Origin of the sequence: Facklamia sp. P13069 (assembly GCF_050409405.1) — a bacterium.
In the GTDB taxonomy this organism is placed as follows: Bacteria; Bacillota; Bacilli; order Lactobacillales; family Aerococcaceae; genus Facklamia.
Genome location: NZ_JBNUPN010000001.1, coordinates 57,672 through 139,978, shown reverse-complemented (window position 1 = coordinate 139,978; position 82,307 = coordinate 57,672). Strand labels below are relative to the sequence as shown.

Genomic DNA, 82,307 nt, shown 5'->3' with positions numbered 1-82,307 from the left:
GTGTCAGGAAGAAAAGAAAAGGAGACCAAGCAACCGTTAATTGCTTAATCTCCTTAGATAGCATAACCCTATTTGACATAGAGCCAAAATCAAAAGACTAGTTACTAACTCGCCTCTTACCTCAATCAGGGGTTTGTTCTTTAACTAGTCTTTTATTTTCTTCTATTATTCTTTATTCCCAGTGGTTAGCCACTATTTATAGCATCAAAACAGTATCATGAACCACTCGTACCCTTAGAGTAGTTAGTAAAATCAAGGGTTACAAAATCTCGGGACCTATTCCCACTCAATCGTTCCTGTCGGTTTTGGTGTGAAGTCATAAAGTACACGACTCACACCTGGCACTTCGTGGGTAATGCGATCAACAATCTGTTGCATAAGATCGAATGGAATGTTTTCGACGGTTGCTGTCATTGCATCTTTGGTATTGACAGCACGCACAATGACTGGCCAATCGTAAGTACGCTTACCGTCTTTGATACCAGTTGATTTAAAATCAGGTACCACGGTAAAATACTGCCATACTTTTTCAGCCAGACCGTTCTTAGCAAATTCTTCGCGTAAAATTGCATCTGATTCTCTGACTGCTTCTAAACGGTCACGAGTAATTTCGCCCAAACAACGAACGCCTAAACCTGGTCCTGGGAAGGGTTGACGGTAGACCATCTCATGAGGGAGTCCCAAAGTTTCACCAACTATACGCACTTCATCCTTGAAGAGAATCCGCACAGGTTCTACTAATTCAAAGTTCATGTCTTCTGGTAAACCCCCCGCATTGTGGTGAGCTTTGATGCCGTCTTCACTTTCTAAAATATCGGGCCAGATAGTTCCTTGAGCTAAGAAGTCTACGCCTTCTAACTTGCGCGCTTCTTCAGCAAAAACTTCGATAAATTCATTACCGATAATCATCCGTTTTTCTTCAGGATCAGTTACGCCTTCTAATTTCGTTAAGAAGCGCTCCACACTATCTGAATAAATTAAGTTGGCATCCATTTGGTTTTTAAAGACTTCAACCACTTGTTCTGGCTCGCCTTTACGCAATAAGCCATGATTGACATGGACACAAATTAATTGTTTGCCAATGGCTTTAATTAATAATGCAGCTACTACAGAGGAATCCACGCCTCCCGATAATGCTAATAGAACTTTCTTGTCGCCTACTTGTTCTCTGATTAAGGAAATTTGTTCTTCAATAAATTTCTCAGCCATCTCTGGGCTTGAAATACGTTCCATAGCTTCAGGTCTTCTTACTTCTACCATTGTATTCCTCCTAAATTTTATCTCTTGCGTTTATTCTATCATGCTTCAGCGAATGAAAGTATGTTTTTACAAGTTTTTATTCGGAATTTATCCTTTTTGTTCGCCTTTTAAATCTATTCAGCCAAAAGATAAGTTTTAGTATTTTTTAACGTGAATATGGTCAATATAGTGATTAACCGACTTATGCAAGACCACATCCGCTCGTGAACGAGTTGGCTTAATATATTGGATTAAGTTAGGCAAGTTGATGGTAAACCAAACATTATCTGCATAAGCGATGGCTTCTTCTCGACTCATATTACTCATTTTATGATAATAATTAGAAGAATCTGTTTTCGCCATTTGTAAGTGAACCAAGAATCGCTCAACAAACCACTTATGGATTAGTTCTTGTTCAGCATCCATATAGATCGAAAAATCAAAGAAATCACTGACATAGATTTGTTGATTGGAAGGAAGTTGCAAAACATTAATCCCTTCCACAATTAAAATGTCCGGATTATTGATGATTTGATACTGACCTTTGACAATGTCATAACATAGATGGGAATAGGTCGGTACTGAGAAAGGAGAAGTCTGCGTCTTAATATGAGTCATAAATTCTAAGAGTAAGGACATATCATAGGACTCTGGAAAACCTTTACGGTGTAGCATCCCTCTTTGTTCTAGAACCTCATTTGGATAGAGAAAACCATCGGTAGTGATTAACTCCACTTTCCGTTTAGGGAAGGTCTCACTTAGCAATTGATGGAGCAAACGAGCCGTCGTTGATTTGCCAACAGCTACTGAACCTGAAATTCCAATGATGAAAGGCACCTTGCGGTATGCAAATGGGTCCACTTCCCCCATGGCAAAAAATTCCTGTTTAGCCATATTGTATTTCATGGTATGTTGAAAATCTGCTTCAATATAATGTAATAACGGACCATAAATTTCTCTAACATCTGTTTGCGTCAAACGGTCTTGGAGCGACACTAAACTAGCCAGCTCATCAATCGGTAAAATCTCTAAATTTTCCGATTGGAAAGCTTGCCATTCTTTACGATTATAGGTGGCATAATAATCATTCATTGCAAAATACATATCTTCCTCCTACTGAAGTCTCATAATGAATTAATACAAACTTCTTGTAATATGTGTTAAAATACTCCAATGAAACAGTATTTTTTAATGGTTAATTTGGCTCTTATTTTAGCATAAGCGCTACCATTAATATATATCTTTTACAGAAAGGAGCTAGTTCATGAACCATTCATTCGGTAAACCTCATTATTCTTTGAAATCAACTTCAAGCAAAAAAAATAAGCTGGGCCTTGGATTTGCTCATTCTAAAATTATTTTAATGGGTGAACATGCCGTGGTTTATGACTATCCGGCCATTGCCATTCCTTTCAAACCCTGTCAGGTAAAAGTCCAAGTGACACCTTCTGCTTACGCTTATTCAACCATTGACTGTCCTTATTATAAGGGAGCTTTTGAACAAGCACCGGATCATTTAAATAATTTAAAGATGGCTTTAAAACTAACCTTAGACTCCAAACAACTACCCAAAAGACCACTTCATATTGAAATTCTATCTGAAATACCACAAGAGCGTGGTATGGGATCTTCAGCAGCTGTTTCTGTGGCTTTAATTCGAGCAGTTTGTGACTATTATGGTAAGACCATCAAGGATTATCACTTACGCATGATTACAAATGAAGCAGAAGTGATTGCCCATCAATCAACATCGGGGATAGATACCCTAGTAACTTCTTCCAATCGATCTATTATATACTGTAAGAGTCAGCAAGCTCGTGATTTTGATTTGGACTTAGAAGCTTATTTAGTAGTGGCTGATTCCGGTCAAGTTGGCCAGACCAAATTAGCTGTCAATCACGTTGCCCAACTAAGACAAAGTAAGGCTAGCTTTGTTAATGGCGCTATGGAAACGATTGGGTTTTTTGTTCGTCAAGCCTTCCTAGCGATTCGTAAAAAAGATCCACTTGAACTAGGGCGTTTAATGACTTACAACCACTATTATCTCAACCAATTAGGTGTTTCCAACCCTTCCCTTGACCACATCGTCAATGCCGCTTGGTTAGCTGGCGCTTTAGGAGCTAAATTAACCGGTGGTGGCATGGGCGGTTGCGTGATTGCCTTGGCTAAAGATCAAACTCATGCCCAAATGATTGCTGAATCGATGGAACAAGCCGGTGCAGAAAAAACATGGCTACTTAACCTTTCAAAAGCAGAACAAGCAAAGGAGTCACATCATGACTAAAGATTTTATTGCTAATTTTCAAGCCCATACTAATATTGCTTTAATCAAGTATTGGGGCAAACGCAATCAAGACTTGATGTTGCCAGTTACCTCTAGCCTTTCTTTAACGCTAGAGGCTTTTTATACGCAAACACAAGTGCATTTTTCTAAGAGTTATGACGAGGATCAATTTATCCTAAATGATCAAACTCAATCTATCCAAGAGCGGCAAAAGATTTCGCGCTTTTTAGACCCGTTTCGTCAAATCAAGAACACGGATTTAAAAGCACGAGTAATTAGTTACAACCACGTCCCCACTGCAGCGGGTCTAGCTTCATCGGCCTCAGCCTTTGCTGCTTTAGCCTGTGCCTGTAATGAGGCCTTAAATCTCAATCTATCTCAAGAAGAACTTTCAATCATGGCCCGCTTTGGTTCAGGCTCTGCCTCTCGCTCTTTATTTGGCGGCTTTGTGGAATGGGAAAAAGGACAAGGTGAGGACTCTCAATCGAGTTTTGCTCGTGCTTTTGATGATGCCGATTGGGACATTGGCATGATTGCTTTAGTAGTCAATCATAAGGCTAAAAAGTTTTCCAGCCGTCAAGCCATGCAACACACCATTGAAACTTCCCCTTTCTACGCTTTATGGGCAGAGGAAGTAGCTAAAGATTTAGCATTAATTAAGGCAGCCATTAAGGCTAGAGATATTCAAAAAATCGGTCAAATCGCTGAACATAATGCCATGAAGATGCACGCAACCATGTTGGCAGCTAATCCAAGCTTTAGCTACTTTCAAGCGGAATCCTTAAAGGCCATGGAAGCCGTTCGCCAACTGAGAAAGACTGGCTTAACTGCCTACTTTACCATGGATGCGGGACCGAATGTTAAAATCATCTGTCCCTACAGTCAAATTCCTGCCATTCAAGAAAAGTTGAGGCAAGACTTTCACCCGCAAACAATTATTGTCTCTCGCCCCGGACCTCAACCCTTCTCAATTCCGCTTATTAATCATTAGGAGGATCGTCATGAATCCTAGGCATTGCCTTCAATCATCACAAACTCAAACCATAAAAATCCCTGGCAAACTCTATATTGCTGGTGAATACGCTGTTTTGGCGCCTAAGCAAGCAGCTATCTTGATTGCGGTCGACCAGTACCTTGAGCTGACAATCCGTCAAAGGACTAAGAAAGGCTGGCTGATTGAAAACCATCAAGGAGGCTATGCGCCCCTTTGCTTAGAAACAGATGATTCGCACTTGAGAGTTGCAGAAGACTATTCCCTAGAAGAAGATCAACTGGACCAGTGGCGTTACGTGATAGAAGCAGCTAAGGTGACCCACACCTTCTTACAAGAATCGAACTTTAATAGTCGAAACTTTCATTTACACATTCGATCACAACTATTAAGTGACTCGGGTAAAAAATACGGTCTAGGCTCTAGCGGTGCCGTAACAGTCGGTACCATCCAAGCTATACTTAACTTTCACAAAATCAAGCTTTCAGCTGAGAGGCTCTACCGCCTAGCCGTTATCAGTCAACTGCGTCTAGGAGCTTCTGGTAGCTTTGGCGATATCGCTGCTAACGCTTTTGGTGGTTGGACCTATTATATGGCACCTGATCGCAAGCTTTTAAAAGAAATGATCGCTAACGCTCCTTCGATTACGGCTTTATTAAAGCAAGAATGGCCAGATTTAATAATTGAAAACTTAGCCGTTTCTAAAGACTTGCAAGTCCTGATTGGCTGGACTCAGCATACGGCTTCTACCGACAATTTGGTCAAACAATTAAAAGACCAAATATCTGCTCAGCCACAAGCTTTCCAAGCCTTTATAGATCAAGCCCCTGCAGTCGTTCGTCAATTAAAAGATGGACTAATTAATAATCAAGCAGACCTAATCCAACAAGCCATCAGTAATTACCGTAACTTACTACTTGGCTTAGGTAAGGCTTATAACCTATCCATTGAAACGGCTGCTTTAAATCAGCTGATTGAAATTGGTAATCAACATGGCTATGCTAGCAAGAGTTCAGGGGCTGGTGGTGGAGATTGCGGTATTGCCTTAGGTTATGATATAAATACCAAGGAGATCATTCTCAAGCAATGGAAAGTTCAAGGAATTGTGCCCCTAAATCTTCAAGTGGCCCCACAATCAAGCTCAGAAAGGATTGAATAGATAATGACTTCTTCTTTATCGACCAATCGTAAAGATGACCACCTGCGTTATGCTTTAGACCAACAAAAGACTAGAAAAAATAATTCCTTTGATGACGTCCGTTTTGTCCACCATTCACTGGGTCGTCTTCATATCCATCAAATTGATTTATCCACTCAATGGGCAGGTAAAAAACATTCTTTACCTTTTTATATAAATGCTATGACAGGTGGCAGTCCTAAAACAAAAAGTTACAATCAGCATTTAGCCCAAGTTGCTGCAAGTACTGGTTTAACCATGGCGGTCGGCTCTATTTCAGCTGCCCTTAAAGACCCTCAAGTGGCTGATTCCTTTACCATTATTCGTCAAATGAATCCCCAAGGCTTTATCTTAGCCAACCTGGGAGCCCATCATGATCTGGAAAATGCCAAAAGAGCCGTCGACTTAGTTCAAGCCGATGCCTTACAGATTCATTTAAATACCGCTCAAGAGGTTGTAATGCCAGAGGGGGATCGTGATTTTTCAAACTGGAAAGAAAACATTCAAAAAATCGTTGATGACCTAGGGTTGCCTGTTATTGTTAAAGAAGTTGGCTTTGGTATGAGTCAAGAAACCCTTCAAGAACTAAAGGAATTAGGGGTCCAAACGGTGGACCTAGGTGGACGTGGTGGCACCAACTTTGTTCAGATTGAAAATCAGCGCAATGACCAGCTAGACTTTTCAAGCTTGACCAACTGGGGGCAAACCAGTGTAGAAGCTTTGCTAGAATCGCTGAATTTTCAAGATCAAATCAACATTTTAGCTTCGGGTGGTATCCGCGACTTTTTAGACATCGTCAAAGCTTTAGCTTTGGGCGCTAAAAGTTGTGGGATTGCAGGCAAGTTTCTGCATTCGGTGGACCAATTAGGTGTTGATGCGACCGTTGATTGGGTAGGTGATTGGGCCTCAGCCCTTAAACGAACCTTACTCCTCCTATCGTGTCAATCAATTGAAGATTTGCGCAAAACAGATTTAATCCTCAGTGGCGAAAGTTACCATTGGGCTACAGCCAGACAGCTTGATATCAACGCTCTTGCCCAACGCAGTCGAAAAAGCGAAACTTTCAAGACTTAATTTTTTTAATGTTTATTTTTGTTAGACGCTAAGACATAAGCATGCCCATTTTAGAAGCACCTTGTGTAACATATGTTTGACAACTCTAGAGTTTTCTTAATAGTTTTTATTCATCTAATTCCCAATATCCATTATTACCACTTCCAATATATCTTAGGTTTTCTATTTCTTTTATTCGTCTTTCAATGGTTTTTTCACTTACACCAGCTTGTTCAGCTATTTCTTTTCTTGTTATCTTATTGTTAGCTCTTATCTTATCTATAATAAAGTCTATTAAATCTTCCTTGGACTGAACGACATCGTGAACGACATCGTGAACGACACCGTGAACGACAGTCCCCCCACCCACTTTTTTCGTGGCAATTTCCTTTAGGGGAATGATGGTTTTAAAAATATCTCCTTCTTCAAAAACAGGTTCGGCTCCTGAATAAAGTTTTGCGTATTTATAGGTGTTTCTCATACCAGAGCCTAGTTCATCAGCAATTCCAATTTCTCGAAAGACTTTTGATATAGGTGGGTTTTTTGGAAAGGGTTTAAATCTTTTTATATCCAAAACACCTAAACCATGGGCTAGATTACTATTTTCAACTAAAATCTTTTCATCATCTATAATCATCTTGGCTGGAAAGCCACTAGAATAATCCCTATGGGCTAGGGTGTTGGATATTATCTCCCTTAAAATCATATCTCTTGCATTAACATTTAAAGTCCCGTCTAGAACAAATAAATCATTTAGATGTTTTTGCCCAAAGGCTAAAAGTCGATCATAGGAATCAATGAGGTTGGTTATCACCACATCTCGATCATCATAACGGTCTTTATTTACAACTCGAAAGATGGCATCTGTCTTATGTTGAGGTAAAACAGACATAATAGTAGAATCCTTGCCGAATAAAAGGATTCCTGCCAAAGTAATCCCCTCTTGGTTACTTTCAGGGTCAAGCAAGATTAAATTGGTGCTTCTTAAGAGTTCTTCATTATCCATGGTATCCCATAGGTGGTTTTGATTACGACTTAGGGCTTTTGTCCTAGCCTTGTTTATGACTTCTTCATCTAAATGCTCTAAACCTATCTTGGGATAGACCTTATTTACAAAATAAGACCCTTGCTTTCTAGCATAGAGTTTGTAAACCTGTTCTGACTGGTCTGTGATGTTGATATCTCCTTCATGTGACCTGTCCCAAATTCGCCCATTATGCCTACATACTTGAGAGCCTCTTGGTACTCTGATATAAATTAAGGTCTTACCATCGATATCCATTGTTTTGGGAACTAAATAAAGGGGTGGATTTATTTTTTGAGGATTATTGATGGCAGTCGTAAAATCCTTGATGATCTTATCAACTTTTCCTGGATTGACACCAATCATTTCTCGATTATCTTTTACCCCTAAGATGATGTAACCACCATCTCGGTTATTAAAGGCACAGACAGAGTTAAAGACATCCTTATTCAAGTCATTTTTAGCTTCCTTGAATTCAACATTTATGGTTTCTCCCTTATGAATTAGTTCTAGTATCTCATCAGGACTCATCTTCTTCCCCTCTGCTTTCTTCTTTTATCATATTTTCTTCATAGGCTAACAAATAATCCTTAGAGTTTATTATTTGAACCTTTCCTTGATTGACTAGAAAGCTAACTCGATCACCAGGAGCAATTCCCATAAGATCCCTTACTGCCTTTGGAATCGTCACCTGTCCCTTAGCCATTACCTTTGCATTTTCAATAAAATTATCCATTAGATCCCTCCTACTTTTCCTACTTTTAATTATACTGAATATATAACAAAAAAAACAAGAAGGTCTTATTGTTCATTAGCTTTATTTTTTCTTGTTTAACTATCTCATTTACTATGACTTCCAATACATCTACCACAATTGAATTACCAGCTTGTTTATATAAAATACTTGAAGTGCATTTTTTCTTCTTGGATGGGTCTTTTCAAGTATATCTATATCCTTATCATCAAATCCCATTAATCTTAAACATTCTCTTTCTGTTAAATACCTAAATTTTCCCTCCTATCCTTTTCATCATTTATTATAGTGGATAGTGGGACATTTTGATTTGTGTTCTCTTGAGACATTATCATTTACGTTTAACACATAATTTTTTAAATGTTTATTTTCCTATTGACAATTCCTTTGATTCATTTTATACTCTTAACAATTTGAAACGATCGCTTTAAACATGTTCAGAGAAGCATGAAAGAAGATCCACACCCTGAGTATGCCTTTGGGCATGCTTTTATGGATATATCTTTTATGCCTAACCGAATATGTGGTTAGGCGTTTTTTATTAGAAAGGTGGACTTTATGGAACTCAATCCTCAACTACCCATTATTGCGCTTGATTTTGCCAGTGATCAAGAAATCTTAGACTTTTTAAAGCTTTTACCCCAAGGTCCCCATAATATAAAAATAGGCATGGAAGTTTTCTATTTGGGAGGCCCTCAACTTTTAGAAACCATTTCCAGTCAGGGTCATGCTGTTTTTCTTGACCTTAAACTCCATGACATCCCTAACACCGTGATGAGATCCATGCGAATTCTCGCTCAATTGGGTGTAGCCATGGTTAATGTCCATGCGGCAGGTGGACTTAAAATGATGGAAGCAGCCAAAGAAGGTCTGATACAAGGGACACCTTCTGGTCAAAAAGAACCCCTTTTGATTGCAGTCACTCAACTGACTTCTACTTCTAACCAACAAGTGGAAGAAGAACAACTGATTACTGCCGGTTTAGAAACTTCAACCTTACACTATGCCAAATTAAGTCACCAAGCAGGCCTTGACGGTGTAGTTTGCTCACCCCATGAAGCTAAGGCGATCAAAGAGGTCACTCATACTAACTTCCTAACGGTTACACCAGGAATACGCCCACAAACGATAAATTGTACGGATGACCAGCACCGTATCGCTGATGTCCAAACTGCTGTTAAAAATCTCAGTGATTATCTCGTGATTGGTCGTCCAATTACCCAGGCAGATAATCCAAAAGCGGCTTACATGGACATAGTTGAAAAAATAGCTGAAGCACAAAAATTATTAAAATAGGAGGTCATCATGGAAAACGTTCATCAAACCAGCAGTAAAGAAAAGATTGCTAATATCCTCTTGGATATTGAAGCAGTTAAAATCAGCTTAGATCCCCCTTTTACCTGGTCAAGCGGTTTAAAATCACCCATTTATTGTGATAACCGCCTAATTATTAGCCATCCGCAAAGCCGGCAGCTTTTAATTGAAGCTATGGTAGCAGCCGTTAAAGAAAACTTTGCACAGGTCGAAGTGATCGCGGGTACAGCTACTGCTGGTATTCCTCACGCTGCTTTCTTGGCACAAGAATTAAACTTACCAATGATTTATGTGCGGTCTAGTCCTAAAGGACACGGCATGCACAATCAAATTGAAGGCCACTTAAATCCAGGACAAAAAGTCCTAATGATTGAAGACTTGATTTCAACCGGTGGGAGCGTCATTAAAGCGGCTCACGCCGTTCAAAATGCTGGTGGTCAAGTGATTGGGGCCCTAGCTATCTTTAATTACTTATTAGATGCCGGTCGTCAAAATTTTGCTAAAGAATCTTTCCCGCTAGTCACCTTGAGTGATTATGCCACTCTGATCGATACGGTTACCCAAAAACCTGATTTTGCAAGTCATAAGCAAAGCTTAGCCAATTGGTACAAAGATCCTCAAGCTTGGAGTCAAGCTTTTAACTAAAGTCAAAATATTAATTAAAAAAGTCCGTGAACTTTTATTAAGGAGAGTTGTTATGAAAACTATAAATTATGATCGTCGTGCCCTCATTACTTCAATGATTGCCTCTGGTTTAGATGATGTCAATGTGATGTTTTTGGCCTTTTCCCTATCCTCTATTATTGCTGATTTGAATATTTCCTCTACTCAAGCCGGTTGGATTGGAACCATTACTAACTTCGGAATGCTGTTTGGGGGACTTGTCTTTGGGGTCTTAGCAGACCGCTATAACAAATATAAAGTATTAAAATGGACCGTCGCAATTTTTTCTGCAGCCACAGCCCTTATCTTCTTTAGTCAAAGCATCAATAGCCTTTTAGCTTTACGCTTCTTAGCTGGTATTGGAGTTGGTGGTGAGTACGGTGTTGCCTTAGCAATCATGGCGGGTATTGTACCAAGCAACAAAATGGGTCGTATCTCCTCACTGAATGGTGTCATGGGACAAATCGGTTCGATTACATCCGCTGTTTTAGCCAGCTTAATTGCACCCGTCTTTGGTTGGAGAGGACTTTTCGCTCTAGGTGTTCTGCCGTTAATCTTAGTGGCTTACATGCACTTTATGATTAAAGAAGATCAAATCACTGATCGTGGTAGCCAGAAAGTCGACCGTCAACAAGCAGGTAAAATCTCTGACCTCTTCAAAACACCTGCTCTAGCCCATCAAACCATTGCTTTAATGGTGATGACTTCTGTTCAAATTGCTGGTTACTTTGGAATGATGAACTGGTTACCAACTATGATGCAAGGTAAATTAGGGATCAGCCTGGGTAACTCTAACCTTTGGATGATTACTACTATTGTAGGAATGTCGATCGGTATGTTAGTCTTCGGTTATTTTCTAGATATGTTTGGTCCACGTTTAGTTTATGGCATTTTCCTCATCCTATCAGCTATCTCGGTTTTCGCTTTTACTTATGTCCATTCTGCCTTAAGCCTTTTACTTGGCGGTGCTTTAATGGGCTTCTTTGTTAATGGAATGTTTGCCGGCTATGGCGCTATGGTTACGCGCTTATACCCCCTTCAAGTCAGAGCAGTAGCTAATAACATCATTTTAAATGTTGGTCGTGCAATCGGTGGTTTCTCTTCTCTCATCATTGGAATGATTTTAGAAAACTATGCGATGCGTGCAGTTATGTTTTTCCTAGCCAGTCTATATATTATATCCTTCTGCTTTATGATTTCGATTAAAAACCTCAAGCAAGAGAGATATCAAACCATCCATACAAACAGCCCTGCACTTGAACCAGCTAAAGTTTAAGACAATTTAGTAAAGCCCTCGACTTAAAGCGTCGAGGGCCATTAAATTTTACCAATTAAAAAGGTTCAGCCTTAAAGACTGAACCCCAAGTGGTAAATTTACTCACCAATTGTATGATAGCGTTGGAAAATTTTCTTTAAAGGGAAATATAAAACTGGCACTAAAATTGCTGTAACAAGTCCTGTAAAAAGACTGGCTGGCATGGCTGAAATCGCCATCGCAATTGCTGCAGAAGATGTGGCTCCTAAGATCATTTGATTGATAATATGCTTACCAAAGATTAATACAATCTTAGTTAATGCTCCTACGATTCCTAATGTCACAATATGACTCATACTATCCTTTTTATGGAAGAATTTATTATATATGAATGAGACCATAATCAAAACCAAGAGGTTTTCTAAAAGGGTAAAATGAACGACATAGAAATAACCATTCAAGCTATCAAAGAGGAAAAGCCCTATTAAAGCAGCAGCCGTACCACGTTTGAACCCCATTAGTAAAACTGCTAAAATCACCAAGGCATTCCCTGGATGAACAAAAGAATTAGAGATGGCGGATGGCATCGGGACACGGATAAAGGTAATCGCAGCGATGATTAAAGCAGCATAAATCCCGATTTGAACATACTTAAACGTTTTGTTATTTGACATAGTAACTTCCTTCTTCTTGCGTATTTTAATCAATTGTTTTATAAATTAGAGGTAATTCTTTAGCTGTATCAGCGATTTGAATAGCTTGGTCTAGTCGCTTCAAGCAGTCATCAATATCTTCCCGATTGGAATGGATGATTGCGAGTGGATCTCCTTCTTGAACAGGATCTCCTACCTTAGCTTTTAAGACAATGCCTACTACTGGATCAATTTCATCTTCTTTAACCGCACGACCCGCTCCTAAAACCATCGCTGCTTCACCCACTAAATCGGCTACCCAGTGACTAACTACACCTGATTTTTTAGCTAAATACGGAATTTGATACTTGGCTTTACCTAATTGTTCCGGATTATCAATGAATGAAGCATCTCCTCCTTGAATCTCAATAAATTCACGGAATTTTTCTAAGGCTGCTCCTGAGTCAATCTGCGCTTGCAACATTTCAATACCTTCTGGCAAACTTTTTACTTTCTCAGCAGACAAGAGCATTTGTGCTCCAAGATTCAGACAAAGCTCCGTTAGATCTTGCGGACCTTTACCTTTTAAGGTTTCCACAGCTTCATTGACCTCTAAGGTATTACCAATTGCAAAGCCTAATGGCTGATCCATATTAGATAAGATGGCTACTGTTTTACGACCTAAATGATTGCCTATTTCAACCATGGTGTTGGCCAACTCTTCGGCCATCTCGATTGTCTTCATAAAGGCGCCATCGCCTACTTTTACATCTAGGACAATTGCATCAGCACCCGAAGCAATTTTCTTAGACATAATGGAAGAAGCAATTAAAGGAATAGACTGGACAGTAGAAGTGACATCTCTTAAAGCATACAGCTTTTTATCAGCTGGGGTTAAATCGCCAGTTTGTCCGACCACGGCCACTTGGTGTTGGTTTACTTGAGCAATAAAGGCAGCTTCAGCGATTTCAAAATTAAAGCCCTTGATTGTTTCAAGTTTATCCAGCGTACCGCCCGTATGGCCTAAACCACGCCCTGACATCTTAGCCACCGGAACACCACAAGAAGCTACTAAGGGAGCTAGGACTAGAGTGGTTGTATCTCCAACACCTCCGGTCGAATGTTTATCTACTTTGATGCCTTTGATAGCAGAGAGATCGATCTGATCGCCTGATTCAACCATAGCCATGGTCAAATAACTAACTTCTTTAGCATTCATGCCATTAAAGTAAACTGCCATATTCAAGGCGGCCATTTGGTAATCAGGAATTTCTCCCTTAGTAAATCCGTTAATAATATATTGGATTTCAGCTTGGGTCAATGCTTGATTTTCTTGTTTTTTATGGATTAAATCTACCATTCTCATACTTCATCATCCTTAATATTGTCTAATTTACTTCACCACTACGTTCGATTTTAATAATTTCTCCATCAGCTTGGGCAACCAGAATGATATCGGCATAATTTAAGAAAAGGCCATGCTCAACTACTCCAACCTTAGACTTAATCTCGGCTGCCAACACTTGGGGATTAGGAATCTCTTCTAAATGGAGGTCAATGATATAATTGCCGGAATCGGTAATGAAAAGCCTGTCATCTTCAATTCTTCTAAAGCTTGGTTTCATCCCAGCGCTTTTAAAAGCATCATAAACTTTCCATGAGCCAAAGCGAACTACTTCTACTGGAAGAGGAAATTTCCCTAATTGGTTAACTAATTTACTCTCATCCATAATCCAAATAATCTTATCACTGTTTTCAGCAATAATTTTTTCATGCAAAAGCGCACCACCACCGCCTTTAATACCGGCGAATTGACGAGTTGTTTCGTCCGCTCCATCTACTAACAGATCGATGCGATTGACATCTTCAATTTCTTTTAAGGGTAAGCCTAATTTTAAAGCCTGTTCAGAAGAGCGATCAGAAGTAGAGACTGTTAAAATATTATTGAGTTCTCCTGCTTGGAAACGGCGTCCTAGCTCTTCAATAAACCAATATGCCGTTGAGCCAGTCCCTAATCCGACCACCATACCATCTTCAACATAAGAGGCTGCATATTTGCCCACTCGTTTTTTTGCTTCTTCCATCTTATTCGATTCCTCCATTATCCAATGTATTGTACAATTTCACGTATATACTCTACCATATTCGCTATTTGCTTTAAATCCTCTTTTTCAGCCGTTCCTCCATGATAATCCAACAAATGCCATTCCTCGGGGCCCAAAATCACATCATCCAGGCTAGTGCCTGGTTGACGCTTCATTCTTTTGGAAGCTAAGTACATTAAAGAAAAGCGCTTAGAGGCAATTCGACCACGATAATGAAAGGTTGCTAATTGTTGATAGACTCTAGCTGTAAAGGTTTCTTTTAATAGTTTCGTAAAGTTGGTAAGATTTGGGGTAGAAATGCCCACAGTGAATAAGACCCAACTCGGTTCGCGGTAGCGATTCATCAACTGATTAATCAAAGTCGACTTAAAAATCCTTCCGGAGAAAACAAAGGTGCCTACAATAATTAAATCATAGTGGTTCAAAGTAGTTCGATCAACCTCACTTAAAGCTACCATCGGAAAGTCAAAGACTCTTTGGAGGGCTCTAGCATAAATTAAGGTAGATCCATAAGGTGATTCATAAATAATTAAACTTTTCATATATTCCCCCCTCTATACCTATTACTTTAGCTATTATAGCACAGTTTAAGACAATGTGTTAATCGCTTACAAGATTATATTAATGATTCTTTCGCATCTTTCCTCATTTTTGATATACTAGAATTATTAATCCGATAAAGGAGGCAATTGAATGCCACAAACAATCCACTTAGAGTGTCCAGTATGCCAAGCTAAGCAGGAACATATCATCGAAACTGCTATCAATAGTCAAAAACACCCCGAATTAAAACAACAACTATTAGAAGGTCAGCTTCTAGCCTTTGAATGCGATCAATGTGGGGCCAAAAGACAAATAGAAACTCAAATTCTCTATCATGATCCAAAACTCAAGCTTTTGATATATTTAGCACCTAATTTTAAAGAAAATCGCGAAAAAATATTAAAAGGTCTTAGCTTAATGACAGCTGAGGAAGGGATTGATATTAGTGATTATCATTTAAGAGTTGTAACTTCAGCCCCTCAACTGATTGAAAAAATCCAGATTTTTGATCGAGGATTTAATGATCAGGTAATGGAAGTTGTAAAAGTATTAACAGATGGCCTATTTGCTCAACAAGAACCGAATCGAAAAGTACTTAACCGCTTCTTTATTCACAAAGATAATCAAGATAAATTCCTTTATCTTACAGAAGATGAGCAGCTTATGGTTGATTACCATCCATCGCTTACAGACTTCATTCTTGATAAGTTTGCTAAAGAATTAAAAAACGATTATCTCGGGCAATTTATTATGGTGGACTATGAATGGGCAAGCAATATTGCCAATCACCAACCCGGACCAGGTCAGCCAATGTTAGATGAAGAATAGGTCTTATCACCATTCCCCAACAATTTACACACTCAAATCAAGAACAGCCTACACAAGCATGTGCAGGCTGTTCTTTTATATTATCAGACTCATTTTTAAATAATTATCCTAGTCATCTTCTTCAAAAAGCTTCTCTTCTCTCACCAAATATATAGGTCGTCGTTTATCTTCGGTAAAAATTTTAGAAATGTACTTGCCAATAATACCTAAGCATAAAAATTGAAAGCCACCCATAAATAATATTAATAAGGCCAAGAGACTGATCGCAGAAGCGCTTACTTGATAAAGTAAAAAAGCCACTAGTAAGTAGATACCCCAAACCAAAGCTGTGCCAATACTGAAAAGACCTAAGAAACTAGCAATTGTTAATGGAAAGTCCGAAAAAGAAATTAAGCCATCGATAGCATAATCGAACAAACTTCTAAATGACCATGAGGATTGACCAGCAATGCGTTTAATATTAGGGTATTCTAAATATTTCACTTTAAAACCAACCCATGAGAAAATCCCTTTTGAAAAGCGATTATACTCACCCATAGATACAACGGCATCTACGACTTGTGCCTTCATCAAACGATAATCTCGCGTACCTTCTGCTAACTCAAGGCGCGAAATTAAATTATTCAATTTGTAAAAAAGGCGGGCAAAAAAAGAACGAACAACTGGTTCGCCTTCTCTAGAAGTCCTTCTGGTTGCTACCACATCGACATTTGGATCTAGAATCATTCGATACATATCTACTAACATCATCGGTGGATCTTGTAAATCCGCATCCATAATTGCAACATACTCACCTTTGGCGTGTTTCAAGCCGGCATAAAGACCTGCTTCTTTACCAAAATTGCGTGAAAAAGATAGGTATTCAATGCTGTCTGGATATTGCTGAACCACTTCTTTAATAGCATTTAGGGTTTGATCGGTTGACCCATCATCTATTAATAGTAATTCAATTTCAACTTCTTTTAGATCTTTTTGAACTTTTAAAATTGCCTCAATAAACGGCTGGATTGTCTTTTGTTCATTATAACAAGGAACAACAACAGTCATTACATTTTTTCTAACCAAAAAGATTCCTCATTTCTTAATACTTGCTAATTAAATTTGCAAGTCACTTGTCCTATTATTATATATCAAATTCACATCAAACTGTCTATTATTAAAATTTTTTCATAAAACAGTCGATCCCACGGTGCCCTTTTAAAAAAATAAACTTAAACACCCATAAATAAATTAGTGTTTAAGTTTATTGTTAAAGATTAAAACCATCTTAATTGCTAAGAACAGTTAGATGTTTTTAAGTGATGGCTGACTCAACTCTTTGGCTTCAATGGAATACTCGAACAACCACTCGCACTTGGGTATGGGATCAGCCAATTTAAATACTAAGATCCACTCACCTGATGGAAGAATGCCTGGACGTGTTCCACTGCTTGATTCTAACTCATCAAGACTTAGAATAATCCGTCGACCTTGACAAACATTTTGAATATCGATTCTTAAATTATAGTGTGAATCATAAGCCATTAATGAGTCAATCGCATAATCCCCCAGATAGGTATTGAATTCAAACACTAAATAACTAATAGTAGCTGGAAGCTCTAAGCGTTCAATGATAAAAGAAGCTGATGGGTCTTCATAATCTTTAATAGTTAACCGCTTATTAACAAGTTGCAAAACGATCTCTCCCTTCCAATCATAAATCCTTAATAAGTTTAACCGTTGATTATGAATTTTGTAGCCTATTTACTGTTAAGTTTATGTAAATTTATACTCTCAATAAAGAATTAACGCGGTTCTAATTTAATACGTAAATATTCATCATTATATTCGATCAATTTTTCTTGACCAAGGTTACGATAAATTTCTAAATGATCAATAATTTCTTGCGGAGGATAAAAGGCCGGATCGGCAATTACTTCTGGATCCATTAAATCAATGGCATCCTTATTAGGGGTAGCGTATCCAATATATTCAGCATTTCTAGCTGCTATATCTGGGCGCATCAAGAAATCCATTAAAGCGTGTGCACCTTCGAGATTTTTTGCACCTTTAGGAATGGCCAAGGTATCAAACCAAATGTTAGACCCTTCTTTCGGAACCATATAGGCTAAATTTTCATTGTCATACATAGCCATGGCAGCTTCGCCTGAATAAGTAACGGCTATTGGGGCTTCTCCGATTGTCGCATACATTTTAATTTCATCTGCAAGTAAAGCCAGGATATTAGGCATTAATTGTTTCATCTTTTGAGTGGCCTTAGCAATAAGTTCACTATCTGTTTCATTAAGTGAATGCCCTTCTGATTGCAGACCAATCCCAATCACTTCACGGGCGCCATCAATTATCATAATCTTATTACGATATTCTTCTCGCCAAAGGTCATTCCAACTGGTAATTTCGTCTTCCGCAATTTGACTGCTATCATAAAGAATGCCTAAAGTACCCCAAAAATATGGCACTGAATATTGATTGCCTCGATCAAAAGGCTGGTCCAGAAATTCTTCATCAATATGTTTGAGATTAGGTAAGCGTTTATGATCAATTTTTTCTAATAAATCCATTTCCATCATTGTTTCTACCATGTATTCACTCGGCCCAATTAAATCATAATTGGTACCAGCTTGTTGAATTTTTGTGAGCATGGCCTCATTAGAATCAAAGGTTTCATAAACTACCACATAACCCGTTTCTTCTTCAAACTCATCGATTAAATCAGGATCAATATAATCGCCCCAATTATAAAAATTGACAATATTACTCTCGCCCGTTAATCCTTGACTAGATTGTAGGTAGTAACGCCCAACAAACATCAAAGCCACTGCAAGTAGAATGGCAATCATTACTTTTACTAATGCTTTCATTACTAACCTCCTCTAGCTTGACGCATTTTAAGTGCTGCTTTTCGCTGTTCTCCGACCCTGAGCGTGTAATAGCCAAAGACTAAAAGTAAAGCTAACAAGAACATTAAAGTAGAGAGCGCATTAATTTCCAAGCTTACCCCTGTTCTAGCACGTGAATATACCTCAACTGATAACGTTGAGAAACCATTCCCAGTTATAAAGAAAGTAACAGCAAAATCATCTAAGGAATAGGTGAAAGCCATGAAGTAACCGGCTAAAACACCACTTTTAATGGAAGGTAAAATAATTCTTGATAGAATCTGATTCTGGTTGGCTCCCAAGTCTTGAGCCGCCGTAATCATGGCTGGATTCATTTCATAAAGTCTTGGCAAGACCATTAAAACCACTATCGGCACATTAAATGCAATATGTGATAACAAAACAGTGGTGAAGCCAAATTCAAACTTTAATAAGAATGAAAACATCAAGAGAAAGCTAGCTCCCATCATGACATCGGGTGTAACCATTAAGACTGAATTTAGATTAAGAATAGCTTGACGACTACGATTAGAACGATAGTAATAAATAGCTATCGCTCCTAGAGTGCCAATGATGGTTGCAATTAAAGCGGATAAAAGAGCGATAATAAAGGTGTTTAAGATGAAGGTCATCAGACGTTTATCTTCAAAAAGGGTTTGATAATGCTCTAGCGTAAAACCAGAAAAGTTAGTCATGTCTCCACCAGCATTAAAGGAATAAAACATTAAATAAATCAAAGGTGCGTACATTAATAAAAAGACAAACGCAATATAAAGGGTAGAACCCATTCTTTTTTTAGTTTTATGCATCTTGACCACCTCCTGCCTTAGAACGATCCCTAGTAGTAAATAGAATGATGAACATAATCAACATTAAAACTACACCGATGGTTGATCCCATCCCCCAATCCTGGGTAACTAAGAAATGCTGCTCAACAGCCGTACCTAAAGTGATTACACGGTTTCCTCCAATTAAGCGGGTAAGCATAAAAAGAGAAAGAGAAGGAATGAAGACCGCTTGGACACCCGAGCGCACTCCTCTCAGTGATAAAGGAAAAATCACACGCCGAATGATGGTCATCTTAGATGCTCCCAAGTCATAGGCCGCTTCTAATAGACTGGGTTGAATCTCATTGATTGAGTTGAAAATCGGCAAGAACATAAAAGGCAACTCAATATAAGCTGCTACTAGAAGGAAGGAAACATCAGTAAACAGCAACTGTTGTCTACCGAAACCAAGCGCTTCAAAGAAATTATTTAAAGGACCCGAATTACCTAAGATGCCTATGAAGGCATAGGTTTTAAGCAATAAATTAATCCATGTTGGTAAAATAATCAGCATCAACCACAAGTCTTTATTTTTGCTTTTAGAAAGAATATAAGCTAGTGGGTAGGCTAATAAAAAAGTGAATAAAGTTACAAGAAAGGCATACCAAAAGGAAGACAGAGTCATTCGGATATATTCCATTGAAGTGAAAAAATGCTGGTAGTTAGCTAGGGTAAATTGTCCATCAATGCCTATAAATGACCGTTGAAAAAGCACTAGTAAGGGAGTAATCACAAAGATGGCTAGCCATAAATAATAGGGGATAGCCAACAAATGAATATTAGTCTTCTTCATTTTCCCCCTCCTCATATTGCTCTAAACGAGCGTCAAATTCCTCCTCTGTTTCATTAAATCTCATAACATGAATTTCATCCGGACCAATTTGCAAGCCGATTTTTTGTCCAATATCAACCTTCTCTGTTGTGTGAATCATCCATTCGTTTTGCTCATCATCATAGGCAATAATTTCATTGAACATCCCTCTAAAGAGCATAGTATCAACTGTTGCGTTAATCTGACCCTGATTAGGAGCAGTGATTTTTACATCTTCTGGTCGAATCACAACCTCTACTGCTTCGCCTTTAGGAATCCCTGCATCCTCACAATCGAATTCATGACCGACAAATTTAACCCGGTAATCAGCCATCATGGTTGCATCAATAATATTTGATTCTCCAATAAAGTCAGCAACGTATCGATTAATCGGCTCATCATAAATATCTGAAGGCGTACCCGATTGCACAATTTCTCCTTTATCCATAACAAAAATCCAATCAGACATAGCTAAAGCTTCTTCTTGATCATGTGTGACAAAAACGAAAGTAATCCCTAGACGCTGTTGTAATTCACGTAATTCATACTGCATATCGGTTCTTAATTTTAAGTCTAAAGCTGATAAGGGCTCATCTAAAAGTAGAACGTCCGGCTCATTGACCAGTGCGCGTGCAATCGCTACCCTTTGTTTTTGACCACCTGACATTTCATTAATATTTCGTTCTTCATAACCATCTAACCGCACCTGCTTAAGCGCAGCTTGAACTTTGTTTTTAATGATTTGTTTGTCAACATTTTTGACAGATAAACCAAAGGCAATATTATCAAAAACATTCATATGTGGAAAAAGTGCATAATCTTGAAAAACGGTATTAACTTTACGTTTATTAGCAGGAATGTTGGTTACTTCATTTCCTTCAATCGATACTGTCCCTTCACTTGCTTGAGTAAAGCCTGCGATAATTCTTAAAATTGTTGTTTTACCGCATCCTGATGGTCCAAGCAAAGTATAAAACTGTCCTTGTTCCAACTCCATATTAATATTTTTTAATACCATTTGATCATCAAAGTGCTTTGAAACGTTCTTTAACTCGACACTTAGTAATGCTTCACTCATGCTTGACACCCTCTTTTGTATTTTTTGAAGGAAACCTTCCGCCCGATTATATCATGTTATACTCACGCTTTGTAAGTTAGATTTTAAAATAAAAATCGACAAACATTAATATTCAGTAATCTATCTGTAAACATTAAAAAAGCCACATGTACACATGTGACTCCTAATCTATAAATAAATTATTCGACATCCTCACCAATAATACGGACTTCTGTTTCTAGATGTACTTGGTTCTTTTCCCAAATAGTTGCTTGGATAAAAGCAATTAAGTCAGTATAGTTTGTTGCCGTTGCATTATCCACATTGACAATAAAGCCTGCATGCTTCTTAGACACTTCAGCTCCACCGATACGATAGCCCTGTAGACCAGCATCTTGGATTAACTTCCCTGTATAATAACCTTCAGGTCTCTTGAAAACAGATCCACATGAAGGATATTCTAAAGGCTGCTTGGATTGGCGTAAATGTGTTAGATGATCCATTTCTTCTTCTATATGTGCAAAGTCACCAGCTTGCAATTTAAAACGAACAGATAAAATCAAATCATTTTGCTCTTGAAAAACAGAATGGCGATAAGAAAAATGACAGTCTGGATTTTTAAAGGTTTTAATTAAGCCATCACGACTGATTACATCGACTTCATCAATGACATCTTTGACTTCTCCGCCATAGGCCCCCGCATTCATATAAACAGCCCCACCGATCGAGCCTGGTATACCACAAGCAAACTCCAGGCCTGTAAGTGAATGTTCGAGCGCTAAGTGAGTTAGTTTAATCAATGACGCCCCTGATTCCGCTTCAAGGATGTTAGAATCGATGCGTCGCATCGACTTCATCTCAGTCATCATGATGACAACGCCACGAATGCCACCATCTTTTACTATTAAGTTGGAAGCATTACCTAAAACCGTTAAATCTAACGGCTGATTTTTTACATAGTTCACAATGGTTTCCACTTGAAAGCGATCATGAGGAAAGACCAAATAATCTGCCTTACCACCTGTTTTTGTATAAGTATATTTTGATAGAGGCTCATCTTTTAATATTTTGATGTTAGGAAATTTTTCTAGTAAATTCATTTTATTTTCCCCTTCAGTATAATCGTCATTCCATTCTAGTTAAAAGGATGTCACTTGTAAAGTGGCATCCTTTTATGTAAGCGATTTACGCAAGATTTTTTTCCATAGTATAGACATCGTAATAAAAATGACCATGTCTTAAACGCTGACTTAAAGTTCCTTTGATATCAAATCCAAACGATTTATAAAGTCGGACAGCCCGTTGATTTTCAGTGACCACTTCTAAAGTTAAAATTTTTAAATCAACTTTTTTGGCAAAATCAATTAATTCTTGCACAATCATTTTGCCAATTCCATAGCCCCAATATTCTTTCACAATCGATACTCCTATTTCAGCGATATGGTCTTGCTTGTGACTTGAGAAATTAGCTAAATTACCGATTCCAATAACTTGATCGTCAACTTCAATAATTAATAATAATGATTTTTTAGCCAACAGGTAGTTTCGAATCAATTCTTTTTCTTGCTGAACATCCAGAGATAATCCTTCAGGTCCGGTTGTAAGATAATTGGTATCTTTACCGATATGTCTCATTAATCCTAAAATGGCGCGAGCATCTTTGACTTGGGCTTGACGAATTGACAGTTGAATCTCTTCTTCGACCATTTCGACTTGTTTTTCTTGGTCTGGATTTTCTCGATAAGACATTGTTTAATCGCCCCTTTCTATATGATCTCTAAACTTTTGAAAGATGATTTGATGCTTATTATCTGCTTGTGGCGATAAACTTATTTCTATTTGACGTTGGTTTTGATCCAATAATTTGAAAGCTATCTCTATATGACTTTTCGGTAAATAATCTGTAATAAATTGTGGCCATTCAACCAGACAAATAGACTGTTGATCGAAAAACAAATCAAAATCAACAGTATCCGCTCCACCTTCTTCTAAGCGATATGCATCAATATGGACCACTCGCTCAGCTACTTGCTGAAGTTCATATTCTTTAACTATGGTATAAGTCGGACTTTTAATGGCTCTATCAATTCCTAAAGAACGCCCAAAAGCCTGAGTAAAAGCTGTTTTCCCCGATCCCAATGGGCCTGAAAGCAAAATAAGACTTCCTGGTTGAATGACTTTAGCTAATATTTTAGCCAGGCTTTTTGTATCCTCTAAGTTATGACTTGTAAAGTTTATCATCTTTTTTCCCCATTCACTTGCTGATAGATTAAGTATAACGAAGATTCCGGCAAACATCGAATTATTTGACTTTAGAGGTGATTATTGCTAATTTTATAGTAATAGAAAATGAGGAGGTCAGTTGATGAAAAAAATACTACAAATATCCACAGCACTTATCTTAACCGTTTTTTTAGGCGCTTGCGATATGTTGCCTGGAAATGATAAAGCAAAGGTAGAAAATGCCCCTACCGAAGAGGTTACTACTAATGAAGAAGAAAAAACAGATACTACCATGGCTGCTGAAGAAACCACAATGGAAGAAACTACTGTTGAAACAGCTGCTAATGATGCTGAGGGACTAGAAGGTACTGCAACAATCATTATTAACCAAGAATCGGGAGCCCCTCTTGAATATGAAGTAAATAATATCGGTGGTGTGAGTGTTCTAGAGGCTATGTCTGCGATTGAAGAGTTAGAATTCAACTTCAATGAAGATGAAGGTGTTGTTGATATTATTGATGGTGTAGAGAATGACTACGCTCCAAACACTTGGGTGTATTTAATTAACAAGCAATTTGCCGAGCTGGGTGTTGTTTCTCAAAAATTAGAAGACGGTGATGAAATCGAATGGTATTATGGTACTATCGATGATATTCCTGTTACAATTATTCCAGCAGAATAATCAAAAAAGCTATTAAATGCTATAAATGTAAGAAAACCACTCTTCTGGAAGAGTGGTTTTAAATTGCCTTATTTTTTACGAACGAAGTAACCGGCGATGCCGAATAAAGTAAGGCTTATACTGTACATGACCAGCTGATCACTTTCCCCAGTGTTTGGAAGTGTATCCTTCGCTGAATCAGTGGCTTGAACTTGATGATCCTTTACGACTGGTTGTGAAGAAGGGCTATTGGATAAATGATTGTCTTCAGCCTGTTCTTCAATATTGCTTTGGTCATCCAAGTCCTCAATTTGAGTATCTGCCCCATTTCCTACTGTTTCATCCGCTCCCGGAAATGGATTTAAGATGTTGTCTGTATCTGGCTCCACATCTGGATTTGATTCCTTATCATCACTCGGACGATTATAGTAGGTAATAAAGCGATTGCTTTCTTCTAACAGTTTCCCAATTTGTAGTAAACTGCGGTCGTTTTTAGCAAATGTGTTGAACATTACACCCATCGGCAGTCCTTTATCTGTCAAATATGTTGGTAAGCTCAGTGCAGGTGTACCAGTTAGATTAGCCAATTGAGTGTAAGGAGTCAAAGTCCACGCTGGTAACCATTGATCATAAATTACTTGTAATTTTTCAACTTTACTCAAACCAGACATGTCTTCCATTACTTCAGCCAGCTCTGGACTAATATGATTATAATCAGCCTTTGGAGCTGGGTAAGCATTAGTAGCTGTTAATAAAAATGGATATTTTGAATAGAAAGCGTTCATATCTTCTGTCACTTGATGGATATAGTCCCAAGCTCCAGCTACATCTTCTTTAGTTAAATCCTTTGATGTTTGGTATAAAGCCCAAGTTAGCAATTCCACATCTTCTCTTTGAATTGGTCGACCAAGTGGTCTCTTTGCTATGTAGTCCAAAGAGCCAGCAGCCGAAGAAGCAAGAATGTAGTATTGCTCCATTAATTTTTTTCCATCTACTGGATAAGCTACTTCCTCGACTAAATAACCTTCACCTTTTAAGAAATTGGCTACCTCTCGAACTGCTTGAATAGCATCTTCTGATATCGGCGTTCCAGCAGGAGTCATAGTTGTATAGGCTATGGGAGTGGTCTTGTCAAAGCTTCCTTGCAGTACATGTTCACGCGTCTTTTCTTTTAATAAGGTCTCAAAAAGTGTAATTGTATCTTGCATTGATTTAGTCTCTGCAAAGTGGGTGGTTTGATTGTTTATTGAGCTGCTATCCCATGTTAAAATTCCTCTCGATGGATGTAAACCAATTAAACCTGACCAAGAAGCTGGAATTCTAGTAGAACCACCGGCATCACTGGAACTTGCGACTGGTACTTGCCCAATTGCGACAGCTGCTGAAGATCCCCCTGAAGATCCTCCCGGATTATGGGCTAAATTCCAAGGATTATGTGTGTCACCATACAATTCAGAATTAGTTACATTGATCCAACCCATTTGCGGATAAGAAGTTTGACCGATTACAATAAAGCCTGCTTCTTTAAAAACTTTTACTTGGCGACCATCTCTAGAAGATGTTTGATCTTCCAAAAACTTGAAGCCGAGTGTATTGCTACCCTCTTCCACAGAGTGACCTAGACCCTTCACTAACATCGGCACACCATAAAAAGGCTGACCAGTATCTTCCATCGCTTCAGCTTCAGCTAAAGCAGCTTCTTTGCGTGTTGAAATAACGTTATTTAAATCAGGATTTGTTTCTTCGATTACTTGAAAAGCAAATTCAATTAATTCTTTACTTGTTGTTCTTCCACTTCTGACCATTTCAGCAAGGGTTGTGGCGTCCAACTTTTTATATTCTTCAATAGTTAAGGGAGTTTGTGAAGATGTTTCGCCTTCACCTTGTGAATCAACTTCCATTCTAGCAGGTGTTTCTTGTGGTTCTTCTTCACTTTCACCAGGAATCACAACCTTGTCAGATTCTATCTCTGGATTTGATTTTACTTGAATAGATTGCAAGCTGGAATTTAAGCTTTCTACATCTGATTCCATAGCGTTTACATTCACTGCAAGTGGCGTGAAACTATTTAAGGCAAGGGTTGACAACAATAAGAGTCGCTTCATTAAACTTTTTTTCATTGATTTCCTCCAATAAGTAATTTTTCACAAAATCCATTGTAACATGTTCTTCACAAATGTGAAAATGATTCTCATTAGATTTGCATGAGAAAAGCTCCTCAATCAAAAATCTGCTTGAGGAGCTTGGTTTATAATTTATTTAGGTTAGTTATTTAGAGCCTGGTTGGCTGTGATAATTGCTACTTTAAACACATCTTCTTCTACACACCCTCTTGAAAGGTCTGAAACGGGTTTATTCAGTCCTTGTAAAATTGGTCCAACAGCTTGGAAATTACCTAAGCGTTGCGCAATCTTATAGCCAATATTTCCAGATTGAATTTCTGGGAAAACAAAGACAGTCGCTTGTCCATCAAGAATAGACCCAGGAACCTTTTGTGCAGCCACCTCAGGAACAATAGCCGCATCAAATTGCATTTCACCATCAATGGTCAATTCGGGTGCTAATTGCTTCGCAATTTTAGTCGCTTCTGCCACTTTATCTACTTCTGGTGATTTGGCTGATCCATAAGAAGAAAAACTTAACATCGCCACTTTAGGATCAATACCAAAGATTTCAGCTGTTTTAGCACTTTCTACCGCAATTTCAGCTAAAGATTGTGCATCAGGATTAATATTAATAGCGCAATCTGCAAACACTAATTTTTGACCATTGGTATGAGGTGGAACCATGATAAAGGCTCCTGAAATTAATTTTACGCCTGGTCGTGTTTTGATAATTTGTAAAGCAGGCCTTACTGTATCTCCTGTTGAGTAAACGGCTCCACATACCATTCCATCCGCTTGATTGGTATAAACCAACATGGTCCCAAAGTATGCAGGATCTTTTAGGAGTTCAATAGCTTCTTCTCTAGTATTCTTACCCTTACGTCTTTCAACAAAAGCTTCAATCAATTGATCCATTGCTTGATATTCTTCAGGGTCATGGAGAGTAATCCCTTCAATCACCCAATTTTTTTCATTGGCTAGTTGTTTAATTTCTACCTTATTACCCAAAACAATCGGTTCCACAATATCTTCGGCATGCAAGCGTACTGCTGCTCCTAAAACACGTGGGTCAGTCCCCTCAGGAAACACTATTTTGATGCCTTTTCCTTTTATCTTTTCTTGTAACTGTTGAAACATTGCTCGATCACTCCTTAATATTCACTGTCACTCTTAATGATACACTTTTATAAAATTGTTCTCAATATTTTTATTTAAAATTGTATCTAGTCTTTGGGATAAGGTATATAATCTGATTCATTTACTTTTCATCTGTTTCACTTGGATGGAAATTCTGTTTGATATTCTGTTCATGTTTAGCACGATTTAACATTCGATTTTCTTTCTCATTTTGAGGATAGTATTTACGGTAATTATCGGCAATCTTTTTAAAAAATAAGCGATACAATAAATAGATTGCCAAACAAATCATTAAGAAGGGTAAAGATGCTACCAATAATAAAACAAGATTTTCTAGCATCCACTTGGTAGAAATCAAAGCTTCTTTAAAAGTATTAGCTATACGACCTATAAAGGAATAATTTTGATTGCGTTCTTCTGCTAGAACATAGCGCTCACTCAAAGTAATATTGATAGTGGCTTGTTCTATTTGATTTTCCAAGTTAGCTTGTTCGGCTAAATATTGATCTCTTTGAATAATAGCATTTTCAATTTCAGTTTGAATTTGGACAATTTCTTCAATTTTTTCTGCTTGATCTAATAAGGCATTTAACCGGTCTAAACGATCCTCTACGGCTTGTAAACGGATGTCAATATCATTGACCGAGCGAGTGACATCTTGGGACCCTCTACTTGACGATTGCAAAGAAACATCCGGCAGGTCTTGGAGTTTCTCAACTGTTTGATTAAAGTTCGCCTGTGGAATACGCGCAGTCAAAATTAACTCACGCAACTCTTGCTCACTATCAGAAAATTGTCCGCCATCTATCAAATACTCATTTTGATAGTGAATGCTGCCTTTGCTTTTTTCAATCACTTCAAATAAAGCTTGTTTGGCCTCCTCATATTTTAAGGTCTCAAAATATAAGTCTGCCTTTTGAATCAAATAGGCTTGGTCAGCAGCTACTTCTTCTTGATAAGTTTCATTAGTCATTCTCATCTGTTGATTATCCAAATTGATGGAATCATTAAGAATTTGGTCTGGGGTTTTTTCTGACTTAAAAGAGCTTTGATTAAAATTTTCACAAGCTGCTAAACTCATTGTAACTGCTACTACTAAAATCAATAATTTGTAGTACTTTTTCATTTTATTTACTCCTTCAGATATTTTTCTTTATTATACTAGTAAATTTAATGAAAGACTAAGTTATGACTTGCAATTTGATGTCTACAGTTGTAAACTTTAAGTGAAGTTACATGTGTAATCAGAGAGGAGTTTTCTTATGCAAGAAAGTCTTTCAGTCCCATCGATCACTGATGCAGAATGGGAAATTATGCGGATAGTCTGGGCCCATCATTCACTTACTTCACGCCAAATTATCGATACTGCTAGTCAATTTTCTGATTGGAAAGAAGCTACTATAAAAACTTTAATTAACCGCTTATTGCAAAAAGAACATTTGACTCTTGAAGGAGAACATAAACCCTATCAATATCAAGCAAATATTTCTGAAAAAGAGGCTGTTCATGCAGAAATAAGTAAGCTACTGAACCGCATTTGCAATAAAGATAAGGCTCCTTTTATTCATCAAATAATTAATGATGTCATCTTATCACAAGCTGATTGTCAACAGCTGATAAAACAATTGCAGGATAAGGGCAAGCAGGCTCCAAGCCAAGTAAAATGTAATTGCCCAGTCGGTCAATGTCAATGTCACTCATGGTCTCATTAATTAATGGAGGAATTATCATGAAAAAACAAGATTTTAAAGTCCAAGGTATGTCTTGCAGCCACTGCGCTCAAACTATTCAAGATTTGCTTTTATCAATGGATGGAGTTGAAAAAGTAAATATCCAAGTGGATACTAAAGAGCTTACTATTGAGCATCAAGACTTTTTAGCTATGGAAGATTTTAATCAGGTGCTTAAAGATACTCACTATCATTTAAGCAAATAATCGATCCCTAAAGGAGGGCTAAAATGCAATCAAGTACTTATACTATTGATGGAATGTCCTGCGCTTCTTGTGCAATGACAGTCGAAAAAACGCTTAATCAAACAATGGGTGTTGAAACAGCCGAAGTAAATCTACTGAACCACTCTGTAAAAGTCAATTTTGATCCACAAAAGGTCACATTTGAGACACTGGCTGATCGAGTAGAAAAGGCAGGCTATCAGCTATTACCTTCGATTAATGAAGCGCTCATTCAAAACTTTCGGATTGAGGGAATGTCTTGTGCTTCTTGTGCGCAAACAGTTGAAAAAGCAGCCAATCAACTGTCGGACGTTCAGTCTGCTCAAGTCAATTTTGCTACTTCAACATTGAATGTTGAGTGGGATCATAAAGCCCAGCCAGATAAAGCGATTGAGGCGGTGCAAAGAGCGGGTTATAATGCCAGTTTAATTATTTCTCCTGAAGAACAATATCAAAAAGATTTAGAGCGAGAACAGCAATATTTAAAAAAGTCCAAGCAAAAAATTATGGGTATGGTCCTGTTCACTCTGCCACTCTTTCTTTTAGCAATGGGTCCAATGATTGGCCTTCCTATTCCGGATTCTCTTTCAATAAAGCAACATCCAAGCGTTCATGCCCTCATTCAGATGATTTTAAGTAGTGCTGTTTTATATTTAGGTAAAGATTTATTTATTCGTGGATTCAAGAGTCTTTTGAATGGCCACCCCAACATGGACAGCTTAGTCGCAATAGGTAGTGGAGCCGCTTTTGTTCAAGGTCTAGTCGTAACGCTCTTTCTATTCATCAATCCTCTTCAAAATAGTCAAGAGATTGAATTATACTTTGAATCAGCTGCAGTAATTGTCTCTTTAATGACAATCGGCAAGTATTTAGAAGACATTGCTAAAGGACGAACTTCTTCAGCGATTAAAACCCTAATGGATTTAGCACCTAAAGAGGCACGTAGAATTAAAGAGGATGGCTCCATTGAAATTGTTCCAACCGAACGAATTCAACCAGGAGATCATTTGCAAATTAGACCTGGAGATACCATTCCAATGGATGGAATCATTCTTGAAGGTCAATCCAGTGTCGATGAATCGATGTTAACTGGTGAAGCCATGCCGGTTAATAAAAGCAAAGGCGACTGCGTAACTGGAGCTAGTTTAAATAAAACCGGTGGCTTTACCCTGAAGGTAGAACGAGTAGGGCAAGACACTACGCTTTCTCAAATTATTCAATTAGTTAATGAAGCTCAATCTTCCAAAGCTCAAATTGCTAAATTTGCTGATGTGGTAGCTTCTTATTTCGTCCCAACTGTTATGGTGATTGCCTTAATCAGTGGTTTATTCTGGTTCTTTATAATGAATCAATCCTTAACTTTCAGTTTACAGATTTTTATTAGTGTTTTAATTATCGCTTGCCCTTGTGCGCTTGGTTTAGCCACTCCAACAGCTATCATGGTGGGAACAGGTAATGCTGCACAAAAAGGGATCTTAATTAAAAGTAGTGCCAGTCTAGAAACTACTCACCAAGCAGATACTATTTTGCTTGATAAGACAGGGACTATCACCCAAGGTCAACCGAGTGTGACTGATTTTTATCCTGTTGATGAAAAAGATAAAGCTATTCTATTAAGTAAGTTAGCAAGTGTTGAAGCCAACTCAGAACACCCTCTTGGCAAGGCAGTTGTCGATTATGCCGAAAGTTTCGGCATAGAATATCAGGCTTTGAAGCAAATCCAATCAATTACAGGTAAGGGAATTACTGCTGAGATTAATGGCGAAAACATAGATATTGGTAACCAGCGTTTAATGGAAGAAATATTAAGCCAACCCATCCCTCAAGATTTTCTCTCACTAGCAGATAAACTGAGTCATGAAGCCAAAACTGTTATTTTCTATGCAATTAACCGCCATTTCCAAGGCTTATTAGCCATTTCAGATCCGATAAAAGAATCGAGTATGGAAGTAATAAAAACTCTCAAAGCAATGGGTCTTAAGGTGATGATGGTGACAGGTGATAATCAAGCCACAGCAGAACATATCGGTCAATTAGTAGGAGTGGATAAAGTCTTTGCCGAAGTTTTGCCTGAAGATAAGTCACGTATTGTAAAGGAAGTACAAGCAACCGGCAATAAAGTGATTATGGTCGGTGATGGCATTAATGATGCCCCTGCTTTAGCACAAGCTGATATCGGCATGGCGATCGGGTCTGGGACCGACATTGCGATTGAATCTGCTGATATTGTGTTAATGAATAACCATTTAACCACCATTCCGACCGCTATTAATTTGAGTCATGCGACTATCCGCAATATCAAACAGAACCTTTTCTGGGCTTTCTTCTATAATGTGATAGGCATTCCTTTTGCGATGGGCGTTATCTATCTATTTGGTGGTCCCTTACTTAACCCAATGATAGCCGCCTTAGCTATGAGCTTTTCTTCTATCTCTGTTTTACTTAATGCTCTACGCTTAAAATTTTTTGCTGAATAATTAACAACTCATTCGAGGAGTGGCTCAAGTTGAGCCACTCCTTTTTTGTGAATCAATTAATTTTCATGGAATTCCTAGAATTGATACACCAAACTAAAAAAATTTACTATAATAGAAGTATCAGCAATTAAAAAACTTACTTAAAGAAAGGATTTAATAATGACTAAATTATATTTTGCAAGTCCCCTTTTTAATGAAATGGAACTAGCCTTCAACCAAAAAGTTGCTAATGAATTAAGACAAGCCATACCTTCTTTAGATATTTTCTTACCACAAGAACAAGCTGAAATTAACGATAAGCAAGCCTATGCCGATTCAAAGATGATTGCTCGTTTGGATACGGAAGCAGTGCTAGCAAGTGATATCGTTTTGGCCGTCTTAGATGGACAAACCATTGATCCAGGTGTAGCCAGTGAAATTGGTATTGCCTACCAAGCCGGCATTCCTATTATTGGTCTATTTTCAGACTCCCGTCAACAAGGCGCGGATAACCCTCAAAAAATTGAGGCACTCAAAGAAGTTGCAGAATCACAGTTCGCCTATGTTAACTTATACACTGTAGGATTGATCAAACTTAACGGAAAGGTTGTTTCTCACTCTTCCGAGATTGCTGCTGCCATTGAAGAAGTCTTAAATAAAAAATAAAGACCAAGATGTTACTAAGTCACAATAGATGGGTGGAAATATATGTATTCCAATAAAGTAGGTTTAATTGATATCGGTTCAAATACTATTCGTATGGTGATTTATGCAATCGATCAATATTATGATGTTCATGAAATTACTAACCTTAAAGCGCCTGCACGTTTATCTCAATACTTGAATAAAGATGAAAACGACCAGGTAATGATGTCTGATAAAGGGATTCAGAAACTAACTGAAACGCTAGCTAGTTTTAACTATGCCGCTCGAGCACATAAAATTGAGGAGTTAATTGTCTTTGCTACAGCAGCTATTCGTCAATCAGCTAACCAAGAGCAAATCATACAGCGGGTATTAGAAGAAACTGGCATTGAAATTCGCATCTTATCAGAAAAAGAAGAGGCTTCGCTGGGCCAGTACGCTATTTCGCACTCCTTACCTAATCGTAATATGGTGACTATCGATATGGGCGGAGGGTCTTGTGAAATAACCTTGTCAGAAAACAAAGAGATTAAACAATACCATTCCTTTCCATTTGGCGTAGTCAGCTTGAAGGAAAAGTTCTTTAAAGATAAAGACCATAATGATTCAACAGCCATTGAAAAGACAAGACGCTATTTACAAAAAACTTTTAAGTCACTGGATTGGCTAAAGAAGGTTAAGTACCCGATCGTTGCGGTCGGTGGTTCTGCGCGTAATATCGCTCAAGTTCATCAACGCCTACAGAATTATCCCATTGCTGGCTTACATGGTTATCGACTCTCTGAAAAAAATCTAAACACCACACTCGACCTATTCCAGTCAACAAATTACCAAGATATGCAAGATATTGACGGTTTAAGTTCTGATCGAACTGACATCATTATTCCAGCTAACTTAGCATTAATTGAGCTTTTTCAAATCGTCAATGCGCCTACCCTATTCATTTCTAGACAAGGGCTGAGAGATGGTGTTATTACTTACTACTTGAATGATCATTTTAACCAGCCTATTAATCCTGAGCATATTCACGTTCGAAGTGTCGCCAAAGTATGTCGTGATTTCAAAGTGCATCCAAAGGTTGCAGAAATTCGGAGTAAAATAGCGATCGATCTTTATAAACAACTGACTGATTTAGGACAAATGGATTATTCCTATGCTCAGCAAGTTGAATTAGAAATGGCAAGTTATCTCTACCGATGTGGCCAATTCATCTCTAAAGAAGCTGATTCCCAGACAACTTTCTATCTTTTATCCAATATGGATTTGGCCGGTTTTTCACATCGCGACCGTGTCCGCTTAGCTTTATTAAGCAGTTATCGTAATAAATCTTTACTCAATCAATATTGTCAGTCTTTCAGCAATTGGTTTAGTAGTGAAGATATAAAAGAACTACAAGCTTTAGGAGGTATTTTAAAATTTAGCCAATCATTAAACGATTCTAAAACTTCTCCGATTAAAAATATTAAATTAGAAAAAAAGAAAAAAGACTATATCCTAACCCTTTATCACAATGGCCCTGTGGTAGCCGAGCAATATCGAGCAGATCGTCACGCCAAACATATTGCTCGTAGCTTAGATGGAAGCTTAAAACTAAAGTATGTTGACTTAGAGGCTTAAAGAAAACTGAGAGGAGAAATGAAATGACTGAGACCAAAAAAAAGAAAAAGAAAACAGTGAATAAGGATAAGCGCATTTCTAACTCAAGAAAAAATCGCGGACAATTTGATAATCCTGACTTTTATTTTAACCGCGAATTATCTTGGCTAGACTTTAATTTACGTTGTATTGACAATGCTTATGATATGACCAATCCTTTACTGGAACAAATAAATTTCTTAGCCATTGCCTCTTCAAATCTCGATGAATTCTTTATGGTCAGAGTTTCGGGAGTTTATGATCAATACCTTGCTGGTGTGGAGGTTTCTGAAAATAAAACCTGCCAAACACCCGAAGAATTATTAGAAAACATTAGTCAGCGCAATCAACGCAATGTCGCTAAACAATACCAACGCTACCATGAATTAATGCCTCTCTTGCCAAATACTGGCTACCAAATGAAGTCCATCGGTGAATTATCCGTATCTGAACAAGCAGAAATAGACTATTACTTTAAGACCTTACTCTTACCGACTCTTTCTCCTTTAGGAATCGATGCCTACCGGCCTTTCCCTCACCTTGTCAATAAAGTTTTAAACATTATGGTTAAGCTGGAAAAGGATGGCGAAGAGCATCGAGCGATTCTTCCTATTCCTCAGCTGGTTGAACGTTATTTTATTATTGAAGGACAAGTCCATACCATCGTCTTAGTGGAAGACATTATCATCCACCACCTTGATCGTATTTTTGAAGGCTATGAAGTTGTGGCTGCTTATCCTTTTCGAATTACACGTAATGCAGATTTTTCAATTGCAGAAGACGGTGCTTCCGATTTGTTAGTTCTAATTGAAGACTATGTCAAACAAAGAAAAAATGGAATGGCTGTCCGGCTTGAAATTGACCGCTCACGCTTAATGAATTTTTCTGAACAAAACCTTACTTATCTACAAGAAGTTTTTGAGTTGGAAGAAAATGCTGTTTACTTAATTGACGGGCCGCTCGATTTAACTTTCCTTTTTGCCTTAAGAGAAGAAATTGGTGAAAATAACCCTCAATTCTTATTTGAGGAGCATATACCCTACCTGAATCCCAAACATTTAGGAGAAGACCTATTCACCCAGGCCAAAGACCATGACATCTTCCTCCACCACCCTTATGATTCGTTTGATCCGGTAGTTAACTTAATAGCGTACGCTGCTCAAGATCCTCAAACCATTGCCATTAAACAGACCCTTTACAGAGTTTCTAAAAACTCTCCCATTATCTCAGCCTTAAAAACCGCTGCCGAAAACGGAAAAGAAGTTACCGTGTTGGTGGAACTAAAAGCACGTTTCGATGAAGAAAATAATGTTTATTGGGCCAAAGAATTAGAAGAAGCAGGCTGTCACGTTTTATATGGTGTTAGTGAACTAAAGACCCATTCCAAAATTTCACTGGTCATTCGCAAGGAGGATAATAAAATCCAACCTTACCTTCATCTAGGAACAGGTAATTACAATGACAAAACAGCAAAAATTTATACCGATATGGGCTTATTTACGACGCACCCTGGTTTAACGGATGATGCTACTGATTTCTTCAACTATTTAAGTGGTTATAGCAGCTTGCCAGATTATAAACATTTACATGTTTCACCTTTTGCCATTCGGGATTCTCTAATGGATTATATTGATGAGGAAATTGCTTTTCAAAAACAATACGGTAATGGTCGTATCATTGCTAAAATGAATTCCTTAACCGATCTTCCCCTCATCCAAAAGCTCTATGAAGCCAGTCAAGCGGGTATTTCAATTGATCTAATTGTTAGAGGTATCTGCTGTTTGAAACCGGGCATTCCTGGAATATCTGATAATATTCGTGTACGTTCAATTGTTGGTCGCTTTTTGGAACATTCCCGTGTGTATTACTTTAACCATAATAGTGATAACCACCTATTCCTCTCTTCAGCTGATATGATGACGCGCAATATGATTAAGCGTGTCGAAATTGAATTCCCGATCTTAGATAAGGATATCGAGGCCGATATAGTGGACTATTTAGAGCTTCAATTAGCTGATAATATGAAAGCACGTGAACTGCAAGTAAACGGCGAATATATCCGCCCAGTTATCATTGAAGACCAAAAAATCAACTCGCAAGAAATTTTAATCGAGCGAGCCAGCCAACGTCAAAAAGATCTCGATGAGCGCTTAGCTAAAGAAAAACAGAGTCGCAAAATTCGACTCAGTAAACTAAATCCCGCTCGTGATAATCAGACTAAACTGTCAAGTCCGCAAGAACCTTCTATAATCAAACGCTTCTTAGCTTGGTTACGCAGTCTATAAAATTTTGACTCTGTCCCTAAATGGACAGAGTTTTTTATCTTCTAATAAGTTTATCAATAAACTATATTTCTTAATGCTTTTTAGTCCTTATCATGCTAGAATGAAGGCGTATGTCTATGAATCTAAGATGGAGGTTATGTTTGTGATCAATGTATCGAATGTTAGTTTACAATTCCCAGACCGGAAATTATTTGATGAGGTCAATATTAATTTTACACCTGGCAACTGTTATGGTGTGATCGGAGCCAATGGTGCTGGTAAGTCAACCTTTTTAAAAATTTTATCAGGTGACATTGCACCTACAACGGGAAATGTGTCCATGGATCCTAATGAAAGATTAGCTGTTCTTAACCAAAACCACTACGGATTCGAAGACTATGAAGTGATCGAAACCGTGATGATGGGTTATAAGGAACTTTATGAAGTAAAGAAAGAAAAAGATGCCATCTATATGAAAGCTGATTTTTCTGATGAAGATGGGGTGCGCGCTGGCGAATTAGAAGGTTTGTTTGCCGAAATGGGTGGTTGGGAAGCTGAATCAGAAGCTTCTAATATGTTACAAGGCTTAGGAATCCCTACTGAACAACATACAGCCAAGATGAGTGAGCTTATCGAAGCTGATAAAATCAAAGTTTTACTGGCTCAAGCACTTTTTGGTAAACCGGACAATCTGCTCCTAGACGAGCCAACTAACGGTCTAGATGCTCAAGCTATTGATTGGCTAAGTAACTTCATCATGGACTTCCCAAACACTGTCATCGTTGTTTCTCACGACCGTCACTTCCTAAACACAGTATGTACTCATATGGCGGATGTCGACTTCGGTAAAATAAAAATTTATGTGGGAAACTATGACTTTTGGTTACAATCCAGTCAATTAGCCGCTAAATTGCAAGCGGATCAAAATGCTAAAAAAGAAGAAAAAATTAAAGAATTACAAAACTTTATTGCGCGCTTTTCTGCTAATGCTTCTAAATCAAAACAAGCGACCTCTAGAAAGAAACTTTTAGAAAAAATTACCCTGGATGACATTCAACCTTCCAGCCGTCGCTATCCATTTGTCGGCTTTTCACCTGAACGTGAAATCGGTAATGATTTACTTAGCGTAGAAGGACTGTCAAAATCAATTGACGGTGAAGCCCTCTTTGATAATGTTACTTTCACTTTGAATCGTGATGATAAGGTGGCTTTTGTCTCCCGCAATGACAATGCCATTTCAGCCTTTTTTGAAATCTTGATGGGAAACTTGGAAGCAGATAAGGGAAGCTTTGAATGGGGTGTTACGACTTCACAAACCTATCTGCCACGTAATTCGGGCGATGAATTTGATGGAGTCGAGTTGTCAATTGTCGATTGGTTAAGACAATATGCTTCTAAAGAAGAAAGTGACAATACCTTCTTACGCTCCTTCTTAGGACGCATGCTCTTTACAGGAGATGATGTCTTAAAACCTGTCAACGTCCTTTCTGGTGGTGAGAAAGTCCGCTGTTTACTTTCAAAAATGATGCTATCGAAAGCCAACGTTTTAGTGATGGATCAACCAACCAACCACTTAGACCTTGAATCCATTACTGCTTTAAACGATGGTTTAATTAAATTTAAATCCGCTATTCTCATCGCCTCACATGACTACGAAGTCTTAAATACAACAGTCAATCGTGTAATTGAAATTACTCCAACTGGGGCCTTTGATCGCATGAATACCAGCTATGAGGAATTTGTCAATGATAAAGATTTACAAGCGCGAATAGATAAAATGTATCCAAAAGATTAATTTTAAGCGACTCAGCAGTCGCTTTTTTTCTTTTGCTATCAAAAGTTTGACAGAAATCTTGCAAGCTAAAAATTTTTGAAAAAAATTCTATAAATGAAGCTTGTTTTTCGCTATAATACAAACAGACTATAATGAAAGTGAAGTGAATTAAATGGGTCGTAAATGGATGAACATTCGCGAAAAAAAAGCGAAAACCGATCAACAAACCTCAAGAATTTATGCAAAATTTGGCATTGAAATTTATGCAGCAGCCAAATCAGGAGACCCAGATCCGGAGACCAACCAGAAACTAAAATTTGTTGTCGATCGTGCTAAAACCTATAATGTACCATCTCACGTCATCAACAAAGCCATTGACAAGGCCAAAGGCTCGGCCGATGAGACCTTCCAAGAATTGCGATACGAAGGTTTTGGCCCGAATGGTTCAATGATTATCGTGGATGCTTTAACAAATAACGTAAACCGCACTGCCGCCAATGTTCGCATGGCCTTTAATAAGAACGGTGGAAATATGGGGGTTGCTGGATCCGTTTCTTATATGTTTGATCATGTGGCTGTTTTTGTGATGGAAAACCAAGATGAAGAAACCATTACAATGGCTTTATTGGAAGCAGATCTCGATGTCAAAGATGTTTATACTGAAGAAGGATCTGTGGTTGTATATGGTCAACCTGGTGATTACGGCACTATTAAAGAATGTCTGGAAAGTATTGGTATTACTGACTTTTCAGTGGCTGAAACTGAAATGATTGCCCAGACTGAAGTGGACCTCAACGCAGAAGACTTGGAAACTTTTGAGAAGTTAATTGATGCATTAGAAGATGATGAAGACGTGCAAAAGGTTTATCATAATGTGAATATGTAATTAATTCACGTAAATTTAAAGGTCTATATTCCTATGTTAACAAATAGCCTCCTATCCGTTGAATAGGAGATTGTTTGTTAACATCCGTTTAAATATCAATCTTATTATTTATATTTTTGTACACGATACGATCATAATACAATAAATAATTCCACCAAATAAAAGGTATTAATAAAGGAATTGCTCTTCATAAATAAAAATAATCCGAATAGTTATAGAAAGAACATTCAATCCAACTATTGATGCTCTCTTATAGATTAAACGTTTAGAGAAGCATCAGTGGAGTGAGTAATAAATCCATTGATTTATTTGACAATCTTTCTACATACTATTCGGATTTTTTCATAAGACTAATTTATTAATCTTTCTACTAATTATAGATCTTTAACCTTCATCATACGAGTGATACTTGCTCGCTCATTTTCTTCTAACTTCATTGAAATATAGTTGATTGTCTCTTCGGTATCCGGAATCATTCGATATTCAAGAGCGTTAACACGTCTTCTTGTTTTTTCGATTTCATCGGCTAAAAGCTGACAAGTCTTTTCAATTTCGACTAAATCTAATAACTTGGGCAAAATGGACCTTAAACCCTCTAAAGCTTCATCTAATTCCGCATTGGAATTCAAATAACCATAGCGTAAAGGCTCATCATCAATATCATCATCTAAATTAAAATCCATTTTAGGAACATTGACACTCATAATATTTTTAAGGTCAATTGAAAGATCAATGTTTTCACCTGAAATGGCCGCTATCTCTTCAATAAAATGATCGCTCATTAAAGACTTCGCTAATACAAATGATTGTAAGGCATTTGAAAGTTCTGCTTCCACTTGATCTCTTAGTTCATTGTTTTTACGAATCAAATCAATAAAATGGCGCATCAATTCATCTTGCTTATCTTTAAGTAACTTATGCCCGCGACTAGCCAGTGCGTGCGTACTCTTTAAAGCTGACAGCTCCATCCGGGTGGGCTTTACCCCTAATACGTTTGCCATAGTGCATTACTCTCCTTTCGGTAAGTATTGCTCGATCATTGGATCCTTGATCCGTTTCAATTCGCTCTTCGGTAAAATCTTTAATAAGTCCCAGGCAATATCAAGCGACTCAAAGATGTCACGGTTCTTATCAAAGCCTTGGTTAACATAGCGTTTCTCGAATTCATCAGTAAATTTAACATACTGTTTATCGATATCTGAAAGGGCTGACTCACCCAATACAATCGCTAATTCTTTTGCTTCTTTACCTTTGGCATAAGCTGCAAATAGCTGGTTCATTGTCGGTGCATGATCTTCACGTGTTTTTCCTTCACCGGTTCCCTTATCCTTCAAACGCGATAAGGAAGGAAGAACATTAATAGGCGGCTTAATACCTTGGTTATCTAATGAACGGTCTAAGATGATCTGTCCTTCAGTAATATAACCGGTTAAGTCAGGGATTGGATGAGTAATATCATCTTCAGGCATGGTAAGAATTGGGATTTGAGTAACCGATCCCTTAGATCCTACTAAACGTCCTGCGCGTTCATAGAGTGTAGATAGGTTGGTATATAAGTAACCTGGATAGCCACGACGGCCTGGTACCTCACGACGGGCTGCTGACACTTCACGTAAGGCCTCACAATAGTTCGTCATGTCTGTCATGATAACTAAAACGTGCATATCTTTTTCAAAAGCCAAGTATTCGGCAGCAGTTAAGGCGATTTTTGGAGTCGCTAACCGCTCAATTGCTGGGTCATTAGCTAGGTTAACAAACATTACTGAACGATCGATTGCTCCGGTTTCACGGAAAGAATCCATAAAGTATTCAGCCTCATCATAAGTAATTCCCATGGCTGCAAAGACAACTGCAAAATTTTCATCAGAATTTAAAACAGTTGCTTGACGTGCAATTTGGGCTGCTAACTCTTTATGCGGCAAACCAGAACCAGAGAAAACGGGTAGTTTTTGTCCACGAACCAGTGTATTCAAATGGTCGATGGTTGAAATACCTGTTTGAATAAATTCATCCGGATAGTCACGCGCCATTGGGTTAATCGCTTGACCATTGATATCAGCAAACTTTTCAGGAATGATTTGCGGTCCGCCATCCATCACATTACCCATACCGTCAAAGATGCGTCCCACAATATCTTCGGATAAAGCAAATTCTAAGGGCTTGCCTTTAAAACGCGCTTTAATATTGGATAGCTTCATTGAAGAAGTACCACCATAGATTTGAACAACGGCTTTACCCTCTTTAGCTTCTAACACCTGACCCATACGAATTTCACCATCGTGGAGCTCAATTTCAACTAGTTCGTCATAGGCTATATCTTCGACGCCATCTACAATCATCAAAGGACCATATAGGTCAGAAATATTTGTATATTCCTTAAGCATTTGCTCCACCTCCTTGTTCTAATACTTGTTTCATGTAGGTAGCAATTTGCTGATCAATTTCATCCAAGCGGTGAATTTCTTCTTCTGGAATAAATTTAGCTCGAGCAATTTGCTCACGAACTTCTTGAGTACCTTCCATAATTTCATTATAGTAAGCACCCAGTTTCATTGCTTCTCTTGCCTCAATTTCAAAATCAATAATTAAATTCAATAATTTCAATTGTTTTTCTTCAGAGGTTGTCGTATCAACATCGTCAAAAGCATTTTGTTGTAAGAAGTCTTCACGAATCATCCCTGCGATGGCAAGCGTTAATTTATCTTTTTCAGAAAGTGAATCTAAACCAACCAAACGAACAATTTCTTGCAAGCTTGATTCTTCTTGAAGAAGGGATAAGCAATGACGTACTTTCTCACCCCAACTTGGGTCAATGTGTTCATCATTATGTGCTTGAACATCGGTTGAATATTGAGAATAAGAATCTAGCCAGTTAATAGCTGGGAAGTGACGTTGTTGTGAAAGTTTAGAATCTAAACTCCAGAATACTTTTACGATACGTAAAGTATTTTGGGTAACGGGTTCTGAAGTATCCCCACCTGGAGGTGAAACCGCTCCAATGGCAGAAACTGAACCAACGCGCTCATCTGATCCCAATACTTGGACCAAGCCGGCACGCTCATAGTATTCTGCAATACGTGAACCTAAATAAGCTGGATAACCTTCATCCCCTGGCATCTCTTCCATACGTCCTGACATTTCACGTAATGCTTCTGCCCAACGTGAAGTAGAATCCGCCATGATGGCCACTGAATAGCCCATATCACGGAAGTATTCCGCAATAGTGATACCTGTATAGATTGAAGCTTCACGAGCCGCCACCGGCATATTGGAAGTGTTAGCAATTAAAATAGTACGTTGCATGATAGACTCGCCCGTTTTAGGATCAATTAATTCTGGAAACTCGTTAATAACGTCCGTCATCTCATTTCCACGTTCACCACATCCTACGTAAACCACTACGTCAACATCAGCATACTTAGCGATTTGGTGCTGAACGACCGTTTTTCCAGCCCCGAAAGGTCCAGGAACAGCAGCTACCCCACCCTTAGTGATTGGGAAGAATGTATCAATTACACGTTGTCCTGTCTTTAGTGGTGCTTTGGGAGTTGATTTAGCTTTATAAGGGCGTCCCAAACGAACCGGCCATTTTTGAACCATATTTAATTCATGTTCGCCTGATTCTGTTTCAACCACACAAACGGTATCTTCAATTTTGAAAGAGCCAGATTCGATGGATTTAATTGTTCCTTCAATGCCAACAGGAACCATAATGCGGTGCTCAATAATTTTGGTTTCTTGAACGACCCCAATAATATCGCCAGCTACCACATGGTCACCCACTGCTTTACGGGCTTCAAATTCCCAAACCTTGTCTCGATCTAAAACATCAATGTTACTTCCTCTTACTAAAAAATTACTCTCTGTTTTTTGCATGAAATCTTCTAATGGTCTTTGAATCCCATCAAACATCTTGGTTAATAGACCTGGTCCTAATTCAACTGAAAGAGGATGTCCTGTAGGTCTTACGATTTCGCCCGGTTTCAACATCGAGGTCTCTTCGTATACTTGAATGGATGCAACGTCTTGGTGCATTTCAATAATTTCGCCAGTAAGTTGCATTTCTCCAACCAAAACAATTTCACGAATTGAGGAGTCTTTCATTCCTTTAGCCTTCACTAAAGGTCCTGAAATTTCTTGAATAATTCCAGTTGTCATTTTTTTCCTCCTTTTATAATATGTTCTGTCCGATTGCTTTTTCAACGTTGTCATTGACTTTGGCTTTACCTATTCCAAGAGATCCTTTATGAGTTGGAATTAGAATAACCGCAGGGGTTGGTAAAGTGTCAAAGTGACTAATCGTATCGGGTATTTCATGAGCTAGATTTTCTGTCAATAATACGACACCAATATTTTCTTCTTTTAAATCGTGTAGAATTTTTCTAGCTTCCTCGCCACTACTTGCTGGATAGACTTCAAATCCTAATAGTTTAAAGGCTAATACGACGTCACGGTTACCGATTACTGCTATTTTATATGCCATGAATAGGTCGCATCCTTTCTTTAATTAGTTGATTGTCTAAATTATTTTCTTTCCCAATTAAGATGAGACGTACGTTGTCACTCTCATTTTCCAAGAAATATAGATAAGTAAGTACTGGCATCGGCCCGAAGGCATCAAATGAGAATGATCTTAAAATCCGACTAAACTCGCCTTGAATTAAAGCATTTAGTTCAGTTGGGTTGACCTTTTCATCATTCAATTGATCCCAAACAGGGTCTAAATTAATCATGTATTCAGCTGTTTGATAAGTTTCAACTAAACCGTTCAAATCTTTTTCTCGCCAATTTTCAATGATATCATCACGACTCACTGCCCCTTGACTTGATAAAGAGGTGAAAATAAATGATGTACTTTGACCTTGTTTAAAAGCACGGACAAAAGTTAATAAATTTTGAAAATCAATTTTCATTTTTACAAATCGACTGAGTTCTTCATGCTTCATTGCATCGGCATGAGATCGGATATGTCTTAGATAGGCTGTATCCAAAATGACATCAATCGAATGGGTATCGCCTGTGTCTTCTACTGCTGTGATAGCGTCATAGACAGCTTCTTCTAATACAGGATGAAGGTCTTCATTTTGTCCTTTTGTAGACACAACTTGAGCAAGTTCCTCTTTTGAAAAACTGCCAATCGGAATGTACAAATGAGACAAATCTTCATCCAGATATTTTTCTTTAATTAAAAGCTTCAAATTATGATAAGTATATCTTAATGAGAAGATTTCGATTATACGCCTATCAGGTGATGCCTCAAGTAATTCTTCATATACATAAACCAAACGTTGTTGAATGATTGGCTCAAAACTACGATTTAAACGCACTTCCTCCGGAATAGAATAAGCCGTCTTACCTAAGTAGTCTAAAACAGCATCAGAATGGTCCATTTGTAATAACGTTTCATAGTCTGATTGACTGAGAAGTTGAGCTTCATAGAGGCGCAGGGTCGTATTTAAACCAGCATACTCTAATTCTTTCATTATAAGCCCCCCTTATGCTTTCAGTTGTTTTTCAAGTTCAATAAGCAGTTGAGGCTTCAGTTCATTAATAATATCTTCAAATAAATAATTCATATTCATCCCTTTTTGGGTAAGAATAAAACCAGATTTATCCGCAACGTTTTCGCCCCATTGCATCATATTATAATCTGCATGAAATTTATTCGCTTGATCATCAGAAATAAATTGACGTGATTTTTCACCGATTCTTAGTTCAAAAGCTTGATTTGAATCCAACTTTTGCATTGCCGCTTGAATCATTTGACCCAAATTATTAGCTATCGAATGGTTTATTTCTTCAGGAACGTCTTGGATAATTTCTTCTAATAATTTTTGCTTATGAGTAAGCTGTGAGTTGCGCAATTCATTAGCCAATGATTGCTTACGAATTTCAAATTGTTGCTCTTGCTTACGAATAAAGTTTTCTTTATCATGCTCAAATTGTTTATTAATCCGATTTTTGTAATCGTCCATTGCTTGGGACAACTCATTTTGAAGATCTTGAACTTGTGCTTCACCTGTGGCTTGAACTTTCCCTAAGATTTTATTTTGTAAAGTTTCAATGTTTCCCACAAGTTTGACCTCCTATCCTTGAACAAGTAAGAATGAGAATACGAATGCTAAAATTGCATAAGTTTCAACCATTACTGAATAAATAATTGCATTAATAACTTTTTCAGGACGTTTAGCCAAAATCTGCATACCTGCTGCAGCTACTTTACCTTGGTGAATACCTGATACCCAACCTACAAAACCAACAGGCATAGCAGCAATTAATAGATTAAGTCCTGTTTGTAGTTCCATGCCTTGTTGTAACTGTAAGAAAATTAAGAAGCCAATCGCAAATCCATAAAGGCCTTGTGTACCTGGTAGTAACTGTAAGATTAAAGATTGAACGAATTTTTCAGGTTGATCTTTAGTTAAAGCTGCAGCGGATGTACCTGCAGTACCAACCCCATTAGCTGAACCAAAACCTGAGAAAATAACTGCCACTGCTATCCCTAAAACGGCGAATAAATAACCACCATACTCTTGTAAAAATTCCATTATATTACCTCCTAGTAAATTTATTTAATATTAATGTATTTGCCTAAGTATTTTAATGGGGCAAAGGCTTGACCCCCAGCTTCATAGAATTTACCGAAGAACTCAACGAAGATTAAACGTGCAGAGTGAACATAAGCACTTAAGACCGTTAAGCCAAAGTTAAATAACTGTAAAGCAATGATTAATAGAATACCCACTGAAAATCTTGCTGCAGGAGGTAAATATGCCACCAAAATATTAAAGGCTAAGGCAATTGATCCTCCAGCTATACCAAGGGCCATTAGTCGACTATACGATACTAAATCTCCTAAATAAGAAGAGATGCCATACAAATCGTATAAACCGGCTCCGAAACCGGCAAATTTATTTTTACTTTTAATAATAGCTACTACCAAAATTGTTATGGCTGCAAACCCAGCTAAATATAGGCCTAATTGTTGTAGACTTTCAATGTTTAATAACATTGGTCCAAGGACTGCAATTAAAAAGCCAAATAGCATGATAATCCATGATAGTCCATCCTTAATTGCATCTAATCGATTACTTTCCCAATTTAGGAGTGTGTTTAGGATGAGTCCATGAATGATTTGGATAAATCCTAAACCAATCGACAAGGCCAATACCTGAATGACGTCTTCAGTAGGTGATAGCAACTTGAAAGGCAAAGATTCACCAAAAAACGACCCGTAAATTAAGCCCCATAGCAAAACAGCATATGATAAGAGATGGAAGAAACGTATGTTTTTTTTCATCCCTTTATCGATCGTAAAGAATTTTAATGGGATAAAGGTTCCTAACCAGAGTAAAATTCCATAACCTAAATCGGCAATCATCATTCCAAAGAATGTCCAATAATAAGGCGTTAAAGAGGATGTCGGGTCAAACCCCTTATATCCAGGTAGACCATACATTGAAGTAACTGTTTCAAAAGGTTCAACCAAAGGGTGATTTTTTAATTGAATGGGTACTTCTTCGCTTTCTTCTTCAGTTGGTGTCACATAGTCTAAATAAACTTCTCCATTTAGCGCTTTTATAACTTCTTCTAAGCTTGCTTGAGCTTGTTGCTCTTCAATCCAACCTTCTAGAGCGAACAACTCCCCTTTGTTTAATCCTAATTCTGTTGCTTTTTGTCTTTCTACTTTGGCATAAAAAACTTCTTCAGCGATTTTTAATTGGTTATATTCTTGTCTGAAACTTCCCAATTCTTTTCTTAGATCTCTGGCTTTGTTTCTTAAGTTTTCCGCTTCTATATGGGATTCTTCTAGCAGTTTAACCGGAAGGTCTTTGAAGCGATAATCTAAGATCTGGAAGCGGTTTTGATTAAGAAATTGATTCACTTCGAAGGCATCATCCTTATCAAAAGCAACTGCCAGGCCAATTTCTTCTTTAGACTGATAGACCTCTTCCAGTGCAATTCGGTCTTCTTCTTTCAAAGCATTGTAATATTCATTATCCGCTGTTTGAGGAATTGTCCCTAATAACAAGCGTGTATAGCGATAATCTTTAGCGTAATCTGGAAGTGCTTTTAGATTGCGCCACTTATGATAAAAATCGGCTTCATTCTCGCAAATTTGAATTTGGGAATCAATTTCTTCTAGCATCTTTTTCTTTTCCCATACTTTATCAGTAATCTTCTTGGCTTGCTCATCCATTTGACTTTCTTCAATTTCAGCCATACTCATTTCTGGTAATGGCGTTAGATACTTGTCTTTAAAGGATTCAGCTGTTAGATAACTTTCTAAATATTTTTTTGCTGATCGGACATTTTCTAACTGATCGAGATATTCTGTCAGTTGTTTTGATTCCATTTTTGGCTCTTGGTCCAACAATTCAGAGTTAATTGTCTTCACTTGAATGTTTTGCATTTTTTGAAATGCCTGCATCAAGTCGTCACGATTTTCTTTCTCAACAATTGCTAAAACCTTAGCCATTTTAGCTATTGCCATATTTCTTTCACCACCTTTTCAGCAATTTTTTGCGTCAAATCCTCACGGCGGTTAGCAATATCGGATTCAATTTGAACAACCGACAATTGATTTTCATTTCTTAAGTCATTTTCAACCTCAAGAAATTGATGATTATATTTTTCTTTAGTCGTTTGTTTAAATTGAGCGAATTCCGAATCAACCTGCCTTTTAAATGTGAGTTTTTGATCTTCAAAGTTTTCTTGCATTTCTTGCAATTTTTTTTGATAATCAGCAACTTTTTCAGCACTTAATGCCTCTAATTCGTTAACTGTCTCAATTAAATTTGCCATTCGTTCACCACCCTTCTTTTCCTATTTCAAATAGGAAATAAATAATTAGCGACACTGATATTATAACATGAATTTTGATTCCGTTTCCAATATTATTTAGTTTGTGAAAAAGTTACTATGTATTAAAATGCTGTTTATTATCTCTGTTTACTCGTATATAATTGATAGATGAATAAAATAACGATTAGAAAGAAGGGTTCTAATGATCAAGTTGATTGCAACAGCTGAATCGATAGGACAAGCCAAAAAACTAATCGATCTTGGGATCGATCAAGTTGTTATTGGTGAGGAAGTATTTGGTTTGCGCTTGCCGGCTTATTTCTCCTTTGACGAAATGAAAGAGGTTATCGATTACGCCCACCAATACAAAAAAGAAGTCATCATTGCCATGAATGCTATTTTGCATAATGAACAAATTAAGCAAGCACGATCTTTTCTAAAGAAGATCAAAGAAATCGGTGCAGACCAAATTATGGTTGGCGATACTGGCTTAATTCAAATTCTTAAAGATGAAGACCTCTACTTACCATATATTTATAATGCTTCTGTTTTAATGACCTCATCCGGTCAAGTAAATTTCTGGGCCAAATATGGCGCAAAGAGAGCCTTTGTCGCAAGTGAAGTGCCATTTGTTGAATTAAAGGATATGTTAGCTGAAAGTCAAATTCCTCTTGTTTATCAAGTCTATGGCTCTACTTGTATTCATCAAAGTCGAAGACGCTTATTGAATAATTACTTTAACTATATTCATAAGGATGTTGAGGAGTTAACCGATCGTGATCTTTTCTTGTCTGAGCCTAATAAAAAGGATAGCCATTATTCGATCTACACCGATCAACACGGTACACATATCTTTGCCAATAAAGATTTAAATTTAATTGAATATTTACCCGATTTAGCAAATGTTCAACAAACGCATTGGTATTTAGATGGATTATTTACACCCGAAGAAGCGTTCAAACAAGTCGCAAGACATTTTATACGTGTGAAGGAATTAATTGAACAAGACCAAGTGACTTTAGAAGGACTAAAACTACATCGTGTAGCGGTTGAACAATATCACACTAAAAATCGGGAATTGGGTACAGGTTTCTTCTTATATGAAGCAGACCAGGTACAATAGGAGGCGCTTATGGAAAACTTAACTTTTAAAAAACCAGAATTATTAGCACCCGCAGGAACGCTCGAAAAACTAAAAACTGCGATTCACTATGGAGCAGATGCAGTATATATTGGCGGTAATGATTACGGACTTCGTAAAAGAGCCGGTAATTTTTCTTTTGAGGATATGGCTGAGGGAGTCGCTTTTGCCCATGCAAGAGATGCGAAGGTATATGTCGCTGCTAATATGGTTACTCATGAAAATGATGAGATAGGTGCTGGTGATTTTTTCCGGCAAGTAAGGGATATTGGCATTGATGCGGTCATTGTGTCTGATCCGACTCTTATGCAAATATGTGCCAGTGAAGCTCCGGGACTAGACATTCACCTTTCCACCCAGCAATCAGCTGTCAATTATGAAACCTTGAACTTTTGGCAGGAAGCCGGACTGACACGTTGCGTTTTAGGACGTGAGGTCTCTATGGCAGAAATTAAAGAAATCCGTGCTAATACGGATGTAGAAATCGAAGCTTTTATTCATGGTGCTATGTGTATATCTTATTCCGGTCGTTGTACTCTCTCCAACCATATGGCTAATCGTGACGCTAATCGAGGCGGCTGTTGTCAATCTTGTCGTTGGCACTATGGCTTATTCGAACTGCCTGAGTTGGACCAAAAAGTAATGGTGGGGGCAGGTGAACCGGGTATTAAAGAACCTTTCTCGATGTCAGCTGTTGATATGGGGATGTTAGACCATATCCCTGAAATCATTGAGGCAGGGATTGATTCGCTGAAAATTGAAGGCCGTATGAAATCCATCCATTATATCTCAACCGTTGTTAACGTTTATCGTAAGGCTATTGATAGCTTCTTTGCTGATCCTAAAAATTATGAAGTAAAAAAAGAATGGTCTGATGAATTATGGAAAATTGCTCAACGCGAGCTTTCAACTGGCTTTTATTACGACGCACCAAGTGAAAAAGAGCAATTGTTTGGCAAGCGTCGACGTCGACCAGAGTATTCCTTTATAGGGGAAGTTTTAGATTATGACCCTGATACAACCATCGCTACTATTCAACAACGCAATAACTTTAAAGTTGGTGAAACCATTGAATTTTATGGTCCTGGCATGCGCCGTCATCAAGAAACATTAGATCAAATGTGGGATGACACAGGAGCTGAAATCGAAGTGGCTCCTCACGCTATGCAAATTGTTACTATGAAAGTCAGTCAACCTGTTGCTAAGCATGATATGCTTCGTAAACACTTAAAATAAAACGAAAGCAACTCATAGATGATACCTACCACTTTTGCTGGATAAACAGTCAAAGGGTAGGTATCTTTCAGAGTTGCTTTTATTTAGCTATTATTTTTTCTAAGTGCTCAATGAAGTATTTCAAGACTTGAATACGGGCATAGCGTTTATCATTGCTGGCTACGATATACCAAGGAGCATATTCGGTATCTGTGCGAACCAACATTTCATTCATAGCCTCTAAATATTGTGGCATTTTCTCACGATTGCGCCAATCTTCAGCTGTTATTTTATAGTTTTTGGCTGGATCTTCTACCCGATCTTCAAATCTTTCATATTGCTCTTGACTATCAATATATAAGAAAAACTTCATGACAGCCGTGCCGTGGTCGGCCAAGGTTCTTTCCATTTGATTAATTTCTTCATAAGCGCGTTCCCAATCTCTTTCAGGGGTGAAATTTTCTACCCTCTCAACTAAGACCCGCCCATACCAAGAACGATCAAAAATAACCATCTGACCATCTTCGGGCATTTCTTTTTGAAAACGCCATAAATAATGAAATTTTTCTTCTATAGGGTCTGGTGCGTTAATTCCAAATATTTTATAAGAACGAGGATCAATGTGCCGAGTCAACCGCTTAATTGCCCCACCTTTACCAGCTGCATCCATTCCTTCAAAGGCTAAAACAATGGGGATTTTCTGATCATAGCATTGGTAAACCAATTTAGCCGCTTGCTCTTGTAAGTCAGCTAACTCCTTGTGGTAATCATCTTTTGAAAGACTCTTACTTAAGTCAAATTGGTCAAGAACATCGTAAACCTGATCACGATCTCTTTTAATCGCTTCATCCCTAGTCCGGCACTGAACGATCCGTTCTATACCACGATGAATTTCATCAATTACCGTCCCTAAGACCATTTTAGAAGCATATTTTTTGTCCTCAGCTGCAACGATATGCCAAGGTGATCGTTTATTATTAGTTTGGGTAAGAATCTTTTCAAACCATTCTTGGTGGTCTTGGTAGTTTTTATTTTGTTCATAGTCTACCTCAGATAACAAATGCTTTCCTTCAACTGTCTCTTCAAGTTTCTTGATGCGTTTTTTTTGTGTTTTTTCCGTTATATTTATGAAAAACTTAATAACAATCATACCGTTATTTATCAAAGTACTATCTAGTTCTGTTAATTCACGAACACGCTGCTCTAGTTTTTCATCATTTTTTTGATCATGATTAAAGACTTGATAGTAAAAGGAACGATCATAGACAACTATTTCTTGATTAGAGGGAATTTTTTGCCAAAAACGCCAAACAGAAGGATGCGCTTTTTCCATTTGATTGGCCTTGTCAAAGACTTCTACTCTCACATAACGTGGATCGAGTTCACGCGTTAAATCGTTGATCACATAGCCTTTACCTGCCGATTCCCAGCCATCAATTAAAATTAAAACTGGAATTTCAAGTCCTTTAACTGTTCGTTGTAATTGATCGAGCCTTTCACCCAACTCTGATCTTTTATAGTTATCAAAGCGTTGGTCAATTTTTTCAAAATCAAAGTCTTTTAACATGGATTCTCCTTCTTTCTGTAATATTGGTAAGCATCTCTAGGATCGCCATTTTCTAAAAAAATAATGCCACAAAACTGAAATCCTAGCTTTGCTAAAATATGTTTCATTGGTTGATTTTCCTCATGTGTGTCAATTCTGATATTCGAATAATGTTCCAAGGTCCAGTCTAATAATGCTTGCCCACTACCTTTTGCTGATGGTAAAGATGCTAGTCGATGAATAGTCACATACTCTTCATCATTCAGCCACTGTCCCTGAATGTTTTTATAAGTAGGGTCTTCCCCTGCTAGCAAAGCCATCACTGCTAATATTTCATGATCGAGCCTATCTTCTACTATATAAGAATGTGCTGAACGATAATCATTTAGAATGACCTCTCTGCCAGGATAGCCATCAATCCATTGATTGAGATTACCAGTAGCCAATTGAAATCGACGTGCTTGATCATAAATGGCTTGCAACTTATCGATATCTTTTAATTCTACTCGACGAACCTGCCAGTCACTTGTTTTTTTTATCTTACTCAAAAGGATCCTCCTCATATTCTACATGCATTAAATATAAACCTTGTGGAGGCGCTGTAGGACCTGCCTGGTTGCGATCTTTTATATCTAGAAGTCGTTGCATCTCGATAGGTTCTTTAAGGCCGTCACCTATTTGAAGGGAAGTTCCCACAATAATACGGATCATATTGTATAAAAATCCGTTCCCTTTAAAATCAAAAACTAACTCTTGATTAGGAACGTCTAGATTAGCCTTTACTTCATATAAGTTTCTCACTTTATTCTCTTTATCTGTTTTAGTAGAGCAAAAACTTGTGAAATCGTGTTCTCCTTGTAGATAAGCTAAACCTTCTTGAATGCGCTCAATTTCAAAAGGATAACCATGGTGAGTGGTAAAATTTCGTTTAAAAGGATCTGGGAAAGCTTGAGTATCCACGCGATAGCGATAGGACTTTCCAATAGCATGGTAGCGGGCATGAAAATCTATCTTCGTCTGGTTACATTGAATAATACGAATGTCTTTTTCAAGAATAGAATTCAAAGCACGCAAAAGATTGATAGCCGGAAGCGAAGCAGGAAAATCAAAATGGATCACTTGCCCCATGGCATGAACCCCTGCATCTGTTCGACCGGAACCTATAATTTTAATAGGGTTTTCTGGGCTTTTTTTAGCAATAAGAAGCAAGGCATTTTCAATTTTCTCTTGAATAGATATACCATTTTTTTGAATTTGATAACCGTGATAGTGACTTCCATCATATTGAACTTTAGCTACATAACGTGGCAAACTCCCACTCCTTTCCATCTCATTTAATTATAGACATTCTTTTCTTCATTATAAAGGCTAATGGTTGCCTAACAAAAAAACTCTCTCATTCAATTTGAATGAGAGAGAAAAAAGTAATGTGTTATTAATCTTTTAATTTTTTCTTTGAATACGCAAGGCTGCCTAAACCTAAGAAGGAAAGTATTGTTGCTACGATAGGATAAGCATGCTGACTCGTTTCTCCAGTAGCTGGTAAGACGCTAGCGCCTTCAGCATCAGATCCTACACCTTGATTCTTATCAAAACTTTCACCTTGCTGTGGTCTTGAACCAGCCTTAGGCTTCAAGTCTTTAGAATATCCCATTACAAGATTTTGCAATTCTAATAATTGAGCTTTTGTTAAATCGTTTAAGTTACTTGCCTCAATTTCATTCACTAAAGCTTGAGCTTTCTTAAGATCAAAATCTTTAGGCTTACGATAATCTTCGATATTCTTTAGTTTATATTTAAACATTTCAAAGTAAGCATTGAAGTTTTTAATTTCTTCTGATAATTCGTCTTCTTTTGCTTGTTCTGGTTTTGTTGGATCAGTTGGACTGGATGGTTCTTCCGGACTTAAATGCTCATCATTTACCTTAGTACCCATTAGAATGATCTCTGTTTGAGCCGGACGAATAACTTCTCCGGTTAACGGATTCAACAACCCTTTAACTCCTTCTTGAATAGTTAATTCGATTCCTTCTAATAAATAAGAGTCTGATTTTTTATCCGTTTCAAAATCAATTTCTACTGGACCATATTCCACAACTTTATCAGTCGCGTCTATAAGAATAACTAATTCACCATCTTCATCGATATTAGCTTTTCCTTCTTGACCTTCTTGGACAACGTTCATTTCACCCACAGCTAAATCTGCATTAAAACGTTTCACAACTTTAAATGGAATAGCTTTTAAATCTCTTAATTGAACTGGGATAGATGTTGCTTCACTTTCATTACCAAAGTCATCATAAACAGTAAAGGTTAGCTCTTTTCCTAACTTAGATTTAGGAATAGTATATAAAACTTTTCCTTCGACTGGGATAGGATTTAATAGTGAATCGAATGTCTTATCTACGCGACCGATCATGTCATTATCCGCCCATAATTCAACATAGTTCATGTTATCACTGAAGTCGATCTCGAAGTATAATAAATCCTTATCTGGACCAAAGACTTGGTTAACTTTAAGTTTTGGCGCTTCAATATCTCGTCTTATTCTTTGAGCCACTTGCTGCTTAACTAATTTATCGTTAGGACTCTTAACATAAGCAATCATTTCAATACTGTAAACTTTATTTTCGGTTAACTTCTCAGTAGATATATCTTCCTTAAAGTAGATCATACCCTCTATTTCTTCAAAAGCGACTGGGTGATTTTCTATAATGATATTTCCGTCTTCGTCACTCACTCGATACTCTAAATAATGAAGCTCATTATAATTTGAGATTTCACCTGAAAGGTCAATGAATTCTTGATACTCACCATATGGCTGGAAGTACCAAGGGCTATTAGTAACAATTGATGGTAAGTCGGTTGTATCTAAGCCTTTTTCTGCAATATATTCTTCTGGATTGCTCGGAGCCTCACCATAAGCTTTGTTCTCTTCAGTTACCTCTGCTTCTGGTTCTTCTCCTGGTTTAATATCAGATCCTCTTTCGACTTCTTCTAAAGTACCATCGGCTAATAAGCGATATTGTTTAATATTTCGAGCGTTGTCATATACCCAAATATCTAAGTCTTTATCTTCAAAACCTTCTTCTAGATTAATTGTAAATGTTTCTTTTAGTAATTGTGGATTATCATTCTTATTAACTTCTTGCCAAGATACAAATTGATCGCCACTATAAACCTCTACTGCAAAAATGCCAGATAAGTTATCTTCTACTGATAAAGTTACTTTGTTTTGTTCACGTTTGGCTTCTAACATAGCATCACTATTATCTAGTACAAACTTATACTCATAACGCTGTCTTTCAGCATCTGGCGCATCAATTTGTGCTTCGATTACATAATAATATTCACCTTCATCTACTTTCTCACCAAATGTATCGGTGAAATCCCAGCCAGTTCCCCAAGGATCTTGTAAGAATCGATATTGATCTTGGTATAAACGAGCAACTTTAAACATACGATTGATGATGGAAAGATCACGTATTTTTTCTCCAGCAGCATTTTCCACGTGGAAAGTTACATCGACTGCGTCACGTAAGAAAGCTAATTTCGGCGTTACTTTGTTTTCAAAGCCATCTTTCTCATTACTATTCACAAAAATCACCTTATCATCTTCAACTCGCCATGCATTAAAGTAATCCCAACCCTGTTCTAAACGCTTACGAACAAAGGCTGTTTTGTCGACACCACCATCCTCGTATTCAATCGGTAAGAAGTTGACATCTTTAGCGTCGGCAAAATCAATCATTTCATCAATAATCGGTAATTTATCCCATTCCCCCTTGAAACCAAAGAAAGGCAATGACAATTCAGTGGCTTTAGAATCAACTGGCTTGAAGAAGAAGTATCCTTGGACGTATTGATTTTGATCGATACCCATAGTTGAAATGATTTGTTCCATTGTTGCTGTTTGACCAGCTTTAACAGTAATTTCACCTAAACTCTCTTCTTTAATCGTTTCGGTTGTTTCTGTATAGCGACCTTCTTCATTAATCTTATCTTTTAATAAAACATAAGAAACAGTATAGGTCTGATCGTCTTTACCATAGTTTTTCAGTTTTAGATTAGCTACAAATTGATCTTGAACTTCTTTTATTTCAAGCTTTCCGTCTTCTTTTGTATCTGTCTCATTAGTTGCCACAACAGTCACAAGATTATCTAAGGCTTTTTTGATATTCGCAAGACCTGCACCTTGTTGAATAGGAGTGTAATAAGAAGCACCCTCTTCAAGTGTATTTAACTTTGGAACGGCTGTATTCATTAAAATCAGCATTGCTAAGTCATCCTGTAATGGATCTTTTTCTTTCCCATTACGGACTAAAATACCTTCATCATAAAGTCTTTGCATTACAAGAGCAGCCATGCCCGATAAGTGAGGTGTTGCCATCGATGTTCCCGACATATTCTGATAACGATCATCACTCATTAAACTATAAATGAAACCACCTGGTCCGGCGATGTCCGGTTTTAATAGTAAGTCTGTAGAAGGCCCCCAAGAAGAAAACTCGCTGAGATTACCTGCCGTGAAAGCATCAAATGCTTGTAGTTCTTTAGAAATTTTGAAAAGGGCATCTTGATTAGAACTAGCAATTTCCTTAAGCTTCTGTCCAGACTCCTTAGTCACAAACATAATTGGAATATCTAAATTCTCTAAACCTGTCATTTCCATAGTATAAGGGCTTTCTAAATTATCATAAATAATTAGTCCTGCCGCATTGCGTTCTCTAGCTAACTGATATTTCTCATTAAATGAAGCATCCCCACGTTGGACCAGAACAATTTTCCCAGTAAAATCGACCTCTGCATTGTTGGTATCTTTATACAGTTCGTAATCTTCTACATTACCTTTGCCAAATTCTACAAGTGGTAATTCTTCACTGAATCCTTCAGGATAGGTAAAGGAGCCTGGGAAGTATTTAACTTCTTCTCCTGCTTTTACTTGAACATAGCGTTTCATTTCTTTTAAGTTATCGAATGAAGCAATCGACATGGAAGGATCCACACTGGCTGGATAGCCCATCGTGCTATTATCTGGATTTTTACCTAGTTGAGTATAATCTGTCCCCCAAGTAGCGTTACGGTCATTACCTGCTGCAATCATTGGAAGAATTCCTTTATCGCGAGCGTTTTGAACGGCTTTTGCCATTGGAGTATCACCCATAATGTTAAAGCCACTTGACATACCTAGAGACATATTAATGATATCAGCACCTAATTTAACCGAATCATCAAACGCTTTCATCCAAATGTCTTCATAAACTGTTGCGTTTACTTGATCTTCTGAGAAGGCTTTCATTAATAGTAATTGTACATGTGGCGCGATTCCACGAATACCACCCTCTTCTGGGTCACCATTTGCTCCAATCGTACCAGCTACGTGGTTTCCATGCTCATCTTTAGACTGTAAAGTGTCTACATTGTCAGCATAATTATAACCATATGCAATTTTATTAGAGTACCATTTACCTGGTAATCCTAATTTTTGAATCATTTCATTCATTTCTGCTTCATCATAACGTTTTTCGATATCATCAGCTAAAATGAAATCACGATGATAAGGATCAAAGCCTGTATCAATAACTGACACAACAATGTTTTCACCCTTATATTCTGTTTGGTAATCAGCTAATAAATCCATTCCAATTAAAGGACCAGAATTAATCATATTAGCTTCGGCTACTGGGCGTGTGTAACTTTGCGATACATTTACAGACAAGACTTGAGTCATCGACTTAAGTTGATCAATTGTAGCTTGGTTAGCTACAGCTGAGAAACCTGTAAATGAAGCTGAATATTCTTGTTCACCTTCTAAAGTAAGCCCTTGACCAGCGAGAAGATCAGTAATTTCTTTGATGGTTTTCTTTACTTCTTCTTCACTTTCTTTAATAGCTAACTGATAGAGTGTCTCGTCACGATAGTCTGCTCGATCAATAGCTGCTAGGTTATTGGTGCGCACAATTATCTTAACTTTATCTTCGGCTACTGCTTCATCATCTTTAGCTTCTGTTGTTTTAGTTGGCTCTGCTGTTTCTTCTAAGACTGTTGTTTCAACAGCTTCACTTGTTTCAACCGTTTCACTTGTTTCAACTATCTCAGTGTTTTCAATAGTCTCAGTTTTTTCAATTGAAGTTGATGTCTCCACTATTTCACTTGTCTCTATGATCTCTTTTTTAGGAATCGCTTTCAATTTTTCATTTGAAAATTCTTTCGCTTGCTGTTTTTCCTCCACTGAATTCGTGGTAACTTTTTGATCCGACTCCCTAGTAGTCTGTTGATGACTGTTTTCTTGAAGCTGAACTTGATCCACTTTTACTTCTTGTTCTTCAGCATTAACTTGATTAGCCTGTGCCATCATCATTAACGCAAGCCCACAAGAACTAAGCACCTTCAATCGATTATTCATAAAATTCCTCCTCAAACGTTTTCATATGGATACATTTTAACAGATTTTTTTTAAATTTGATAGTGAATATAAGAAATAAATGAGTGTTTTATTAAATTGTAAGGGCTTGATTTTAATATTGTTAAACTATTAAAAATCCCTAAACACTAGGTTTAGGGTGCAATAAGATTGTAGTTTTAAATTAAATATAAAACCGAATAGTTAGAATGATTACGGTGATTAAAATCATGACAATTAAAACAATCACGTCGTTGCGATCATAATCTAAGTAACGGTACTTTGTTCGCCCCTCAGCACCATGATACCCACGTGATTCCATGGCCGTAGCTAGTTCCTCTGCTCGATTAAAAGCGGAAACAAATAGTGGAACAAGTATAGGAACAATTGCTTTCATCCGTTCCATCATAGACCCTTCATCAAAATCCACTCCTCTTGAACGTTGAGCATTCATTATAGTTTGAGCCTCATCTAAAAGTGTCGGTACATAACGTAAGGCAATTGACAACATTAAGGCTACTTCATGCGATGGAAATCCAAAATGTGTTAAAGGACGCAACAGATGTTCAATACCATCAGTTAACTCAAGCGGAGCAGTTGTTAAAGTTAAAATGGTTGACATCATAATAATTAAGAACAAACGCATAAAGATATAAAAGCCGCCTAATAATCCTAGCGATGTAATCGAAATGGGTCCCCAATTAAAATAAACCTGTCCTCCTGTTGTAAACAATATCTGAAAAATGACCGTAAAAAGAATAATCCATAGCATAGGCTTTAATCCCTTAAAGAAAAAACTAAGCTTCAACCGACTCAATTTGATGCCTATTAACAATACTAGAAATAAAGTTCCATATCCTACTACATTATTTGCAAAAAAAACAAGTAAAATAAAATAGAAAGTAGCAATCAATTTAGTGCGAGGATCGAGCGCATGAATCCATGAATCAATTTGAATATAGCGACCGATTAATATCTTATCATTCATTAGCGCTAGCCTCCCAATCATTTTGTTGATGATTAATGTCAATTAGAATCTCTGCTAGTTGTTCTACTGTTAGAGGAGATTGCTTAATTTTTTTCATGAGATCTTCAGGAATTTTATCATCTAATAAATCAATAAACGCTAAAGTCTGTGGTAAACCTAATTGCTTTTCTCTCAACCATTCGGGATCAGAGAATACTTCTGAAGGAGTTCCTTGCTTAACAATCTGGCCATTTTCCAAAACCACCACATTATCGGCATACTTGGCCACATCATCCATCTGATGAGTAACTAATACGAGAGAAAGATGATAGTCCTTTTGCAATTGCATAAACATTTCCAGCATGGTGATTTGTCCCAGTGGATCCAGACCAGCCGTTGGCTCATCTAAAATTAAAACTTCTGGTTGCAATGCCAGTACACCGGCGATAGCAACTCTCCGCATTTGACCTCCACTTAAATCAAATGGTGACCGCTCAAAAAGTTCTTCATCGATTCCCACTAAACTTAGCATATCACGGGCAATTCGCTCGGCTTCTTCTTTAGAAACACCAAAATTTTGTGGACCGAACATAACATCTTTTAACACTGTTTCTTCAAAGAGTTGACTTTCGGGAAATTGAAAAACTACACCGATTTTTTTTCTTAGTGCTTTAAGGTTTTTATCTTTTGATTCGGATGTGATCACCCGACCGTCAATAATCAATTTGCCCCTAGTTGGTTTTAATAAGACGTTTAGGTGTTGGATAAGGGTAGATTTACCTGATCCTGTATGACCTATAATAGCTGTGACTTTTCCTTGTGGGATTTCTAAATCAATCCCTTTAAGTACAGGAACTTCAAAGGGGGTTCCTGGCGAATAAGTGAAATCTACTTGTTCAAATACGATTGAGATAGCCATTCTGCCATTTCCTCCTCTGTTAAGTAGTAGTCTGGGACATCCATTCCCTTTTCTTTTAGTTGCAAACGTAATTTCTCAGCAAAAGGAAGATCTAAACCCATTTCAATTAGGGATGTACCCATAGAAAAAATGTTAGCAGGAATATCTTTATAAATTACTTTTCCTTCTTTTAAAACGATGATTTGATCAGCTAGACTGGCTTCATCAATATCATGAGTAATGGAAATGACCGTCAATCCATACTTTTCTTTGATTTCTCGAACGACTTCGACCACTTCTTTACGTCCTAAAGGATCCAACATAGCCGTTGATTCATCCATGATGATAATGTCTGGACGTAAAGCAACAACTCCAGCAATAGCAATTCTTTGTTTTTGCCCACCTGAAAGTCTTGCTGGCTCTTTTTTTAAGAAATCAAGCATTCGGACTTGTTGAACAGCTTCTTTTACGCGAACTTTCATTTCTTCACGATTGACCCCGTTATTTTCAAGACCGAAGGCCACGTCATCTTCGACAGTCGCACCGACGAATTGGTTATCAGGGTTTTGAAAGACCATACCAACTGATCGACGAATATCCCAAACAGTCTCTTCTTGTAACTTCATGCCTTTAACGTATATTTCTCCTTCGTAAGGCACTAGAAGACCATTAATCGTCTTTGAAAGAGTAGACTTGCCCGATCCATTCGGACCAATGAGCGCTACCCATTCCCCTTTATTGATACTTAAAGAGATATCCTTAATAGCGTCTTTCTCGGCGCCAGGATACTGAAAAGAAACTGAATCGATTCGGATAATTTCTTCTTTCATTATTGTCTCCTTAAAAGATATTCTTATATTAATAGTTAAAGTCGTTTGCTTTCCTTAACTATTAATACAAGTTTTATGTATAAAAAAAACACTTGAAGATGATAGCAGGATTGAGATTAGAAATTCGGCTAATCCCAATCCACCAATTATATTGGTTGCTATAGAGCTAGACTCCTCGATTATCTCTTGAAATCATAACACTCTCCATCATCAAAGTGAATTAGTCAACTTAAGAAATAGCGTTATCTTAAACTAGCTCTAAGATAACCATCGGTGCACCGTCGCCACGACGAGGACCTTTCTTAAGGATACGTGTGTATCCACCATTACGTTCAGCGTAACGCTCAGCATAAGTATCAAACACACGATTTAATACAGTCTCAACCACTACCTCATCACCTTCGATACGAGCATCTGCAATTTCATTGCGTAAGAATGCTGCTGCACGACGACGAGAAGCTAAATCACCTTTTTTACCCAGAGTGATCATTTTATCAACTGTCTTACGAACTTCTTTAGCGCGGGCTTCAGTTGTTTCGATACGCTCGTTGATAATCACATCTGTCGTTAAATCACGTAGTAAAGCCTTACGTTGTGAACTCGTACGACCTAATTTACGATATGACATTCAGTTTCCTCCTTTACTCTCTACTAGTCTTCTTCACGTAAGCTTAATTCTAAACCAGCTAATTTATTTTTCACTTCATCTAATGACTTACGGCCGAGGTCACGAACCTTCATCATTTCAGCTTCGGATTTATTAGTTAGCTCTTGAATTGTATTTATTCCGGCACGCTTTAGACAATTATAAGATCGAACAGACAGATCAAGTTCTTCTATCGTCATGACAAGAACTTTTTCTTTTTCTGCTTCTTCTTTTTCTACCATAATTTCAGTATTACGTGCTTCATCATTCAAATCTACAAAGATATTTAAATGTTCAGTTAAAATTTTTGCAGCTAAACTTAGAGCTTTTTCTGGACTTATTGACCCATCGGTCCATATATCCAATGTAAGCTTATCATAAATATTTCGCTGTCCAATCCGAGTATTTTCAACTTGATAGTTTACTTTTTTGATTGGAGTGTAGATCGAATCAATCGGCAATACACCAATTGGTGTATCTTCTCGCTTATTATGTTCACTTCGAACAAATCCACGACCATTTGACACATTCATTTGCATATTCAATTGAGCACCTTCTGCTAAGGTACAAATATACAAGTCAGGGTTTAGGATTTCGATTTCATTATCATGAATAATATCTGCTGCTGTTACTGTTTTAGGACCTGCAACATTTAATTCGATCACCTTATCTTCTTCTGTATGTGTATTGAAAGCTACTTCTTTTAAATGCAAAATGATGGTTGGAACGTCTTCAACCACACCTTTTATTGTAGCAAATTCATGAACTACGCCTTCAATTTGAACACTTGTAATCGCTGATCCTGGTAATGAAGATAACAAAATTCTACGTAATGAATTTCCAAGGGTTGTTCCATAACCACGTTCAAGTGGCTCAACGACAATTTTACCATACTTAGCATCGTCACTGATTTCAATCGTTCTAATATCTGGTTTTTCAATTTCGATCATCGATTATTTGCCCCTTTCAAAACGTTTGTCGCGATGATAATTTCGTTTCTAAACGGATTCTACACAATTATCATTATACACGGCGACGTTTTGGTGGACGGCATCCGTTGTGTGGAATTGGTGTAACATCACGAATAGCTGTAACATCTAATCCAGTTGCTTGTAATGAACGGATTGCAGACTCACGACCTGAACCTGGACCTTTAACAGTTACTTCGACTGTCTTCATGCCATGATCCATTGCTCCTTTAGCTGCAACCTCAGATGCCATTTGCGCTGCAAATGGAGTTGCTTTCTTCGAACCACGGAATCCAAGTGATCCAGCTGATGACCATGAAACAGCATTTCCATTCACATCAGTGATCATAACAATCGTATTGTTAAAGGTTGAACGAATATGAGCAATTCCTTTTTCAATATTCTTTTTAACACGACGACGACCTCTACGTGCTTGTTGTTTTGCCATGAATTTTAACCTCCTTTGTTAAGTTCTATCTAATTGGTTTCTTAGGACCTTTACGAGTACGTGCATTATTTTTAGTGTTTTGTCCACGTACAGGTAAGTTACGACGATGACGGATACCTCTTAATGAACCAATATCTTGAAGACGTTTGATGTTCATGCTGACCTCACGACGTAAGTCTCCTTCAACACGAATCTTATCAATGATTTCACGGATACGATCCAATTCGTCGTTCGTTAAATCTTTTACACGTGTATCTTCAGAAACATTTGCCTCTTCTAAGATTTTCTTAGCAGTTGAGTTGCCGATACCGAAGATATACGTTAAAGAAATAACCACACGTTTTTCGCGGGGAATATCTACTCCTGCAATACGAGCCATGCAATTTCCTCCTTCTTAATTATTATCCTTGACGTTGTTTGTGTTTTGGATTTTGACAAATCACCATAACTTTTCCTTTACGGCGAATAACTTTGCATTTTTCACAAATTGGTTTTACTGATGCTCTAACTTTCATTATACTCCTCCTTATTTCGTAGACTACTTAAAGCGATAGGTAATGCGGCCACGAGAAAGGTCATAAGGGGATAATTCAACAGTGACTTTATCTCCAGGTAGAATACGGATATAATTCATACGGATTTTACCAGAGACGTGTGCTAATATTTCATGACCATTCTCAAGTTCTACCTTGAACATAGCGTTCGGTAGAGTTTCCATAATAATACCTTCTACTTCAATTACATCATCTTTTGCCATTCACTTACCTCCTATGGACGAAGTTTTATAATTTACTTAACACTTCTTGAATCTTGCTATAAACTTGATCGATAGAATTTTCTCCACTCACTCGGTGCAACAATCCAAGTTCTTCGTAATAAGCTAGAATTGGTTGAATCGATTCCATTTGGAGATTAATACGATGAGCAACTTTTTCAGGTTTATCATCTTCACGTTGATAGAAGTCATGAGCGCCACATGAATCACATGTGTTCTCTACTTTTGGTGGATTATAAATCTTATGGTAACTCGCTCCACAAGATCCACAGATAATTCTTCCACTTAAGCGTTCTTTTAGAACTTCAGGAGCCACATCAATGTAAATAACGGCATCGATTTTAGAATCGAGGCTTTCAAGGTTGTCACTTAAAGCGCGGGCTTGTTGTAAAGTTCTTGGATAGCCATCCAACATAAAGCCATTTTCTTTTACGTCGCTTTGATTTAAACGTTCTTTAACAAGTCCGTTAGTAATTTCATCTGGAACGAGATTACCATTGTCGGTATATGATTTCGCCTCTAGTCCTAGTGGCGTCTCATCTTTAATCGCTTGCCTGAATATATCGCCAGTAGCAATATGGACAACCGGATAGTCTCGAGTAATTTGTTCACTCTGAGTTCCTTTACCAGCCCCAGGTAAACCCATTAATAATATATTCATTAATTAATCATCCTTTATATTTGTCTATTACGCAATTATAAATTCAAGAAACCTTGATACCGACGTTTAATCATACGACCTTCAATTTGCTTAGCTGTTTCAATCGCTACTCCAACTACAATTAGCAAACTTGTACCTGACAAAGCAATATTAGCGGGAACTTTCCAAATGAAGCTCACGACAATTGGTAATAGTGCAATCACTGTTAAGTAAATTGAACCTACACCACTCAAGCGATTAATTAAACGAGTAATGTAATCTTCAGTATCTTTTCCTGGCCGTACACTCGGAATATATGCAGCTTGTTTCTGTAAGTTTTCAGCTACCTTTTCTGGATTCACTTGAATTAATGAATAGAAGAAGGTGAATGCGATTAAAAGAATTGTATAGAATACCGCACCATACGGATGCTGAATGTTTAATACCTTGCTAAGTAATTCCATCACGCCACCTTCAGGATTTGGATTAATTAAACCGATAATCGTTTGAGGCGTAGTTAAAAATGATGTCGCAAAGATGACTGGAATAACTCCAGCAGAGTTAATTTTTAGCGGCAAATGCGCCATATGTCTAGCGCCAGATACTTTTTTGGAGTGGTGGATCGGGATGCGACGCTGAGCCCTTTCCATTATGACGACAATGGTTGTCATAACAATAAGAGCTAGAACAACTCCTAAACCAATTAGAATATTGATTCCCAATTTGTCGCCAGCTCCAATGATCATCGTATTCACAAAAGCGACAACTTCCTGTGGAATTTGTGCTAGAATACCTGACATAATTAAAATAGAAATCCCATTACCGACACCCTTACGTGTAATTTGTTCACCTAACCAAACGAGTAACATGCTGCCAGCTGTTAAGACAAGAGCAATTGTTAAATAGGTGGAAGGTTGTGGATTCTTAATTAAACCTAAACCGGACATACGGTTTAAACCATATGAAAGACCAGCTGATTGGATATAGCCTATGACTATGGCTAAGTATATCGTCCACTGGTTTAATTTACGTCGTCCCACTTCACCTTGCTTGGCCCATTCAGTAAACTTTGGAATAATATCCATTTGTAAGAGTTGAACAATAATGGAAGCTGTAATATAAGGCGAGACTCCCATAGCAAACAGTGAATACCGGCCTAAGGCTCCTCCACCAAATGTGTTTAAGAGCCCCAAAAGACCATTACTTGCTATTGAATCTAAAACTTTCGCATTTACTCCTGGCATAGGGATATGCGATCCTAATCTAAAGATTGCTAAAATAAACAAGGTGAAAAGAATTCTTCTTCTAACATCTCGCGAACTAAAAGCATTCTTAATAAATATGAACATTAGATCACCTCGATTGAACCGCCAGCTGCAGTAATAGCTTCCTCTGCAGTTTTAGAGAACTTGCTAGCTTGAACAGTCAATTTTTTCTCTAAGTTACCCTCACCTAAGATTTTTACTCCTGATAATTCTTTTTTAATAACACCTGATTCAATCAATAAAGCCGGTGATACAACGGTTCCCTCGTCGAACATATTTAATGTCTCAAGATTAACAATTGCATAGTCTTTACGATTAACATTAGTGAAACCACGTTTTGGTAAACGTCTGAATAGAGGTTGTTGTCCTCCTTCAAATCCTAACCGTACACCGCCACCTGAACGCTGTTTATGTCCGCCTTGTCCACGACCAGCTAATTTACCGTTACCTGAACCTTGTCCACGACCTACACGGTTACGTTCCTTGCGCGCACCTTCAGCGGGTTTTAATGTGTGTAATTTCATATTGGCACCTCCTTATACTAGTATACTAGATTTAAGCTTCTTTTACTTCTACTAAGTGACTAATTGTTTGGAGCATTCCACGAATAGCTTCATTATCAGGTTTTATAACGGTTTTATAAGTTTTTGTTAACCCTAAAGCTTTGGCAGTAGCTACATGATTCTTTTTACGACCAATTAGGCTACGTTTTAAAGTGATTTCTAAGTTTGCCATGGACTTTCCTCCTAACTTAATAATTCTTCTACTGTTTTACCACGCAATTGAGCCACTTCTTCAACCACTTTTAGTTGCTTCAAAGCTTCAACAGTCGCGCGAATCATATTAATAGGTGTATTAGAACCTAATGATTTAGAAGTTACATCAGCAACACCTGCTAATTCCATAACGGCACGAACAGGCCCTCCTGCAGCAACTCCAGAACCGGCTTGTGCTGGTTTAAGCAGAACGCGTCCACCACAGAATTCACCGATAACTTCATGAGGAATCGTTGTTCCTGCCATTGGGACAGTTACTAGGTTTTTCTTAGCCGCTTCGATTGCCTTACGAATTGCTTCTGGAACTTCTTGAGCTTTACCGGTTCCAAAACCAACGTGTCCTTCTTTATCTCCAACAACTACAAGTGCTGAGAAACGTAAACGACGTCCACCTTTTACAACTTTAGTTACTCGGTTAATCGCTACTACACGTTCTTCAATTTCACCTAAATTTTCTGGTTTAATATTAACCATCGATCGGTTTCCTCCTTTTCTTAAAATTCGAGTCCATTTTCACGTGCAGCTTCAGCTAAGGCTTTAACACGTCCGTGATAGATATATCCGCCACGGTCAAATACTACGACTTTAATTCCTTTTTCAGCAGCGCGTTCAGCAATTAATTTTCCAACAGCAGAAGCTTGTTCTGTTTTACTTGCCTTAGCTACTGACTCATCTTTACTAGAGGCACTTGCTAGCGTCACACCCGCTACGTCATCAATTAATTGAGCGTAGATGTTTGTATTTGAACGAAATACGTTTAAGCGTGGGCACTCAGCAGTACCAGAAATCTTATTACGAATACGATTATGGCGTTTTTTACGCGACTTATTTTTATCTGGTTTAGTAATCACAATGGTCACCTCTTTAATTTAATTTTGAATTTAATTTGATAAATAATTCGATTATTTACCAGTTTTACCTTCTTTGCGAATAACATATTCATCAACATAACGAATTCCTTTGCCTTTATATGGTTCAGGTGGTCGAATGCCACGAATATTAGCTGCTAATTCGCCAACTTTTTCTTTATTATAACCGTTAACAATGATTTGTGTGTTTGAAGGAACTTCAAATGATACACCTTCTGAAGCTTCAAACTCAACCGGGTGTGAAAGACCTACGTTTAGAACTAACTTAGTACCTTGTAATTGAGCACGATATCCAACACCAATTAATTGAAGTTCTTTTTTAAAGCCTTCAGAAACACCAACAACCATATTATTAATTAAAGAACGGGTTGTTCCATGTAATGAGCGATTTACTTTTGAATCGTTTGGACGGCTAAATGTAATCTCTGATTCATTAATTTCAATCTTGATGTTTGGACTAACTTCTCTAGTTAATTCACCTTTTGGTCCTTTGACAGTCACTGTATGACCATCCATTGAAACGGTTACGCCAGCTGGAATTGTTACGGGATTATTTCCTATACGACTCACAGGGGCTGCACCTCCTTTAATTTTATAAGTTTTACCAAATATAAGCTAACACTTCGCCACCAATACCTTGTTGACGAGCTTCTTTATCTGTTATCACACCATTTGATGTTGAGATAATTGCAATCCCTAAACCATTTAGTACTTTAGGAATATCTTCTGACTTAGCATAAATACGTAATCCTGGTTTAGAAATACGCTTGATACCAGTAATAACCTTTTCATCATTACGGCCATACTTCAAGAAGATAGTGATTTCATTTTGTTTGTTATCTTCAGTGATTTCAAAGTTTTTGATGAAACCTTCTCTTTTTAAGATTTCAGCAATCGCAACTTTAGCATTTGAAGAAGGTGCAGATACTATTTTATGTCCTACACTGTTTGCATTACGAATTCTTGTTAGAAAATCTGCAATTGGATCTGTCATTGCCATGTGGATTTACCTCCTTTGATTAATTATATATTTCTTACCAGCTTGCTTTTTTAACGCCTGGAATTTGTCCTTTATAAGCAAGTTCGCGGAAGCAAATACGGCAAAGCTTGAACTTACGGTACACAGAGTGCGGACGACCACAACGTTCGCAGCGAGAATACTCTTGAACCTTGAACTTTGGTTTGCGTTGGTTTTTAATTCTCATTGATGTTTTAGCCAAAGATAATGCCTCCTTTATTTCTTGAATGGCATGCCTAATTCTTTTAGAAGGGCATGTGATTCTTCATCAGTGTTTGCAGTAGTTACAACAACAATGTCCATTCCACGTACTTTATCTACATTATCGTAACTAATTTCCGGGAAGATTAATTGTTCTTTAACACCTAGTGTGTAGTTACCACGACCGTCGAATGCACGGCTTGAAATCCCTTGGAAGTCTCTTACTCGTGGTAGTGCGACCGAGATTAATTTATCTAAGAAATCATACATTCTTTCGCCACGTAAAGTTACTTTTGCACCAATTGGCATGCCTTCACGTAAACGGAAACCAGCGATTGATTTCTTAGCTTTAGTAATGATTGGTTTTTGCCCAGAAAGTAAAGTTAATTCATCCACTGCTTTTTCTAAGTTTTTAGCATTTCCAGTTGCGTCACCCACACCCATGTTGACTACGATTTTCTCAACTTTTGGGACTTGCATAATTGAAGAATAATTAAATTGCTCTACCAATTTTGGGGCAACTTCATTAAGATATTTTTCTTTTAAACGATTTGTCATTTAAAGTTCCTCCCTTCTAATTAATTGATAGTTTTATCTGATTTTTTAGCAAAACGAACTTTTTTGCCATCTTCAAAGCGGTAACCTACACGACTTGCTTCGCCAGTTTCTGGATCCACTAATTGAACATTTGATACATGAATCGCTGCTGGGAATTCTTCAATTCCACCAGTTTGTGTTTGACTTGGCTTACGATGTTTCTTCGCAATGTTAATTCCTTCTACAACAACTCTATCTTCACTTGGAATACTTTTAATAACCGTACCTTGTTTCCCTTTATCTTTACCAGAAATCACAAGGACTTTATCTCCTGTTTTAATACGCATGAACTGTTTCCTCCTTTTTCTTAAAATTACAGAACTTCTGGAGCTAATGAAACAATCTTCATGAAGTTGTTATCACGCAATTCACGTGCAACTGGTCCAAAGATACGTGTCCCACGTGGGCTCTTATCGTCTCGAATAATTACACATGCATTTTCGTCAAACTTAATATAAGAACCATCCTTACGGCGAGCTCCTGATTTAGTTCGAACGATTACTGCTTTAACAACATCACCTTTTTTGACAACTCCACCTGGCGTTGCGTGTTTAACCGTTGCAACGATGACGTCGCCTATATTAGCTGTTTTGCGCCCTGATCCGCCTAACACTTTAATTGTCAACACTTCACGAGCTCCTGAATTATCAGCAACTTTTAATCGACTTTCCTGTTGAATCATTTCGTTATCCTCCTTCCGATTTTCGCAATTATTAGATAATTACTGCTTCTTCAACAATTTCTAATAAACGGAAGCGTTTCGTAGCAGATAATGGACGAGTTTCCATGATACGTACGATGTCGCCTTCTTTAGCTTGATTTAACTCATCATGAGCTTTATATTTCTTAGAATATTTTACACGTTTACCGTATTTAGGATGAATTTTACGTGTGTCTACTTGCACAGTAATGGTTTTGTCCATTTTATCTGACACTACACGTCCTTGGTAAACTTTACGTTGGTTACGTTCAGTCATTTAATATGTGCCTCCTTTGTCGTTTTTACTTAGACAATTCTTGCTCACGCAAGACTGTTTTTATGCGAGCAATAGATTTACGTACTTGACGTAAACGGGCAGTGTTTTCTAATTGTCCTGTTGCTAATTGGAATCGAAGGTTAAACAATTCTTGCTTGAATTCTTTTTCTTTTTCAACCATTTCAGCAGTGGATAATTCTCTTATTTCATTAATTTTCATTCGATTCACCACCATATTCTTCACGTTTTACAAATTTTGTCTTGATTGGCAATTTATGGGAAGCTAAACGGAAGGCTTCTCTAGCGATCTCTTCGCTCACACCGTCAATTTCAAATAGAACTTTTCCACGTTTTGTAGGTGCTACCCATCCTTCGGGTGCCCCTTTACCTTTACCCATACGAACACCAATAGCTTTACTTGTATATGATTTATGAGGGAAGATCTTAATCCATACTTTCCCACCTCGTTTCATATAACGTGTCATAGCGATACGGGCAGCTTCGATTTGACGGTTGGTAATCCAACCTGTTTCTGTAGCTCTTAGACCGTATGATCCAAAGTCAACTTGCTTTCCACCTTTTGCTTCTCCGCGCATTTTACCACGGAATTCACGACGGTGTTTTACACGTTTAGGTACTAACATGATTAATTTCCTCCTCTCTGAGAGTTATTTTTAGTTGGTAAGATTTCACCACGACAAATCCATACTTTCACTCCAAGTTTTCCATATTGAGTGTCTGCTTCTTCCCAAGCATAATCAATATCAGAACGTAGCGTATGTAATGGAACTGTTCCTTCAGTATAGTGCTCAGTTCTTGCCATATCCGCACCATTTAAACGGCCAGAAACCATCGTTTTAACTCCTTTAGCGCCAGCTCTCATCACACGTTGGATGGCTTGCTTTTGAGCCCGACGAAATGCCACACGGTTTTCTAATTGTTGAGCGATATCTTCTGCAACTAATTTAGCATCTAATGCTGGTTCTTTAATTTCAACAATGTTTAATTGAACTTGTTTGCCGGTTAATTTATTTAGTTCAGCACGTAATACGTCGACTTCTGATCCACCTTTACCAATTACCATACCTGGCTTAGCTGTGTTAACAGAAACTACAACGCGGTTTGCTGCACGTTCAATTTGAATAACGGATACAGAGGCATCAGCTAATTTCTTGTAGAGATACTCACGAATCTTGATATCTTCGTGTAAATAGTCTGCATATTGCTTGTCTGCGTACCATTTAGTATCCCAATCGCGGATGATGCCAACTCGCATTCCAATCGGATGTACTTTTTGACCCATTAATTAAGCCTCCTCTTTTTCTGATACCACAATTGTAATGTGGCTTGTACGTTTTAAGATCGGTGAAGCTGACCCTTTAGCACGAGGACGGAAACGTTTCATGGTTGGTCCTTCGTTAACGTATGCTTCACTTACATACAACGTTTCTAAATCTAAGTCATAATTATGTTCAGCATTTGCAATAGCTGACATTAATACTTTTTCTATAATTGGTGAACCAGCTTTTGGAGTGAACTTCAAAATAGCCATTGCTTCTCCAACTTGCTTGCCCCTGATAAGATCCATTACTAAGCGAGCTTTACGAGGAGCAATTCGAACTGTTTTTGCCATTGCCTTAGCAGATGTAATTTGTTCAGACATCTTATATACCTCCTCTTATTAGCGTTTCTTAGTTTTCTTATCTTGGTCAACGTGGCCTCTATATGTACGTGTAGGAACGAACTCTCCTAACTTATGACCGACCATATCTTCTTGGATAAATACAGGCACGTGCTTACGGCCATCATATACAGCAATTGTCATCCCAATAAAATTAGGGAAAATTGTTGAACGACGAGACCATGTCTTAATCACTTGTTTTTTTTGGGCATCTTGTTGAGCCTCTACCTTTTTCATTAAATGTTCATCTATAAAAGGTCCTTTTTTCAAACTACGAGTCACAATGTAGCCTCCCTTCAGAATTTATTGGTTATTATTTCTTACGTCCACGAATAATTAATTTGCTAGATTTCTTCTTAGCGTTACGAGTTTTAACACCCATAGCTTTTTTACCCCATGGTGTCATTGGTGATGGACGACCGATTGGAGTACGACCTTCACCACCACCGTGTGGGTGATCGTTAGGGTTCATTACAGATCCACGAACAGTTGGACGTTTTGATAACCAACGAGAACGTCCTGCTTTACCAATATTAATCAATTCGTGTTGTTCGTTACCAACTGTTCCGATCGTTGCACGGCAAGTTGATAAGATCATGCGAACTTCACCTGAGTTCAGACGAACTAGAGTGTATTTGCCTTCTTGTCCTAAAACTTGAGCACTTGTACCAGCTGAACGAATTAATTGTCCACCTTTTCCTGGTTTTAATTCCACGTTGTGAATAACTGTACCAACCGGAATATTAGATAGTGCTAAAGCGTTTCCTATTTGGATATCCGCATTGTCACCGGACTCAATTTTTTGGCCTACTTTAAGGCCTTTAGGTGCTAGAATATATGTTTTAACACCGTCTTCATAATGCACTAGAGCAATGTTAGCAGTACGATTTGGATCGTATTCAATTGTTTTAATTGTTCCGACTACTCCATCTTTATTACGTTTAAAATCAATCACACGGTAAGCACGTTTATTTCCACCACCGTGGTGACGTACGGTTATTTTTCCTTGACCATTACGACCTGCACGTTGTTTTTTTGACTCTAACAAGCTTTTTTCAGGTGTTTTTGTAGTGATCTCTGAAAAATCATATCCAGTCATGTTACGACGTCCATTAGTCGTCGCTTTATAATGTTTAATTGCCACTGCGTTACCCTCCTATTTTAATATTTTCCAGAATTACTCAGCGTCTTCGCCAAACAATTCGATCCGGTTTGAATCTTCTGTTAAGGTAACCACTGCTTTTTTGTACTTACGAGTGAAACCTTGATAACGTCCCATTCTCTTTGCTTTTCCATCTACATTAATAGTATTAACTTTCGCTACTTTAACACCTTCAAACATTGCTTCAACAGCTTGCTTGATGTGAGTCTTATTAGCACGACGGTCAACTTCGAAAGTATATTTATTATCATCAATGGCTAGCATTGATTGTTCGGTAATTACTGGACGTAATAAAACTTCTGATAATTGCATTATGCTAAAGCCTCCTCTACTGTTGAAAGCGCAGCTCTTGTAATTAAGATACGATCCGCATTAATTACATCTAAAACATTCACATTCAAATCATCAATCACTTTTACATTTGGAATGTTACGTGCAGATAAGTACGCTGTTTCATTTGCACCTTCTAAGATTAATAATGTTTTGCTATCAATATTTAAGTTGTTTAATACCACTTTGAATTCTTTTGATTTTGGTGCGTCAAAGACTAATTCATCAACAACTGTTAACTTCTCATCCATAACTTTTTGAGATAGTACAGAGTTTAAGGCTAAACGACGCATTTTCTTAGGTAATTTGTAACTGTATGAACGAGGTGTTGGTCCAAAGACAATTCCACCGCCTACCCACTGTGGTGATCTAGTAGAACCTTGACGCGCACGTCCAGTTCCTTTTTGTCTCCACGGTTTACGTCCTCCACCGCTAACGGCTGAGCGATTTTTAACCGCGTGAGTCCCTTGACGTAGTGAAGCTCTTTGCATTACGACTGCTTCGAAAACTACCGCTTCATTAGGTTCAATTCCGAAGATTGCTTCGTTTAATTCAACTTCTCCTGCTTGTGTTCCATCTTGTTTAAATAATGTAACTTTTGGCATTTGCTCGTTCCTCCCCTCTTAGATATTATTTAACTGTTTTAATTGCTTGTTTAATTTCAACGAGTGACTTCTTAGCACCTGGAACGTTTCCTTTAATAAGAATCACATTGTTTTCGCTATCTATTGATACGATTTCCAAGTTTTGAATAGTGATACGTTCGCCACCAGTTTGTCCAGGTAATTTTTTACCTTTAAACACTTTAGAAGCGTCTGACGCCATACCCATTGATCCAGGACGACGGTGGTAACGAGAACCGTGAGCCATAGGTCCACGAGATTGTCCGTGGCGCTTAATAGCTCCTTGGAAACCTTTACCTTTGGATGTACCCGTCACATCGACGATGTCACCAACTGCGAATGTTTCAACTGTGATTTCTTGCCCTACTTCATATTCTCCTAGCTCAACATCACGAAATTCGCGAACGAAGCGCTTAGGAGTAGCATTAGCTTTTGCTACATGACCCTTATGTGGTTTGTTAGTCAATACTTCACGTAAATCTTGGTATCCTACTTGAACTGCTTCATAGCCATCTGTTTCAACTGTTTTAACTTGTAAAACAACGTTTGCAGGAGCTTGGATAACAGTAACAGGAATTAATTCACCATTTTCAGTAAAGTATTGAGTCATTCCGACTTTAGTTCCTAAGATTCCTTTGGTCATGAGTACACCTCCATTATTTTATTTTTTATAATTTGATTTCTACGTCCACACCACTTGGTAAGTCTAACTTCATTAAAGCGTCTACTGTTTTAGCAGTAGGGTTAACGATGTCGATCAAACGTTTGTGTGTACGCATTTCGAACTGCTCACGAGAATCTTTATACTTGTGTGTTGCACGAATAACTGTATAAACAGAACGGTCTGTTGGTAAAGGGATTGGACCCGATGTCTTAGCCCCTGTTCTTTGAGCAGATTCAACTATTTTCGCTGCAGAAACATCAAGAGCACGGTGCTCATAAGCTTTTAAGCGAATACGAATTTTTTGATTTGCCATTTTTATTTCCTCCTTCGTCAATATAAAATATGTGACTTGCTCCACAAGAATTTCTAACAAACCAGCCCTTGGCAACTTGTCCTGGCGTGTCACAACCTCTCGTTTCACTGCATATCTCCCTCTTCTCGAGGGATTGTGCCCATTTCGGGGCAGAACCCTCCAATTGACACAACCGATATTATACCGAAGATAGATTGCTAATGCAAGCGATAATCAAAGCTTTCTTGAGTATTTATAAAAAAAGATAGCTTTTATGTTTTTTTAGCTGCAGGAAAACTAATATCAATTTTCCTAGAAAAACATAATTGCTACCTTATTATATAGAGGATTTTAAATTATCTTACTTTAATTGTTTTTTAGCTTTTAAAGCAGCCACAGTAATGTAATTATACGGTTGGTTAAAGTGAGGTAGGAAGAAGGTATCTAATAAGGCTAACTTATCAATCGTAACTTCTTCTTGAATAGCTAGTGAAAACATATGGATTAATAAAGATACATCGTAATCTGAAGCTAGCTGAGCCCCTACTATCCGACGACTTGTCTTTTCATAGACAATTCTTATTTTGACTTGATGATTTTCAGGCATAAATCCGGGAAATTGTGTATCTTCATGTTCTACATAGTCTACATCAACACCTGCTAGTTCAGCTGCCTTTAACGTCAAACCAGTTGAGACTAATTTTAAGTTGAAAATATTAATTCCGTTTGATCCCTGTACACCAGCTCCTTCCAACTCAGTACCTGCAAGGTTATGAGCTGCAACAATACCTGATCGAACCGCATTAGAAGCTAAGGCAATGTATGTTGTATCCTGAATGGCATTGGAGTAATTGCTGGCACAGTCTCCAATCGCATAGACATCATCATCTGATGTTTTAAAATGGCGGTCTACAAGATATGCTCCACCTTCAAATAAGTCGAGATGGTCTTTACCTAACTCGGTATTCGCTTGGAAGCCGATTGAATTAATTACCACATCTGCTTCATAAGTGCCCTTATCTGTTCTCACAGCCTTAACTTTACCGTTTTCACCGATATATTCTTGAACTAATTCACCAAAATGTGTTGATATGCCATTACGCTCTAAGTTTTGGTCCATCATCTTAGCGAATTCAGGATCATAGTAACTAGCTAGTGAAGTTTTTTCAGCATCAAAAATGCGAACGTTTTTTCCACGTCTCTTAGCAGCTTCAGCAATTTCGACACCGATATAACCTGCACCAATTACACAAACATTTTTTGCCCCTTTATCTGCTAAGGCTTTATCAACCGCTTGTCCTTCTTGGAATAATTTTAAGAAGTGTAATCCTTCCAAATCATGACCCGGGAATTTAGGAGTGATTGGCAATGATCCTGTAGCTAAGATTAATTTATCATAGCTTTCCTCAAGTTTTTCGCCATCTTTTTTCAGAGCGTATACCTTTTTATTCGAAAAATCGATGTTAGAAACCTCAGTTTCAGTATAAATTCGGGCTCCTTTTTTAGCGAAAGCCTCCTCGTTTGTATAGAAAAGACCCTTATAATCATCAATTTGACGACCTACCCATAAAGCTGTTCCGCAGCCAAGATAAGAAAGATTTGAATTACGTTCCAACATCACAATTTCGTGCTCTGGATAATTTTCTAACAAAGTATTTGCCGCTGCTATTCCAGCATGGTTTGTTCCAATGATGATCACTTTCATAAATATTTCTGCCTCCAAATTATTTTTTTCACAAGCTAATTGTACGCCTATATTTTACCATTCTCTCGAAAATAAGACAATTTTTACCCTTCTTTTTATCATGTGCTTTCATTAAACATTTTAGCGTTTAAATAAGCAACACTATTAAACTTACATAGCGTTAAAAACAATAATTTTTGTGGCTTATTTTAGATTGACAAGTAATAGTGTGCATTATATAATACGATAAGTTGCACTACTTAAATTTTTAGGAGGTTTGTTGATGAAACGTGTTTATGCATTTGGTGAAGGAAATGCCAAAATGAAGGATCTATTAGGCGGTAAAGGAGCCAACTTGGCTGAAATGACTAGTCTAGGCTTCCCTGTTCCCCAAGGATTTACTATTTCGACTCAAGCATGTTTGGAATACTTAGAGGAAGCTAAGGGGTTAAAAACTGAGCTTAAAGATGAAATTGCCGAAGCCGTGAGCCATCTTGAAGAAATCTCAGGCAAGACCTTTAATGATCCAGAAAAATTATTATTAGTTTCCGTTCGCTCTGGAGCAAAAATCTCTATGCCAGGTATGATGGATACTATATTAAACTTAGGGCTTAACGATGAAAATGTCTTAAAATTAGCTCAAATCACCAACAATGAACGTTTCGCATACGACTGTTATCGTCGTCTTCTACAAATGTATGGGAACGTCGTTTATGAAATCGATATGGCTAAGTTTGAAAAAATTCTTAAGCAAGTTAAATTAGACAATCATTTGCACTATGATTACGAATTGACAGCTGAACACCTTAAAGGAATTGTTAAAGATTATCAAGCTATCTATCAAGAAGAATTGAACCATCCATTCCCTCAAGATGTTTACCAACAGATTTACGCAGCGGTTGAAGCTGTCTTCAAATCTTGGAATAATCAACGGGCTATTGTTTACCGTCGCTTAAACAATATTCCAGATGACTTAGGTACTGCTGTTAACATCCAAGAAATGGTCTTTGGTAATAGTGGCGAAACTTCTGGTACAGGTGTTCTCTTCACACGTAATCCCGCAAACGGTAAGCACGAATTATACGGTGAGTACTTAACTAATGCACAAGGAGAAGACGTAGTTGCTGGTATACGTACCCCTGTTTCAATTAATCGTCTACGTGACCAATTCCCTAACATCTATCAACAAATCATAGAATTAACTGAGAAACTTGAAAAGCACTATTCGGATATGCAGGATATTGAGTTTACGATTGAGGATAAAAAATTGTATATTCTGCAAACAAGAAATGGCAAGCGGACTGCTCAAGCAGCTGTCAAAATTGCGGTGGACTTTGTAAATGAAGGCATCTTATCACCCGACCAAGCCCTTCTAACTATTAATCCAGAATCCCTCCATACATTGCTACACCCTGCCTTTGATCCGAATGCTCTAAATCAAGCTGAATTAGTTTCTAAGTTGGGCTTGCCAGCCAGTCCGGGTGCTGCAACTGGACAAATCGTTTTTGATGCAGTCACTGCAAAAGAGTGGGCAGATGCTGGCAAATCAGTTATTTTAGTGCGTCATGAAACTTCACCTGAAGATATTGTGGGTATGAACTCTGCTAATGGCATTGTAACCAGTCAAGGAGGAATGACTTCTCATGCAGCGGTTGTTGCTCGCGGAATGGGTAAATGCTGTGTAGCTGGTTGTAGTGAATTGGACATCAATGAAGATAAGAAGACTTTATCTTATCCTGGTGGTCAACTAAATGAAGGAGATATCATTTCTGTAGACGGTACGACAGGATGTCTTTACATCGGTGAAATCCCAACAGTTGCAGGCGGAGCAAATGAAGACTTAGATAAGGTCTTAGAATGGTCTCGTCAGCATGCTCAATTAGCTATTCGTATGAATGCCGAAACAGCTTCAGATATTGAAAACGGTTTACGTTTTGGAGCAGTTGGTATTGGACTAGTTAGAACTGAACATATGTTCTTCCAAGAAGACCGTCTAATAGCCATCCGCAAATTCTTACTTGCCAAAAACCCTGCTGATCGTCAAACATCTTTAGATGCTATCCGTAATTTCCAAACCGAAGATTTTTCACATATCTTTGAGTTAATGCAAGAAAAACCAGTGGTAGTACGTTTGTTAGATGCTCCTTTACATGAGTTTTTACCGCATGGTCAAAATGAAATCAAACAAGTTGCTAAACAACTTCAAATTGATGCTTCTGAATTGAGTGACCGGGTTCAGTCTATGAAGGAAGTTAACCCTATGATGGGCCACCGTGGTTGTCGTATGGGAATGTCCTACCCTGACTTATATATCATGCAAGCAGAAGCAGTTATCCGATCAGCTATGAAAGTAGCAAAAGACGGTGTTAAAGTTAAACCAGAAATCATGATTCCTTTAGTGAGTAGTCAAGCTGAATTAATTCACTTGAAAGCAAAAATAAAAGAACACTTAGAAAATGTTCTAAAGCAAGAAAAGGTAAGTATGGAATTTACAGTTGGAGTAATGGTTGAAACACCTCGTGCATGCTTAATTGCCGATCAATTAGCAAATGACGCTGAATTCTTCTCGTTCGGAACCAATGACTTGACTCAACTAACCTTTGGCTACTCACGAGATGACGCTGGTAAATTCTTAAATCAATACCTTGACCAAGGCATTTTAAAAGATGATCCTTTCCAAACTATTGATACTTTTGCTGTTAAAGAACTTGTTGAGATAGCTGTAGAACGAGGACGATCCGTGAAAGAAAACTTGAAAATTGGTGTTTGTGGAGAACTAGGAGGAGACCCTCGTTCCATTGAACACTTCCACCAAGTAGGGCTTTCATATGTATCTTGCTCACCTTACCGTGTACCAATTGCACAATTAGCCGCTGCACAAAGCGCTATTAAAAACGTATAATTAATTAACTAGGAGGGGAACTATGAAACTTTCACCCCGACAAGAAGAAATCATCTCAATCGTTAAAGAAAATGAACCAATCACCGGCGACGAAATTGCTAGTAAGCTTGGTTTAACAAAATCAACATTGCGTAGTGATTTCGCTGTCTTAACCATGACGGGCATCCTCGATGCTCGTCAAAAAGTAGGCTATATTTATTCTGGATTAACTGAAAAATCCTTATTATATGAAGCATTTTCAGAGTATCTTGTTAAAGATATTATGGTCCAGGCTATCACAGTTACACCTGATACTACAGTCCAAAACGCAATTACTCACTTATTTATGTATGATGCTGGTTCTATCTATGTAATTGATGAAGAAGACCACAAGCTAGCAGGTATCGTGTCGCGTAAGGATTTACTCCGCTCAGCGATTGGTCAGTTAATGGATACACCCTTAACCATTATAATGACCAGAATGCCAAATATTATTGTCGCTCAACCCGATCAAACGGTGCTTGATGCGGCACGCCTAATATCTGAACACCAGATTGATTCACTGCCAATCGTAACCGCTGACTATGAAATACTTGGCAAAGTATCAAAAACTCATATCGTGAATCTTTTGGTTGAATTAAGCCAATCGGAGGAATAATATGTCAGTAACCAATTCTTACAAATTCTATGTCATTTCCGACTCTGTCGGTGAAACAGCCCTACGCGCTACCAACGCCGCTTTAGCCCAATTCCCAAAGTTAACCAACATCAGTTTAAAAAGATTTCCATTTATTAACACCCGGGATGAATTAAAACCCATACTTGAAGAGGCTGCTAAAGTGAATGCGATTTTAATCACTACTTTAGTTGATGAAGGTCTAGAAAATTACGCCAGTGAGTTCTCAAAGAAAAACGGATTAGATTATCATAATGTAATCCACCCCATTCTAGACCTTATTTCACAAAAAACAAATATGACAGCTACTGAAAAATCAGGAACCCTACATCGACTCGATGATCACTACTTCGATCGTATTCAAGCCATTGAATTTGCAGTGAAGTACGATGATGGTAAAAATCGTAAAGGATTCGAATTAGCTGACATTGTATTGCTAGGAGTTTCACGCTCTTCCAAAACACCTTTAAGTATGTACCTAGCTAATAAATCATATAAGGTAGCCAACTTACCAATTTTTCCAGAAGTTCACATTCCTGATGAAATCTATCAGGCTGATTCACGAAGAATATATGGTTTGATTGCCTCTCCTCTATATATCCAAAACATTCGTAAAAAACGAGTCGAAATGATGGGGTTAGGTGAAAAAGCTACTTACTCTTCACTTGAGAGAGTAAAGCAAGAATTGATGTTCGCAGATGATTTATATCATCAACTAGGTGCCACCGTGATTAATGTAGAGAATCAATCGATTGAAGAGTTATCTGAACAAATCATTGGTCACTATAATCGACTGATTCAATAAATCGTAATTACAATCACAAAAAAGCTCGCTCATTCAATTAAGAATAGCGAGCTTTTTGTTTTGATTAGTTTTAGAATCTTTGCTGTTCTTCTTCTTTTTCTTCGTGTTCAATGCTTTTTTCAATATTTTCTAGTTGACGTGCAGCAAAATCCTTACCACCTATTCCAACTGCAAGAGCGAAGGCAACAGCTACCGCACTAAGAATAATAATAAAGGCCGCGTTAACAATTGTTGGAGCAAACTTTAATTGGTTCAATGTCATGAAAATCGCCAATACAATAATAGCATAACGAACAAATTCTCCAAATACTTTACTACCAGAAACTTCTTTCAAAAAGCTTGCAAGAATATTACCACCAATTACTCCTACCGCTAAGATTAACGCCGCAGCTATTACATCAGGGATGTAGGCAATAATAGAAGTGCCTATCGCATTTAATACTTCTAAGTTAAGAACTGAAATAGCTTCGACAATAAAGAAAATAAGTAATAGTGATTTAGCCACTTGAGCAATCACGCTTGAAATTTGGATATGGCTTTCACCTTTAAAATTTAAATATTTTGAATATTGGTCGATACCAGATGTCTTTAATAGGCTTTCTAATAAATCACCTAACAATTTTGCAATGAAGCCACCGACAAAAACAAGAATAACTGCCACAATTATATTAGGAATTGCTGACATTACAGAGTTTAATACACCGACAATCGGTGCTGAAATAGTCTGAATACCTAGTGTTTCAAGGGCCACTGTTAAAATCGGAATAAATATTAAGACATAAACAACGGTCGAAAACACTTCAGCTAGATGTGTATCATTGACTCTTTCTTTTTCTTCCTGCCCCGTCATCTTACTATACCACTTATCTAAATTGAAACCTTCTAGTAAGTTTTGCGTTAACTGTTTAACAAACTTACAGAATAAGTTGCCAATGAATATAATTAAAACGGCTGCAATAATGTTTGGAATGTAAGCAAAAAACTTCGCAAACATATTAGATATTGGATCAACAACCCCTGCCAATCCTAATCCATTTAAAATGAAAGGTACAAAGAAAAGTACAATAATAAAATATAATAAAGTGCCTATTGTTTCTAAGAAGGCATTAGATTCCTCATCGGTTCTAGCTAACCCCCATTTTTGTAATTTCAAGTCAAAGTCGATACTCTCCATAGCCTTAATCGCATATTTTCTCGCAAAATGCGCCAAAATCAATGCTGCTATTAATAAAAGTAATGAGCCTATTATTCCAGGAATAGAGCTAACAACACTGTTAAAATCCATCGTCATTCCCCTTTCTAAATTTTATTTACTTTTAGTATAGCATGATTAAGCTTGATACAACAA

88 protein-coding genes and 2 pseudogenes are annotated in these 82,307 nt (G+C 37.7%); 22 read left to right on the top strand and 68 right to left on the bottom strand.

Annotated features, from left to right (window positions below; all coding sequences use genetic code 11):
• Window positions 1–276 precede the first annotated feature (276 nt).
• Window positions 277–1,203 (bottom strand): annotated as a pseudogene (gene guaA, locus ACQV2T_RS00735) (glutamine-hydrolyzing GMP synthase); the annotation flags it as partial.
• Between the two features lie 192 nt (window positions 1,204–1,395).
• A complete protein-coding gene (gene coaA, locus ACQV2T_RS00730; protein WP_428893102.1) occupies window positions 1,396–2,343 on the bottom strand; it encodes a type I pantothenate kinase in 948 nt (315 codons plus the stop codon).
• A 160-nt stretch (window positions 2,344–2,503) separates the two neighbouring features.
• Here coaA and mvk point away from each other — a divergent pair, with 160 nt between their 5' ends.
• From mvk to fni, 4 genes are read left to right on the top strand one after another with little or no spacing between them, the layout of a single operon-like run.
• The gene (gene mvk, locus ACQV2T_RS00725; protein ID WP_428873337.1) at window positions 2,504–3,523 is read left to right on the top strand and encodes a mevalonate kinase; all 1,020 of its coding nucleotides are present in this window, start codon (window positions 2,504–2,506) and stop codon (window positions 3,521–3,523) included.
• Window positions 3,516–4,514: a diphosphomevalonate decarboxylase gene (gene mvaD, locus ACQV2T_RS00720; protein WP_428876170.1), complete on the top strand. Its 999-nt coding sequence runs from the start codon at window positions 3,516–3,518 to the stop codon at window positions 4,512–4,514. Before mvk ends, mvaD begins: the two co-directional genes overlap by 8 nt.
• A gap of 10 nt (window positions 4,515–4,524) precedes the next feature.
• Complete coding sequence (locus tag ACQV2T_RS00715; RefSeq protein WP_428882142.1) at window positions 4,525–5,673, top strand: phosphomevalonate kinase; 1,149 nt, start codon at window positions 4,525–4,527, stop codon at window positions 5,671–5,673.
• Between the two features lie 3 nt (window positions 5,674–5,676).
• Window positions 5,677–6,765, top strand: coding sequence for a type 2 isopentenyl-diphosphate Delta-isomerase (gene fni / locus ACQV2T_RS00710; protein ID WP_428882144.1), 1,089 nt, complete (start codon window positions 5,677–5,679; stop codon window positions 6,763–6,765).
• Window positions 6,766–6,871: 106 nt separating this feature from the next.
• On the opposite strand, the gene ACQV2T_RS00705 is transcribed toward fni, so the two are convergent.
• From ACQV2T_RS00705 to ACQV2T_RS00695, 3 genes and pseudogenes are all read right to left on the bottom strand, one after another.
• Window positions 6,872–8,299 (bottom strand): RNA-binding domain-containing protein, encoded by a 1,428-nt coding sequence (locus ACQV2T_RS00705; protein ID WP_428882146.1) that lies wholly within the window; start codon window positions 8,297–8,299, stop codon window positions 6,872–6,874.
• On the bottom strand, window positions 8,289–8,504 hold the full coding sequence (locus ACQV2T_RS00700) for an AbrB/MazE/SpoVT family DNA-binding domain-containing protein (protein WP_428873331.1): 216 nt from the start codon (window positions 8,502–8,504) through the stop codon (window positions 8,289–8,291). Before ACQV2T_RS00700 ends, ACQV2T_RS00705 begins: the two co-directional genes overlap by 11 nt.
• 25 nt (window positions 8,505–8,529) lie before the next feature.
• A pseudogene (locus ACQV2T_RS00695) lies at window positions 8,530–8,783 on the bottom strand (DNA cytosine methyltransferase); the annotation flags it as partial.
• A gap of 297 nt (window positions 8,784–9,080) precedes the next feature.
• On the opposite strand from ACQV2T_RS00695, the gene pyrF reads away from it, so the two are divergent.
• Genes pyrF through ACQV2T_RS00680 form a run of 3 tightly spaced genes read left to right on the top strand, consistent with a single transcriptional unit; the run spans window position 9,081 to window position 11,775 of the window.
• On the top strand, window positions 9,081–9,818 hold the full coding sequence (pyrF, locus tag ACQV2T_RS00690; protein ID WP_428876586.1) for an orotidine-5'-phosphate decarboxylase: 738 nt from the start codon (window positions 9,081–9,083) through the stop codon (window positions 9,816–9,818).
• 9 nt (window positions 9,819–9,827) lie between these two features.
• On the top strand, window positions 9,828–10,481 hold the full coding sequence (pyrE, locus tag ACQV2T_RS00685) for an orotate phosphoribosyltransferase (protein WP_428873329.1): 654 nt from the start codon (window positions 9,828–9,830) through the stop codon (window positions 10,479–10,481).
• A gap of 52 nt (window positions 10,482–10,533) precedes the next feature.
• Window positions 10,534–11,775: an MFS transporter gene (locus tag ACQV2T_RS00680; protein ID WP_428876584.1), complete on the top strand. Its 1,242-nt coding sequence runs from the start codon at window positions 10,534–10,536 to the stop codon at window positions 11,773–11,775.
• Between the two features lie 98 nt (window positions 11,776–11,873).
• On the opposite strand, the gene ACQV2T_RS00675 is transcribed toward ACQV2T_RS00680, so the two are convergent.
• Genes ACQV2T_RS00675 through ACQV2T_RS00660 form a run of 4 tightly spaced genes read right to left on the bottom strand, consistent with a single transcriptional unit; the run spans window position 11,874 to window position 15,033 of the window.
• Window positions 11,874–12,428: an ECF transporter S component gene (locus ACQV2T_RS00675; protein WP_428875110.1), complete on the bottom strand. Its 555-nt coding sequence runs from the start codon at window positions 12,426–12,428 to the stop codon at window positions 11,874–11,876.
• Between the two features lie 25 nt (window positions 12,429–12,453).
• On the bottom strand, window positions 12,454–13,752 hold the full coding sequence (locus ACQV2T_RS00670; protein WP_428875108.1) for a pyrimidine-nucleoside phosphorylase: 1,299 nt from the start codon (window positions 13,750–13,752) through the stop codon (window positions 12,454–12,456).
• Between the two features lie 22 nt (window positions 13,753–13,774).
• Entirely contained in the window at window positions 13,775–14,470 is a 696-nt protein-coding gene (rpiA, locus tag ACQV2T_RS00665; RefSeq protein ID WP_428875107.1) for a ribose-5-phosphate isomerase RpiA, read from the bottom strand.
• A gap of 17 nt (window positions 14,471–14,487) precedes the next feature.
• Window positions 14,488–15,033, bottom strand: a complete 546-nt coding sequence (locus ACQV2T_RS00660; RefSeq protein WP_428873323.1) for a flavodoxin domain-containing protein — start codon at window positions 15,031–15,033, stop codon at window positions 14,488–14,490.
• Between the two features lie 151 nt (window positions 15,034–15,184).
• Between ACQV2T_RS00660 and ACQV2T_RS00655 the strand changes: the two genes are divergently transcribed.
• A complete protein-coding gene (locus ACQV2T_RS00655) occupies window positions 15,185–15,862 on the top strand; it encodes a CpXC domain-containing protein (protein ID WP_428873321.1) in 678 nt (225 codons plus the stop codon).
• A gap of 108 nt (window positions 15,863–15,970) precedes the next feature.
• On the opposite strand, the gene ACQV2T_RS00650 is transcribed toward ACQV2T_RS00655, so the two are convergent.
• The 9 genes from ACQV2T_RS00650 to tsaE form a co-directional block, all read right to left on the bottom strand.
• Entirely contained in the window at window positions 15,971–16,927 is a 957-nt protein-coding gene (locus tag ACQV2T_RS00650) for a glycosyltransferase family 2 protein (RefSeq protein WP_428873320.1), read from the bottom strand.
• A 219-nt stretch (window positions 16,928–17,146) separates the two neighbouring features.
• Window positions 17,147–17,536: a hypothetical protein gene (locus ACQV2T_RS00645; RefSeq protein WP_428873318.1), complete on the bottom strand. Its 390-nt coding sequence runs from the start codon at window positions 17,534–17,536 to the stop codon at window positions 17,147–17,149.
• A 110-nt stretch (window positions 17,537–17,646) separates the two neighbouring features.
• Window positions 17,647–18,723 carry an ABC transporter substrate-binding protein gene (locus tag ACQV2T_RS00640; protein ID WP_428893101.1) on the bottom strand — a complete coding sequence of 359 codons (1,077 nt, stop codon included), beginning with the start codon at window positions 18,721–18,723 and terminating at the stop codon, window positions 17,647–17,649.
• Window positions 18,724–18,725: 2 nt separating this feature from the next.
• Window positions 18,726–19,550: an ABC transporter permease gene (locus ACQV2T_RS00635; RefSeq protein ID WP_428873316.1), complete on the bottom strand. Its 825-nt coding sequence runs from the start codon at window positions 19,548–19,550 to the stop codon at window positions 18,726–18,728.
• Complete coding sequence (locus ACQV2T_RS00630; RefSeq protein WP_428873315.1) at window positions 19,543–20,361, bottom strand: ABC transporter permease; 819 nt, start codon at window positions 20,359–20,361, stop codon at window positions 19,543–19,545. Before ACQV2T_RS00630 ends, ACQV2T_RS00635 begins: the two co-directional genes overlap by 8 nt.
• Window positions 20,348–21,457, bottom strand: a complete 1,110-nt coding sequence (locus tag ACQV2T_RS00625; RefSeq protein WP_428893100.1) for an ABC transporter ATP-binding protein — start codon at window positions 21,455–21,457, stop codon at window positions 20,348–20,350. Before ACQV2T_RS00625 ends, ACQV2T_RS00630 begins: the two co-directional genes overlap by 14 nt.
• A 179-nt stretch (window positions 21,458–21,636) precedes the next feature.
• Window positions 21,637–22,536 (bottom strand): UDP-N-acetylmuramate dehydrogenase, encoded by a 900-nt coding sequence (gene murB / locus ACQV2T_RS00620; RefSeq protein WP_428873312.1) that lies wholly within the window; start codon window positions 22,534–22,536, stop codon window positions 21,637–21,639.
• Between the two features lie 85 nt (window positions 22,537–22,621).
• The gene (locus ACQV2T_RS00615; RefSeq protein WP_428873310.1) at window positions 22,622–23,185 is read right to left on the bottom strand and encodes an N-acetyltransferase family protein; all 564 of its coding nucleotides are present in this window, start codon (window positions 23,183–23,185) and stop codon (window positions 22,622–22,624) included.
• A gap of 3 nt (window positions 23,186–23,188) precedes the next feature.
• Window positions 23,189–23,677: a tRNA (adenosine(37)-N6)-threonylcarbamoyltransferase complex ATPase subunit type 1 TsaE gene (gene tsaE, locus ACQV2T_RS00610; RefSeq protein ID WP_428873309.1), complete on the bottom strand. Its 489-nt coding sequence runs from the start codon at window positions 23,675–23,677 to the stop codon at window positions 23,189–23,191.
• A 124-nt stretch (window positions 23,678–23,801) separates the two neighbouring features.
• Here tsaE and ACQV2T_RS00605 point away from each other — a divergent pair, with 124 nt between their 5' ends.
• Window positions 23,802–24,341 carry a DUF4430 domain-containing protein gene (locus ACQV2T_RS00605; protein ID WP_428873308.1) on the top strand — a complete coding sequence of 180 codons (540 nt, stop codon included), beginning with the start codon at window positions 23,802–23,804 and terminating at the stop codon, window positions 24,339–24,341.
• 68 nt (window positions 24,342–24,409) lie between these two features.
• Here ACQV2T_RS00605 and ACQV2T_RS00600 read toward each other — a convergent pair whose 3' ends face one another.
• From ACQV2T_RS00600 to ACQV2T_RS00590, 3 genes are all read right to left on the bottom strand, one after another.
• Complete coding sequence (locus tag ACQV2T_RS00600; RefSeq protein ID WP_428893099.1) at window positions 24,410–26,440, bottom strand: amidase family protein; 2,031 nt, start codon at window positions 26,438–26,440, stop codon at window positions 24,410–24,412.
• A gap of 144 nt (window positions 26,441–26,584) precedes the next feature.
• Window positions 26,585–27,562, bottom strand: coding sequence for a phosphate acetyltransferase (gene pta, locus ACQV2T_RS00595; RefSeq protein ID WP_428873305.1), 978 nt, complete (start codon window positions 27,560–27,562; stop codon window positions 26,585–26,587).
• Window positions 27,563–27,683: 121 nt separating this feature from the next.
• The gene (locus ACQV2T_RS00590; RefSeq protein WP_428873303.1) at window positions 27,684–28,688 is read right to left on the bottom strand and encodes a DUF4349 domain-containing protein; all 1,005 of its coding nucleotides are present in this window, start codon (window positions 28,686–28,688) and stop codon (window positions 27,684–27,686) included.
• 136 nt (window positions 28,689–28,824) lie between these two features.
• Here ACQV2T_RS00590 and ACQV2T_RS00585 point away from each other — a divergent pair, with 136 nt between their 5' ends.
• From ACQV2T_RS00585 to ACQV2T_RS00550, 8 genes are all read left to right on the top strand, one after another.
• On the top strand, window positions 28,825–29,274 hold the full coding sequence (locus ACQV2T_RS00585; protein WP_428873301.1) for a CopY/TcrY family copper transport repressor: 450 nt from the start codon (window positions 28,825–28,827) through the stop codon (window positions 29,272–29,274).
• A gap of 17 nt (window positions 29,275–29,291) precedes the next feature.
• A complete protein-coding gene (locus ACQV2T_RS00580; RefSeq protein WP_428893098.1) occupies window positions 29,292–29,498 on the top strand; it encodes a heavy-metal-associated domain-containing protein in 207 nt (68 codons plus the stop codon).
• Window positions 29,499–29,521: 23 nt separating this feature from the next.
• Window positions 29,522–31,993 (top strand): heavy metal translocating P-type ATPase, encoded by a 2,472-nt coding sequence (locus ACQV2T_RS00575; protein ID WP_428875101.1) that lies wholly within the window; start codon window positions 29,522–29,524, stop codon window positions 31,991–31,993.
• 159 nt (window positions 31,994–32,152) lie between these two features.
• On the top strand, window positions 32,153–32,638 hold the full coding sequence (locus ACQV2T_RS00570; protein WP_428875100.1) for a nucleoside 2-deoxyribosyltransferase: 486 nt from the start codon (window positions 32,153–32,155) through the stop codon (window positions 32,636–32,638).
• Between the two features lie 42 nt (window positions 32,639–32,680).
• Window positions 32,681–34,234, top strand: a complete 1,554-nt coding sequence (locus tag ACQV2T_RS00565) for a Ppx/GppA family phosphatase (RefSeq protein WP_428875099.1) — start codon at window positions 32,681–32,683, stop codon at window positions 34,232–34,234.
• A 23-nt stretch (window positions 34,235–34,257) separates the two neighbouring features.
• Window positions 34,258–36,537, top strand: a complete 2,280-nt coding sequence (locus ACQV2T_RS00560; protein WP_428893097.1) for an RNA degradosome polyphosphate kinase — start codon at window positions 34,258–34,260, stop codon at window positions 36,535–36,537.
• A 142-nt stretch (window positions 36,538–36,679) separates the two neighbouring features.
• Complete coding sequence (locus ACQV2T_RS00555; protein ID WP_428873293.1) at window positions 36,680–38,311, top strand: ABC-F family ATP-binding cassette domain-containing protein; 1,632 nt, start codon at window positions 36,680–36,682, stop codon at window positions 38,309–38,311.
• Between the two features lie 151 nt (window positions 38,312–38,462).
• The gene (locus tag ACQV2T_RS00550; protein WP_428873292.1) at window positions 38,463–39,176 is read left to right on the top strand and encodes a YebC/PmpR family DNA-binding transcriptional regulator; all 714 of its coding nucleotides are present in this window, start codon (window positions 38,463–38,465) and stop codon (window positions 39,174–39,176) included.
• 374 nt (window positions 39,177–39,550) lie between these two features.
• On the opposite strand, the gene ACQV2T_RS00545 is transcribed toward ACQV2T_RS00550, so the two are convergent.
• From ACQV2T_RS00545 to ACQV2T_RS00505, 9 genes are read right to left on the bottom strand one after another with little or no spacing between them, the layout of a single operon-like run.
• Window positions 39,551–40,177: a V-type ATP synthase subunit D gene (locus ACQV2T_RS00545; RefSeq protein ID WP_428873290.1), complete on the bottom strand. Its 627-nt coding sequence runs from the start codon at window positions 40,175–40,177 to the stop codon at window positions 39,551–39,553.
• A gap of 6 nt (window positions 40,178–40,183) precedes the next feature.
• Window positions 40,184–41,560 (bottom strand): V-type ATP synthase subunit B, encoded by a 1,377-nt coding sequence (locus ACQV2T_RS00540; protein ID WP_428873289.1) that lies wholly within the window; start codon window positions 41,558–41,560, stop codon window positions 40,184–40,186.
• Entirely contained in the window at window positions 41,553–43,334 is a 1,782-nt protein-coding gene (locus ACQV2T_RS00535; RefSeq protein WP_428873287.1) for a V-type ATP synthase subunit A, read from the bottom strand. Before ACQV2T_RS00535 ends, ACQV2T_RS00540 begins: the two co-directional genes overlap by 8 nt.
• A 13-nt stretch (window positions 43,335–43,347) precedes the next feature.
• Complete coding sequence (locus ACQV2T_RS00530) at window positions 43,348–43,659, bottom strand: V-type ATP synthase subunit F (protein ID WP_258436826.1); 312 nt, start codon at window positions 43,657–43,659, stop codon at window positions 43,348–43,350.
• Entirely contained in the window at window positions 43,649–44,659 is a 1,011-nt protein-coding gene (locus tag ACQV2T_RS00525) for a V-type ATPase subunit (RefSeq protein ID WP_428873286.1), read from the bottom strand. The genes ACQV2T_RS00530 and ACQV2T_RS00525 overlap by 11 nt, the downstream gene beginning before the upstream one ends.
• A gap of 12 nt (window positions 44,660–44,671) precedes the next feature.
• Window positions 44,672–45,250, bottom strand: coding sequence for a hypothetical protein (locus ACQV2T_RS00520; RefSeq protein WP_428873284.1), 579 nt, complete (start codon window positions 45,248–45,250; stop codon window positions 44,672–44,674).
• A gap of 12 nt (window positions 45,251–45,262) precedes the next feature.
• Complete coding sequence (locus tag ACQV2T_RS00515) at window positions 45,263–45,727, bottom strand: V-type ATP synthase subunit K (RefSeq protein ID WP_428873344.1); 465 nt, start codon at window positions 45,725–45,727, stop codon at window positions 45,263–45,265.
• Between the two features lie 17 nt (window positions 45,728–45,744).
• Window positions 45,745–47,670, bottom strand: coding sequence for a V-type ATP synthase subunit I (locus ACQV2T_RS00510; protein ID WP_428873283.1), 1,926 nt, complete (start codon window positions 47,668–47,670; stop codon window positions 45,745–45,747).
• Window positions 47,661–47,981 (bottom strand): hypothetical protein, encoded by a 321-nt coding sequence (locus ACQV2T_RS00505; RefSeq protein WP_428873282.1) that lies wholly within the window; start codon window positions 47,979–47,981, stop codon window positions 47,661–47,663. Before ACQV2T_RS00505 ends, ACQV2T_RS00510 begins: the two co-directional genes overlap by 10 nt.
• A 202-nt stretch (window positions 47,982–48,183) precedes the next feature.
• Between ACQV2T_RS00505 and ACQV2T_RS00500 the strand changes: the two genes are divergently transcribed.
• Together ACQV2T_RS00500 and ACQV2T_RS00495 are read left to right on the top strand one after the other, a co-directional pair.
• On the top strand, window positions 48,184–49,104 hold the full coding sequence (locus ACQV2T_RS00500) for a peptidase U32 family protein (RefSeq protein WP_428873281.1): 921 nt from the start codon (window positions 48,184–48,186) through the stop codon (window positions 49,102–49,104).
• A 9-nt stretch (window positions 49,105–49,113) separates the two neighbouring features.
• Window positions 49,114–50,358, top strand: a complete 1,245-nt coding sequence (locus ACQV2T_RS00495) for a peptidase U32 family protein (protein WP_428873280.1) — start codon at window positions 49,114–49,116, stop codon at window positions 50,356–50,358.
• Window positions 50,359–50,437: 79 nt separating this feature from the next.
• Here ACQV2T_RS00495 and ACQV2T_RS00490 read toward each other — a convergent pair whose 3' ends face one another.
• From ACQV2T_RS00490 to nox, 37 genes are all read right to left on the bottom strand, one after another.
• Entirely contained in the window at window positions 50,438–51,904 is a 1,467-nt protein-coding gene (locus ACQV2T_RS00490) for a phosphate:AMP phosphotransferase (protein ID WP_428873278.1), read from the bottom strand.
• A complete protein-coding gene (locus tag ACQV2T_RS00485) occupies window positions 51,898–52,431 on the bottom strand; it encodes a GNAT family N-acetyltransferase (RefSeq protein ID WP_428875094.1) in 534 nt (177 codons plus the stop codon). The genes ACQV2T_RS00490 and ACQV2T_RS00485 overlap by 7 nt, the downstream gene beginning before the upstream one ends.
• Window positions 52,424–53,194, bottom strand: coding sequence for a tRNA pseudouridine(38-40) synthase TruA (gene truA, locus ACQV2T_RS00480; RefSeq protein WP_428893096.1), 771 nt, complete (start codon window positions 53,192–53,194; stop codon window positions 52,424–52,426). Before truA ends, ACQV2T_RS00485 begins: the two co-directional genes overlap by 8 nt.
• 124 nt (window positions 53,195–53,318) lie before the next feature.
• Entirely contained in the window at window positions 53,319–58,289 is a 4,971-nt protein-coding gene (locus tag ACQV2T_RS00475) for a S8 family serine peptidase (RefSeq protein WP_428893095.1), read from the bottom strand.
• 181 nt (window positions 58,290–58,470) lie between these two features.
• Entirely contained in the window at window positions 58,471–59,274 is an 804-nt protein-coding gene (locus tag ACQV2T_RS00470; protein WP_428873272.1) for an energy-coupling factor transporter transmembrane component T family protein, read from the bottom strand.
• Window positions 59,267–60,172 (bottom strand): energy-coupling factor ABC transporter ATP-binding protein, encoded by a 906-nt coding sequence (locus ACQV2T_RS00465; RefSeq protein ID WP_428873270.1) that lies wholly within the window; start codon window positions 60,170–60,172, stop codon window positions 59,267–59,269. The genes ACQV2T_RS00470 and ACQV2T_RS00465 overlap by 8 nt, the downstream gene beginning before the upstream one ends.
• Window positions 60,142–60,981, bottom strand: a complete 840-nt coding sequence (locus tag ACQV2T_RS00460; protein WP_428873269.1) for an energy-coupling factor ABC transporter ATP-binding protein — start codon at window positions 60,979–60,981, stop codon at window positions 60,142–60,144. The genes ACQV2T_RS00465 and ACQV2T_RS00460 overlap by 31 nt, the downstream gene beginning before the upstream one ends.
• Window positions 60,982–61,228: 247 nt before the next feature.
• The gene (gene rplQ / locus ACQV2T_RS00455) at window positions 61,229–61,609 is read right to left on the bottom strand and encodes a 50S ribosomal protein L17 (RefSeq protein WP_258436808.1); all 381 of its coding nucleotides are present in this window, start codon (window positions 61,607–61,609) and stop codon (window positions 61,229–61,231) included.
• A 23-nt stretch (window positions 61,610–61,632) separates the two neighbouring features.
• Window positions 61,633–62,577: a DNA-directed RNA polymerase subunit alpha gene (locus tag ACQV2T_RS00450; protein WP_428893094.1), complete on the bottom strand. Its 945-nt coding sequence runs from the start codon at window positions 62,575–62,577 to the stop codon at window positions 61,633–61,635.
• Between the two features lie 73 nt (window positions 62,578–62,650).
• On the bottom strand, window positions 62,651–63,043 hold the full coding sequence (gene rpsK / locus ACQV2T_RS00445; protein WP_090289495.1) for a 30S ribosomal protein S11: 393 nt from the start codon (window positions 63,041–63,043) through the stop codon (window positions 62,651–62,653).
• Between the two features lie 25 nt (window positions 63,044–63,068).
• Window positions 63,069–63,422 carry a 30S ribosomal protein S13 gene (gene rpsM, locus ACQV2T_RS00440; protein WP_428873267.1) on the bottom strand — a complete coding sequence of 118 codons (354 nt, stop codon included), beginning with the start codon at window positions 63,420–63,422 and terminating at the stop codon, window positions 63,069–63,071.
• 22 nt (window positions 63,423–63,444) lie between these two features.
• Complete coding sequence (gene rpmJ, locus ACQV2T_RS00435) at window positions 63,445–63,558, bottom strand: 50S ribosomal protein L36 (RefSeq protein WP_006908512.1); 114 nt, start codon at window positions 63,556–63,558, stop codon at window positions 63,445–63,447.
• Between the two features lie 23 nt (window positions 63,559–63,581).
• On the bottom strand, window positions 63,582–63,800 hold the full coding sequence (infA, locus tag ACQV2T_RS00430; RefSeq protein ID WP_090289497.1) for a translation initiation factor IF-1: 219 nt from the start codon (window positions 63,798–63,800) through the stop codon (window positions 63,582–63,584).
• Between the two features lie 25 nt (window positions 63,801–63,825).
• A complete protein-coding gene (locus ACQV2T_RS00425; protein ID WP_428873266.1) occupies window positions 63,826–64,479 on the bottom strand; it encodes an adenylate kinase in 654 nt (217 codons plus the stop codon).
• Between the two features lie 35 nt (window positions 64,480–64,514).
• Complete coding sequence (secY, locus tag ACQV2T_RS00420; RefSeq protein ID WP_428893093.1) at window positions 64,515–65,807, bottom strand: preprotein translocase subunit SecY; 1,293 nt, start codon at window positions 65,805–65,807, stop codon at window positions 64,515–64,517.
• Entirely contained in the window at window positions 65,807–66,247 is a 441-nt protein-coding gene (rplO, locus tag ACQV2T_RS00415; protein WP_428873262.1) for a 50S ribosomal protein L15, read from the bottom strand. The genes secY and rplO overlap by 1 nt, the downstream gene beginning before the upstream one ends.
• 31 nt (window positions 66,248–66,278) lie before the next feature.
• Window positions 66,279–66,458, bottom strand: a complete 180-nt coding sequence (gene rpmD / locus ACQV2T_RS00410; RefSeq protein WP_428873260.1) for a 50S ribosomal protein L30 — start codon at window positions 66,456–66,458, stop codon at window positions 66,279–66,281.
• 11 nt (window positions 66,459–66,469) lie between these two features.
• The gene (gene rpsE / locus ACQV2T_RS00405; protein WP_428873259.1) at window positions 66,470–66,973 is read right to left on the bottom strand and encodes a 30S ribosomal protein S5; all 504 of its coding nucleotides are present in this window, start codon (window positions 66,971–66,973) and stop codon (window positions 66,470–66,472) included.
• Window positions 66,974–66,993: 20 nt separating this feature from the next.
• Window positions 66,994–67,350 carry a 50S ribosomal protein L18 gene (rplR, locus tag ACQV2T_RS00400; protein ID WP_428873258.1) on the bottom strand — a complete coding sequence of 119 codons (357 nt, stop codon included), beginning with the start codon at window positions 67,348–67,350 and terminating at the stop codon, window positions 66,994–66,996.
• A gap of 51 nt (window positions 67,351–67,401) precedes the next feature.
• Window positions 67,402–67,938 carry a 50S ribosomal protein L6 gene (gene rplF, locus ACQV2T_RS00395; RefSeq protein WP_428875090.1) on the bottom strand — a complete coding sequence of 179 codons (537 nt, stop codon included), beginning with the start codon at window positions 67,936–67,938 and terminating at the stop codon, window positions 67,402–67,404.
• A 31-nt stretch (window positions 67,939–67,969) separates the two neighbouring features.
• Window positions 67,970–68,368, bottom strand: coding sequence for a 30S ribosomal protein S8 (gene rpsH / locus ACQV2T_RS00390; RefSeq protein WP_428873254.1), 399 nt, complete (start codon window positions 68,366–68,368; stop codon window positions 67,970–67,972).
• A 34-nt stretch (window positions 68,369–68,402) separates the two neighbouring features.
• A complete protein-coding gene (locus tag ACQV2T_RS00385) occupies window positions 68,403–68,588 on the bottom strand; it encodes a type Z 30S ribosomal protein S14 (protein WP_428873252.1) in 186 nt (61 codons plus the stop codon).
• 14 nt (window positions 68,589–68,602) lie between these two features.
• Complete coding sequence (gene rplE / locus ACQV2T_RS00380; protein WP_428873250.1) at window positions 68,603–69,145, bottom strand: 50S ribosomal protein L5; 543 nt, start codon at window positions 69,143–69,145, stop codon at window positions 68,603–68,605.
• Between the two features lie 20 nt (window positions 69,146–69,165).
• Complete coding sequence (gene rplX / locus ACQV2T_RS00375; RefSeq protein ID WP_428873248.1) at window positions 69,166–69,471, bottom strand: 50S ribosomal protein L24; 306 nt, start codon at window positions 69,469–69,471, stop codon at window positions 69,166–69,168.
• 26 nt (window positions 69,472–69,497) lie between these two features.
• Window positions 69,498–69,866, bottom strand: coding sequence for a 50S ribosomal protein L14 (gene rplN / locus ACQV2T_RS00370; RefSeq protein WP_090289509.1), 369 nt, complete (start codon window positions 69,864–69,866; stop codon window positions 69,498–69,500).
• A 31-nt stretch (window positions 69,867–69,897) separates the two neighbouring features.
• Window positions 69,898–70,161 carry a 30S ribosomal protein S17 gene (gene rpsQ / locus ACQV2T_RS00365; RefSeq protein WP_428873246.1) on the bottom strand — a complete coding sequence of 88 codons (264 nt, stop codon included), beginning with the start codon at window positions 70,159–70,161 and terminating at the stop codon, window positions 69,898–69,900.
• Between the two features lie 25 nt (window positions 70,162–70,186).
• Window positions 70,187–70,381, bottom strand: coding sequence for a 50S ribosomal protein L29 (gene rpmC / locus ACQV2T_RS00360; RefSeq protein ID WP_090289511.1), 195 nt, complete (start codon window positions 70,379–70,381; stop codon window positions 70,187–70,189).
• Window positions 70,371–70,805, bottom strand: coding sequence for a 50S ribosomal protein L16 (gene rplP, locus ACQV2T_RS00355; RefSeq protein ID WP_258436790.1), 435 nt, complete (start codon window positions 70,803–70,805; stop codon window positions 70,371–70,373). Before rplP ends, rpmC begins: the two co-directional genes overlap by 11 nt.
• Before the next feature lie 2 nt (window positions 70,806–70,807).
• Window positions 70,808–71,464, bottom strand: coding sequence for a 30S ribosomal protein S3 (rpsC, locus tag ACQV2T_RS00350; protein ID WP_428875089.1), 657 nt, complete (start codon window positions 71,462–71,464; stop codon window positions 70,808–70,810).
• A gap of 3 nt (window positions 71,465–71,467) precedes the next feature.
• Window positions 71,468–71,824 (bottom strand): 50S ribosomal protein L22, encoded by a 357-nt coding sequence (gene rplV / locus ACQV2T_RS00345; RefSeq protein WP_428873243.1) that lies wholly within the window; start codon window positions 71,822–71,824, stop codon window positions 71,468–71,470.
• A gap of 18 nt (window positions 71,825–71,842) precedes the next feature.
• Window positions 71,843–72,124, bottom strand: a complete 282-nt coding sequence (rpsS, locus tag ACQV2T_RS00340) for a 30S ribosomal protein S19 (protein WP_090289515.1) — start codon at window positions 72,122–72,124, stop codon at window positions 71,843–71,845.
• A 31-nt stretch (window positions 72,125–72,155) separates the two neighbouring features.
• Window positions 72,156–72,986, bottom strand: coding sequence for a 50S ribosomal protein L2 (gene rplB / locus ACQV2T_RS00335; RefSeq protein WP_428873242.1), 831 nt, complete (start codon window positions 72,984–72,986; stop codon window positions 72,156–72,158).
• 33 nt (window positions 72,987–73,019) lie between these two features.
• A complete protein-coding gene (locus ACQV2T_RS00330; RefSeq protein WP_090289517.1) occupies window positions 73,020–73,316 on the bottom strand; it encodes a 50S ribosomal protein L23 in 297 nt (98 codons plus the stop codon).
• On the bottom strand, window positions 73,316–73,939 hold the full coding sequence (rplD, locus tag ACQV2T_RS00325) for a 50S ribosomal protein L4 (protein WP_428893092.1): 624 nt from the start codon (window positions 73,937–73,939) through the stop codon (window positions 73,316–73,318). Before rplD ends, ACQV2T_RS00330 begins: the two co-directional genes overlap by 1 nt.
• A gap of 25 nt (window positions 73,940–73,964) precedes the next feature.
• Window positions 73,965–74,600: a 50S ribosomal protein L3 gene (rplC, locus tag ACQV2T_RS00320; RefSeq protein ID WP_428873239.1), complete on the bottom strand. Its 636-nt coding sequence runs from the start codon at window positions 74,598–74,600 to the stop codon at window positions 73,965–73,967.
• Window positions 74,601–74,625: 25 nt separating this feature from the next.
• The gene (gene rpsJ, locus ACQV2T_RS00315) at window positions 74,626–74,934 is read right to left on the bottom strand and encodes a 30S ribosomal protein S10 (RefSeq protein ID WP_428873238.1); all 309 of its coding nucleotides are present in this window, start codon (window positions 74,932–74,934) and stop codon (window positions 74,626–74,628) included.
• Window positions 74,935–75,274: 340 nt separating this feature from the next.
• Window positions 75,275–76,618, bottom strand: coding sequence for a H2O-forming NADH oxidase (gene nox, locus ACQV2T_RS00310; protein ID WP_428875346.1), 1,344 nt, complete (start codon window positions 76,616–76,618; stop codon window positions 75,275–75,277).
• Between the two features lie 262 nt (window positions 76,619–76,880).
• On the opposite strand from nox, the gene ppdK reads away from it, so the two are divergent.
• Genes ppdK through ACQV2T_RS00295 form a run of 3 tightly spaced genes read left to right on the top strand, consistent with a single transcriptional unit; the run spans window position 76,881 to window position 80,959 of the window.
• Entirely contained in the window at window positions 76,881–79,499 is a 2,619-nt protein-coding gene (gene ppdK, locus ACQV2T_RS00305) for a pyruvate, phosphate dikinase (RefSeq protein ID WP_428873235.1), read from the top strand.
• A gap of 22 nt (window positions 79,500–79,521) precedes the next feature.
• Window positions 79,522–80,136 carry a helix-turn-helix transcriptional regulator gene (locus tag ACQV2T_RS00300; RefSeq protein WP_258436781.1) on the top strand — a complete coding sequence of 205 codons (615 nt, stop codon included), beginning with the start codon at window positions 79,522–79,524 and terminating at the stop codon, window positions 80,134–80,136.
• 1 nt (window position 80,137) lies between these two features.
• Window positions 80,138–80,959 (top strand): pyruvate, water dikinase regulatory protein, encoded by an 822-nt coding sequence (locus tag ACQV2T_RS00295; protein ID WP_428875347.1) that lies wholly within the window; start codon window positions 80,138–80,140, stop codon window positions 80,957–80,959.
• Between the two features lie 70 nt (window positions 80,960–81,029).
• On the opposite strand, the gene ACQV2T_RS00290 is transcribed toward ACQV2T_RS00295, so the two are convergent.
• Window positions 81,030–82,244, bottom strand: coding sequence for a mechanosensitive ion channel (locus ACQV2T_RS00290; RefSeq protein ID WP_428875349.1), 1,215 nt, complete (start codon window positions 82,242–82,244; stop codon window positions 81,030–81,032).
• Window positions 82,245–82,307: the final 63 nt, after the last annotated feature.

Coding starts and splice junctions, on each gene's coding strand:
- coaA (WP_428893102.1), bottom strand. CDS start 2,343: ATGTATTTTGCAATGAATGATTATTATGCCACCTATAATCGTAAAGAA.
- mvk (WP_428873337.1), top strand. CDS start 2,504: ATGAACCATTCATTCGGTAAACCTCATTATTCTTTGAAATCAACTTCA.
- mvaD (WP_428876170.1), top strand. CDS start 3,516: ATGACTAAAGATTTTATTGCTAATTTTCAAGCCCATACTAATATTGCT.
- ACQV2T_RS00715 (WP_428882142.1), top strand. CDS start 4,525: ATGAATCCTAGGCATTGCCTTCAATCATCACAAACTCAAACCATAAAA.
- fni (WP_428882144.1), top strand. CDS start 5,677: ATGACTTCTTCTTTATCGACCAATCGTAAAGATGACCACCTGCGTTAT.
- ACQV2T_RS00705 (WP_428882146.1), bottom strand. CDS start 8,299: ATGAGTCCTGATGAGATACTAGAACTAATTCATAAGGGAGAAACCATA.
- ACQV2T_RS00700 (WP_428873331.1), bottom strand. CDS start 8,504: ATGGATAATTTTATTGAAAATGCAAAGGTAATGGCTAAGGGACAGGTG.
- pyrF (WP_428876586.1), top strand. CDS start 9,081: ATGGAACTCAATCCTCAACTACCCATTATTGCGCTTGATTTTGCCAGT.
- pyrE (WP_428873329.1), top strand. CDS start 9,828: ATGGAAAACGTTCATCAAACCAGCAGTAAAGAAAAGATTGCTAATATC.
- ACQV2T_RS00680 (WP_428876584.1), top strand. CDS start 10,534: ATGAAAACTATAAATTATGATCGTCGTGCCCTCATTACTTCAATGATT.
- ACQV2T_RS00675 (WP_428875110.1), bottom strand. CDS start 12,428: ATGTCAAATAACAAAACGTTTAAGTATGTTCAAATCGGGATTTATGCT.
- ACQV2T_RS00670 (WP_428875108.1), bottom strand. CDS start 13,752: ATGAGAATGGTAGATTTAATCCATAAAAAACAAGAAAATCAAGCATTG.
- rpiA (WP_428875107.1), bottom strand. CDS start 14,470: ATGGAAGAAGCAAAAAAACGAGTGGGCAAATATGCAGCCTCTTATGTT.
- ACQV2T_RS00660 (WP_428873323.1), bottom strand. CDS start 15,033: ATGAAAAGTTTAATTATTTATGAATCACCTTATGGATCTACCTTAATT.
- ACQV2T_RS00655 (WP_428873321.1), top strand. CDS start 15,185: ATGCCACAAACAATCCACTTAGAGTGTCCAGTATGCCAAGCTAAGCAG.
- ACQV2T_RS00640 (WP_428893101.1), bottom strand. CDS start 18,723: ATGAAAGCATTAGTAAAAGTAATGATTGCCATTCTACTTGCAGTGGCT.
- ACQV2T_RS00635 (WP_428873316.1), bottom strand. CDS start 19,550: ATGCATAAAACTAAAAAAAGAATGGGTTCTACCCTTTATATTGCGTTT.
- ACQV2T_RS00630 (WP_428873315.1), bottom strand. CDS start 20,361: ATGAAGAAGACTAATATTCATTTGTTGGCTATCCCCTATTATTTATGG.
- ACQV2T_RS00625 (WP_428893100.1), bottom strand. CDS start 21,457: ATGAGTGAAGCATTACTAAGTGTCGAGTTAAAGAACGTTTCAAAGCAC.
- murB (WP_428873312.1), bottom strand. CDS start 22,536: ATGAATTTACTAGAAAAATTTCCTAACATCAAAATATTAAAAGATGAG.
- ACQV2T_RS00615 (WP_428873310.1), bottom strand. CDS start 23,185: ATGTCTTATCGAGAAAATCCAGACCAAGAAAAACAAGTCGAAATGGTC.
- tsaE (WP_428873309.1), bottom strand. CDS start 23,677: ATGATAAACTTTACAAGTCATAACTTAGAGGATACAAAAAGCCTGGCT.
- ACQV2T_RS00605 (WP_428873308.1), top strand. CDS start 23,802: ATGAAAAAAATACTACAAATATCCACAGCACTTATCTTAACCGTTTTT.
- ACQV2T_RS00600 (WP_428893099.1), bottom strand. CDS start 26,440: ATGAAAAAAAGTTTAATGAAGCGACTCTTATTGTTGTCAACCCTTGCC.
- pta (WP_428873305.1), bottom strand. CDS start 27,562: ATGTTTCAACAGTTACAAGAAAAGATAAAAGGAAAAGGCATCAAAATA.
- ACQV2T_RS00590 (WP_428873303.1), bottom strand. CDS start 28,688: ATGAAAAAGTACTACAAATTATTGATTTTAGTAGTAGCAGTTACAATG.
- ACQV2T_RS00585 (WP_428873301.1), top strand. CDS start 28,825: ATGCAAGAAAGTCTTTCAGTCCCATCGATCACTGATGCAGAATGGGAA.
- ACQV2T_RS00580 (WP_428893098.1), top strand. CDS start 29,292: ATGAAAAAACAAGATTTTAAAGTCCAAGGTATGTCTTGCAGCCACTGC.
- ACQV2T_RS00575 (WP_428875101.1), top strand. CDS start 29,522: ATGCAATCAAGTACTTATACTATTGATGGAATGTCCTGCGCTTCTTGT.
- ACQV2T_RS00570 (WP_428875100.1), top strand. CDS start 32,153: ATGACTAAATTATATTTTGCAAGTCCCCTTTTTAATGAAATGGAACTA.
- ACQV2T_RS00565 (WP_428875099.1), top strand. CDS start 32,681: ATGTATTCCAATAAAGTAGGTTTAATTGATATCGGTTCAAATACTATT.
- ACQV2T_RS00560 (WP_428893097.1), top strand. CDS start 34,258: ATGACTGAGACCAAAAAAAAGAAAAAGAAAACAGTGAATAAGGATAAG.
- ACQV2T_RS00550 (WP_428873292.1), top strand. CDS start 38,463: ATGGGTCGTAAATGGATGAACATTCGCGAAAAAAAAGCGAAAACCGAT.
- ACQV2T_RS00545 (WP_428873290.1), bottom strand. CDS start 40,177: ATGGCAAACGTATTAGGGGTAAAGCCCACCCGGATGGAGCTGTCAGCT.
- ACQV2T_RS00540 (WP_428873289.1), bottom strand. CDS start 41,560: ATGCTTAAGGAATATACAAATATTTCTGACCTATATGGTCCTTTGATG.
- ACQV2T_RS00535 (WP_428873287.1), bottom strand. CDS start 43,334: ATGACAACTGGAATTATTCAAGAAATTTCAGGACCTTTAGTGAAGGCT.
- ACQV2T_RS00530 (WP_258436826.1), bottom strand. CDS start 43,659: ATGGCATATAAAATAGCAGTAATCGGTAACCGTGACGTCGTATTAGCC.
- ACQV2T_RS00525 (WP_428873286.1), bottom strand. CDS start 44,659: ATGAAAGAATTAGAGTATGCTGGTTTAAATACGACCCTGCGCCTCTAT.
- ACQV2T_RS00510 (WP_428873283.1), bottom strand. CDS start 47,670: ATGGCAATAGCTAAAATGGCTAAGGTTTTAGCAATTGTTGAGAAAGAA.
- ACQV2T_RS00505 (WP_428873282.1), bottom strand. CDS start 47,981: ATGGCAAATTTAATTGAGACAGTTAACGAATTAGAGGCATTAAGTGCT.
- ACQV2T_RS00500 (WP_428873281.1), top strand. CDS start 48,184: ATGATCAAGTTGATTGCAACAGCTGAATCGATAGGACAAGCCAAAAAA.
- ACQV2T_RS00495 (WP_428873280.1), top strand. CDS start 49,114: ATGGAAAACTTAACTTTTAAAAAACCAGAATTATTAGCACCCGCAGGA.
- ACQV2T_RS00490 (WP_428873278.1), bottom strand. CDS start 51,904: ATGTTAAAAGACTTTGATTTTGAAAAAATTGACCAACGCTTTGATAAC.
- ACQV2T_RS00475 (WP_428893095.1), bottom strand. CDS start 58,289: ATGAATAATCGATTGAAGGTGCTTAGTTCTTGTGGGCTTGCGTTAATG.
- ACQV2T_RS00470 (WP_428873272.1), bottom strand. CDS start 59,274: ATGAATGATAAGATATTAATCGGTCGCTATATTCAAATTGATTCATGG.
- ACQV2T_RS00465 (WP_428873270.1), bottom strand. CDS start 60,172: ATGGCTATCTCAATCGTATTTGAACAAGTAGATTTCACTTATTCGCCA.
- ACQV2T_RS00460 (WP_428873269.1), bottom strand. CDS start 60,981: ATGAAAGAAGAAATTATCCGAATCGATTCAGTTTCTTTTCAGTATCCT.
- rplQ (WP_258436808.1), bottom strand. CDS start 61,609: ATGTCATATCGTAAATTAGGTCGTACGAGTTCACAACGTAAGGCTTTA.
- ACQV2T_RS00450 (WP_428893094.1), bottom strand. CDS start 62,577: ATGATCGAAATTGAAAAACCAGATATTAGAACGATTGAAATCAGTGAC.
- rpsK (WP_090289495.1), bottom strand. CDS start 63,043: ATGGCAAAACAACAAGCACGTAGAGGTCGTCGTCGTGTTAAAAAGAAT.
- rpsM (WP_428873267.1), bottom strand. CDS start 63,422: ATGGCTCGTATTGCAGGAGTAGATATTCCCCGCGAAAAACGTGTGGTT.
- rpmJ (WP_006908512.1), bottom strand. CDS start 63,558: ATGAAAGTTAGAGCATCAGTAAAACCAATTTGTGAAAAATGCAAAGTT.
- infA (WP_090289497.1), bottom strand. CDS start 63,800: ATGGCAAAAGATGATGTAATTGAAGTAGAAGGTATTATTATGGAAACT.
- ACQV2T_RS00425 (WP_428873266.1), bottom strand. CDS start 64,479: ATGAATATATTATTAATGGGTTTACCTGGGGCTGGTAAAGGAACTCAG.
- secY (WP_428893093.1), bottom strand. CDS start 65,807: ATGTTCATATTTATTAAGAATGCTTTTAGTTCGCGAGATGTTAGAAGA.
- rplO (WP_428873262.1), bottom strand. CDS start 66,247: ATGAAATTACACACATTAAAACCCGCTGAAGGTGCGCGCAAGGAACGT.
- rpmD (WP_428873260.1), bottom strand. CDS start 66,458: ATGGCAAACTTAGAAATCACTTTAAAACGTAGCCTAATTGGTCGTAAA.
- rpsE (WP_428873259.1), bottom strand. CDS start 66,973: ATGGTTAATATTAAACCAGAAAATTTAGGTGAAATTGAAGAACGTGTA.
- rpsH (WP_428873254.1), bottom strand. CDS start 68,368: ATGGCAATGACAGATCCAATTGCAGATTTTCTAACAAGAATTCGTAAT.
- rplE (WP_428873250.1), bottom strand. CDS start 69,145: ATGACAAATCGTTTAAAAGAAAAATATCTTAATGAAGTTGCCCCAAAA.
- rplX (WP_428873248.1), bottom strand. CDS start 69,471: ATGCGTATTAAAACAGGAGATAAAGTCCTTGTGATTTCTGGTAAAGAT.
- rplN (WP_090289509.1), bottom strand. CDS start 69,866: ATGATTCAACAGGAAAGTCGATTAAAAGTTGCTGATAATTCAGGAGCT.
- rpsQ (WP_428873246.1), bottom strand. CDS start 70,161: ATGACTGAACGTAACCAACGTAAAGTTTACCAAGGACGTGTAGTGTCA.
- rpmC (WP_090289511.1), bottom strand. CDS start 70,381: ATGAAAATTAATGAAATAAGAGAATTATCCACTGCTGAAATGGTTGAA.
- rplP (WP_258436790.1), bottom strand. CDS start 70,805: ATGTTAGTACCTAAACGTGTAAAACACCGTCGTGAATTCCGTGGTAAA.
- rpsC (WP_428875089.1), bottom strand. CDS start 71,464: ATGGGTCAAAAAGTACATCCGATTGGAATGCGAGTTGGCATCATCCGC.
- rplV (WP_428873243.1), bottom strand. CDS start 71,824: ATGTCTGAACAAATTACATCTGCTAAGGCAATGGCAAAAACAGTTCGA.
- ACQV2T_RS00330 (WP_090289517.1), bottom strand. CDS start 73,316: ATGCAATTATCAGAAGTTTTATTACGTCCAGTAATTACCGAACAATCA.
- rplD (WP_428893092.1), bottom strand. CDS start 73,939: ATGCCAAAAGTTACATTATTTAAACAAGATGGAACACAAGCAGGAGAA.
- rplC (WP_428873239.1), bottom strand. CDS start 74,600: ATGACCAAAGGAATCTTAGGAACTAAAGTCGGAATGACTCAATACTTT.
- rpsJ (WP_428873238.1), bottom strand. CDS start 74,934: ATGGCAAATCAAAAAATTCGTATTCGCTTAAAAGCTTATGAGCACCGT.
- nox (WP_428875346.1), bottom strand. CDS start 76,618: ATGAAAGTGATCATCATTGGAACAAACCATGCTGGAATAGCAGCGGCA.
- ppdK (WP_428873235.1), top strand. CDS start 76,881: ATGAAACGTGTTTATGCATTTGGTGAAGGAAATGCCAAAATGAAGGAT.
- ACQV2T_RS00300 (WP_258436781.1), top strand. CDS start 79,522: ATGAAACTTTCACCCCGACAAGAAGAAATCATCTCAATCGTTAAAGAA.
- ACQV2T_RS00295 (WP_428875347.1), top strand. CDS start 80,138: ATGTCAGTAACCAATTCTTACAAATTCTATGTCATTTCCGACTCTGTC.
- ACQV2T_RS00290 (WP_428875349.1), bottom strand. CDS start 82,244: ATGGATTTTAACAGTGTTGTTAGCTCTATTCCTGGAATAATAGGCTCA.